This window comes from Pantoea sp. UBA5035, assembly GCF_002415245.1.
Lineage (GTDB): Bacteria > Pseudomonadota > Gammaproteobacteria > Enterobacterales > Enterobacteriaceae > Pantoea > Pantoea septica.
The window spans coordinates 1-115,343 of sequence record NZ_DICD01000017.1 but is presented as its reverse complement, the minus strand read 5'-3'; the positions used below and the strand labels follow the sequence as shown (position 1 = coordinate 115,343).

Here is a 115,343-nt window from a genome sequence, read left to right as displayed (position 1 = left end):
GGTCGGCAACGCATCCGGTTCGATGTTCATGGTGCGCAGAACGCCGCCCATGATGGCACCGAACACCGGCGCGGAAACCGCACCACCGTAATACTTGCCGGCCTGGGGATCGTTGATCACCACCACCAGCGCAAAACGAGGATGACTGGCAGGCGCGACGCCTGCGGTGTATGCGATATATTTATTGACGTAGCGGCCGTCCGGTCCGACTTTTTTCGCCGTACCGGTTTTAATCGCGATGCGATAGCCTTTAATTGCCGCTTTTACGCCGCCGCCGCCCGGCAGCGCGACGCTTTCCATCATATGAACCACGGTTTTCACCAGCGATTCCGGGAAGACGCGCTCGCCCGCGACAGGCGGATCGACTTTGGTAATCGACAGCGGCCGGGAGATGCCGTAGCTGCCGATAGTCGCGTAGACACGCGCTAACTGTAACGGCGTTACCATTAGCCCGTAGCCGAAAGAGAAGGTGGCCCTCTCTATGTCAGACCACCGTTGTTTTTGAGGGTATAAGCCACTACTTTCCCCGACCAGCCCCAAATTGGTCGGTTTACCCAGGCCAAAGCGCGCATAAGTATCTACAAGCGCTGAGGAGGGCATCGCTAACGCCAGCCGTGAAACGCCGACGTTACTCGACTTCTGCAGAATCCCGGTAAGGGTCAATTCGTTATAGCGCGCCACGTCTTTTATCTCGTGACCGTTAACGCGGTACGGCACGGTATTAAGTACGCTGTTTTCCCGCACCACGCCGCGCTGCAGCGCCGTCATCACCACCATTGGCTTAACGGTCGAGCCAGGCTCGAAGATGTCGGTGATGGCGCGGTTGCGCATCATCTCTTTCGGCGTGTTGCCAAGGTTATTGGGGTTGTAGGCCGGGCTGTTGGCCATCGCCAGTACTTCGCCAGTATTGACGTCCACCAGTACGGCCGTGCCCGATTCGGCCTTGTTGAACGCCACCGCATTGTTAAGTTCGCGATAGACCAGCGCCTGCAGGCGTTCGTCGATGCTGAGCGTCAGGTTGTGGGCGGCGCGGCTGTCCACTGACGAGATATCTTCGATCACGCGGCCGTTGCGGTCTTTACGCACCGTTCGTTCGCCCGGCGCACCGGTCAGCCATTTATCGAAGCTCTTCTCGATGCCTTCGATACCCTGGCCGTCAATATTGGTAAAGCCGATCAGGTGAGATGTCACCTGACCGGCCGGATAATAACGGCGCGACTCTTCGCGCAGATGGATGCCGGGCAGCCGGAGCTTCTTGATGTAGTCGCTGATGGCGGGATTAACCTGGCGCGCCAGATAGATGAAGCGTCCTTTGGGATTGGCGTTGACGCGCGTTGCCAGCTGGTCGAGAGGAATAGAGAGCGCGTCGGCGAGCGCTTTCCAGCGGCCGTCCAGGGTCACGCCGCCCGCGTCGTGCAGCTCTTTCGGGTCGGCCCAGATGGCGTTGACCGGCACGCTGACCGCCAGCGGACGACCGGCGCGATCGCTGATCATGCCGCGCGCGGTAGGCACCGCCTGCACGCGCAGCGAGCGCAGATCGCCCTCTTTCACCAGCTTGTCCGGGCTAATGACCTGCAGCCAGGCGACGCGGGAGAGCAGACCGAACAGCGCCAGTAAAATACAGCCGCACAGCAACGCAAAACGCCAGCTTACAAAGCTGGCTTTATCTTCCTGTTTTTTCAACTTCAGCGTTTTGCTTGCGCCGCTCATTGCGATTTAGCGTTCCTTATTTCTGTACCACAATATTTTCCTGGGATGGGTCTACATGCTGTAGCTGCAGCTTCTCGGTGGCGATGCGCTCCACCCGGCTGTGATCGCCCAGCGCGTTCTCCTCAAGGATCAGGTTACGCCATTCAATGTCTAGCGCGTCGCGCTCTAACACCAGCTGTTCGCGCTGCGCGGTCAGCAGACGCGTTTTGTGCGTTGTTGTCACCACCATCACGGCCGACACCAGTACGGCGATCAGCAAAATCAGCGGGATTTTGCCGAACCGCAGCAGATCGCCGCCGATGACGCCGGGCAGACTGTGACGTTCGTTGCCGATCATGCGTCGGTTCTCTCCGCGATGCGCAGAACCGAACTGCGCGCGCGCGGGTTGTCCGCGACTTCCGCGTCGCCCGGCGTCATTTTGCCGAGCAGCTTCAGCTGACGTCCGCCCAGCGCTTTAAGCTGCGCCTCGGTCATCGGCAATCCGGCCGGCACCTGCGGGCCGCGGCTCTGGTCGCGCATAAAACGCTTCACCAGGCGATCTTCCAGCGAGTGGAAGCTGATAATGGAGAGACGCCCTTCGGGCGCCAGCGCCTTTAACGCGCCTTTCAGCGCCTTTTCAATCTCTTCCAGCTCGCTGTTAATCCAGATTCGGATCGCCTGAAAGCTGCGCGTTGCCGGATGCTTGAACTTATCTTTTACCGGCGTTGCCGCCGCAATGACGTCAGCAAGCTCTTTGGTGCGCGTCATCGGCTGTTCACGGTTGCGCTCGACGATGGCGCGCGCGATGCGTTTAGCAAAACGCTCTTCGCCGTAGGTCTTCAGCACGAAGGCGATATCCGCCTCTTCCGCTTGCAGCAGCCATTCGGCGGCGGAGTGCCCGCGCGTCGGGTCCATACGCATATCCAGCGGCCCGTCGCGCATAAAGGAGAAGCCGCGTTCCGCGTCGTCCAGCTGCGGCGACGAGACGCCCAGATCGAGCAGGATGCCGCTGATTTTGCCGCTTAAGCCCAGCTCCTCGACATAGTCGGCCAGCGCGGAAAAGGGGCCGTGCACGATCGAGAAGCGCGGATCGGCGATTTCGGCGGCGGCGGCGATAGCTTGCGGGTCGCGATCGATGGCGATAAGCCGTCCCTGCGGGCCCAGCTGCGACAGAATCAAACGGGAATGTCCGCCGCGACCAAAGGTGCCGTCGATGTAGATGCCGTCTTCCCTGATGTTGAGGCCGTTAACCGCCTCGTCCAGCAGCACCGTGGTATGTTTAAAATTTTCCTGCATAGCTATAGCGACAAGTCCTGCAACCGCTCAGACAAAGGTTCCTGAGCCGACTGTTCTGCGTCAATGTCATCCTTGACTTGTTGATACCAGGTCTGTTCATCCCACAGTTCAAACTTGTTGAACTGGCCGACCAGCATCACTTCTTTCGTCAGGTGCGCGTGTTGCCGAAGGGTATTCGCCAGCAGCAAACGGCCTGCGTTGTCCATCTGACACTCACTGGCATGTCCCAGCAGCAGACGCTGTACGCGTCGTTCAACGGGGTTCATGCTGGATAAGCGAGACAGCTTTTTTTCGATGATTTCCCATTCGGGCAGGGTATAAAGCAACAGGCATGGCTGATGAAGGTCGATGGTACACACCATCTGCCCTTGAGATTCCCCGATCAGCGTTTCGCGATAGCGCGTTGGTACGGCCAGTCGCCCCTTGCTGTCGAGATTGACTAACGTTGCTCCACGGAACATGCCAGTCTTCCCCTCAGCTCCCCATTTTCACCACTTTACCCCACTTTTTACCACGCCACGAGTTTACGGAGGCGATGAAATCGTTGTCAAGCCGAAGCGCGGCGGGAATATAACTATTTACAAGGGGTGATTTCGCTGATTGAAAAGCAGCAAACGGGGCAAAAGGTCAATTTTAAAAATTAACCTGATGAATAATGGAATAAAAACCACGACGCTTTAGAAAATGCTTAAAAATAAGCCTGACGACCTGCGCTAATATTCTTCACTATTTCTGAGACAGGGGCTGCATTTTAGGGGAGTTCCGAAAGCGGTGCCTGCCGCTTCAGGCGGGTCAGGAGTGCGCGCCAGCCCAAAGAAATGGACATTTAACAATCACATCGCTGCTAATTTGTTAGATGAGATGTCGCAGCTTTACGCTTTTTTACCCTAAAAAATGATGATTATTAATACGCGAAAATTTAAGGGCAGCGGTATTGCTGCCCTTCAACTATTTAACTTTGCGGCTGAGCTGACCGCGACGAAATAAATTTCGTCGAATACGCGTTAATCCCGGTTTCGGTTTTCGTGGTTCATCAAGCGAAGCCAGAACTAACTCCAGCACGCGCTCCGCCACGTCGCGGTGGCGCTGCCCTACCGCCAGCACCGGACACTCTAAAAAGTCCAGTAATTCGTGGTCGCCAAATGTGGCGATCGCGAGGTCGGTCGGCAGGCGTCCGTCACGTTTTAACGTCACGTCCATCACGCCCTGTAGCAGACCGAACGAGGTGGTGAAGAGCGCTTCCGGCATATCGTGATCGTCAAGGTACTTCTCAAACAGCGCCGCCGCCGCCGTGCGCTCGAAGCTGTTGCAATAGATATAGTCGATGGGGCGCGAATCCTCTTTCCAGGCGTCGCGGAAACCCATTTCGCGCAGAAAGCTGACGGAAAGCTCCGGCAGCGCGCCGAGAAACAGCACGTTTTTCACCGGCAACTGACGCAATTCAGCCGCCAGCGTGAAGGCATCGTCCTGATCGGCGCCGACGACGCTGGTGAAGTGTTCACGATCCAGCGCGCGGTCCAGCGCGATAATGGGCAGCGGATCGTTGATCCAGCGCTGATAGAAAGGATGCTCAGGCGGCAAAGAGGTTGAAACGATTATCGCATCGACCTGACGCTGCAGCAGATGTTCAATGCAACGCATTTCATTGTCGGGCTGATCTTCCGAGCAGGCGATCAGCAGCTGATAGCCGCGCTGCCGCGCCTGACGTTCAAGATAGTTGGCGATGCGGGTATAGCTGGTGTTTTCCAGATCGGGGATCACCAGGCCGATCGAGCGCGTACGGCCGGCACGCAGGCCCGCCGCCACGGCGTTGGGGTGGTAGTTATGCTCACGCACCACCGCCATCACTTTCTCGACGGTTTTTTCGCTGACACGATACTGCCGCGCTTTGCCATTGATGACATAACTGGCCGTGGTGCGCGACACGCCTGCCAGGCGCGCGATTTCATCCAGTTTCACGATAACTCCATACTTCACGGCGAGCCGCGTTGCGGCAGATGTCCGCAACTAAGCTAAGGGTAACTCGTTTGTAACATCTAACAGCAGAACTTCGCGCTGAGCAACCGCTTTTCTTAGCGATCTCCGCATAGCGCATAAAATAAAAAAACCCGACATTACGCCGGGTTAGAGACTGTCACCTTGAGCAATTACCGCATAATGCGATCGCCGCGCGACACGCCGACGATGCCGGAACGCGCCACTTCAACGATTTCCGCCACTTCGCGCACGGTATTCAGGAAGGCGTCGAGCTTGTCGCTGGTGCCCGCCAGCTGAACCGTGTACAGCGTCGGCGTCACGTCGATAATCTGACCGCGGAAGATCTCCGCGCTGCGCTTCACCTCTTCGCGGCCGTAACCGGTGGCCTGAAGTTTCACCAGCATGATTTCGCGTTCGACATAGGCGCCCTGCCCCAGCTCGCTGACGCGCAGCACATCCACCAGCTTGTGCAGCTGCTTTTCAATCTGCTCCAGCACCTTTTCGTCGCCGACGGTCTGGATGGTCATACGCGACAGAGTGGGATCGTCGGTCGGCGCGACGGTCAGGCTCTCGATGTTATAGCCGCGCTGGGAAAAGAGGCCCACCACGCGAGACAATGCGCCGGATTCGTTCTCCAGCAGAACCGATAAAATACGACGCATATTTATGTCCTCTCCGTTTTGCTCAGCCACATCTCATCCATCGACCCGCCGCGGATCTGCATCGGGTAGACGTGCTCGCTGCCGTCGACGGTGACGTCGACGAACACCAGCCGCCCTTTCGCCAGCGTATCCAGCGCCAGCTGCAGCTTCTCTTCCAGCTCGGAAGGATGCTGAATCGCGATGCCGACGTGACCGTACGCCTCAGCCAGGCGCACGAAGTCCGGCAGCGATTCCATATAAGATTGCGAATGGCGGCCGGAATAGATCATATCCTGCCACTGCTTCACCATACCGAGCACGCGGTTGTTCAGGCTCAGCACCAGCACCGGCAAATCGTACTGCAGCGCGGTGGAGAGCTCCTGAATATTCATCTGAATGCTGCCGTCGCCGGTCACGCAGATTACCGTCTCTTCCGGCAGCGCCATTTTCACGCCCAGCGCGGCCGGCAGCCCGAAGCCCATGGTGCCGAGCCCGCCGGAGTTGATCCAGCGGCGCGGTTTATCAAAGGGATAATAGAGCGCCGCGAACATCTGATGCTGGCCGACGTCCGACGTCACGTAGGCGTCGCCGTTGGTCAGGCGAAAGATCGTTTCGATCACCGCCTGCGGCTTGATCTTTTCACTGGTGCGATCGAACGCCAGGCATTTACGACTGCGCCAGCCCTCGATACTCTGCCACCAGTCGCGCAGGCTATCGAGATCTTGCTTCGTCTCGCTCTGCGCCAGCAGATCGAGCATCTGCTGCAGCGTCTGCTTCGCATCGCCGACGATAGGAATATCCGCCGCCACGGTTTTCGAGATCGAGGTAGGATCGATGTCGATATGCAGCACCGTCGCGTTCGGACAATATTTAGCCAGGTTGTTGGTGGTGCGATCGTCAAAGCGCACGCCGACGGCAAAGATAAGATCGGCGTTGTGCATCGTCATATTGGCTTCGTAGGTGCCGTGCATGCCGAGCATGCCCACCGACTGCCGATGGGTGCCGGGGAAAGCGCCCAGCCCCATCAGCGAACTGGTGACCGGAATGTTCAGCTGCTCCGCAAGCTGCAACAGCTCTGCCTCGCACGCTGAGGTAATCGCGCCGCCGCCGACGTACATCACCGGCTTGCGCGCGGCGAGCAGCGTATTGAGCGCGCGCTTGATCTGTCCTTTATGTCCCTGAATCGTCGGGTTATAGGAGCGCATGCTCACCGATTCCGGGTAGACATAAGGCAGTTTGTTGGCCGGATTCAGAATATCCTTCGGCAGATCGATCACCACTGGCCCCGGACGCCCGCTGGCCGCCAGCCAGAACGCTTTTTTCAGCACGGTCGGGATCTCTTCGGTGCTTTTCACCAGAAAGCTGTGCTTCACCACCGGACGGGAAATCCCCACCATGTCGCACTCCTGAAAGGCGTCGTAGCCAATCAGCGAGGACGGCACCTGCCCCGACAGGATCACCAGCGGAATCGAATCCATATAGGCGGTGGCGATACCGGTAATCGCATTGGTTGCGCCGGGTCCCGACGTCACCAGCACCACGCCGACTTCGCCGGTCGCGCGCGCCAGACCGTCCGCCATATGCACCGCGCCCTGTTCATGGCGCACCAGTACGTGATCGATTCCGCCGACGGTTTGCAGCGCATCGTAAATATCCAGCACCGCGCCGCCCGGATAACCGAACACCTGCTTTACGCCCTGGTCGATTAACGACCGGACGACCATCTCGGCTCCTGACAACATCTCCATTTTCTGCCTCCAGGCTTGAGGAACTGAATCCACTGACGCTCGCTGTTCCTGCGCGCCACTGGCATCCTGCCCCACGTTCGCCAGTTAAGATCAAAACCTTATGTTTATGCGCAGACGCCGGAACGCCTTTCCGACATCCAGATACAGAGAAATCTGCTTGGTTGATTGTTTTAAGAGTTGGTCGATTACCATAACCGTAGAAAACCTGGCAGGCAAACGTCAGAGTCTGCGCTTATCGTTAAGCCGGCCGTAAAGCCTCTGCGCGATAAGTTAAGCGCGCGAGGAATTATCTAATTCATCGGAAGTTAGGCAGAAGAAAATGCTGAAGACGAAATCATTTTCAGCGGGTTATAAGAAATAATAAAAAATTAATTCCGCCTGCGTCAGCCCACAATTTTCCTGCGAAATTCATTTCTGGCGTTATTAACTCTGAAATAAAGGCGATGCACGACAATGTTCTGCCGCGCAGCGGTAAAACAGTTCTGCGTCAGCGGGCGTAAAAACCCTTAAAAACACCATAAAATCAAAAACATAAATCAAAATTATCGCGACGCGCCGCCTCTTTTGCACGCCATTTCTCCGCTCATTGTCTGTTCCACTGATCTGGCGCGAAATCGCAGAATTATTTCCTTAACGTCCGCCGAAAATACCCTTTTACTTATGGTTGACATCCCGTCACGATTCCAGTACCAATATGTGCAGCACAAAATTTTACGAGGTTCGAATCCATGTTTCATTCATTCCGCCTACTCGGTCTACTACTTAACGCATTCAGTTTGCGCGGTAGACTCGTGGGCAGAATCAAACACTGATTCGAACCTGCTGAAAGTTAAAAACCCGCGCCTTGCGCGGGTTTTTTTATGCTCGTTGCACGGTGAAGTTAACGCATAAGGAAGAATACGATGAGCCAGCAAGTCATTATTTTCGATACCACTCTGCGCGACGGTGAGCAGGCATTACAGGCCAGCCTGAGTGTGAAAGAAAAATTGCAGATCGCACTGGCGCTGGAGCGCATGGGCGTCGACGTGATGGAAGTCGGTTTTCCGGTCTCGTCACCGGGCGACTTTGAATCCGTACAGACCATCGCGCGCACCATTAAAAACAGCCGCGTCTGCGGGCTGGCGCGCTGCGTCGAGAAAGACATCGACGCCGCTTATGAAGCGCTGCGCGTGGCGGAGGCCTATCGTATCCACACCTTCATCGCCACCTCGCCGATGCATATCGCCACCAAACTGCGCAGCACCCTGCCTGAGGTGATCGAGCGCGCGGTGCACATGGTAAAGCGCGCGCGCAACTATACCAGCGACGTCGAGTTCTCTTGCGAAGATGGCGGCCGCACGCCGATCGACGATCTGTGTCGCGTGGTAGAGGCGGCGATCAACGCCGGCGCCACCACCATCAACATCCCGGACACCGTGGGCTACACCCTGCCGGGCGAATACGCCAGCATTATCAGCCAGCTGATCAATCGCGTGCCCAATATCGACAAAGCGATTCTGTCGGTGCACACCCATGACGATTTAGGCATGGCGACCGGCAACGCGCTGGCTGCCGTCCAGGCGGGCGCGCGCCAGGTGGAAGGCACGCTGAACGGTCTGGGCGAGCGCGCTGGCAACTGCGCGCTGGAAGAGGTCATCATGGCGATCAAAACTCGCCAGCAGATCCTGAACGTGCATACCAACATCCAGCATCAGGAAATCTACCGCACCAGCCAGATGGTCAGCCAGATCTGCAATATGCCGATCCCGGCGAACAAGGCGGTGGTCGGCTCTAACGCCTTCGCCCACTCCTCCGGCATCCATCAGGACGGCGTGCTGAAAAACCGCGAAAACTACGAAATTCTGACGCCGGAGTCGATCGGCCTGCACAAAATCCAGCTGAACCTGACCTCGCGCTCCGGCCGCGCCGCGGTGAAACACCGCATGGAAGAGATGGGCTACAAAGAGAGCGACTACAGCCTGGACGCGCTGTATGACGCCTTCCTGAAGCTGGCCGACAAGAAAGGCCAGGTGTTCGATTACGATCTGGAAGCGCTGGCCTTTATCAATAAACAGCATGAAGAGCCGGAACATTTCCAGCTGAACGAATTCAACGTGCAGACCGGCTCCAGCGTCACGGCGACCGCGTCGGTGCAGCTGGGCTGCGGTGAAGAGACCAAAGCAGACGCCGCCACCGGCAACGGCCCGGTCGACGCAGTTTACCAGGCGATCAACCGCATTACCGGCTTCGAAGCCGAGCTGGTGAACTACAAGTTAACGGCGAAAGGGCACGGCGAGAACGCGCTGGGCCAGGTGGATATCGTGGTCAACTATAACGGCCGCAAATTCCACGGCGTGGGTCTGGCGACCGATATCGTCGAATCCTCCGCGAAGGCGATGGTGAACGCGCTGAACAATATCTGGCGCGCCAAAGAAGTCGAAAAAGAATTGCAGCGCAAATTTCAGAAGGAAACGGTGTAACTATGTCTACCTCTTCTCATATCGCAGTATTGCCCGGCGACGGCATCGGCCCGGAAGTCATGGCGCAGGCCCTGAAAGTGCTGGACGCCATTCGTCACCGCTTTGATATGCGCATCACCACCAGCGAGTATGACGTCGGCGGCATCGCCATCGACCGCCACGGCGAACCGCTGCCGCCCGCCACCGTCGCGGGCTGCGAGCAGGCCGACGCGATTCTGTTCGGCTCGGTCGGCGGCCCCAAATGGGAGCATCTGCCGCCCGCCGCGCAGCCGGAACGCGGCGCGCTGCTGCCGCTGCGCAAGCATTTCAGGCTGTTCAGCAACCTGCGTCCCGCCGCGCTCTACCAGGGGCTGGAGGCCTTTTGTCCGCTGCGCGCCGATATCGCCGCGAAGGGTTTCGATATTCTGTGCGTGCGCGAGCTGACTGGCGGTATCTATTTCGGCCAGCCGAAAGGTCGTGAAGGCAGCGGCCCGCATGAGCGCGCCTTCGACACCGAGGTTTATCACCGTTTCGAGATTGAACGCATCGCCCGCATCGCCTTTGAGTCGGCGCGCAAGCGTCGCAATAAAGTCACCTCGATCGATAAAGCCAACGTGCTGCAGACCTCGGTGATGTGGCGCGAAATCGTCAATGAAGTGGCGCAGGATTACCCCGACGTGCAGCTGAGCCATATGTATATCGATAACGCCACTATGCAGCTGATTAAAGATCCGTCGCAGTTCGACGTGCTGCTCTGCTCCAATCTGTTTGGCGACATTCTCTCTGACGAGTGCGCGATGATCACCGGCTCGATGGGCATGCTGCCGTCAGCCAGCCTGAATGAAGAGAGTTTCGGTCTGTATGAGCCGGCGGGCGGCTCCGCGCCAGATATCGCCGGACAGAATATCGCGAACCCGGTGGCGCAGATCCTGTCGCTGTCGCTGCTGCTGCGTTACAGCCTGAATGCGGATGCCGCCGCCGACAGCATTGAGCGCGCCGTCAGCCGCGCGCTGGAAGAAGGCTACCGTACCCGAGATTTGGCCGGTGACGGCCCCGCCGTCACCACGGATGAGATGGGCAGCGTGATTGCCCGCTTTATCGCCGAGGAAAAATAAAATAATGAAAACTTTATACCAGAAGTTATTTGATGCACATGTCGTTCACGAAGCGCCTGACGAGACGCCGCTGCTCTATATCGATCGTCACCTGATCCATGAGGTGACGTCGCCGCAGGCTTTCGACGGTCTGCGCGCCCACGGCCGCAAGGTGCGTCAGCCGTCGAAGACGTTCGCCACCATGGACCATAACGTTTCGACCCAGACCAAAGATATCAACGCCTCCGGCGAGATGGCGCGCATCCAGATGCAGGAGCTGATGAAGAACTGCGCCGAGTTCGGCGTGCAGCTCTACGATCTGAATCACCCGTTTCAGGGCATCGTGCACGTCATCGGGCCAGAGCAAGGCATGACGCTGCCGGGCATGACCATCGTCTGCGGCGATTCGCACACTGCCACGCACGGCGCGTTCGGTTCGCTGGCTTTCGGCATCGGCACCTCGGAAGTCGAGCATGTTTTTGCGACCCAGACGCTGAAGCAGGGTCGCGCGAAGACCATGAAAATCGAAGTGCTGGGCGACGCCGCGCCGGGCATCACCGCGAAGGATATCGTGCTGGCGATCATCGGCAAAACCGGCAGCGCAGGCGGCACCGGCCATGTGGTCGAGTTCTGCGGTCCGGCTATCGAAGCTCTGAGCATGGAAGGTCGCATGACGCTGTGCAATATGGCGATCGAGATGGGCGCCAAGGCAGGCCTGGTCGCGCCGGACGATACTACCTTCAACTACCTGAAAGGCCGTCAGTTCGCGCCGCAGGGCGAGAAGTGGGAGCAGGCGGTAGAATACTGGCGCACCCTTAAGTCGGACGCAGGCGCGCACTACGACGCGGTGGTAACGCTGAACGCTGCCGATATCGCGCCGCAGGTGACCTGGGGCACCAACCCGGGCCAGGTGATCGCCGTGGATGAGCTGATCCCGAACCCGGCCTCGTTTGCCGATCCGGTCGAGCGCGCCTCAGCCGAGAAGGCGCTGGCCTATATGAACCTGCAGCCGGGCATTCGCCTGACTGACGTGGCGATCGATAAGGTATTTATCGGCTCCTGCACCAACTCGCGTATCGAGGATCTGCGCGCCGCGGCGGCTATTGCTAAAGGACGCAAGGTCGCGCCGGGCGTGGTGGCGATGGTGGTGCCTGGCTCCGGCCCGGTAAAAGCGCAGGCGGAAGCGGAAGGTCTGGACAAAATTTTCCTCGAAGCTGGTTTCGAATGGCGTCTGCCGGGCTGCTCGATGTGCCTGGCAATGAACAATGACCGCCTGAATCCAGGCGAGCGCTGCGCCTCGACCAGCAACCGTAACTTTGAAGGTCGTCAGGGCCGCGGCGGACGTACTCATCTGGTCAGCCCGGCGATGGCTGCCGCCGCCGCGGTTTCCGGCCACTTTGCCGATATCCGTGAACTGACAGGAGCATAATCATGGCGAATAAATTTACTCAGCATACCGGCATCGTCGCCCCGCTGGACGCGGCGAACGTCGACACCGACGCCATTATTCCCAAGCAGTTTCTGCAGAAGGTGACGCGCACCGGCTTTGGCGCCCATCTGTTTCACGACTGGCGCTTTGATGACGACGCCGGCACCGTGCCGACCGCCAGCTTTATGCTGAACAAGCCTGAGTTTCAGGGCACCAGCATTCTGCTGGCGCGCGAAAACTTCGGCTGCGGCTCCTCGCGCGAGCACGCGCCCTGGGCGCTGACCGATTTTGGTTTCCACGTGGTGATTGCGCCGAGCTTCGCCGACATTTTTTACGGCAACAGCTTTAACAACCAGCTGCTGCCGGTGCGCCTCAGCGACGAGCAGGTGGACGAGATGTTTAAGCTGGTGGCGGCGCAGCCGGGCATCCGCTTTACCGTCGATCTGGAAGCGCAGACGGTGACGGCGGGCGACAAAGTCTACTCGTTCGAGATCGATAGCTTTCGTCGTCACTGCATGCTGAACGGCCTCGACAGCATTGGCCTGACGCTGCAGCACGAAGCGGCGATTACCGATTACGAACAGCGCCAGCCTGCGTTTCTGAATTAAGGCATAGCTGTTTGCAGATTGGGAGCTAACGCGTGTGGCAGGGTCCGATCGCAAAGTCGCTAAACGCATCCCTGCTCGCTCGGCCCGCACCATCCATGGTGCGGGACGCTTTGCTCTTCGGACCCAGCCACCCGCGCTTTAAGCTTTAGCGCTGCCTGTAAGAAAAACAGTGCCCTCTTAGACGTTCTTCACGCGCGCCGACATGGCGAACGCCGCGACGGCCAGTCCCAGCGCCAGCCAGTACACCGCAATATGCCCGAAGCGCTCGCTCAGCGTCCCCTGAATCACGCCTGCCAGAATCATCCCGGTCGAAATAGAGTTGGTGAACATCGTGGTCGCCGCGCCCGGCCGGCCCGGCATCAGATCCTGAAACCACAGCATGCCGATGCCGGCGATAATGCCGATAAACACCGCGTTAAACAGCTGCAGCGCCATCAGTGCCGTCTGCGAGGCGAACATCGCCAGCCCGGCGTAAAACAGAACGCCCGCCGCCACCGCAATCAGCATCAGGTTGCGCTTGCCGACGCGCTTCGCGTAGTGTCCGGCCAGCAGCATCACAGGGATCTCCAGCCCGGCCGCCGTCCCCATCAGCAAACCCGCCAGCTTCTCCGGCAGGCCAAGCGTGACGCTGATATAGAGCGGCATATCAATGATATACATGGTATTGCAGGTCCACATCGTTACCGAGGCGATAAACAGCAGGCGCACGTCGCGGTCGCGCCAGCCGCTCAGCGGCATGCCGCCGCTCCTCATCAGCGGCTCGGCGCGCGGCACCGACGGCAAGGTGAACTTGATCAACAGGATGCAGACCAGAAACAGCGCGGCCGCCACCAGAAAAAGCGTCACGAAGCCGAAGTTAAGCGCCAGCGCGAACGACAGCGGCGGGCCGATCACCCAGGCGAGCGAAAGCTGCGCGCGCATCACCGAGCTGAACATCACCGCTTCCCGCGCCGACTGGTCAGCATACTCGCGCGCCAGCGCGAAAATCTGCGGCATCGATACGCTAGCCAGCGCCGAGAGCAGCACGCCAAGGGTAATCAGCGTCAGGTAGTGGCGGGTAAAGGCGAACAGCAGCGCGTTGCAAAACGCCATCGCGCAGCAAAAGAGGATCAGCGTACGACGATCGCCGCGGCTGTCGGAGCGCTTCGCCACCAGCATGCTGACCACGATGCCCGCGATGGCGTTGACGGTAAAAAAGAGTCCGACCCACAGGGGACGCGCCTGCACCTCGCGCGTCAGAAACAGACTCAGCGTCGGCGCCTGCAGCGCGCCGGCGACGCCGATCATAAAAGAGGCGGCCATAAAGGCGAGAAAGACCGGATTAATACGGCGCTTCCGGGTTAACAGCGACTTCATAGCGACATCCCTTTGCGGTGGCGAGAGCAGGAAAAACAGGAGAAAGGATTCTAGCGCAACAGAAAAAAGCCAGCAGGAAAATCTCTGCTGGCGGTGTAATTGCACCCTACTCAGAAAAGATCCCGCCGCAGCGGCATCATGGTCGAGCGCCATTCCAGGCGGAATGCCTCCCGCTCTTCCAATAGCGCTAAGTTTGCCCTTAATATGAGGCAGGAAAAACTGAGCGCTTTTCACAGGGAGTTCCTCTTTTATGTCCTCATCACGCCTTAAACAGCAGTTCATTCGCCTGTGGCAAAGCTGCCGGGGGGAAAGCCAGCTGGTCACGCTCAGCGAGCTGGCCGAACGGCTGCACTGCTCGCGTCGCCATATGCGCAACCTGCTGAATGCGATGCAGGAGGCGGGCTGGCTCACCTGGCAGGCCGAGGCGGGACGCGGCAAGCGCTCGCAGCTCAGCTTCTGCTACACCGGGCTGGCGCTGCAGCAGCAGCGCGCCGAGGATCTGCTGGCGCAGGATCGTATCGATCAACTGGTGCAGCTGGTCGGCGATAAGGCGGAAGTACGCCAGATGATCCGCGCCCATCTCGGCCGCAGCTTCCGCCAGGGCAAACATATTCTGCGCGTGCTCTACTATCGCCCGCTGCTTAACCTGCTGCCCGGCTCGCCGCTGCGCCGCTCCGAAACGCATCTGGCGCGGCAAATTTTTAACGGCCTGACGCGCATAAATGAGGAAAATGGGGAAGTCGAGGCGGATATCGCCCATCACTGGCAGGCGATATCGCCGCTGCACTGGCGTTTTTACCTGCGCCCGGCGATCCGCTTTCATCACGGCCGCGAGCTGGAGATGGCGGACGTCACGTCGAGCCTGGAACGCCTGCGCCCGCTGCCGCTCTTCTCCCATATTCGACGCATCGATTCGCCTGCCTCCTGGACGCTGGATCTCCATCTCAGCGAACCGGACGACTGGCTGCCTTGGCTGCTCGGCAGCGTCAGCGCCATGATTCTGCCGCGCGAATGGCCGCAGATGCGCGACTTCGCGCGACATCCCGTCGGCACCGGCCCCTATCGCGTGGTGCGCAACCAGCAGAGTCAGCTGAAGATCGAGGCGTTTGACGACTATTTCGGTTTTCGCGCGCTGATCGACGACGTCTCAATCTGGGTACTGCCGGAGATCAGCGACGAACTGGTCTACTCCGGCGTGCGTCTCCAGGGCGCCGCCGAGGATGAAAAGTCGGAAGAGAGCCGCCTTGAAGAGGGCTGCTATTTTCTTCTGTTCGATCAGCGCTCCGCCCTGGGACGCGATGCCGACGTCCGGCGCTGGCTCTGCCATTTGCTGAATCCCATCGCGCTGCTCAACTATGCCGAGGCCGGCTATCAGCGCTACTGGTATCCCGCTTACGGCCTGCTGCCGCGCTGGCACCACCGTCGCGACCTGACGCCGGCGACCAGGCCGCCCGGTCTGGAGAGCCTGACGCTGACCTGGTACAGCCAGCATGTCGAGCATGAGGGCATCGCCAGCGCGCTGCGCCCGCTGCTGGCTGCGCACAACGTGCGGCTGATTACCCGCGCGGTCGACTATGAAACCTGGCATCAGGGCGAGGCGGAAAGCGACGTCTGGCTCGGCAGCGTCAACTTCACTCTGCCGCTGGAGTATGCGCTGTTTGCCCAGCTCTACGAGATCCCGCTGCTGCATCACTGTTTGCCGCTCGACTGGGAAGAGGACGCCGCGCGCTGGCGGCGCAAAGCGCTGCCGCTCGCCGAATGGAGCAAGCGGCTGCTCGACGCGGACGGTTTGCATCCGCTGTTTCATCACTGGCTGCTGCTGGAAGGTCAGCGCAGCATGCGCGGCGTGCGGCTCAATACGCTCGGCTGGTTCGACTTTAAATCCGCCTGGTTCGCGCCGCCGACGCTGTGACGCTTTCCCCCTGGCGGCGAAATGTCTAGAATGAGCCGTTCTCAACGGGGTGCCTGCGAAAGGCTGAGAAAAACCCGTCGAACCTGATTCGGTTAATACCGACGTAGGGATTTGAGAGGCTGCTACGCTCAGATCCTTTGCGACTCATAACAACTCTCCCCTGGAGCGCAAAGTGGTTAAACAGATTCTCCCTCTGCTGATGTTGCTGTCCGTGCCGGCGCTGGCGGCAAAACCTGCCCTGACCGTCTACACCTACGACTCCTTCTCCGCCGAATGGGGCCCCGGCCCGGCGGTGAAAAAAGCCTTTGAAGCGCAGTGCGGCTGCGAACTGCGCTATGTGGCGCTGGAAGATGGCGTCTCGCTGCTGAACCGCGTGCGTATGGAAGGCAAGAACAGCAAGGCCGACGTGGTGCTCGGCCTCGACAATAATCTGCTGCAGGCGGCGCAGCAGACCGGCCTGTTCGCCAAAAGCGAGGTCGATTTTCATAGCCTGACGCTGCCGGGCGGCTGGCAGGATCAAACCTTCGTGCCCTTCGACTACGGCTACTTCGCCTTCGTTTATGACAAAACGCGCCTTAAAAACCCGCCGACCAGCCTGAAAGAGCTGGTGGAAAGCCCGGAAAAATGGCGCGTGATCTATGAAGATCCGCGCACCAGCACGCCGGGTCTGGGCCTGCTGCTCTGGATGCAGAAAGTCTACGGCGACAGCGCGCCGCAGGCCTGGCAGAAGCTGGCGCAGAAAACCGTTACCGTGACCAAGGGCTGGAGCGAAGCCTACGGCCTGTTCCTGAAAGGCGAAGGCGATCTGGTGCTGAGCTATACCACCTCGCCCGCCTATCACCTGATCGAAGAGAAAAAAGAGAACTACGCCGCCGCGCCGTTTGCAGAAGGCCACTATTTGCAGGTTGAGGTCGCCGCGCAGCTCGCTGGCAGCAAGCAGCCGAAGCTGGCGCAGCAGTTTATGCAGTTTATGCTGACGCCCGCCTTCCAGAACGCCATCCCGACCGGCAACTGGATGTATCCGGTCATTAAAAGCGAGCTGCCGGCGGGTTTCCAGACGCTGAGCGTGCCGCAAACCGCGCTGCAGTATAGTCCGCAGCAAGTGGCGCAGCAGCGCGCAGAGTGGATTAACGCATGGCAACGCGCCGTCAGCCGCTAATCCCGCTGTGGATGGTGCCGGGCAGCGCCGCCGCGCTGCTGCTGTGCGGCGTGGCGCTGCTGGCGTTCGGCGCGCTCTGGGCCAGCGCGCCGGCAGGCGACTGGCGTGGGCTGCTGCATGACAGCTATCTGCGCCACGTGGTGCGCTTCTCGTTCACCCAGGCGTTGCTCTCCGCCCTGCTGTCGCTGCTGCCCGCGATCCCGCTGGCGCGCGCCCTCTACCGCAGGCGTTTTCCCGGCCGTCAGCTGCTGCTGCGCCTTTGCGCCATGACGCTGGTGCTGCCGGTGCTGGTGGCGGTATTCGGCCTGCTGACGGTCTATGGCCGCGTCGGCTGGCTGGCGCAGCTCTGCCAGCTGTTCGGCATCGACTACCGCTTCTCGCCCTATGGGCTGCAGGGCATTCTGCTGGCGCACTGCTTTTTCAACCTGCCGCTGGCGACGCGCCTGATGCTGCAGACGCTGGAGAATATTCCAGGCGAACAGCGCCAGCTCGCCGCCCAGCTCGGACTGCGCGGCTGGCACTTATTTCGCCTGCTGGAGTGGCCCTGGCTGCGCCGTCAGCTGCTGCCGACCGGGGCGCTGATTTTTATGCTCTGTTTCGCCAGCTTCGCGACCGTGCTCTCGCTGGGCGGCGGCCCGCAGGCCACTACCATCGAGCTGGCGATCTTTCAGGCGCTGAGCTACGACTACGATCCCGGCCGCGCCGCGCTGCTGGCGCTGATCCAGCTCGCCTTCTGCCTGACGCTGGTGCTGCTGAGCCAGCGCTTCAGCAAGGCGATTCCGGCAGGCAGCGCGCAGCTGCGCGGCTGGCGCGATCCGCACGATTCCCGGCGCGCGCGCATCGGCGACGCCCTGCTTATCGCGCTGGCGCTGCTGTTGCTGCTGCCGCCGCTGCTGGCGGTGATCGTTGACGGGCTGCGCGGCGTCTCGGGCGGCGCGCTGGCGCAGCCGGCGCTGTGGCAGGCGACGCTGACCTCGCTGCGTATCGCCCTCGGCGCGGGCGTGCTCTGCGTCACGCTTACCATGATGCTGCTGTGGAGCAGCCGCGAGCTGCGCCTGCGTCAGCGCCTGCTGCCTGCGCAGGTAGTGGAGACCAGCGGCATGCTGATTCTGGCGATGCCGGGCATCGTGCTGGCGACCGGCTTCTTTTTACTCTTCAACGCCACCACCGGCCTGCCCGACTCGCCCGACGGACTGGTGATCTTCGCCAACGCGCTGCTCGCCATTCCCTATGCGCTAAAGGTGCTGGAAAACCCGATGCGCGACAGCGCCGAGCGCTATTCGCACCTGTGCGCGTCGCTGGGGATCGCTGGCTGGAACCGGCTGCGGCTCATTGAGCTGCGCGCGCTGAAGCGCCCGCTGGCGCAGGCGCTCGCCTTCGCCTGCGTGCTCTCTGTCGGCGACTTCGGCGTGGTGGCGCTGTTCGGCAGCGCAGACTTCCGTACTCTGCCCTTTTACCTCTATCAGCAGACCGGCGCCTATCGCGGCGCGGACGGCGCGGTTACCGCCCTGCTGCTGTTAGCGATCTGTCTGCTGCTGTTTACCCTGATGGAAAAATTACCTGGCCGCCATGCTGACACTGACTAATCTGACCTACCTCTACCAGCATCTGCCGATGCGTTTCAGCTTCAGCGCCGAACGCGGCGAGCGGCTGGCGGTGCTCGGCCCCAGCGGCGCGGGCAAAAGTACGCTGCTTAGCCTGATCGCCGGCTTTTTGCCGGTGAGTCAGGGCGCGCTGCGCATCGACGGCGCGGATCACGCCCATAGCGTGCCGTCGCAGCGTCCGGTGTCGATGCTGTTTCAGGAGAACAATCTGTTTCCGCACCTCAGCGTGCAGCAGAACATGGCGCTGGGTCTGCATCCGGGCCTGAAGCTGAACGCCGCGCAGCGGCGGCAGCTGGAGGAAATTGCCGATCAGGTGGGATTAAGCGACCTGCTGACGCGCCTGCCGGGCCAGCTCTCCGGCGGCCAGCGGCAGCGCGCGGCGCTGGCGCGCTGTCTGCTGCGCGACCGACCGGTGCTGCTGCTGGACGAGCCCTTCTCGGCGCTCGATCCGGCGCTGCGCAACGAGATGCTGCAGCTGGTGCGGCGCGTCTGCGAGGCGCGAGCGATTACCCTGTTGATGGTGTCGCACAGCCTGGAGGATGCGCAGCAGATTGCGCCGCGCAGCCTGGTGATCGTCGATGGCCGCGTCTACTGGGACGGCGCCACCGAGACGCTGCTGTCGGGCGTCACGCGCGAGGCCGACGTGCTCGGCATCGCACGCGCGTCAGGCAAAGAACACCTGCCATAAAAGCTGGCGGAACAGCGGCATCATCGGATGGAACTGGATCGCCACGAAGGCGGCGACCGCGATAGCGATACCCAGCGGCGCCAGCCAGCGCAGGCGCGCAGGCGGCAGATACGCCGTCGCCCAGTCGCGGCTTTTGCCGCTGCGCCACCAGCGCCAGCCGAGCCAGCAGCCGAGCCAGACCAGCAGCGCCACCAGCAGTAGCAGCCATTTAAACGCGCCGCTCTGCGCGTCCTTCGGCACGTCGATCGCCACGCCCGCCAGAATGCCCGGCAGCAAATAGAGCGGCGGCCACAGCACGCAGCCAATCAGGTTCGGCGGCAGAAACTTGCGCACCGGCAGCTCGAGCATGCCGGCCGCCAGCGGGATCAGCGGACGCGTCGGCCCGACGAACCGTCCGACCAGAATGGTGAACATGCTGTGCTGATGCAGCGCGTGCTCGGTTTTATCCAGCAGCCCTTTGTATTTCTGCAAATATTTCCAGCGGTGCAGCGGCCCCTGAAACTTCCAGCCGATGCCGTATGAGATCCAGTCGCCCAGCAGACAACCCACAAAGCCCGCCGCCCAGGCGGGATAAAGCCCAATCTGTCCGCTGCCAACCAGCGCGCCCAGGCTGGCCATCATCACGGTGCCCGGCAGCAGCAGGCCAACAAAGGCCAGCGATTCAAGAAAGGTCACCAGCGCAACGGCGATCAGCGCGTACTCCAGCGACTGCGTAAACAGATGTTGAATCCAGGCTTCCATAACCTTCCTTACTCACACTTTGGATGCTGGATTGTCCAGAGGCGGCACGACAGCGTCAAGGTAAGAATTGTAGGGCGATGTTGACAAAAGCGCGCCGCGCGCACTGGATAAATAACCATGATATACTCTGGCTGTTTTTTCGTCTGGAGCCGATGTGAATACGCCCCGCGCAGGATTCCTGCTTACCCGCCACTGGCGCGACAGCGCCCAGGGCACCGAAATCATTTTCTGGCTGGCGACGGACAGCGGCCCGCAGCGTCTGACGCTGCCGGCGCAGGAGTCGGTAGCCTTTATTCCGTGCGACTATCAGCCGCAGGTGGAAGCGCTGCTGCGCGACGAGCGTCAGGTGCGCCTGCAGCCGCTGGCGCTGAAGGATTTTCGCCGCCGCCCGGTCTTCGGTCTTTACTGTCGTCAGCATCGCCAGCTGCAGCGGCTGGAAAAGCTGCTGCGCGAACAGGGTATTCCGGTGTTTGAAGCGGATATCCGCCCGCCGGAGCGCTTCCTGATGGAGCGCTTTATCACCGCGCCGGTATGGTTCAGCGGCGAGCCGCAGGGCGACGCGCTGGTCAACGCTCGCCTGAAGCCCCATCCCGACTATCGTCCGCCGCTAAAGTGGGTGTCGCTGGATATCGAAACCACCCAGCATGGCGAGCTCTACTGCATCGGTCTGGAGGGCTGCGGCCAGCGGCAGGTCTTTATGCTGGGGCCGCCCAACGGCGACGCCAGCGCGCTCGACTTCGATCTGATCTATTTCGACACCCGCCCACAGCTGCTGGAAGCGCTCAATGCCTGGTTCGCCGAGCACGATCCCGACGTGCTGATCGGCTGGAACGTAGTGCAATTCGACCTGCGCGTGCTGCAAAAACATGCCGACCGCTACGCCATTCCGCTGCGTCTTGGGCGTGAGAGTACGCCGCTGGAGTGGCGCGAGCACGGCTTCAAGCCCGGCGTCTTTTCCGCCAGCGCGGCTGGCCGTCTGATTATCGACGGTATCGAAGCGTTGAAATCCGCCTTCTGGACCTTTCCCTCCTTTAGCCTGGAGGCGGTGTCGCAAACTCTGCTGGGCGAAGGCAAAGCGATCGATAACCCCTGGCACCGCATGGAAGAGATCAACTGGCGCTTCGCCAACGATAAGCCGGCGCTGGCGCGTTACAACCTCAAAGACTGCGAGCTGGTGACGCGTATTTTCCATAAAACCGCGATCATGCCGTTTCTGCTGGAGCGCGCCTCGGTTAACGGCCTGGCGGCGGATCGCCACGGCGGATCGGTGGCCGCCTTCAGCCATCTCTATATTCCGCGTATGCACCGCGCAGGCTTCGTCGCGCCCAATCTCGGCGAGGTCGCGCCGGAAGCGAGCCCCGGCGGCTACGTGATGGATTCCCGTCCCGGCCTCTACGATTCGGTGCTGGTGCTCGATTATAAAAGCCTTTATCCGTCGATTATCCGCACCTTCCTGATCGATCCGGTCGGGCTGGTCGAAGGTCTGGCCCATCCCGATGACGCCGATTCGGTGCCCGGCTTCCGCGAAGCGCGCTTTTCGCGCCATACCCACTGCCTGCCCGCCATGGTCGAGCAGATCTGGCAGGGGCGCGAGGCGGCGAAAAAACAGGGCAATCAGCCGCTGTCGCAGGCGTTGAAAATCATTATGAACGCCTTTTACGGCGTGCTCGGCACCAGCGCCTGCCGCTTCTTCGATCCGCGCCTCGCCTCCTCGATTACGCTGCGCGGCCACGCCATTATGCAGCAGACGCGCGAGCAGATAGAGGCTCTGGGCTTTGATGTGATTTACGGCGATACCGATTCGACCTTCGTCTGGCTGAAGTCGCCGCACGGCGAAGCGGAAGCGGCCGCCATCGGCCGCAGGCTGGCGGAGCAGATCAACGCATGGTGGCGCGAACATCTGCAGCAGCAGTACGGCCTCGACAGCGCGCTGGAGCTGGAGTATGAAAACCACTTCAGCCGCTTTCTGATGCCGACCATTCGCGGCGCCGAACAGGGCAGCAAAAAGCGTTACGCCGGGCTGATCCGCGACGGCGCAAACGAGCGGCTGGTGTTCAAAGGACTGGAGTCGGTGCGCACCGACTGGACGCCGCTGGCGCAGCAGTTTCAGCAGGCGCTCTACGGTCATATTTTTCGCGGCGAGCCCTGGCAGGATTACGTGCGCGACACCGTGGCGCGGCTGCTGGCGGGCGAGCTGGACGACCTGCTGGTCTATAAAAAACGGCTGCGCCGCCCGCTGGCCGACTATGAGCGCAACGTGCCGCCGCACGTGCGCGCCGCGCGGCTGGCGGATGAGCAGAACCGCAAGCTGAACCGTCCGCTGCAGTATCAAAACGGCGGCTCGATCCGCTACGTGATGGCCACCGCAGGACCTGAGCCGCTGGAGGCGCGCGTCACGCCGCTGGATTACGATCACTACGTCAGCAAGCAGCTGCAGCCGGTGGCCGACGGCATTTTGCCTTTCGTCGACGGCGACTTTGCTACACTGATTACTGGGCAGCTGGGGCTTTTTTGACAGGTGACGAACGGCCTGCCTTCCAGTACCATAGCGCCCTTCCTGCATCTCACCGCTCTTAAAACCTGACCAGACCTCCCTTTGTCTGGGGAAAAGGTATTGCCTGTGGCGGGGAAACATCACCAAAAACACCTTAAAAATTCGAGCTAGAAAAATATGGTTTTTACATTAGGTCAGCGCTGGATTAGTGATACGGAAAGTGAACTGGGGCTCGGAACGGTCGTGGCGGCGGACGCCCGCATGGTTACGCTGCTGTTTCCGGCCACGGGCGAAAACCGCCTGTATGCCCGTAACGACTCTCCGGTGACTCGCGTTATCTTTAATCCGGGCGATACGGTGACCAGCCACGAAGGCTGGCAGATGCGCGTCGATGAAGTACGCAACGAAAATGACCTGATGACCTATATCGGCACGCGTCTCGATACGGATGAAAGCGAGGTGGTGCTGCGTGAAGTGATGCTCGACAGCAAGCTGGTGTTCAGCAAACCGCAGGATCGCCTGTTCGCTGGCCAGCTCGATCGTATGGATCGCTTCGCCCTGCGCTATCGCGCCCGCAAATATCAGAGCGCGCAGTATCGTCTGCCGGTAAGCGGTCTGCGCGGCATGCGCACCAACCTGATCCCGCACCAGCTGCATATCGCCCACGACGTGGGCCGCCGCCATGCGCCGCGCGTGCTGCTGGCGGACGAAGTGGGCCTCGGCAAAACCATCGAAGCCGGCATGATTATCCAGCAGCAGCTGCTGGCCGGGCGCGCCGAGCGCGTGCTGATCATCGTGCCGGAAACTCTGCAGCATCAGTGGCTGGTCGAGATGCTGCGCCGCTTCAACCTCCACTTCTCGCTGTTCGACGACGACCGCTACGCCGAAGCGCAGCACGACAGCGACAACGCTTTCGAGACCGAACAGCTGATTATTTGCTCGCTCGATTTCGTGCGCCGCAACAAGCAGCGCCTTGAGCTGCTGGCGGAGGCGGAGTGGGATCTGATGGTGGTCGACGAAGCGCACCATCTTGCCTGGAGCGAAGGCGAGCCGAGCCGCGAATATGCGGTTATCGAACGGCTGGCGGAGCAGATCCCCGGCGTGCTGCTGCTGACCGCGACGCCGGAACAGCTGGGAATGGAAAGTCACTTCGCCCGTCTGCGTCTGCTCGATCCCAATCGCTTCCACGACTTCGAGCAGTTTGTCGAAGAGCAGCAGCACTTCCGTCCGGTCGCCGACGCGGTCTCCTCGCTGCTGGCCGACAAAGCGATCTCGCAGGAAGAGATGAACATCATCAACGATCTGGTGGGCGAGCAGGATATCGAGCCGCTGCTGCAGGTCGCTAACAGCGAACGCGACGGTAAACTCGACGCGCGCAAAGAGCTGATCGCCATGCTGATGGATCGCCACGGCACCAGCCGCGTGCTGTTCCGCAACACGCGTAACGGCGTGAAGGGCTTCCCGAAACGCGAACTGCATCAGATCCGCCTGCCGCTGCCGGCGCAGTATCAGACCGCCATTAAGGTCTCCGGCATTATGGGCGCGCGTAAAAGCGCGGAAGAGCGCGCGCGCGACCTGCTCTATCCCGAGCAAATTTATCAGGAGTTCGAAGGCGACAGCGGCACCTGGTGGAACTTCGATCCGCGCGTCGAGTGGCTGCTTGGCTACCTGACCAGCAACCGCAAAGAGAAAGTGCTGGTGATCTGCGCCAAGGCGGCCACCGCGCTGCAGCTGGAGCAGGTGCTGCGCGAGCGCGAAGGCATCCGCGCGGCGGTATTCCACGAAGGGCTATCGATTATCGAACGCGACCGCGCCGCCGCCTGGTTCGCCTCGGAAGAGAACGGCGCGCAGGTGCTGCTCTGCTCCGAAATCGGTTCCGAAGGGCGCAACTTCCAGTTCGCCAGCCGTCTGGTGATGTTCGACCTGCCGTTTAACCCGGATCTGCTGGAGCAGCGTATCGGCCGTCTCGATCGTATCGGCCAGGCGCACGATATTCAGATCATGGTGCCCTGGCTGGAGAAAACCGCTCAGGCGGTGCTGCTGCGCTGGTATCATGAAGGGCTCGACGCCTTCGAGCACACCTGCCCGACCGGCCGCACCATTTACGACAGCGTGCATCAGCCGCTAATCGACTTCCTCGCCGCGCCGGAAAACAGCGAAGGCCTGGATGAATTTATCGCCGAGTGCCGCAAGCAGCACGAGTCGCTGAAGTCGCAGCTGGAACAGGGCCGCGATCGCCTGCTGGAGCTCAACTCCAACGGCGGCGAGTCGGCGCAGGCGCTGGCGGCGGAGATCGCCGCGCAGGACAACGACACCGAGCTGGTGAACTTCGCGCTGAACCTGTTCGATATCGTCGGCATTAATCAGGAGGATCGTAGCGATAACCTGATCGTGCTGACGCCATCCGACCATATGCTGGTGCCCGATTTCCCCGGCCTGCCGGAAGATGGCTGCACCATCACCTTTAACCGTGACCAGGCGCTGTCGCGCGAAGATACCCAGTTCATCACCTGGGAGCATCCGCTGATCCGCAACGGCCTGGATCTGATCCTCTCCGGCGACACCGGCAGCTGCGCGCTGTCGCTGCTGAAAAACAAGGCGCTGCCGGTCGGCACGCTGCTGGTGGAGATGATCTACGTGGTCGAAGCGCAGGCGCCTAAGCATCTGCAGCTGACGCGCTTCCTGCCGCCGACGCCGATCCGCATGCTGCTGGATCGCAACGGCACCAACCTGGCGGGCAAGGTGGAGTTTGAAAGTTTCAACCGCCAGCTTAACGCGGTGAATCGCCATACCGGCAGCAAGCTGGTCAACGCGGTACAGCAGGATGTGCACGCGATTCTGGTGCAGGCGGAAGAGAAAGTAGTGCCGGAAGCGCAGGCGCTGATCGCTGCCGCGCGCGCCGAAGCAGATGAGAAGCTGGGCGCCGAGCTGTCGCGTCTTGAGGCGCTGAAAGCGGTCAACCCGAACATCCGTGAAGATGAGATCGAGGCGCTGGAGAGCAATCGTCAGCAGGTGCTGGAAAGCCTGAGCCAGGCCAACTGGCGTCTCGACGCGCTGCGTCTGATCGTGGTGACGCACCAGTAATCTTTTGGGGCCATTAGGCCCTTTAGACTGCAACAAACTCGAAATGCGGGTGACATAGACCGAAGAGCAAAGCATCCCGCGTCAGGGACAAAAACGCCGGGAGCGTTTTTGAACAACGCGACGCGTTGGCCCGGTAACGGGCGCACCTCAGGAATGAGGTGCGTAATTGCGCGGGCCGAGCTGGCAGGGATGCCGCCTTTTGCGTCTTTGCGATCGGGCCCTCTCACCTGCGTTGGCACCGAGTGAATAAACGCTGGGGTCATCCGGCTCCTTTTCTTTGATCAATAAGCAGAATACATCATGGAACCCTACAATCCGCCGCGCGAGCCCTGGCTGCATATCCTCTATCAGGATGCGCACATTATGGTGGTCAATAAGCCGAGCGGGCTGCTGTCGGTGCCTGGCCGTCTGGAAGAGCACAAAGACAGCGTAATGACGCGCATTCAGCGCGACTATCCGCAGGCGGAATCGGTGCATCGCCTCGATATGGCCACCAGCGGCGTGCTGGCGGTCGCCTTAACCAAGGCGGCGGAGCGCGAGCTGAAGCGCCAGTTTCGCGAGCGCGAACCGTCAAAAAGCTACGTGGCGCGCGTCTGGGGCCATCCGGCAGCGGAAAAAGGGGTCATCGATCTGCCGCTGATCTGCGACTGGCCGAACCGGCCGAAACAGAAAGTCTGCTTCGAAACCGGCAAAGCGGCGCAGACCGAGTATGAAGTGCTGGCCTATCTGGACGACAACAGCGCGCGCGTGGCGCTGAAGCCGATCACCGGCCGCTCGCACCAGCTGCGCGTGCACATGCTGGCGCTGGGCCATCCTATCCTGGGCGACGGCTTTTACGCTCATCCCGACGCGAAAGCCCGCGCGCCGCGCCTGCTGCTGCATGCCGAATCGCTGACCATCACGCATCCGGCGTTCGGCAACAGCATGACTTTCCGCCAGCCCGCCGATTTTTAAGCGGGCCAGCGCGCTACTTAAAGCCTTTCTCGCGGCGAATCAGATCGTAAGCCGCCTGAATCTCCTGCGCCTTCTGCTTAGCCATCTCCATCATCTCCGGCGGCAAGCCTTTCGCCACCAGCTTATCGGGATGATGCTCGCTCATCAGCTTACGGTAGGCGCGCTTGATGGTAGTGGCGTCGTCGCTGCTTTTCACCCCCAGCACGCTGCAGGCATCCTCCAGCGTCGGCCCGCGCTGCGCCTGCTGATAGCCGCCTTGCCCGCCGCCAAACTGCTGGCCGCCCTCCATCATGCGCAGGAACTGGTCGAACTGAATACGCGAGATGCCGAGCTCTTCGGCGATCACATAAAGCACCTGACGCTCGTTCGGATGCAGCGAGCCGTCGGCAAAGGCGGCCTGAATCTGAATTTCCAGAAACATCCGAATCAGATCGAAGCGGCCGAAACAGGCGCTGCGCAGCTCGCGCAGCTTGCTGCGCAGCGGATAGTCGCCCTGCTTACCTTCACGGAAGGCGCGCTGCGCTGCGGTGCGCGCATCGCCGTGCAGCTGCATGCGATCCATTAATAAAGAAGCGATTTGAATATCGGCTTCGGTGACGCGCCCTTTCGATTTGGTAAGGTGGCCCATCACCTGAAAAGTAGTCAGAAAAAACAGCGTCTGGCGAGTTTGGTTATTCGCGAACCAGGCCTGTCCTTTTGCGCCGCGAACCTTATCGATCAGATGGCCAATCGCCAGGCCGAACACAATGCCCCAAAAACCGGCGCCGGAAAGCAGCCCCAGCACCAGCCCAATAACTTTTCCCCAGTAGCGCATAAACTCCTCAATTCGCCATGCTTGCGGCTGAAAATTGCATTATCATACCTGTCATTTATCCCAGCGCCTAACGGCAACGCGGACAGACACGGATTAACACTGGCACAACGCCGGGCAGTACGTTAGTCTCTGAGCCGATTGTCGGCATGATGCCAGTTTTCATGGAATTCTCGATACCGCGTATGAATAAACGACTACCTACCCTGCTGGCCACCATGATTGGCGCAGCGATATCCAGTCAGTCTGCTCTGGCCGACGATCTTATGTCGCAGTGTATGCTGGGCGTGCCGAGCTATAACCGCCCGCTGGTCACTGGCCAGACAAACCAGCTGCCGGTCACGATTCATTCCGACGCGGCGAAGGGAAACTATCCGGACGACGCGGTATTCACCGGCAACGTGGATGTACAGCAGGGCAACAGCCGCCTGCAGTCGGATGAGATGCAGCTGCATCAGCGCCAGCAGGAAGGACAAACCACGCCGGTTCGCACCGTCGACGCGTTGGGTAATGTGCGCTATGACGACAATCAGGTCATCCTGAAAGGTCCGAAAGCCTGGTCTAATCTGAATACCAAAGACACTAACGTCTGGAACGGCAACTACCAGATGGTGGGTCGTCAGGGACGCGGCGACGCCGATCTGATGAAGCAGCGCGCCGATAACCGCTACACCATTCTGGAAAACGGCAGTTTCACCTCCTGTCTGCCCGGCTACAACAGCTGGAGCGTCGTGGGCTCGCAGGTTATCCAGGATCGCGAAGAAGAGGTGGCGGAGATCTGGAATGCCCGCTTTAAGCTGGGCGCGGTGCCGATCTTCTACAGCCCCTATCTGCAGCTGCCGATCGGCGATCGCCGCCGCTCCGGCTTCCTGATCCCGAACGCGAAATATGGCAGCAGCAAAGGCTTCGAGTTTGTCCTGCCCTACTACTGGAACATCGCGCCGCAGGCGGACGCCACCATTACGCCGCACTACATGTCGAAGCGCGGCATGCAGCTGGAAAACGAATTCCGCTACCTGACGCAGTTCGGCGCCGGTCTGATGGAGTTCGACTATCTGCCGTCGGACAACCAGTACGATAAAGACAAAGCGGCGCGTAATATCGCGGAAGACAAGAGCAACGACCGCTGGCTCTTCTACTGGCGCCACGCCGGGGTCTACGATCAGCACTGGCGCTTCAACGCCGATTACACCAAAGTCAGCGATCCTTACTACTTTAACGATCTCGACTCGAAATATTACAACTCCACCGACGGCTATGCGACGCAGAAGTTCAGCTTCGGCTACGCCGACACCAACTGGGACGCCACGCTCTCCAGCCGCGACTTCCAGGTCTTCGGCGAGACCAATAACACCAACGTCTATCGCGCGCAGCCGCAGCTCGATCTGAATTTCTACCAGAACGACATGGGTCCGTTTGACGGCCGCATTTACGCGCAGGCAGTGAAGTTCACCAACGTCAACAATGATTATCCTGAAGCAACCCGCCTGCACGTCGAGCCGACGCTTAACCTGCCGCTCTCCAACGGCTGGGCGAGTCTGGATACCGAGGCGAAGTTCCTTGCGACGCACTACCAGCAGGATTCGCTGGATTACTACAACGCCAACCTGGCGGATGCAGCCAATAGCCAGAGCGGCCAGCTGAAAAGCACGGTGAACCGCACCATGCCGCAGTTCAAGGTCGACGGCCGTCTGGTATTCGACCGCGATATGGACTGGGCGGAAGGTTATACCCAGACGCTCGAGCCGCGCGTGCAGTATCTCTATATTCCATACCGCAACCAGAGCGATATCTATCCGTACGACTCGACGCTGCTGCAGACCGACTATACCGGCCTGTTCCGCGACCGCACCTATAGCGGCCTGGATCGCATCGCCTCCGCCAACGAGGTATCGACCGGCGTCACCACGCGTATTTATGATCAGGATCTGGTTGAACGTTTTAACGTTTCCGTGGGTCAAATCTACTCGTTTACCCCTGCGCGTACCGGCGTAAACCAGACCAACAAAGAAGATGACACCGGCAGCCTGATTTGGGCCGGCGACACCTACTGGAAAGTCAGCGATCGCTGGGGCGTGCGCGGCGGCTTGCAGTATGACACCCGTCTCGACAATGTCGCGCAGGGCAATACCGTGCTGGAGTATCGTCGCGACGCCGACCGTGTTCTGCAGCTGAGCTATCGCTACAGCAGCCCGGAATATGTGGCCAGCGCGCTGAACAACTCCGACCTGGTGAACAACCCGATCTATAAAAAGGGAATTTCACAGGTAGGCGGTACCGCCAGCTGGCCGATTGCGGACGCCTGGTCAGTGGTAGGCGCGTACTACTACGATACGCGCAACCAGAAACCAGCTTCGCAGCTGGTTGGACTACAGTACAGCTCCTGCTGCTACGCGATCCGCGTCGGTTACGAACGCAAGATCAACGGTTGGGAAAACAACGACAGTAAGTATGACAACCAAATCTCATTCAACATTGAGCTGCGTGGTTTGAGCTCCGGTTATGGCTTAGGCACCGACCAGATGCTGCGTCAGGGCATTATCCCTTACCAGCGCGCTTTCTGATGTTGCGATGTTTGACTGGTAATTCCCGCACTGCGGAAACAACTATGGAAAAAGTATGAAGAACTGGAGAATGCTGATTCTGGGTGTGGCGGTAGCCGCCAACACCGCGTTCGCAGCACCACAAGTGGTTGATAAAGTCGCTGCCGTTGTGAATAACGGCGTCGTTCTGGAGAGTGACGTAGACAATATGCTGCGCACCGTAAAGGCGCAGGCGCAACAGGCCGGACAGCAGCTGCCGGACGACAAGACGTTGCGTCACCAGATCCTTGAACGTCAGATCATGGACAACATCATCCTGCAGATGGGCGAAAAAGCGGGCCTGCAGATCAGCGATCAGCAACTCGACCAGGCGATCGGCAACATCGCCGCGCAGAACCATATGAGCCTCGATCAGCTGCGCAGCCGCCTGGCCTACGACGGCGTTAACTACAGCGACTACCGCGGCCAGATCCGCAAAGAGATGCTGATTGCCGAAGTTCGCAACAATGAAGTGCGTCGTCGCGTCACTATCCTGCCGCAGGAAGTCGATACGCTGGCAACGCAGGTCGGCGCGCAAAACGCTCAGGGCACCGAGCTGAACGTCAGCCAGATTCTGCTGCCGCTGCCGGAAAACCCGACGCAGCAGCAGGTCGACGATCAGGAAGCGCTGGCTAAGCAGCTGGTCGGCGAACTGAAAGGCGGCGCGGATTTCGGCAAGCTGGCCGTAACCTACTCTGCCGATCCGCAGGCGCTGAAAGGCGGCAACATGGGCTGGGGCAAAATTGAAGAGCTGCCGACCCTGTTCGCGCAGGCGCTCTCTTCTGCCAAAAAAGGCGATATCGTCGGCCCAATCCGCTCCGGCGTCGGCTTCCATATCCTGAAGGTCAACGATCTGCGCGGCGAGAGCAAAAACATCTCCGTCACCGAAGTGCACGCGCGCCATATCCTGATTAAACCGTCGCCGATCCTGACCGACGAGCAGGCGCGCGCGAAGCTGGAACAGATCGCCGCCGATATCCGCAGCGGTAAAACCAGCTTCGCGGCGGCAGCCAAACAGTTCTCTGACGATCCGGGCTCCGCTAACCAGGGCGGCGATCTGGGCTGGTCCTCGCCGGAAGCCTACGATCCGGCATTCCGCGACGCCCTGCTGCAGCTGAAGAAAGGCCAGACCAGCCAGCCGGTTCACTCCTCTTTCGGCTGGCACCTGATCCAGCTGCTTGATACCCGTCAGGTCGATAAGACCGATGCGGCTCAGAAAGAGCGCGCCTATCGCCTGCTGTTCAACCGCAAGTTTGCCGAAGAAGCGCAGACCTGGATGCAGGAACAGCGCGCCAGCGCCTACGTGAAAATTCTGGACGGCAATGCCCAGTAATTATCGCGTCGTCATCACGCCCGGCGAACCCGCCGGGATTGGTCCCGATCTCGCCATTCAGCTGGCTCAGCAAAACTGGCCGGTTGAACTGGTGGTCTGCGCGTCGCCGCAGCTGCTGCATGCGCGTGCCGCGCAGCTCGGCTTGCCGCTGACGCTGCGCGACTATCAGCCCGGCCTCGCGGCGCAGCCGCAGCAGGCCGGCTCGCTGACCATCCTGCCGATAGACACCACCGCGCAGCCGGTTACGCCGGGCGAACTTCAGCCGGCCAACAGCGCCTATGTGCTGGCGACCCTGGCGCGCGCCTGCGACGGCTGCCTCAACGGCGAATTCGCCGCGCTGATCACCGGCCCGGTGCATAAAGGCGTGATTAACGATGCCGGCATTCCTTTTACCGGCCATACCGAATTCTTCGCCGATCGCGCCGGCGGTCATCGCGTCGTGATGATGCTGGCGACTGAAGAGCTACGCGTCGCGCTGGCGACCACGCATCTGCCGCTGAAAGATGTTTCTGCGGCGATTACCCATGCCAGCCTGCGCGAAGTCATTACCATCCTGCATCGCGATCTGCAGCAGAAGTTCGCCATCCCTCAGCCGCATATCTTTGTCTGCGGGCTTAATCCCCATGCGGGTGAGAGCGGCCATATGGGGCGCGAAGAGATCGATACGATTATTCCGGCGCTCGACTCGCTGCGCGAACAGGGCATTCAGCTTACCGGGCCGCTGCCGGCCGACACCCTTTTCCAGCCGAAATATCTGCAGCACGCTGATGCGGTGCTGGCGATGTATCACGATCAGGGTTTGCCGGTGCTAAAATTTCAGGGGTTTGGCCGCGCGGTGAATATCACCCTCGGCCTGCCCTTTATCCGTACCTCTGTCGACCACGGCACCGCGCTGGAACTGGCCGGACTGGGCCAGGCGGAGCCGGGCAGCTTTATTACGGCGCTTAACCTCGCCATCACTATGATCAAGAGCAGTAATGAATAATCGCGTCCATCAGGGGCACTACGCCCGTAAACGTTTCGGGCAGAACTTCCTGAACGATCAGTACATTATCGATAGCATTGTCTCCGCCATTCATCCGCAGCGCAGCGAAGCGCTGGTGGAGATCGGCCCTGGCCTCGGCGCGCTGACCGAACCGGTTGGCGAGCGTCTCGACGCCTTAACGGTGGTCGAGCTGGACCGCGATCTGGCTGCGCGTCTGCAGACCCATCCGTTCCTCGGTCCGAAGCTGACGATCTATCAGCAGGATGCGATGACCTTCGATTTCGCCGCGCTGGCGAAAGAGAAAGGCCAGCCGCTGCGCGTCTTTGGCAACCTGCCTTACAATATTTCGACCCCGCTGATGTTTCACCTTTTCAGCTATACTGGTTCGATTAAAGATATGCACTTCATGCTGCAGAAAGAGGTGGTTAACCGCCTCGTCGCCGGGCCAGGCAGCAAAGCCTACGGCCGCCTCAGCGTGATGGCCCAATATTATTGTCAGGTTATCCCGGTGCTTGAAGTGCCGCCGCACTCTTTTACGCCGCCGCCTAAGGTGGATTCGGCAGTGGTGCGCCTGGTGCCGTTTACGGAGCCGCCGCATCCGGTCAGCGATATTCGCGTACTGAGCCGCATCACCACCGAAGCCTTCGGCAAGCGCCGCAAAACCCTGCGCAACAGCCTCGGCTATCTGTTCGCCGCCGGCGCGCTGGATGAGCTGGGCATCGATGCAGGACTACGCGCAGAAAACGTGTCGGTGGCGCAATACTGTCAGTTAGCCAACTGGCTGGCGACCCACAACGTTGAACCGCTGGAGTAACGCATGAGTGAATCGGCCCGGATGTCTGTTCAGGTACAAAGTCTCTATATCGCTTCTCAATCCTCGCCGGAAGAGGAGCGCTTCGTCTTTGCCTATACCATTACCATCCGCAATCTGGGTCGAAACGCCGTGCAGCTGCTGGGCCGCTACTGGCTCATCACTAACGGCAACGGGCGCGAAACCGAAGTTCAGGGCGAAGGCGTGGTTGGCGAGCAGCCCGTGATTGCGCCCGGCAGCGAATTTCAGTATACCAGCGGCGCTGTTATCGAAACGCCGATGGGCACCATGCAGGGACACTATGTGATGCAGGATGAAGAGGGGGAAACCTTTCACATCGACATCCCGGTGTTTCGCCTCGCCGTAGAAACCCATATACACTGATCTTTTCACCCTTCGCCCGGCTCTGCCGGGCGCGGTTTTTTATTGCGGATAATTCTCTATGAGCACATATCTGATTGGCGACGTTCACGGTTGTTACGATGAGCTGCGCGCTCTGCTGGAGCAGGTCGACTTTTCGCCTGAGCAGGATACGCTGTGGCTGACCGGCGATCTGGTCGCGCGCGGCCCGGGTTCGCTTGAGGTATTGCGCTACGTAAAATCGCTCGGCGAGAGCGTCCGTATGGTGCTGGGCAATCACGATTTACATCTGCTGGCGGTATTCGCCGGCATCAGCCGCAACAAACCCAAGGATCGCCTGACGCCGCTGCTCGAAGCGGAGGACGCCGACGAGCTGCTTAACTGGCTGCGCCGTCAGCCGCTGTTGCAGGTCGATGAAGAGAAGAAGCTGGTGATGGCGCACGCTGGCATCACGCCGCAGTGGGATTTAGAGACGGCGCAGGCCTGCGCGCGCGAACTGGAGGCGGTGCTCTCCAGCGACAGCTATCCGCTTTTTCTGGACGCTATGTACGGCGATATGCCGAATAACTGGACGCCGGAGCTGAGCGGCCTGGCGCGCCTGCGCTTTTCCGCCAACGCCCTGACGCGCATGCGCTTCTGCTTCCCTAACGGCCAGCTCGATATGATCTGCAAAGAGGCGCCTGACTCCGCGCCGCCGCCGCTCAGGCCCTGGTTCACCATTCCCGGCAAGCTGCCTGACGATTACACTCAGGTGTTCGGCCACTGGGCCTCGCTGGAGGGCAAAGGCACGCCGCGCGGCGTGATTGGCCTGGATACCGGCTGCTGCTGGGGCGGCGTGCTGACGCTGCTGCACTGGGAAAGTCAGCGCTACTATACGCAGCCTTCCAGCCGTCAGTCGTCGGCAACCGACAGCGTCCCGCCGCAGCAGTCCGCCTGAGAGAGGCGCAAAAGAAAACGCCTTGTCGGTGGACAAGGCGTGAAACAGTGCCGACGCGGTAGACCGGGCTCGATCGCAAAGTCGCTCAAGGCATCCATGCTCGCTCGGCCCGCGGCATCCATGGCGCGGGACGCTTTGCTCTCCGATCCCTGTCTACCACTTGCAAACGTTTTAATCATTTGCCAAATGCCCTTCAACAAGGCGTTTTGCTGATTAACGCTTAGCGGCGATCGAGGATTTCGAAGCAGTAGCTGTGGGAGTTCTGCTCGTCGGCGTCATGAAACTCGCTAAAGGTTGATTGCCATTCGTCCGGTTCGTAATCCGGGAACTGCGTGTCCCCTTCTACCTCGGCGTCGATATGGGTGAGATAGAGACGATCGGCGCGCTTCAGCATCTGCTCGTAGATCCGCCCGCCGCCAATCACCATTATCTCCGGCACGTCGCCGGCCGCTTTAATCGCCTCGTCCAGCGAGGTCACCCAGGTCACCCCTTCCGTCGCGCCAGGCTGGCTGCTGACGACGATATTAAGGCGTCCCGGCAGCGGACGACCGATGGATTCAAAGGTCAGACGACCCATAATCACCGGCTTGTTCAGGGTGTTACGTTTAAACCACGCCAAATCTGCAGGCAGATTCCACGGCATGGCACCTTCCATACCAATGACGCGATCTGCTGCTAATGCCGCGATCAGACTAATCATGTTAAGAGACTCACAGATAAAAAATTCGCGCCATCATACGTAAAGGCGAAACTTTCGTCGATAGCGGGAAGAGTGTAATTACGTAAAGGGCTTTTGCCACCGCATTTTTCTTACTCAGCAGAGTTTTACACCGCTTTTTTCCTGTGCAGCGCCCTAAGCCGCCAGATAAAATAGGTTACCTGGCACAAGGGCGGGAATAGCGCGTTTCAGCTTGACCTGACGGGAACGGCTGCTCTGATTTGATTAAAAAAGGGACCAATAAAGTGAACCACTATCTGACGGTTTTAAAAATGTATGCGGTCGTCAACGGTCGCTGTCGTCGCAAAACGTTCTGGCTGTTTTTATTATTCAGCACGCTGATTTCGCTGGCCTGCAGCGCAGTCGATGAACTGCTCGGACTGAAGATTTTTTCTGATCAGGGGCTGCTTTCGCTCATCTACTCTGTTGCCGTGCTGATCCCCTCTGTCGCCGTCGGCGTACGCCGCCTGCACGATCTCGATCGCTCCGGCTGGTGGCTGCTGATTATGTTGATTCCGCTGCTGGGCACGCTGCTGCTGCTGATTTACTTCTGCCTGCGCGGCACGGTCGGTCCCAACCGATTTGGCCCCGATCCGCTGGATGAAGCCGCGATCGGCCCCTAAAAAAACGGCTCCCGAGGGAGCCGTTTTATGTTTTGACGATTAGAAATCGTAGCGCAGACGCACCAGGTTCATATCGCCCAGGTTGTCGGTGCTGGAGGTAAAGACGTGTTCGTAGTCGACGCGGAAACCATAGTCGAGGAACAGCGTGACGCCCACGCCGTTGTCGATGCGCTGGTAGTTGCGGCCGTTAACATACTCCAGGCGATCGCCCATCACGTAAGGCTGCACCGCTTTCAGACCGTACTGCTTAACCGGGATCTTGTAGCCGGCGAAGTATTCCAGGCCCCACGCGTCATCGGCAAAGTAGTCGTTGACGTTGCTGCGCTTGGTCAGCAGGAAGTTTTGATACCAGCCGCCGCCCGCAGAGAGCGTCCAGTTGCCCGGCTTCCAGCTTAATGCGGTGCCGTAGATGTTCTGGTTGTAGTCGCCGCTGTCGCTATTGCCCGGGTTACGCATCTCCGCGCGGGTGTAGTTCCACGCCGTGCCCCAGGTCAGGTCGTCGGTAATATGGTAATCCACGCCCAGCGAACCGCCGCCTTTGCGCTTGTAGCGCAGGCCGTTGCCCGGCAGGTATTCGTTGTCGCTGAACAGATAAGAGGCGTAGAGATCGACCGCGCCGAAGCTGTTTTTATACTTCAGCTGCTTGCGCGAACGGTAAGAGCCGTCGTAATCGCCGTTGATGCCGTTGCCCGGCGCCTGGCCTTTCATGTCGTAATCCCAGATATCGGTCTTCGCGCCGACAACGTCATAGAAAACGCTGTTCTGCTGGCCGAAATAGATCTCGCCCCAGGTTTTGCTTTTCAGGCCGGTATAGAGCTGGCGACGCGTGGTATCGTTGGCGCCATCTTTATAATGGTTATCCCAGTCGAATACCGCAGGAATATTAACGCCCACCTCGTAGTAGCTGGCCCAGCTAATATCGTCGAACAGATAGTAGTCAGCGGCGAAACGGAAGCGGGTGCCGCCGTCAAAGCCATTACGCTTGTAGGATTTATCATTGACGCCGGTCTGGTGTTCGAACTGCGGACGGATACTGCCGCCCACGGTGAAGTTCAGTCGGCTCAGCGGATCGCCCGCCTGCGGATCTTGTTTAAGCAGAGTAATTTCAGCCTGGCTGGCAAAGGGCGCAGCCGCCATTAACGCAGCAATAGCGCTCAGTGTGAAAGCACGCATTTTCATTTTTTTATAAATCCCTGATTGGCCTGGAAGAATAGGCGGCGAAATATTACGTTGAGCAGACAGACTTTCGCTTTATAAATTTGTGCGGTTTTTACGGAAAATAGCAACAATAGCATTGTGCGCTAAGCCTAAAGACAAATGCGCAAAACTTTAATCGTTTTTAGTTATTTATTATTAAAGCTGGTGATAAAAAAATAAAAAAAACGGCCCCGCAGGGCCGTTTAATTATGCACGGAAATTAACCGTTAATAAGCGCGTGCATTTCCTGTACGGAAATGACTTTTTCCGTTGGATCCGCATTCAGCGACATCGCCGTAGCGAAACCGCCGTTCAGCGTGGTGTCGTAGTGCACCTTATACTGCAGCGCGCTGCGGCGAATCACGCGCGAATCCTCAATCGCCTGACGACCGGCAGTGGTGTTGACGATATAGGTATATTCGCCGTTCTTCAGGCGATCCTGAATATGCGGACGACCTTCGTGCACCTTATTCACCAGACGCGGGTTAATGCCCGCTTCGCCCAGCACCACGGCGGTGCCGTGAGTGGCGTCCAGCTCAAAGCCGAACTTCAGCAGCTTGGCCGCCAGATCGACAATGCGCTTCTTATCGCCTTCGCGTACCGACAGCAGCGCGCGGCCGCTCTTCTTCATGTTGCTCTGAGCGCCCAGCATCGCTTTCGAGAAGGCTTCGGCAAAGGTGCGGCCCACGCCCATCACTTCGCCGGTGGAGCGCATTTCCGGGCCGAGAATTGGATCCACGCCCTGGAATTTGTTGAACGGCAGCACCACCTCTTTCACCGAGTAGTACGGCGGGATCACCTCTTTAGTAACGCCCTGCTCGGCCAGCGTTTTGCCTGCCATGACGCGCGCCGCCACTTTCGCCAGCGGCACGCCGGTGGCTTTAGAGACGAACGGCACGGTACGCGCCGCGCGCGGGTTGACCTCAATCAGGTAAACCTCGTTGTCCTTCACCGCGAACTGCACGTTCATCAGGCCGCGCACGTTGAGTTCGAACGCCAGGCGCTCGACCTGCTGACGCATTACGTTCTGAATCTCCTGGCTCAGCGTATAGGCGGGCAGCGAACAGGCGGAGTCGCCCGAGTGCACGCCCGCCTGCTCGATGTGCTCCATGATGCCGCCAATCAGCACGCGCTCGCCGTCGCAGATCGCGTCCACGTCCACCTCGACCGCGTCGTCCAGGAAGCGGTCCAGCAGCACCGGCGCATCGTTGGAGACAGAGACAGCGGTCTGGAAGTAGCGCTTGAGGTCGATCTCGTCGTAGACGATCTCCATTGCGCGGCCGCCCAGCACATAAGAAGGACGCACCACCAGCGGATAGCCGAGGCTGGCCGCTTTCTCCACCGCCTGCTCCAGCGTAGTGACGGTGGCGTTAGCCGGCTGCTTCAGGTTCAGGCGATCGACCGCCTGCTGGAAGCGCTCGCGGTCTTCGGCGCGGTCAATCGCGTCCGGGCTGGTGCCGATAACCGGCACGCCCGCCGCTTCCAGCGCGCGCGCCAGCTTCAGCGGCGTCTGACCGCCGTACTGCACGATCACGCCTTTCGGCTGCTCGATGCGCACGATCTCCAGCACGTCCTCCAGCGTGACCGGCTCGAAGTAGAGACGGTCAGAGGTGTCGTAGTCGGTAGAAACCGTTTCCGGGTTGCAGTTCACCATAATGGTTTCGAAACCATCTTCGCGCAGCGCCAGCGCGGCGTGCACGCAGCAGTAGTCGAACTCGATGCCCTGCCCGATGCGGTTTGGTCCGCCGCCCAGCACCATAATCTTGTCGCGATCCTGATTCGGGTTCGCCTCGCACTCCTCTTCATAGGTGGAGTACATATAGGCGGTATCGGTGGCGAATTCGGCGGCGCAGGTATCGACGCGCTTATAGACCGGATGCAGATTGTACTGCTGACGCAACTTGCGGATCTCGCCTTCCGAGACGCCCGCCAGCGACGCCAGACGCGCGTCGGCGAAGCCTTTGCGCTTCAGCGTACGCAGGAACGGCTGGCTCAGGCCGTTGACGCCTTCGCGCGCCACCTGCTCTTCCAGACGCACCAGCTCTTCGATCTGCACCAAGAACCAGCGATCGATATTGGTCAGGTTAAAGACGCCGTCGACCGACATCCCGGCGCGGAACGCATCGGCGATATACCAGATACGCTCAGCGCCGGCATCTTTCAGCTCGCGGCGAATGCGGGTCAGCGCATCGGCGTCGTCAAGGTGCACTTTCGGGTCGAAGCCGTTGGCGCTCACTTCCAGGCCGCGCAGCGCTTTCTGCATCGACTCCTGGAAGGTGCGGCCAATCGCCATCACCTCGCCGACCGATTTCATCTGCGTGGTCAGACGGTCGTTCGCGCCAGCGAATTTCTCGAAGTTAAAGCGCGGGATCTTGGTGACGACATAGTCGATAGAGGGTTCAAAGGACGCCGGGGTCAGACCGCCGGTAATGTCGTTCATCAGCTCGTCCAGCGTGAAGCCGACCGCCAGCTTGGCCGCCACTTTGGCGATCGGGAAGCCGGTCGCCTTAGAGGCGAGCGCCGAGGAGCGCGAGACGCGCGGGTTCATTTCGATCACGATCAGACGGCCGTCCTTCGGGTTGACCGAGAACTGCACGTTAGAGCCGCCTGTTTCCACGCCGATTTCACGCAGCACCGCCAGCGAGGCGTTACGCATGATCTGATACTCTTTATCGGTCAGCGTCTGCGCCGGCGCGACGGTGATGGAGTCGCCGGTGTGAATGCCCATGGCGTCGAAGTTTTCGATAGAGCAGACGATGATGCAGTTGTCGTTCTTGTCGCGCACCACCTCCATCTCATACTCTTTCCACCCAATCAGCGACTCATCGATCAGCAGCTCGTTGGTCGGCGAGAGGTCGAGGCCGCGTTCGCAGATCTCTTCAAACTCTTCACGGTTGTAGGCGATGCCGCCGCCGGTGCCGCCCATGGTGAACGAGGGGCGAATAATGCACGGGAAGCCGACATCTTCAGCCACGGCCAGCGCTTCTTCCATGGTATGGGCGATGCCTGAACGCGCCGTATCCAGTCCGATGCTTTTCATCGCCACGTCGAAACGACGGCGATCTTCTGCTTTGTCGATCGCATCAGCCGTGGCGCCAATCATGGTGACGCCGAACTCTTCCAGCACGCCCTGACGCTCCAGCTCCAGCGCGCAGTTCAGCGCGGTCTGGCCGCCCATGGTCGGCAGCACCGCATCCGGTCGCTCTTTTTCGATAATTTTGCGTACCACTTCCCAGTGAATCGGCTCGATATAGGTCGCATCGGCCATCTCCGGGTCGGTCATGATGGTCGCCGGGTTGGAGTTTACCAGAATGACGCGGTAGCCCTCTTCGCGCAGCGCCTTACACGCCTGCGCGCCAGAGTAGTCAAACTCACAGGCCTGGCCGATAACAATCGGGCCTGCGCCAAGGATCAGGATGGATTTTATATCTGTACGTTTCGGCATTTTCTGGCTCCTGATTACTTAGCTTTCGAACGGTAGGCTTCGATCAGCTCGATAAAGTGATCGAACAGCGGCGCAGCGTCGTGCGGGCCCGGGCTCGCTTCCGGATGACCCTGGAAGCTGAACGCCGGTTTATCGGTGCGGTGAATGCCCTGCACCGTTTTGTCGAACAGCGAAATGTGCGTCACGCGCAGGTTCGCCGGCAGGCTGGCGTCATCGACGGCAAAGCCGTGGTTTTGCGCGGTGATCATGACGCGGTTGTTGTCGAGATCCTGCACCGGATGGTTGCCGCCGTGGTGGCCAAGTTTCATCTTCACCGTTTTCGCGCCGCTCGCCAGCGCCAGCAGCTGATGGCCGAGGCAGATGCCAAACACCGGAACTTCCGTCTCGAGGAAAGCTTTGATCGCGCTGATGGCGTAATCGCACGGCTCCGGGTCGCCTGGTCCGTTAGAGAGGAAAATCCCGTCTGGGTTAAGCTTCAGCACCTCTTCGGCAGGCGTCTGCGCCGGCACCACCGTCAGGCGACAGCCGCGATCCACCAGCATGCGGAAAATATTGAATTTCACGCCGTAATCGTAGGCCACGACGTGATACGGCAGCGCTTCCGCGCTCTTCGCCTGCGGCAGGCCCTCGTTCAGCGTCCAGGAGCCCTGCTGCCAGCTATAGGTCTCCGCCGTTGTGACTTCTTTCGCCAGATCCATCCCTTTCAGTCCCGGGAACGCCTGCGCTTTCTGCAGCGCCAGCGCCGCATCCGGGTTGTCGCCCGCGATGATGCAGCCGTTTTGCGCCCCTTTTTCACGCAGCAGGCGCGTCAGCTTGCGGGTGTCGATATCGGCGATGCCCACCACGTTATTGCGCTGCAGGTAAGCTGACAGGCTCTCTTCGCTGCGAAAGTTGCTGACAATCAGCGGCAGGTCGCGAATGACCAGGCCCTGCGCGTGAATTTGCGTGGATTCTGCGTCAGCGGCGTTGACGCCGACATTGCCGATATGGGGATAAGTGAGGGTGACGATCTGGCGGGAATAGGAGGGATCAGTGAGTATTTCTTGATAACCGGTCATTGACGTATTGAAAACGACCTCCCCCACTGCCGATCCCGTTGCCCCTATGGCCCGACCGTGGAATTGGGTTCCGTCTTCCAGAACCAAGAGCGCTGACTTAATCAAAACATCCTCCAGGGAATAAACAGTCACAATATTTGCATATTAATTCAAAATTTGGCCCTGAATCAAGGCAAAAACCGCCTGAGTGGTCGATTTTTGGCAAATTGCGCGCATTCTAATGATCGCACTCCGGCTTGTCTACCCTGAAGCACGTTTTTTTAGGGTTTTTGAGCCACTGAAGGGAAAAACCAGGAATAAGTCGCAAAAAAGCGATATTACCGGCAGGAATAAACGGTTGCCTGAGGAAAATAAAATAAAAGCGAGCCGTAGAGACCACTATTTTTGACCAAATGGTCAAAAAAGGTCTTTTTTTAATCACGCAGACAGATAAAAAGCACCATTTTATACCTTTAGGCATAAATACAAACGAAACCCGTCATTTATATAAAAAAATAAAGGGCGATAATGCTATCGCCCTGTTCAATCAATCTCTTACTGATTGAAATAACCACATCACGATGGTTCACAACATTCACAGCATCGATAAATCCAGCACGTCACGCATATCATAAAGGCCAGATTTCTTCTCTTTCAGCCACAATGCTGCCTTAACCGCGCCATTTGCGAAGGTCATGCGGCTTGAAGCCTTGTGGGTTATCTCAACGCGTTCGCCGATATCTGCAAACATCGCCGTATGCTCGCCGACGATGTCGCCCGCGCGCACCGTAGCGAAACCGATAGTCTGCGGCTTGCGCTCGCCGGTATGCCCTTCGCGCGCGTAGACGGCATGATCCTTTAAATCCCAGTTCATGGCGTCGGCAATCGCTTCGCCCATCGCCAGCGCCGTGCCGGAAGGCGCGTCAACCTTATGGCGGTGGTGCGCTTCGACAATTTCGATATCGGCGTAGTCGCCCATCACCTTCGCCGCTTTCTCCAGCAGCTTGAGCACCAGATTCACGCCGACGCTAAAGTTAGCGGCGAAGACGATACCGATATCGGCGGCGGCAGCCTGAATCGCCGCTTTGCCCGCATCGTCGAAGCCGGTGGTGCCGATCACCATCGCCTTATTGTGTTCGCGACACAGCGCCAGATAGTGCAGCGTGCCTTCAGGGCGGGTGAAATCCACCAGCACGTCAAAGTCATCCATCACGCTGCGTAAATCGTCGGCGATAATCACGCCGTTTTTCCCCAGCCCGGCCAGTTCGCCGGCGTCGCTGCCAGTCAACGAGGATCCGGGACGCACCAGCGCGGCGCCCAGCTCGACGCCCTTCGCCTGCTGCGTCGCCTCAATCAGATTGCGTCCCATGCGGCCTGACGCGCCTACGATGGCAATGCGGTAATTACTCATATTTATTCATTCCTGATACAAAACTATGCATGCAAAGCGCAATCAGGTTAACGGTCAGTCAACAGACGCGCCACTACTAAACCGGGATAATTAGAATTTCAGGGTAGCGCTTACCGATTATCAGTAAAAGCAATTCCGCCGGCTGGAACTCAACTCTTTCGCCCATAAAAAAGGCCGACTGTCGTCGGCCTTTCAGCAAGCTGAGAGTGCAGGATTACTGCACGTTGCGCACTTCGACGCGCAGCTCTTTCGGCACTTCAAAAACAATGTTCTCTTCACGGCCGATTAGCTCGATGGCCGCTTCGCCACCCATTTCGCGCAGGCGCTGGATCACCTGCTGCACCAGAATGTCGGGCGCCGATGCGCCAGCGGTTACGCCGATGCACGCAATGCCTTTTACCCACTCTTCCTGGATGTCGTCCGCGGAGTCGATCAGTTTCGCCAGCTTGCCAGCGCGCTGCGCCAGCTCCGCGAGCCGATTGGAGTTTGAGGAGTTCTTCGAGCCGACCACCAGCACCACTTCCGCATCGCGCGCCAGCACGCGCACCGCTTCCTGCCGGTTGGTAGTGGCATAGCAGATATCGTCCTTACGCGGACCGATAATTGCCGGAAAGCGCGCGCGCAGCGCATCGATCACGTCAGAGGTATCATCGACCGACAGCGTGGTCTGCGTCATAAAGCAGAGATTGCTCTCATCCTTTACCTGCAGCTTAAAGACGTCTTCCGGCGACTCCACCAGATACATGCCGCCGTTCGGGTTGCTGTACTGGCCCATGGTGCCTTCGACTTCCGGATGCCCGGCATGGCCGATCAGGATCGCTTCCACCCCTTTACGGCTGGCGCGCGCCACCTCCATATGCACCTTGGTCACCAGCGGACAGGTGGCGTCGAACAGCATCGTCAGGCTGCGCGCTTTCGCTTCGGCGCGAACCGCCTGCGATACGCCGTGCGCCGAGAAAATCAGAATGGCGTTATCCGGCACTTCGCTGATCTCTTCGATAAAGATCGCGCCGCGTTCGCGCAGGCTGTTCACCACGTAGCGGTTGTGCACCACTTCATGACGTACATAGATCGGCGCGCCGTACATCTCCAGCGCACGCTCGACAATGCTGATGGCGCGATCGACGCCGGCGCAGAAGCCGCGCGGGTTAGCCAGCAGGATTTGCATCGTTTGCCTCCAGTGCCGGATTGACTTCCAGCACGTCGATATCGAAGTGAACCTGATGACCGGCCAGCGGATGGTTGAAATCCACGGTGATGGAATCCCCGGAGATTTCGCGGATCACGCCGGGCATTTCGCTGCCGCCCATGCCGGTAAAGAGCATGATGGCGCCGATTTCCGGCTCGCCCGCATTAATAAAGTCGCGGCGCGAGAAGTACTGGATCAGATCCGGGCTGACGGCGCCGAACGCCGCTTCCGGCTCCAGCGTAAAGGCGTGCTTGTCGCCCGCCTTCAGTCCCAGCAGCTCCTGCTCCAGCGCGGCGGAAAGGCTGCCGTCGCCCAGGCGGAACAGCGCCGGTTTGCCGGACGCGGAGGTCGACTCCGCGACGGAGCCATCCTCAAGCTTCAGCGTGAAATGCAGCAGCACCGCGCTGTCGCGCTCTACAGAGACTGTCATGTCTTACCCTTGTTTTGCCTGTTTGCCGGAGGGGCTGAGAAAGCCCTCCAGCACCACTAACGCGGCGCCGATACAGATGCCGCAGTCAGCGATATTAAAGGTGGCGAAATGCCAGTCACCGATATAGAAGTCGATAAAGTCGACGACGAATCCGTGATAAGCACGATCGAACAGGTTGCCCGCCGCGCCGCCGATAATCAGCGCGTAGGCGATATTAACGATCTTCTGGCTGGCGCGGCTGCGGTACATCATCACCAGCAGCGCCACCACGATAGCGATGGCGATGCCGGCGAAGAACCAGCGCTGCCAGCCGCCTTTATCCGCCAGGAAGCTGAACGCCGCGCCGTAGTTGTGCGCGTAGAACAGGTTGAGGAACGGCATCAGCGGCTGCGTTTCATGCAGCATCATGTTGTTCATCACCCACTGTTTGCTGGCGAAATCGACCAGGATCACCGCCAGCACCAGCCATACCCAGCGTAAGCCGGTTGAGAGAATAGGTTTACGCATCAGGCAAATTTACGCTCTTCGCCGTTGCCGGCCAGGTTGGTGTAACAGCGTCCGCACACGGCAAGATGCTCCGCGTTCTGGCCGACGTCCGTAGTGTAGTGCCAGCAGCGCGGGCATTTCTCGCCTTCCGCTTTATGCAGCGCGATTTTCAGACCTTTTACCAGCTCGCTCTGCTGCGCTTCTTCGCTCGCCAGCGCGTAATCCGCCACCGTCGCGCCTGAGGTCAGCAGCACAAAGCGCAGCTCGTCGCCCAGCGCCTGCAGCTTCTCAGCCAGCGCCGCATCGGCATAGAGCGTCACCGTCGCTTCCAGCGCGCCGCCGATACGCTTGTCGCTGCGCGCCTGCTCGATAGCCTTGTTGACTTCGCCGCGCACCTTCAGCAGCTCCGCCCAGTAGGCGTCGTTCAGCGCCTCGTCCTGCGACAGACCGAACAGGCCGCTATACCACTCCTCGGTGAAGACGTACTGCGCGCGTTTGCCCGGCAGATAGCCCCAGATTTCGTCGGCGGTAAAGGACATGATCGGCGCCATCCAGCGCACCAGCGCCTCGGCGATATGCCACAGCGCGGTCTGGCAGCTGCGGCGCGCCAGGCTGTCGCCCTTCGCGGTGTACTGGCGATCCTTGATGATATCCAGATAGAACGAACCCATCTCGACCGAGCAGAACTGCATCAGGCGCTGGATAACCTCATGGAAATCGTAGTTGTCGTACGACGCGACGATATCCGCCTGCGCCGCCTGCGCGCGACCGACCGCCCAGCGATCCACCACCACCATCTCTTCCGGCGCCACCATATCGGTTTCCGGATTGAAGCCGTTGAGGTTCGCCAGCAGGAAGCGCGCGGTGTTGCGGATACGACGATAGGCGTCGGCAGAGCGCTTCAGGATTTCGTCAGAGACCGCCATCTCGCCAGAGTAGTCGGTAGAGGCGACCCACAGACGCAAAATATCCGCGCCCAGTTTGTTCATCACGTCCTGCGGCGAAACGGTGTTGCCGATCGACTTGGACATCTTGCGGCCCTGACCATCCACGGTAAAACCGTGGGTCAGCACCTGGCGATAAGGCGCTTTGCCCTTCATCGCGGTAGAGATCATCAGCGAAGACATAAACCAGCCGCGATGCTGGTCGGAGCCTTCCAGATACATATCGGCAGAGTGGCCGCCGAACTCCGGACGCGCGTCGACCACCGCATAGCTGGTGGAGCCGGAGTCGAACCAGACGTCAAGCGTATCCGGCACTTTCACATAGCTGTCGGCGTCGTCGCCCATCAGATCGCGCGGATCGAGATCCCACCACGCCTGAATGCCGTCCTGCTCGACGCGCTGCGCGACTTTCTCCATCAGCGCCAGCGTATCGGGATGCAGCTGCTCGGTCTCTTTATGCACGAACAGCGCCATCGGTACGCCCCAGGTGCGCTGACGAGAGATGCACCAGTCCGGGCGATTGGCCACCATCGCTTCAATACGCGCCTGGCCCCAGTCCGGGATCCACTGCACGCCTTTGATCTCTTTCAGCGACTGCGCGCGCAGCCCTTTCTGATCCATGCTGATGAACCACTGCGGCGTAGCGCGGAAGATGATTGGCGTTTTGTGACGCCAGCAGTGCGGGTAGCTGTGCAGCAGTTTTTCCACATGCAGCAGCGCGCCCTTCTCTTTCAGCAGCTCAACGATAACGTCGTTAGCTTTGAAGACGTTCAGGCCGTCGAGGGTCGGATAGGTGCCCGGCAGATAGGTGCCGTCCGGGCCAACCGGGTTTGCCACTTCGATGCCATATTTCTGGCCGATAACATAGTCGTCCGGACCGTGGCCCGGCGCAGTGTGCACGGCACCGGTACCGGCTTCGAGCGTAACGTGCTCGCCCAACACCACCGGCGACTGAATGTTCACCAGGAAAGGATGCTGGAAGGTCAGACGCTCCAGCGCCGCACCTTTGCATTCGCCCAGCACGGTCCACTCGGCGACGCCAGCGCGCTTCAGCACGCTCTCGACCAGCTCTTTCGCGAGGATCAGGGCGCGACCGTCGATCTGCACCAGTTGATAGTCAAATTCCGGATGCAGCGAGATAGCGCGGTTGGCCGGCATGGTCCAGGGCGTGGTGGTCCAGATCACCAGCGAGATTGGGCCGTTGACCGGCGCGTCGCCGAACTGCGCGCGCACCGCGTCGCGGTCTACCGCGTTGAACATGACGTCGATAGAGGGCGAGGTTTTGTCATAGTATTCGACTTCCGCTTCCGCCAGCGCCGAGCGGCAGTCCAGACACCAGTGCACCGGCTTCGCGCCCTTGTGCAGATGGCCGTTGCCGATGATTTTGCCCAGCGCGCGGATGATATTGGCTTCGGTCTGGAAGTTCATCGTCAGATAGGGACGATCCCAGTCGCCCAGCACGCCGAGACGGATAAAGTCCGCCTTCTGCCCTTCCACCTGCTCGGCGGCGTATTTGCGGCACGCTTCGCGGAATTCGGCCGGCGTGACTTTTTCGCCCGGCTTGCCGATCATCTGCTCGACCTTATGCTCGATCGGCAGACCGTGACAGTCCCAGCCCGGCACGTAAGGCGAATCGAAGCCCGCCATGCCTTTCGACTTAACGATAATGTCTTTCAGAATCTTGTTAACTGAGTGACCAATATGGATGCTGCCGTTGGCATAGGGAGGGCCGTCATGCAGGATAAAGGTTTTTTTCCCTTTTTTGGCTTCGCGGATGATGCCGTACAGGTTGTCATCATACCAGCGCTGCAGCATTCCCGGCTCGCGTTTGGCAAGGTCGCCACGCATCGGGAACCCCGTTTCGGGCAAATTCAGGGTAGATTTATAGTCACTCATCAGATTCTCGTTTCCGTATTTTGCGGGGTTAAAGCCCAAAGAAGCGCCGGGCGGTTACCACATCTTTCGCAATTTGTTCTTTCAACGCCTCCAGTGAGGCAAAGCGCTGCTCGTTACGTATCTTATGCTTCAGCACCACATCAATGTGCTTTCCATACAGATTGATATTGATGTCAAGCAGGTGAACTTCAAGCTGCTGGCGCAATCCTTTTACCGTCGGTCGCGTGCCGATATTGGCGACGCCGGGAACGGGCGCGCCCAGGCCGAGCACTTCCACCGCATACACGCCTTTCACCGGCGAGACGATGCGGCGTAAAGGGAGATTCGCGGTGGGAAAACCGATGGTGCGTCCCAGTGCATCGCCGTGCACGACGCGGCCAGAGATACTGAAAGGATGGCCCAGCAGCGTTTGCGCCAGCGCTAAGTCGTCATCAGCCAGCGCCTGACGCACGGCGGTGCTGCTGATGCGCTTGCCGCCGTCGCAGAAGGTTTCGGTGCTGACGACGTCAAAGCCGTACTCGGCACCCGCCTTCTGTAATAACAGGAAATCCCCCTGACGACCAGCGCCAAAGCGGAAATCATCCCCCACCGCCAGGTACTTAACGCCCAGCTTATCCACCAGCAGATCGGTGATGAAACACTGCGCCGACTGTGCGGCGAAGCGGCGGTCAAAGCGCACGCAGAGCACGCGATCGACGCCCGCCTCCGCCAGGAACTTCAGCTTCTCCCGCAGGCGCGTCAGGCGCGCCGGCGCTTTGTCTCCGGCAAACAGCTCAAGCGGCTGCGGCTCGAACAGCATCACCATCACCGGAAGCTGGCGTTTTCGTCCCTCTTCGCACAGGCGCGCCATCAGCGCCTGATGGCCGCGATGTACGCCGTCGAAGTTACCAATGGTCAGGACGCAGCCGCGATGCTGCTCGTTTAGATTATGAATACCGCGGATAAACTTCATGGCTGACTCAAACCGGTGGAAATCGGCGGATTATACCCTTGAAACCGGCTAAGGTTAACCCGTAGCCACACCTTTCCTGCGCAGAAGGCGCCATTTATCGGGGCCCGACGCATGCCGCCCGTTTATCCGAGAATTTTGTTGGGAAAGGCTGTATTCAACGAGGGGAAGCTGGTAGAATCTTGCGCCATCAATTACGTAACCGGGCGTGGTTTGTAAAACGACGCTTATTTGCACAAATCCATTGACAAAAGAAGGCTCAAAAGGCATAGTCCTCGGCCTTTGATTTGTCCATATAGAACACATTTGGGAGTTGGACCTTGGCTAATATCAAATCAGCTAAGAAACGCGCCGTAACATCTGAAAAACGTCGCAAGCATAACGCGAGCCGTCGTTCTATGATGCGTACTTTCGTTAAGAAAGTATACGCGGCGATCGCAGCTGGCGACAAAGCTGCTGCGCAGAACGCATTTAACGAAATGCAACCACTCGTGGACCGTCAGGCTGCTAAAGGTCTGATCCACAAAAACAAAGCTGCACGTCATAAAGCAAACCTGACTGCTCAGATCAACAAAATGGCGTAAGCCTTTGTTCATCGCTTTGTAAAAAGAACCGGCGCTAAGCCGGTTTTTTTTCGTCTTAAGCAAGCGCCTGCTCCAGGCAAACGTCTGATTCAGACGCTGCCCGAAGCGGCACGATTAAAGACTCGCGCTAAGCCGTTCGCGGCGCCAGACGCCGTCCCAGAATTACATAGCCCGCTACCGCAGAGAGAATCGATCCCAGCAGAATGCCCAGCTTCGCCAGCGTGATAAGCTGCGGATTACTCTCGCCGTAGGCCAGCGAGGCGATAAAAATCGACATGGTAAAGCCGATGCCGCACAGCACGCCGACCGCGGCGATATCCGCCAGGCGGGTATTGTGCGGCAGCGTCGCCAGCCTGAACTTCACCGCCAGCCAGCAGAAAAGCGTAATGCCCACAGGCTTACCAATCAGCAGTCCTGTGACAATCCCCAGCGGCAGCAGCGAGAAGATATCTCCTGCATGCACGCCCTCCAGCGACACGCCGGCATTGGCGAAGGCGAACAGCGGCAGGATCAGCCAGCGCACCCAGGGATGGAGCGCATGCTCAAGATGAATGGCCGGTGAATGACCCTCCTGCTTTTTCAGCGGGATCAGGAAGCCTACTACCACGCCCGCCAGCGTTGCATGCACGCCCGATTTCAGCACCGCGGTCCACAGCACCATGCCGACCAGCAGATAGAGGCCGGTATTGCGCACGTTCAGCAGATTCATCGCCGCCAGCACGACAATCGCCCCTGCGGCGACGCCTAGCGCGGCTATCGACAAATCGCTGGTGTAGAACAGCGCAATCACGACGATCGCGCCGAGATCGTCGATAATCGCCAGCGCCATCAGGAAGATTTTCAACGCCGGCGGCACGCGGCTGCCGAGCAGCGCGAGAATGCCCAGCGCGAAGGCGATATCGGTGGCGGTGGGAATCGCCCAGCCGCTGCGCGTAGCAGCATCTGCACCGTTAAACGCCAGAAACAGCAGCCCGGGCACCAGCATACCGCCCAGCGCGGCGATCAGCGGGAAAATCGCCTGTTCGCGCTTCGCCAGCGCGCCCATCACCATCTCGCGCTTCACCTCTAAGCCGACCATCAGGAAAAAGATCGCCATAAGCGCGTCATTGATCCACAGCAGCAGGTTCTTGCTGATATCGAGCGATCCAAAGCGGAACTCGACCGGTATGGCCAGCAGGTTCTGATAAGCCTGCTGGGTGCCAGCGTAGTTCGCCAGGAACATCGCCAGCGCAGCCGCCAGAATAAGCACGACGCCGCTTGTAGCATCATTCTGTAGCCATTTTTTAAGTTTAATATTCACATCATCTCCCGACTCATTACCTGTGCTATTCCAGAGCAGCAGCTATCATAGCGGTTAACAAACCGTTGTTCGGTTATTAAAAGGCGTATTTACGGAACTTTAAGCACTATGCGGCGAAAACAGCATAAAAAAAGCCAGCGACTGAGCGCTGGCTTTATGCTTACCGAATACGAATTAGCGGGTTAAATCGTCAAAGAACTTCTTCACGCCGTCAAAGAAGCTTTTCGAACGCGGGCTGTTGTTCTCGCCGGTCGGGCCGCCAAAGCTCTCTTCCAGGTCGCGCAGCAGCTTTTTCTGCTTCTCGTTCAGATTAACCGGCGTTTCCACCACGACACGGCACAGCAGATCGCCGACCGCGCCGCCGCGCACCGATTTCACCCCTTTGCCGCGCATGCGGAACAGCTTGCCGGTCTGCGTTTCAGCCGGGACTTTCAGCTTCACGCGTCCATCAAGCGTCGGGACTTCGATCTCGCCGCCCAGCGCCGCCATGGCAAAGTTGATCGGCACTTCGCAGTAAAGGTTGTTGTCTTCACGCTCGAAGATCGGGTGTTTCTTCACCGATACCTGAACGTAGAGATCGCCGGCCGGCGCGCCCTGCTCGCCCGCTTCGCCTTCGCCGCTGAGACGAATGCGATCGCCGGTATCGACGCCTGCGGGGATTTTCACCGACAGGGTTTTCGATTTCTCGACGCGTCCATGACCATGGCAGGCGTTGCACGGATCTTTAATCACCGAGCCGCGACCGTGACAGGTCGGACAGGCCTGCTGTACGGTAAAGAAGCCCTGACGCATCTGCACCTGCCCTGCGCCGTGGCAGGTCGGACAGGTTTGCGGCTGAGAGCCCGCCTTCGCGCCGCTGCCGTGGCAGACGTCGCACTCCTGCAGCGCCGGGATGCGGATCTCTTTGGTCACGCCGCGCACCGCTTCTTCCAGCGTCAGCTCCATGTTGTAGCGTAAATCGGCGCCGCGCGCTGCGCGTTGACGACGACCGCCGCCAAAGATATCGCCGAAGACGTCGCCAAAGATATCGCTGAAGTCCGCGCCGCCGCCGCCAAAGCCGCCGCCGCCGAATCCACCGCCGCCCATGCCGCCCTGTTCAAAGGCCGCATGACCGTACTGATCGTATGCCGCGCGCTTCTGCGCGTCGGTCAGGATTTCGTAGGCTTCCTTGACCTCTTTGAATTTGGCTTCCGCTTCTTTGTCACCCGGATTACGGTCGGGGTGGAACTTCATCGCCAGGCGTTTATACGCCTTTTTAATTTCACGTTCGTCTGCGGATTTGGAGACGCCTAAAATCTCGTAGTAGTCACTCTTCGCCATTTTTAGCCCTTAACATGCTCGCACGGGCGTGGAGAGATCTCCTACGCCCGTGCTGGTTTCAACGGCTGTCAGGCCAACCGTCGCGCCCGGTCAGGGGCAATTATTTTTTGTTGTCTTTCACTTCTTCGAATTCAGCGTCGACCACGTCGTCGTCTTTCTTCGCAGAAGCGTCGGCTGCATCCGCGCCACCTGCCTGCTGCTGCTGCGCCGCTTCCATCAGCTTGCTGGAAACCTGCATCAGCGCCTGCATTTTAGCGTCGATCGCCTCTTTATCTTCGCCTTTCAGCGCGGTTTCCAGCTCGCTCAGGGCGGACTCGATGGGCGCTTTGTCGTCGGCGGAGAGCTTATCGCCCGCTTCTTCCAGCTGCTTACGGGTGCTGTGCGCAATCTGGTCGCCCTGGTTGCGCGTCTGCACCAGCTCTTCGAACTTACGATCCGATTCAGCGTTCGCTTCTGCATCTCGAACCATTTTTTCGATTTCGTCCTCGTTCAGACCGGAAGAGGCTTTGATGGTGATCTTCTGCTCTTTGCCGCTGTTCTTGTCTTTCGCCGAAACGTGCAGGATGCCGTCCGCATCGATATCAAAGGTGACTTCGATCTGCGGCATGCCGCGCGGTGCCGGCTGAATGCCGTCAAGGTTGAACTGACCCAGCGATTTGTTATCGCTTGAACGCTTACGCTCGCCCTGCAGCACGTGAATGGTCACGGCAGACTGGTTGTCTTCAGCGGTTGAGAACACCTGGCTGTGCTTGGTTGGGATCGTGGTGTTCTTGCTGATCAGCGAGGTCATCACGCCACCCATGGTTTCGATACCCAGCGACAGCGGGGTCACGTCCAGCAGCAGCACGTCTTTGACGTCGCCCGCCAGCACGCCGCCCTGTACCGCAGCGCCGACGGCAACCGCTTCGTCCGGGTTAACGTCTTTACGCGGCTCTTTACCGAAGAACTCAGCCACTTTGGACTGCACCATCGGCATACGCGTCTGACCACCGACCAAGATCACGTCGTTGATGTCGGAGACAGAGAGCCCCGCATCCTGCAGCGCAACTTTCAGCGGCTCGATAGAGCGGCTGACCAGATCTTCTACCAGCGACTCGAGCTTCGCGCGGGTCACTTTGATGTTCAGGTGTTTCGGACCGGTTGCGTCCGCCGTGATGTACGGCAGGTTAACGTCGGTCTGCTGCGCAGAAGAGAGCTCGATTTTCGCTTTCTCTGCCGCTTCTTTCAGGCGCTGCATCGCCAACGGATCGTTGTGCAGATCGATGCCCTGATCTTTCTTGAATTCGGCAACCAGATAGTTGATCAGACGGCTGTCGAAGTCTTCGCCGCCCAGGTGGGTGTCACCGTTGGTGGCCAGAACTTCAAAGGTTTTTTCGCCGTCGACTTCGTCGATTTCGATAATAGAGATATCGAAGGTACCGCCGCCCAGGTCGTAAACCGCGATGGTGCGGTTGCCCTGGCCTTTATCCAGACCGTAAGCCAGCGCGGCTGCGGTCGGTTCGTTGATAATACGTTTTACTTCCAGACCTGCGATACGGCCGGCGTCTTTGGTCGCCTGACGCTGCGCATCGTTAAAGTAGGCCGGAACGGTGATAACGGCTTCGGTCACCGGTTCGCCGAGGTAGTCTTCAGCGGTCTTTTTCATTTTCTTCAGCACTTCCGCAGAGATCTGCGGCGGCGCCATTTTCTGACCTTTTACTTCCAGCCAGGCGTCGCCGTTGTCGGAAGAGGTGATTTTGTACGGCATGATTTTAATATCACGCTGCACTTCTTCGTCCTGGAAGCGACGGCCGATCAGACGCTTGATAGCGAACAGCGTATTCTGCGGGTTGGTCACCGCCTGACGTTTAGCCGGTTGGCCCACCAGAGTTTCGCCATCCTGCGTATAAGCAATAATTGAGGGCGTGGTGCGATCGCCTTCGGCATTCTCCAGCACGCGCGCTTTACCGCCGTCCATGATCGCAACACAAGAGTTGGTTGTACCCAGGTCAATACCAATAATCTTACCCATCTAAACGTCTCCCACTTAAATTCTTTGTCAATTTGGGTTGTGAACCCTTAATGCGGGCGCTTTGTTGGCTTTCAACCGCCATTACTCGCTTTTTTTCCCGGGCTCACAACGCTCGATGACAACTAAATGGGGCCGCTTCGAAGCGCATCAAGGGTTAAAAGAAAATTTTTTTTCGCCGCCGGCTTTTCTGTGCCATTCGCGCTTCGCGCCTTCGGCTGCGCAAAGAAAAAAGCCGCGCAAAGCGCGGCCTGTTGAACAGCATGTTGATTCAGTGCGGTGTGAAGCGGTCGGCTCAGCAAAGGAGCCGAAGAAATATATTATCGTTATTATTGCAAAGCTAACTTCTTTTTCTCTTTTCCCTGATGTCGGCGAATAGTCGCGTTGCCATAGCCATCAAATAACTGGCCCTATGATAATATTAAGTGGCTTAAATCACAGGAGGAATATTATCTCTTGCGTCCGACCGATCCTCATGGTAATAATGGAAATTCCGAGCATTTTACATCCCCTCAGCTCTTTTCAAATTTTCATCATATGGACATTATTATATGGAAATAAAGATCGGCCATATTGAGGATCGTCAGACTGAAGAATATATTATTCAACAGCTCTGGCAGCATAATAGCCGCTTCGCCGACGTTAATATGAAGCCGCTCAACGTTATATTATATGACGATGAACAACATATTCAGGGCGGGCTACTGGCGCACACCTGGTTCGGCACGCTGGATATTCACTATTTATGGATCGACGAGGCGCATCGCAAGCACGGCACCGGACGCGAGCTGATGCAAAAAGCCGAAGAGGAAGCGCGCCGCCGCGGCTGCCATATGGCGGTGGTGGATACCTTAAGCTTTCAGGCGCGCGGCTTCTACGAGAAGCTTGGTTATCGCGTCTACGGCGAACAGGATGGCTACGCGCAGCGCTTTGCCCGTTATTATCTGGCAAAAAGATTATAATCCGCACCTAATCAGCGAGGCGCTATGGGCAGCCCATATCGCAGTATCGACGATTTTCTTGCCGCCTTTGCCACCACCATGGATCTATTACCTACGCCATGGGGTTTTAAAGATGCGGCGTCACAACATCTCTATATGAATAGCGCGGCGCGCTTATATACCGCTACGCCTAAAAACTATTCTTTAGAGGGAAAAAAAGATAATGAGTTTCCCACGCCCTGGAGCGATTGTGCCGATGAGTTTTGCGAGCACGACGAAAAAGCCAGGACGTTGAAAGCGTGCGTCGCCGTTATAGAAACGCATTACTGGTATGGGAAAAACTATCTTACCCCTTTTATCAGCGAAAAATACCCGGTCTTTGATAGCCGTAACGTTTTTCTGGGCTGTATCTGGAACGCGCGTCCGGTGGAAAGCATTACCGCGCTGACGTTTATTCATCCGCAAAAGAGCTCAGTGCTGAACACCCAGCTTGAACACCCTCTGTTTACGCCCGCCGAACTGGATGTGATTTTTCTGCTGCTCAGGCGATTCAGCGCCAAAGAGATCGCCCGGATTTACAACCTTAGCGTGAAAACCATCGGCAACCGCATCGCCACCCTCTATCAAAAAGCGGGCGTGCATTCGCTGCAGCAGTTCGAGCAGTACTGCCGCGCTGAGTCGCTGGAGAACTATCTCCCAGAGAAGCTGCTCAGCAAAGGCGTCTCTTTTATTTAAACCGGCAAGGAAAACCTGTTGTGAGTAAATTTGATGACTACCCGTTGAGCCGGGTGCCTGCGGGCGAAAGGCTCTCGCTGCTTAGCGTCGCTATCGTGCATATGGGCATGCTGACCGCGCTCGATCAGTTTATGCTCGGCGCCGTGCTCGGCAACAGCATGACGCTCGGCGAAGCCTTTACCGCTATTACCCTGGCGAGCCTGCTGTTTGGTTTTCTGACTTTTGCGCTCGGCTACGCCGGGATGCGCGAAGGTCTGTCGGGCAGCCTACTGGCACGCTGGTGCGGCTTCGGCCGCCACGGTTCGGTGCTGATCGGCCTGCTGGTCGCCGTCAGCCTGCTAGGCTGGTTTGGCATTCAGAATGCGGTTTTCGCCCGGTCGCTGAGCTACGCCCTGGACGGCAAGCTGAGCTTCGCGCAGTCCGCCTCTTTATCGGGCGCAGTGCTGACGCTGCTGGTCGCCTTTGGCTTTAAGGCGCTGCGTTTTACCGCGCGCGTGGCGGTTCCGCTGTTTATCGCGCTGGTCGGCTGGATCTTCTGGCACGCGTTTCACGGGCAGACGGGCAGCACCATTCCGCCAGTTGCGGCCACAGAGGCCATTACCGTGAGCGCCGCCATTACCATGGTGATCGGCGGCGCCATTCTCGCCAGCCTGATGACGCCGGATCTGACGCGCTTCTCACGCAGCGGCAAAGACGTTTTCGCCATTACGATGCTGACCATTCTGGCGGGCGAGTACGGCGTTAACGGCCTGGCCATTTTGATTGCGAAAGAGCTGCATACTTCTGACATCATCGCCATCATTACCCAGACGACCAGCACGCTGGGGCTGTTCGCGGTGGTCTTTTCGACCCTGCGCATTAACGACCTCAACCTTTACTCTTCCGCGCTGGGCATCGCCAACGCCACGGAAGGGCTGACCGGCTTTAAGCCGCGCTACAGCGTCATTACCCTGCTGCTGGGTTTTCTCGGCACGCTCTGCTCAGTGCTAGGCATTCTCGATCGCTTCGTCGATTTTCTGGAGCTGTTGGGCGTAATCTTCCCGCCGGTGCTGGGCGTGATGATTGTGGATTACTATCTGCTGAAGACCGATCGCCAGACGCTGGCGCAAAGCCGCGACAGCAACGCGCTGCCGGCGACTTCGCGGCTTATCGGCTGGCCTGCGCTGATCGCCAGCGTGGCAGGGAGCGCCACCGGATTGCTGGTTGAACGCGGCGTGCCGGTTTTCAACTCGATTATCGTCGCCTGCCTTGTTTACCTGCTTACCGCGCCGCTGATGAAGCGCGCCGCGGCTACGCCGAAAGCGGCCGCCGTCGACTAATCTCTCCTGACGCGCCTGGCTACAGGCGCGTATCACTCGCCAGCGCGCCCTGCCGTTCAACATGGTAAAGCCACATCCCGATCAGCAATCCGACCAGCGTCAGCGCCAGCACATACCAGGCCGGCGCCAGCGGCGTCAGGCGCAGGATCAACGTGACGAAGATGGGCGTCAGGCCGCCAAAGATGGCGTAGGCAACATTGTAGGAGAAAGAGATGCCGGTAAAGCGTACCGGTGCCGGAAAGGCGCGCACCATCAGATAAGGCACCACACCCACCACGCCGACGCTCAGCCCCGCCAGCCCGTAGTTAAAGAAGAGACCGTCGCCATCCGGCGTCTGGCTGGCGAAAAAATGCCAGCTGCAAACTGCCAGCAGCAGCGAGCCGCCCATCAGGGTTTTCGCCGCGCCTATCCAGTCCACCAGCCACCCGGCAATCACGCAGCCCGCCAGCAGCATTACCGTCGCCAGACAGTTGGCCTGCAAACTCAGCGCGGCACCGATCGCGTGCTGTTTCTGCATTAGCGCAGGCGCCATTAAAATCACCACCACGATACAGGCGGAGAGCAGCCAGGTAAGCAGCATAGAGAGCAGAACGCCGCCTCTATGTTGAGTGAGTACGGTTTTTAACGGCAGCGTATCGGCCAGCATTTTACGCTGCTGCATCTGCTGGAAAACCGGCGTCTCATGCAGCCAGCGACGCAGATACATCGCCAGCAGCCCAAACAGCCCGCCAAGGAAGAAGGGAATACGCCAGCCGATGCTGGCGACCGTCTGCGGCGTCATGCTGCTGTTGATGGCGGTCGCAACCAGCGAACCCAGCAGGATCCCTGCCGTAAGCCCGGCGGTCAGGGTGCCGCAGGCGAAACCGATCCGCTTTTCCGGCACATGCTCCGCCACAAACACCCAGGCGCCCGGCACTTCGCCGCCAATCGCCGCGCCCTGCAGCAGGCGCAGCAGCAGCATCAGCAGCGGCGCGGCGATGCCCGCCGTATCGTAGGTGGGCAGCACGCCCATCGCCAGCGTCGGCAGCGCCATCAGCAGGATGCTCAGGCTGAACATTTTCTTGCGCCCTACCTTGTCGCCGAAATGCGCCATGATCAGGCCGCCGAGCGGGCGCGCCAGATAGCCGGCGGCGAAAATCGCAAAAGTTTGCAGCTGGCGCAGCCAGTCAGGAATATCAGGCGGGAAGAAGAGCTCGCCGATAACGGCGGCGAAAAAGACGAAAATGATAAAGTCGTAGAACTCCAGCGCGCCGCCGAGCGCGGCCAGCGACAGCGTTTTGTAATCTTGCTTTTTCAGGCGATGGGCAGCATGTGCATCCATAAGCGTACAGGTTCCAGAGGTAAAGTTGGATTTGTAAATTTACGCTTACTATACCGTCCATCTTTCACTACACCAGCGTCGCCAGAGGCTATGCCTGAAATGACGAATTTTTAGTTATTTATCTGCTTTATGGCGCTTTTGGGGCGAAAAGCTGCTACCACTTCGCGATGCGTTTCAACGTAAGGCCCTTCCAGAAGCTGTAAACAATAGGGTACAGCCGCAAAAATCCCCGGCACTTTCACCTTGCCGTCGGCCTCTTTCACCCCTTCCAGCGTCTCTTTAATCGACTTCGGCTGTCCTGGCAGATTCAGCACCAGCGACTGTTTGCGGATTACGCCGACCTGGCGCGACAGAATGGCCGTAGGCACAAACTGCAGGCTAATCTGACGCATCTGTTCGCCGAAGCCGGGCATTTCGCGATCGGCCACCGCCAGCGTGGCGTCGGGCGTGACGTCGCGGCGTGCCGGGCCGGTGCCGCCGGTGGTAAGCACCAGATGGCAGAAACGCTCGTCCACCAGCTCGCAGATCGCCTGTTCGATTAGCGGCTGCTCATCCGGCACCAGCCGGGTTTCGGTCGTAAAAGGGGTCGCCAGCGCGCTGCTTAGCCAGGCTTCCAGCGCCGGAATGCCCTGATCCTGATAAATGCCGTTCGCGGCGCGATCGGAAACGGAGATCAGGCCAATGCGTAAAGTATCCATGATGTTGTTACCCGGGTTGACCGCAAAGCGGTAAGACAAAAGAGGAATAGCAGAGAGGATAATAGAAAGTGAGGCAAAGAGAAAACCGTGGCGGCCAGGCCGCCACGGCAACGGATTACAGCAGGTCGGCGATCATTTTCTCAAGCTTGCCCTGGTCGACGGCGAAGTTACGGATGCCTTCCGCCAGCTTCGCGACCGCCATCGGATCCTGGTTGTGCTGCCACAGGAACTCAGATTCGGTCATCTTCGCCGGACGCGCTTTAACGTCGCCGCTGTAGCTCAGCTTACGCTCAACCGTGCCTTCGCTCTCCGCCAGCTCTTTCAGCAGCGCCGGAGAGATGGTCAGGCGATCGCAGCCCGCCAGCTCCAGGATCTCGCCGACGTTACGGAAGCTTGCGCCCATCACTACGGTTTCATAACCGTGCTGCTTGTAGTAGCTGTAGATTTCAGAAACCGACACCACGCCCGGATCTTCGTGCGGCGCGTACTCTTTCTTGTCGGTATTGTTTTTGTACCAGTCGAGGATACGGCCCACGAACGGCGAAATCAGGAACACGCCCGCTTCAGCGCAGGCGCGCGCCTGGGCGAAGGAGAAGAGCAGCGTCAGGTTACAGTTAATGCCTTCTTTTTCCAGCTGCTCCGCCGCGCGGATGCCCTGCCAGGTTGACGCCAGCTTGATCAGGATACGGTCGTTGCTGATGCCCGCGTCGTTGTAGAGTTTAATCAGGCTGCGCGCTTTGGCGATGCTGCCTTCGGTGTCATAGGAGAGACGCGCGTCGACTTCGGTCGAGATGCGGCCCGGAATCAGCTTGAGGATTTCCAGACCAATGTTGACGGCCAGTTTGTCCGACACCAGCGAGATCAGCTCATCTTTGCTGCCGTTCTGCTCGCGCGCCCAGCTAATCGCTTCGTCGATCAGCTTGCGGTATTCAGGGATCTGCGCGGCGTTCAGGATCAGAGAAGGGTTGGTGGTCGCGTCTTGCGGCTGATAGAGCTTCATGGCTGCGATATCGCCGGTGTCGGCGACAACGGTGGTGAGTTGACGCAAGGAGGTCAGTTTGTCCGTCATGTCTGTTGTCTCTTATGTAATGTCAGGGTGAAAAAGGCTGTTGCGATAATATCATGCGGCAACCGAGGCGCAAGGTCGCCAGATGCCGTTTACGATAGCGCGAACGAATGGCTGCGATTTGCCTGTCGCTGCGGCTTTTTTGTTACACTCGGCGGCCTGATAAGTGACATTTCCCTGTAGCGACAAAGGATAACCGAGGAAGCGATTATGTTAATGGTGATCTCACCCGCCAAAACGCTCGATTTTAGCAGCCCGCTGGCGACCCGGCGCTATACCCAGCCTGCGCTGTTAGAAAAATCACAACAGCTGATCGAGGTGGCGCGCGATCTCTCACCGGCGCAGATCGCTTCGCTTATGGGTATCAGCGATAAGCTGGCGCACCTGAATGCCGAACGCTTCAACAGCTGGCAGCCCGATTTTACGCCGGAGAATGCGCGCCAGGCGATTCTGGCGTTTAAAGGCGACGTCTACACCGGTCTGCAGGCAGAGAGCTTCAGCGAAGCGGATTTCGACTTCGCCCAGCAGCATCTGCGCATGCTCTCCGGCCTGTACGGCGTGCTGCGTCCGCTCGACCTGATGCAGCCCTATCGTCTCGAGATGGGCATTAAGCTGGCCAGCCCGGCAGGTAAAGATCTCTACAGCTTCTGGGGCGATCTGCTGACGCAGCATCTTAACGCCGCGCTGCAGGAACAGGGCGACGAGGTGCTGATTAACCTGGCGTCGGACGAGTATTTCCGGGCGATTAAGCCGAAACAGCTGCAAGGCCGCCTGGTGAAGCCGGTGTTCCTCGACGAAAAGAACGGCGCGTTCAAAGTGATCAGCTTTTACGCTAAAAAAGCGCGCGGCCTGATGAGCCGCTACGTTATCCAGCATCGTCTGACCGATCCCGACGCGCTGAAGCAGTTCGATGTGGACGGCTACGTCTTTGATAAAGCGAGCAGCAGCGAGAACGAGCTGGTGTTTAAGCGTTACCAGCAGAAATAAGCGCAGGCTTTGCCGCCCGATTGCGCGGCGGCAAAGGCGCTATTATTTCGGCTGCGGCACAGCGCGCATGCATTATTCGTCATAGCAAACGCAGCCGTATTTTACTCCGTTAGCACCCGCGCAAAGAAAAGCATTTAATTGCATGATTATTCTTAATATCTCCTCAAAAAAATTAACAACAACCTTTTATTGCCAGGCTGCGTTTTAAAAAAGTTAATCTCAGGTAATAAATTCACAGCAACATATTTGCTATTTATAAAAGCCTTCACCTGTTGAATATCGATATAGAAAAACTGCGGAATACTATTCGCCTCATAGCCTGGCCAGGCGCAGGGCTATAGCTGCTTTTGAAATGTAATTAGGCCACAGGGAAAGGTTTCCCCTGATTATTTTGCATGAACTGAAAAGAGACACTTTCAATGAAGATTAAAAACAGCGTGCTGCCAGTAATTCTGGCGGGGTTGATGACCTCCGGCGCAGCCTTTGCAGAGCCCACTGATGGAGCGTCGCCTATTCATACCAACCCGGGCGCAGAGGCGGGCACTCAAGGCGCAGGTGGCGAAGTGAAATTTACCGGCGAAATCACCGACGTCTCCTGCGAAATTTCCGCGGCAAGCAAAAGCCAGACCGTGGATTTAGGCAAATGGGCGAAGTCCTACTTTGAAAGCCGCACCGAGACCACGCAAACCCCTTTCACGATTTCAGTGAAAAACTGTCCTGAGTCGGTCGCCAACGTGGCCGTGCTGTTTGACGGCGATAAAGATAGCGGCGACAGCACGCTGCTGAAGACCACCGGCGGCGCGACCGGCGTCGGCATCAAGCTCTATGAGTCCGACCGCGCCACGCCGGTGGCCATCGGCTCGATTTCAAAAGCGGTCAACGTCACCAGCGGCAGCGGCAAGGATGGCGGTTCCGCCGACCTGAACTTCTTCGCCGATTATAAAAGCGATGGCGCAGCTATCGCCGTGGGCCCTGCGAACGCCACCTCTAATTTCGTGATGGTTTACAACTGATCGACGGCAGGGGAAACCCTGCCTGCGACTTCCTGAAAAAGAATAACCGCAATGACATTTTTTATTTTAAAAAAGATCAGACCTCTCGTTCTTCTTTCAGCCTCTCTGCTGAGCATCGCGGCGCAGGCGGGTATTGTGATGGGCGGAACGCGCGTCGTTTTCCAGGAAGGAAAAAAGAAGCCACGCTGACCGTAACCAATGAGGATAAAGATACGCCTTATCTGGTGCAGTCGTGGATTGAAAATAGCGATAACAGTAAAACGCCGGTGCCTTTTATCGTGACGCCGCCTCTATTCCGTCTCGATGCGGAAAAAGAGAATATCTTGCGTATTAACTATAACGGTCTGCCGCTGCCGAAAGATCGCGAGTCCGTATTCTGGCTAAACATTAAATCTATTGCGCCCTCGTCGCGCGATCAAAACAATCAGCTGCAAATCAATATCAAATCTAAATTCAAACTTTTTTACCGCCCCAAAGGGTTAACCGGCTCGCCCGCAGAGGCCTGGCGCCAGCTGACGTTTCGCCGCGAGGGCAATCAGCTGATTGGCCATAACCCGACGCCCTATTTCGTCTCTTTTTACCGCCTGAGCGTCGGCGGCCATGACATTCAGCAGCCGGGCATGATTGGTCCGGGCGAAGATCGGCGCTGGCCAGCCGCCGGTACCGGTCCCGTGACATGGTCGGCGATTAACGACTTTGGCGGCACTACGCCGGAGCAGACCCGTTAATTCTCCCGATCCGCGCAGCGTAAAGCTTTCTCGAAGCGGATTGCCTCTGGAAATATCGACGTGAAAGTAAGCATCCCGACGCTCAACGCCGCCTCTAAGGCGAAAAAACGCCACTCTTATCCCCTGCATCCCTGGCTGGCGGGTCTGCCTGGCGTGCTGATGCTGATGAGTCCGGCGCGTACCGCTTTTGCAGAGGATTATTTCAATCCCGCGGCGCTGGAGTTCTCTTCGCAGCAGCAGAAAACCGCCGATCTGCACTATTTCAGCCGGGAAGGCGGCGAGCAGCCGGGCACCTATCACGTCACCGTTTTGCTGAATAATAATGTCTGGGAGAGTCGCGACGTGACCTTTGTCGAAGGACGTAACGGGCTGGTTCCGCTACTGACGGTGCGTCAGCTGGCGGAGATGGGCGTTAACGTGCGCGCGTTTTCCGCTTTCGACCGGCTTAAAGAGGGCGAAACGGTACAGGAGCTGGGCGACTTTATTCCCGACGCCTCGACGCGGTTCGACTTTTCGCAGCAGCAGCTGACGATCAGTATTCCGCAAATCGCCCTGACGGAAAAAAAAGGCGACTATATCGATCCGGCTAAATGGGATGAGGGCGTTCCGGCGGCCTTCGTTGATTACACCCTTTCCGGCACCCGCTCCCGTAATGAGGGCAGCGACTGGCAATCTTCCCTGCTGAGCCTGCGCAGCGGCGCCAATCTCGGCGCCTGGCGTCTGCGCAATACCTCTACCTACCGTTACGATCTGACCAGTCACTGGCAGTCGCAAACCACTTATCTTGAGCGCGATATTAAAATGCTGCGCAGTCAGTTTCGCGTGGGCGATACCTATACCTCCGGCGAGGTGTTCGACAGCGTGCAGTTTCGCGGGATGCAGATGATGTCTGACGACACGATGCTGCCGGACAGCCAGCGCGGCTTCGCGCCGGTTATCCATGGCATTGCCCACAGCAACGCCAGAGTGACGGTGAGCCAGCATGGTTATGTGATCTATGAAACTCAGGTCGCGCCCGGCGCGTTCGAGATCAGGGATCTCTATCCCACGGCGCAAAGCGGCGATCTGGAAGTCGTCATCAAAGAGAGCGACGGCTCGGAGCGCAAGTTTACCCAGCCCTACTCCGCCATTCCTTTTATGCTGCGCCAGGGCCATAAGCGCTACAGCGTCAGCGTCGGCCGCTATCACTACGCCGGCAGCACGCCGCTGCGTTCGCCCCTGTTTATGCAATCTACCTTGTTCTACGGCCTGCCGATGGATTTCACCGCTTTCGGCGGCGCGCTGGTGGCGCAAAACTACCATTCCGCGGCGGCGGGGCTGGGGAAAGGATTTGGCGATTTTGGTTCCGTCGGGGTGGATGTGAGCTGGGCGAAAACCGAGCTGCCTCAGAACAGGCGCAGTGCCGGCCAGTCGGTGCGGGTGCAGTATCAGAAAAGTTTCGCTTCGACCAACACCACCTTCAGCATGGCGAACTACCGCTACTCTTCCGGCGGCTTCTACTCTTTCAGCGAAGCAAACGCCCTGATGAGCCCGACCTCTTTTGTTAATAACAAGCGCAGCCGTTCAGAGGTCTCCGTGTCGCAGGGATTCGGCGACTACGGCAGCCTCAGCCTGGCAGCCTATATGCAAAGTTACTGGCGAACCGGCAGCGAGGAGCGGACGCTGCATCTCGGCTATTACAGCACCTTTAAAAGCGCCTCCTGGGGCGTGGGTTACTTTTATACCGATTCCAGCGGCAGCAGAAAAGCCGATCGCGCCATTACCTTTAACCTCAGCATTCCCCTTAGCGCTCTGCTGCCGGACAGCTCGGTCAGCTACAGCATGAATACCGACAACAGGGGTGAGACCTCCCAGCAGGTGGCGCTGTCAGGATCGATGCTGGAGAACAAAAACCTCTATTACAGCCTGCAGCAGGGTCACGACAGCAAAGGACAGAACGTTAACAGCAACGCCTCGCTGAGCTATCGCGGCGGCAGCGGCACGGCCAGCCTCGGCATCAGTCATGACAAACGCAGCAGCCAGCTTAGCTACGGCCTGGCGGGCGGCATCGTCGCCCATGCGCATGGCATCACCCTGAGTCAGCCGCTGGGCGACACCTTCGGCATTGTCCGGGTGCCTGGCGCCAGCGACGTGACCATCCAGAGCGCCAGCGACGTCAGCACCGATCGGCGCGGCTATGCGGTGGTTCCCTCGCTGTCGCCCTACCACAAGAACAGCATTGAACTGGAAGCGGATACGCTGCCGGATAACGTCGACGTCGAGCTGGGCGCGCAGACCGCGATTCCCACCCGCGGCGCGGTGGTGATGATCGACTACGCCACCCATATCGGCAATCGGGTGCTGTTTACGCTGGCCTATCGGGATGGGACGCCGCCCTTCGGCGCGGCGGCGCAGCTGGATCTGCCGGCGCAGGGAAAAGGCAGCAGCACCAGCGGCATCGTCGCCGAGAAAGGACAGCTCTATCTCAGCGGCGTGCCGGCGCAGGGAACCATTACGCTGAGCTGGCGAGAAGATGGCGCGGCGAAAACCTGCCAGGCGCCCTTCCGTCTGCCGAACACGCCTTCAGCCAGCCCGGTCAAACTGGTCTCCGCCGTCTGCCGCTAACCAACAGGAATCTCAAATGAACTTCACCCTTTCCATCACTCCGCCGCTGCTGGTTTTAGCGGCGCTGTTCAGCCAGCAGGCGCTCGCCCAGGAGGAGTGTCACGGCGTCAGCCAGATCGTGGTGCAGACCCACGACGTCAACTATCTGCCCGGCGCCGCTGACGGCACGCCCATTTCCGCGCAGATGCCGCTGGATAACAACAACGCCTTTAGCTGCAACAAAAACAGCGGGGAGAACGGCCTGAACTATAAAGATATCGGCTATGCGATCGATGCCGAAGAGAGTGGCCTGCAGGCGACGCTGGCCGGCGGCCACACCACGCCGATTTACCGTATCGCGGGAACTGAGGGCATCGGTTTCGCCATCGGTTTTAAAGAACCCACTTACTGCGGCGGCCTGTTTTACGATACGACGGCGAAAGGCAAACGCAGCTCTGTCTGCAGCTCGATGACCAGCGCGCAAATCAATCAGGCCAATACGCTGACCCTGCAATCTTACGTGGTCTTTTATAAAATCCCGTCGCAAGGCTCTCCGCTCCAGCCGGGTAATCAGCCCGCTAACGTGCCCGAGACTCCGATTGGCACCGCCACGTTACTGGCAGGCGACAGCGCCGCCAGCAGTCAGCCGATCGCCGATAAACCAAGAATTATTTTATCCAGCTTCACCGTGAAATATGGCAGCTGCGCGGTAACGTCAAATCAGTCGGCGATCAATGTGGACATGGGGAAAGTCAGTAAAGGCGAATTTAGCGGCGTGGGCAGCAAAGCGGGCAGCGAAAAATCGTTTCAGATTCAGATCCTGTGCGAAAACAGCGCCTCGGTAAGAGTCGGCTTCTTCGGCATGGCTGCCGCCGGGGATAAAGATGCGCTGGCGCTCACGCCCCAGGCTGACTCCGCCTCGGGCGTCGGCGTCGCGCTCTCCTACGGTTCCGGCCTGCAGGTTGCCGCGGGTGGACGGGTGCCGCTCAATACGCCTACCGATCAACTGCCGGTGCTGGCGACACTTAACACACCGAATCAGGTCCAGACGCTGGAGTTCAAAGCGCAATATATCCAGACGGAGCCGCAGATCAAGGCAGGCAAGGCCGACAGTATGGCGACCTTTAACCTCGTCTATAACTAACGCAGACTCGCGCGCCGGTGGATGCCCGGCAGCCGGGCAAACCGGCGCGCTTCGCGCCGTTAGCGATTACGCCTTCAGCAGAAACGCGCGCAGCGGCGCGAAATCCGCCTGCATAGCGTGCGACAGCAGCGGCAGACCGGCCCGGTCCGCCAGCTCCTGCGGCAGCGGAAGCGCCTGGCCGAGAATCGCCTCGACGCTCTCTTTGAATTTCGCCGGGTGCGCCGTGCCGAGGAACAGGCCGAACTCCCCTTCCTGCAGCTGATCGCGCAGCAGACGATAGGCGATGGCCGCATGGGGTTCAGAGATATAGCCGATTTCCGCCAGCTCGCGCATCGTCGCCTCGGTAGTCTCATCGCTCACTGCGCCGTAGGCGAGATCGGTCAGGCGCCAGGTTTTGCGGCGGAACAGCTCCTCTACGCGCGGCCAGTTATTCGGCTGGCTGACGTCCATGGCGTTCGACAGCGTGGCGACCGTGGCGTTCGGCGTCCAGCTGCCGCCCTGCAGGAAGCGCGGCACGGTGTCGTTGGCGTTGGTGGCGGCGATAAAGCGCTTGATCGGCAGGCCAAGCGATTTCGCCAGCAAGCCGGCGGTAAGATCGCCGAAGTTGCCACTCGGCACCGATACCACCAGCTGATTGCGTTTCTCCTGCGGCAGCTGCGCCACCGCTTCGAAGTAATAGCAGATCTGCGCCAACAGGCGGCTGATATTGATGGAGTTCGCGGAGTTCAGGCCGATCGCCTTTTTCAGCTCCTCGTCGTCGAACGCCTGCTTCACCAGCGCCTGACAGGCGTCGAAGTCGCCGTCGATGGCGATGGTTTCGATATTGCCGCCCAGCGTGCAGAACAGCTTCTCCTGCAGCGGGCTGATTTTGCCCTGCGGGTAGAGAATCACCACGCGGACGTTTTCCATACCGTAAAAGGCGTGCGCCACGGCCGCGCCGGTATCGCCGGAGGTCGCGGTCAGGATAGTGATCTGCTCGTCCGCGCCTGAGACGTAAGAGAGCATCTGCGCCATAAAGCGGCCGCCGAAATCTTTAAACGCCAGCGTTGGGCCGTGGAACAGCTCCAGACAGGAGATATCGTCGCTGACTTTCGCTACCGGCGCGGGAAACGCAAAGGCGGTTTTAACGCGTTCGGCCAGCTGATGCGGCGCGATTTCATCGCCGATATAGGCAGAGAGAATTTTGCTGCTGCGGCTGACGAAATCCATCTCCAGCATCGCGTCGATGTCGGTCAGCTCGAATTCCGGCAGTTCAAGCGGGAAGAAGAGCCCCTGCTGCGATCCCAGGCCCTGTTTTACCGCCTGCGAAAAGCTCACCTGCTCGTTATGATCCTTAAGGTTATAGAGTTTCATGCGTTATCCCAGTTTACGTGCGCCAGCCGTATCAAGACGGCAAATATGGACGAAGCCTTCATCATTCTGCAGATAGTGCTGGCGCAGCCAGTCCGCCATCCGCTGCGCCGTTTCCATCTGATTGCAAACGGCGAAAAGCGTCGGGCCGGAACCCGAAATACCGCACGCCAGCGCGCCGATGTCGACGGCGGCCTGGCGCGCCTCGGCAAAACCCGGCAGCAGTTTGGTGCGGTAAGGTTCGGCGATCACATCCTGCATCAGTTTAGCGGCCAGCAGCGGCTGACCGCTATGACAGGCGTGAATAAAGCCCGCCAGCAGACGGCCATGTTTGATCACATCCTCTTTGCGATACTGCGCGGGCAGAATGGCGCGCGCTTCGGCGGTGGAGACTTTAATGCCAGGATAGGCCATCACCCATAGCCAGTCGTCGAAGCCCGGCACCGCCTGGCTGATGATGCCGTTCTCTTCCAGCATCAGCTGGATGCCGCCGAGGAAGCATGGCGCGACGTTGTCATAGTGCACGCTGCCGGAAATGCGCCCTTCCAGCTCGCCCATCAGCGTCAGCAGCTGAGTGTCGCTGAGCGGCTTGCCGCAAAATTCGTTCATCGCCATTAAGCCGGCCACCACAGAACAGGCGCTGGAGCCGAGGCCGGAGCCGATCGGCATATTTTTCTCCAGCGTCATCGCCACCGGCACCTCTTCGCCGATCGCTTCGCAGAAGCGCTGCCAGCACTGATAGGCGATATTCTCTTTGGGATCGTCCGGCAGCTTGCTGACAAAGCGTCCGCTGTTCTGCAACGAAAAGCGCGGCGCCGCTTCTACCGTGACGCAGTCGCCCAGCAGCGCGCCGTCCACCGGCGACACCGCCGCGCCCAGCACGTCGAAGCCGACGCTGACGTTGCCAATCGAGGCCGGTGCGTAAATTTTTACCATCATCAAACTCCCAACTTCCACGATAGCGTGCGCAGCAGATCGGCGAAGACGCCCGCCGCCGTCACATCATTTCCCGCGCCGTATCCGCGCAGCACCAGCGGGATCGGCTGATAATAACGGCTGTAAAACGCCAGGGCGTTCTCGCCGTTTTTCACTTTATAGAGCGGATCGTTGCTGTCGACCGCGTCGATCTTCACTTTGCAGACGCCGCCCTCTTCGATCGCGCCGACGAAGCGTAACACTTTTCCTTCGTCACGCGCTGCGGCGACGCGCGCGGCGAAGGCGCTGTCCAGCTCCGGCAGGCGCTGCATAAAGGTTTCGACATCGGCGATCTCGTTCAGGCTGGCGGGAAGCAGCGGCTCGATCTCGATATCGCTCAGCTCCAGCTTATGGCCCGCTTCGCGCGCCAGGATCAGCAGCTTGCGCGCCACGTCCATGCCAGAGAGGTCGTCGCGCGGATCGGGCTCGGTAAAGCCCATTTCGCGCGCCAGCTTCGTCGCTTCCGAGAGCGACACGCCCTCGTCCAGCTTGCCGAAAATAAAGGAGAGCGAACCAGAGAGGATACCGGAAAACTTAATCAGCTCATCGCCGGCGTTTAACAGATTCTGCAGGTTTTCAATCACCGGCAGCCCCGCGCCGACGTTGGTGTCGTAGAGGAATTTGCGACGCGATTTCGCGGCGGCGGCGCGCATCTGCTGGTAGTAGTTCCAGGAGGAGGTGTTGGCCTTTTTGTTCGGCGTCACCACGTGGAAACCGTCGCCGAGGAAGTCGGCATAGAGATCCGCCACCGCCTGGCTGGAGGTGCAGTCGACGATCACCGGGTTAAGCAGGTGATACTCTTTCACCAGTCGAGTCAGGCGGTCAGGATTAAACGGCTCTTTGGCTTCGCTCAGCGCGCCTTTCCAGTCGCTCAGGTCGATGCCGTGCACGTTGGTCAGCAGCGCGCGCGAGTTGGCGATGCCGCAGACGCGCAGATCGATATGCTTCTGTTTCAGCCACGCCTGCTGGCGATAGAGCTGATCCAGCAGCGCGCCGCCGACGCCGCCGACGCCTACTACAAAGACTTCAATCACCTGATCGGTGGCGAACAGCATCTGGTGCACCACGCGCACGCCGGTGGTGGCGTCATCGTTGCTCACCACCACCGAGATAGAGCGCTCTGACGAGCCCTGCGCGATGGCGACGATGTTAATGTTAGCGCGCGCCAGCGCGGAGAAGAATTTAGCGGAGATGCCGCGCAGGGTACGCATGCCGTCGCCGACCACCGAGATCACCGCCAGCTGTTCCATTACCCCCAGCGGATCGAGCAGGCCGTCTTTCAGCTCCAGGTAGAACTCCTCTTCCAGCACGCGGCGCGCCCGCGCCTGCTCGTTCTGCGGCACGCAGAAGCTGATGCTGTATTCAGAAGAGGACTGGGTAATCAGCACCACCGAAATGCCGGTGCGCGACATGGCGGCAAAGACGCGCGCCGCCATGCCGACCATGCCCTTCATGCCCGGTCCGGAGACGTTGAACATCGCCATGTTATTCAGGTTGGTGATGCCCTTAACCGGGTTCTCGTCCTGCTCCCCTTCGCCCCCGATCAGGGTGCCCGGCGCCTGCGGGTTGGCGGTATTTTTGATCAGGCACGGGATCTGGAACTGCGCGATAGGCGCGATGGTGCGCGGATGCAGCACTTTCGCGCCGAAATAGGAGAGCTCCATCGCCTCCTGGTAAGACATCGACTTCAACAGGCGCGCGTCGGGCACCTGACGCGGATCGCAGGTGTAGACGCCATCTACGTCGGTCCAGATTTCACAGCAGTCGGCACGCAGACAGGCGGCCAGCACCGCGGCGGAGTAGTCAGAGCCGTTACGCCCCAGCACCACCAGTTCGCCCTTCTCATTGCCAGCGGTAAAGCCGGCCATCAGGATCATATTTCGCGGCGGGATCTGGCTGGCGGCGATGCGGCGCGTCGATTCGGCGATATCGACGGTCGATTCGAGATAGTGGCCGACGGCCAGCAGCTTCTCCACTGGATCGATCACGGTGACGCCGTGGCCGCGCGCCAGCAGCAGCGCCTCCATAATGGCGATTGAGAGCTTCTCGCCGCGGCAGATAATGGCGGCGTTGACGCTGTCAGGACACTGTCCCAGCAGGCTGATGCCGTGCAGCACCTGTTTCAGCTGAGCGAACTCCAGGTCGACGCGGGTTTTCTGCCCGTCATAGTCGAAGCCCGGCTGCCGCTGCGCCAGCCCCTGCAGCAGCTCGTCGAAAATACGCTCGGCGTCGCTGATGTTGGGCAACGCGTCCTGGCCGCTGATGGTCTTCTCGATCATCGCCACCAGATGGTTGGTAATCTTCGCAGGTGCAGAGAGTACGGTGGCAACCTGTCCCTGCTGCGCATTACTTTCCAGAATGTCAGCGACGCGAAGAAAACGTTCCGCGTTCGCTACCGAGGTCCCACCGAATTTCAGCACTCGCATGTTAAAGCTCTCCTGAATTTTTGCCGAAAAAAAAGCCCGCACTGTTCAGGTGCGGGCTTTTTTCTGTTTTTCCTGTATGCGTCAGCCCGCACCCTTACCGGTGGTAATGGTGGTTGTAATAATGGTGATGTTCAGGCTGGTTGAGTTACGCATTGAGATTTTTTCTGTCTGTCTTTTAGAGTCTGTCTGCCTTCCAGAAGTAAAGCAAAGCGCCGATCAAGTCAACGAATTTGTCCGGCGAGCACTTTTTCGCCGCTGCGCACTGCTGCCTGCCGAGCCGGAAAATGCCTGCAGAATCGTTTGCCTGCTGCGCGCTTTTTGCGATCAGCCGCTGTGAAAGGCGCTTTTTCAGGAAGATTTATCTATAAGTTTTTTTTCTACATCATGCAGGAGACGATGCAGCATGGCGCTGTCGCGCTGCTCCAGCAGGCCGATACGCTGATCGATCCAGTCGGCCATTTTGCGATCGTCGCCGACCTCAAGCGTTTGCAGCAGCCGTTCAAAACGGTGGCGAAGCGCCTCCAGCTGCTGCGCGTCCGCCGGTTGCGCCGCGGGCGGCGCCACACGATTAAGCGCGGCGAGCTGATAGCAGTACACCATGACCGCCTGACCGAGGTTGAGCGAAGGATAATCCTGCGCCATCGGGATGCCGGTCAGCAGATCGACCTGATCCAGCTCTTCATTGGTCAGCCCGCTATCCTCGCGGCCAAAGACCAGCGCCATGCTGTTCACCCACTGACGCTTCTCCAGCAGTTGCGCTTCCACCTGCTGCGGCGTGGCGTAGTAGCGAAATTTGGCGCGGCTGCGCGCCGTGGTGGCGACGGAGAAGTCGATATCGGCCAGCGCGTCGCTTAAGGCGTCGAAGGTGCGCAGATTATCGAGGATCTCGCCCGCGCCGTGCGCGACACGGCGCGCAGCAGGATCCTGCCAGGCGTCGCTGGCGACGATGCGCAGCTCATTAAAGCCCATGGTTTTCATCGCCCGCGCCGCTGCGCCAATATTTTCCGCCCGGGCGGGCGAAACCAGAATAAGGGGGAAACGCATGATTATTCCATTTGTGTTTAGAAATCGCGCCGTATAGTAGCACTGCTGCTGTTAAAGCCGGAATGTCGCAGCTTCAGAAAATAATTTGTTAACGATGTTAAAATCTAATAAACGCCGCTGTCAGCCAGCAAAGCGACCTGGATCGGTAATAACTAAAATTAAACGCTGAAAAATCTTTTTAATCAGACGAATAAGCGGAAGGTTGCCGCAATTATCATTTGCGTATACATAATGTGAATATGTAGCGAAATTGATATTTTTTGTGAGCTAAGCTTGCATTACAAGAGAAGTTTTTCACATAAGTGTTAACGTGCTACAATTGCATTTGATATAAGTCAACGAAGCGTTGTTTTTATGCTTATCGGTTGTTGTTGGTGCTGTTAGGTTGCTGTTAATACGGTTAGGATATGCGCCAAAAGATTCTCTCCTGGGGCAGGCAATATTCATTCTGACTGGCTGAGCTAACACTGTTGTTGACGTTGATAGATGGTGTATCAAGAACATAATTTCGTACAACGGTTAAGCGCCACACACCGCGCTTTTTAGCGAGCCTGAATACCCGCGTACGCCCTGTTTTCGATTTGTTGGCAAATTTTAGGTAGCGAAACATGCAGACCCCACACATTCTTATCGTTGAAGACGAACTGGTCACGCGTAACACCCTCAAGAGCATTTTTGAGGCAGAAGGTTATGTCGTGTATGAGGCAACCGACGGCGCTGAAATGCATCAGGTATTGACCGACAACGACGTCAACCTGGTGATCATGGATATCAACCTGCCAGGTAAAAACGGCCTGTTGCTGGCGCGCGAGCTGCGCGAGCAGGCAAACGTGGCGCTGATGTTCCTGACCGGTCGTGATAATGAAGTGGACAAAATCCTTGGTCTGGAGATCGGCGCGGATGACTACATCACCAAACCCTTCAACCCGCGTGAGCTGACCATCCGCGCGCGCAATCTGCTGTCGCGCACCATGAATCTGGCGATGCCGAGCGAAGAGCGCCGTCAGGTGGAAAGCTATAAGTTCAACGGCTGGGAGCTGGATATCAACAGCCGCTCGCTGATCAGCCCGAACGGCGAACAGTATAAGCTGCCGCGCAGCGAGTTCCGCGCCATGCTGCACTTCTGCGAAAACCCAGGCAAAATTCAGACCCGCGCCGATCTACTGAAGAAAATGACCGGCCGTGAGCTGAAGCCGCACGATCGCACCGTCGACGTCACCATTCGTCGCATTCGTAAGCACTTTGAATCTACGCCGGATACGCCGGAAATCATCGCCACTATTCACGGCGAAGGCTACCGCTTCTGCGGTGACCTGCAGGAATAATTGACGACACCCTGTCATCCCTACCAGACGGCTGAGAGGGTTAACAAGCAGGTGAGACGGATCGAAGAGCAAGTAAAAAACGCCCCGAAGGGCGTTTTTTTTATTCCCGCCACGGCATAATCGGCACCGCGCTCAGCGCATTCTTCGGCGATCCCTCGACCACCCTGTCGGAATAGCTCAGGTAGATCAGCGCATGGCGCTTTTGATCGAAGAAACGCACCACCTGCAGCTTTTTAAACACCAGCGAGGTGCGCTTTTTGAATACTACCTCGCCCTGCGCCTTGCCCTGCGCGATGGCGTCGCTCAGCTCAACCGGCCCAACCTGCTGGCAGGAGATCGCCGCATCGGCAGTGTCCTCGGCCAGCCCCAGGCCGCCCTTAATGCCGCCGGTTTTCGCCCGACTGATATAACAGGTTACATTTTTTACATCCGGATCGTCGAACGCCTCTACCACGATCTTATGATCGGGCCCAAACATCTTGAATACCGTATCTACCGAGCCGATCTCTTCGGCCAGAACCGGCGACGCCAGCAGCAGCGTGGCGAATGAAGCAGCGAAAAAGCGAGATATTGTCATAGCGTTACCATTGCAAACCTAATAGACGAGCATGTAATGTACTGGCAATTGTCCGCGTTGACCAAACCAGAACCAGTTTTATCCCACATTGACATGGCACAATCTCCCAACAAAACGGCCCACGCCTGATGTGCAATTAGTGCTATTATTCGGCGACTGCGTTAGTCGCACCCAGAGAGTATGAGGATGTTTTATGGACCAAGCCGGTATCATTCGAGATTTGCTTGTCTGGCTGGAGAGCCATCTGGATCAGCCCCTTTCACTGGACAACGTTGCCCTGAAAGCGGGTTATTCTAAATGGCATTTACAACGGATGTTCAAAGACGTAACGGGCCATGCGATCGGCGCCTATATTCGCGCTCGCCGCCTGTCTAAAGCGGCCGTGGCGCTGCGCCTGACCAGTCGCCCGATTCTGGACATCGCTCTGCAATACCGTTTCGATTCCCAGCAGACCTTTACCCGCGCCTTTAAAAAGCAGTTTAACCAGACGCCCGCTTGGTATCGCCGCTCCTCGGAATGGAATTCGTTCGGCATTCGCCCGCCGATTCGCCTCGACGACAACAGCATGCCGGAGTCGACCTTCGTCACCCTGCCGGAAACCGTGCTGGTCGGGCAAACGCAAACCTATAGCTGCACCCTGGAGCAGATCTCCAGCTACCGCGACGAGATGCGCATCCACTTCTGGAAGCAGTTCCTGCTGGAAACCGACACCGTTCCGCCAGTGCTTTACGGCCTGCATCAGGTGCGCGCCAGCCAGGAGAAGGATGACGAGCAGGAGATTCTTTACACCACTGCCGTGCCGTCCGATCAGGCGGTTAACCTGCACTCCGGCCAGAGCGTACTGCTGGAAGCGGGCGACTACGTCCAGTTCACCTATAACGGCCCGCGCAACGAGCTGCAGGAATTTATTCTGCTGCTCTACGGCACCTGCATGCCGACGCTCGGCCTGACGCGCCGTCAGGGACAGGATATCGAACGCTTCTACACCCATGGCGGCAAGAAGCGCCCCGAGCCGCCGAAAGAGATCCGCTGCGAGTATCTCATCCCGATTCGCCGCCAGCAGGCGAGCTGACCGTTAAGATGCCGTCATTACGACGGCATTTTTTTTAGCGCTGCAGCTCATCCAGCGCGGGCGCGTCAAGGTGCGAAATATCACCCGCCGTTTCGACCACCCAGCCTTCCGCCAGCCAAGCGCTCTGCTGGTGATCGACGCGCGAGATCGAGCAGTTGCGCAGGCGCAGACGGCGCTCCGCATGGGCCGGCAGGCCAAGAATGGTGCTGATCAGCACGCCGAGCGCCATACCGTGACTCACCAGCAGCGGTCGGCTGCCAGCAGGCAGCGCCAGACAGGCGTTCAGCGCCTCGTGCATGCGCGCCGCCATCTCCGCCATCGATTCCCCCTGCGGAATGCGGCCGTCTACGGTGCCGTCCACCAGCGCGCTGCGCCAGCGCTCTTCCTCTTCGGTGAGCCCGTCCAGCGGACGCTTTTCCAGCACGCCCATATTCAGCTCGCGCAGGCGCGGCTCCAGCGTCACCGTACAGCCGCAGGCGTCGGCGATGATCTCGGCGGTGCGCTGCGTGCGGCCCAGATCGCTGGCGATAACATGGGTAATGCCAAGATGTTTTACGCGCTCGCCCACCTGGTGGGCCTGTTGCTCTCCTTTCTCCGTCAGCGGACTGTCGGATTGTCCCTGAATGCGGCGCTGCGCATTCCATACCGTTTCACCGTGACGAACAAGATAGACCTGTAGCATGCTGAGTTTCCGTTATACTGCGACAAATTTGCCTAAAGGGTTCAATAGATTATGTACCAGGTTATCGCAGCCACCATCAATCCGGCAAAAATTCGCGCAATCTCTCAGGCGTTCAACGACGTTTTCGGCGAAGGATCCTGCCATATTCGCGGGGTCGAGGTCGATAGCGGCGTCGCGGCGCAGCCCCTGAGCGATGCGGAAACGCGAACCGGCGCACGCCAGCGCGTCGCCAATGCGCGTCAGGTCGCGCCGCAAGCGGATTTTTGGGTGGCGATTGAGGCCGGTATTGAAGCGGATTGCGCCTTCGCCTGGATGGTGGTCGAGAACGCCGATCGACGCGGCGAGTCGCGTTCCGCCAGCTTTACGCTGCCGCCGGTGGTGATGGCGGGACTAGATGCCGGACGCGAGCTGGGCGACGAGATGGCGCGGCTGACCGGCGTGGAAAATATCAAACACAAAGGCGGCGCTATCGGCGCCTTTACGCACGGTCTGCTGACGCGCTCCAGCGTCTATCACCAGGCGCTTATCCTGGCGCTCTGCCCTTTTACTCATCCGCTTTATCAGCGCTGAGATCGCCGCGTCCCAGCTGCGCCTCCAGCCAGCGCCGCAGCTCAGGCGGCGCCTCTTTCAGGCTGTTCGAGCCGCGCGTAATGGTGGCGATGCCGACGCCCAGTTCGTTTTTCAGCTCGCGCTGGCTCATCACGCCGTTCATCAGCTCTTCGACGATGCGCAGGCGCGTGCCGAGCGCTTCGCGCTCGTCCGGCGTCAGCATCAGCTGCAGCAAAGGCAGCGCCACGTCATCGGCATAAGCCTGCTGCATCAGCGCGGTAAAGCGCCGCCAGTTATCTTCAGAAAGGGAATGTTGCGCCGACCGGGCGGGAGATTGCGTCATCAAACAGGCTTCCGTACTCACTAACGAGTACGGAAGCATAGCACGCTAGTAGCGGCGGTTCCACTCGCTGTCCGACAGCACCTTATCCGGCTCGCCCATAAAGTGGCGATAGTAGGCGTCGTAGGCCAGCACGTTTTTCACGTAGCCGCGCGTTTCAGAGAAGGGAATGGTCTCGATAAAGGCGACCGCATCGAGATTGCCCGCGCTGACGTTTTGCCAGCTGCGCACGCGCCCCGGTCCCGCATTGTAGGCCGCAGAGGCGAAAATGCGGTTCTGCCCGAACTGCTGATAGACATACTCGAGATACTGCGTGCCAATCTGAATATTGGTCTGCGGATCGAGCAGCTGGTTGCTGTTCATATAGCCGGGAATGTTATACATCTTCACGGTGTGGGCCGCCGTCGCCGGCATCACCTGCATCAGGCCGCTGGCGCCGACCGGCGAACGCGCTTTCGGGTTCCAGGCGCTCTCCTGCCGCGAGATCGCCATAGCGTAGCTCGGCGCGATGCCTTTATCGCGGGTATTGCTCTTATAGAAGCTCTCCCACGCCAGCGGGAAGCGCTCTTTCAGGCTGTCCCACATCTTCGCCGTGATGGTCGCCTGCACGCTGAGATCCCACCAGTCCTGCTCGTTGGCGTAGCGCGCCAGCATCTGCTGCTGCGTATGGTTTTTGCTGGCGATAAGGTTGGCCCACTCGCTGCGCGCCAGGTTATCCAGCCCCCAGTACATCAGCTCGCGCACGCGCGCCAGCTCCGGTCCCTGCACCGTCGCGCTGTCGGGCTTTGGCGCCTCGTCGATCTGCAGCGGATATTTCACGCCCAGCCGCTGCGCCGCCACCATCGGGTAGAAGCCGCGCGCCTGCATCAGCTTATGCAGGATCTCGTCCGCCTCCTCTTTACGCCCCTGCGAATAGAGCAGATCGGCCTGCCAGTACTGCCATTCGTCTTTCTCTTTCGCCTCGAGCGGCAGACGCGCAATCCAGGTATTCAGGCCGCGGCGATCGTTCTGCGACAGCGCCAGGCGCACGCGGCGTTCAATCAGCGCCGTCGACTGGCTGTTCATTACCACGGCATCGCGCCAGCGCGCCTGCTCCGAGGTTAAATCGCTGCCCATCATGCGCCAGACCACGATCTCTTTCAGCGCCTGCTCGTCGTCCGCTTCCATCTTCTGGCCGCGCACCAGCAGCGGGATCATGCTGCGCGCATTTTCCATATCGGCGCGCGCGACGCGGGTAAAGGCGTAAATCGTCGCCTGGCGGGTAAAATCGGTCGGCCCGACGCTCTGCGCGAAGTTCACTACCGTCTGCGGATCGTTCTGCAAGGCGAGCACGCCAGCGGCGATAGTCTGGTAATCTTCCGGCAGGCTTTTCGCCAGGAAGCTCACCAGGCTGTCGTTGCCCGCCTTCATCGCAAGGCGAATGCGTTCCAGCACGGTAATCGGCGACATCTGGCCAGAGGATTGCCAGACCGAGAAGAGGCGATCGCAGTCGTTCGGCAGCGCGGTGCCGCGCAGCCAGATCGCTTTCGCACCCTCAAAGGCCTGCTGCTGCGCGCCGGTCGCCCATTTGGCGTAGAGCCAGTTGCAGCGCGCCTGTACCGGCGTCGGCGCTTCCGGGCTAAAGCTCAGAATGCCCTGCCAGTCCTGGCGGTGCGCCAGCACGTTAACGAAGCGCGTTTTCAGCGAGCGCGCCGGCGGCAGCGTCGGATATTGCTGGATAAAGTTGTTAACGGCGAGTGGCGTTTCCTGATCGAGATCCTGCGCCAGCAGGCGGTACTGCAGGTAAGGGTATAACGGATAATCCCGCAGCGTCGGCAGCAGCTGCTCCACCGTCGCCATCTGGTTGCTGTCCCACGCCTGTTTAATCTGTTGATAACGTTCTCGCTGCTGATCCAGCGAGTCTGCCCACGCGCTGCTGGCCGCTCCGGCCAGACAGATCCCTATCATCCAGTTACGCCACTTCTCCACGAAAATCTCCTCTGTTGCTGCTCTCCGGCTGCGTGCCAGGCATTCTTCATGCTAACCAGGGGAACCGGCTCTTGCCATGTTCTTCACAAAATTTACGCAGCGCGCCGCACAGGTCGGCTAAAAGCGAGTTGCTGGCCGGCGCGCGACAATGACATTCTGTTAAAAACTCGTGTAAAAAAGGCGGGCATGGCGGCGTTTGCGGGGCGATCTGATTACGGGTAAGATTGATCGCCTGCCGGCCTGGGCGCGCAACACATTAAAATTGCGGCAATTATCGCGGTTAACCGGATGCGCCCTCTCTTCCACGGCGCATCACTTTCGGCTATCAACCACAACAGAGACCTCTATGGAAACCCGGCGCGACGAACGCATTCAGAAACTGACCCTGGCGCTAAAACGCACCGACAAGCTGCATCTGAAAGATGCCGCGCAGCTTTTAGGCGTTTCGGAGATGACCATTCGACGCGATCTGAGCGAACCGGCATCGACCGTGGTACTGCTGGGCGGCTATATCGTCAGCGATCCTAAAAACCATGGCGGCCACTATTTCGTTTCGGATCAGCACGGTCAGAATGCGGCGAAAAAGCAGCGCCTGGCGCAGGCCGCCGCCAGCCTGATCGGCGAGAACGACACGGTGTTTTTCGACTGCGGCACCACTATTCCCTATATCGTCGACGCCCTGCCTGAGGATCTGCCCTTTACCGCTATCTGCTGCGCCATGAATACCTTTCTGGCGCTTAAAGAGAAACCGGCCTGCAACGTGATCCTGAGCGGCGGCGAGTTCCACGCCGACAACGCCCTGTTCACGCCGATCGGCGCGCACTCGATTCTTGACGACCTCTGCCCGACGCTGGCGTTTATCTCGGCGGCCGGCATCGATATTGAGCAGGGCGCGACCTGCTACAACCTCAACGAGCTGGCGATGAAACATCACGCCATGCTGCGCGCGCGCCAGCGTATCCTGGTGGCGGACAGCAGCAAGTTCGGCAAGGTGCTGCCCGCACGCATCGGCGAGCTGCACCGCTTCGACCTGCTGGTCAGCGACAGCGCGCCGGACAGCGCGCTGTCGGAGTGGCTGGCGCAGCAGCCGCTGCCGCTGCGTCTGCCCGAGTCGGTCTGAACCCGCCTTTTCTCTTTACGCGTAACAACACGGCGCGCCCGGAATTATCCCGGCGCGCGGCTGGGATTAGCCAGGCAAAAAGGCTAAACTTCGTCACTAATTCACCCACCAGAATCAGAGGCTCATTACAACGTGGCTCAATTCGTCTATAGCATGCATCGCGTCGGCAAAGTGGTTCCGCCGAAGCGTCATATTCTAAAGAACATCTCCCTCAGCTTTTTCCCGGGCGCGAAAATCGGCGTGCTCGGCCTGAACGGCGCGGGTAAATCCACGCTGCTGCGCATCATGGCGGGCATCGATAAAGATATCGAAGGGGAAGCGCGTCCGCAGCCGGGCATCAAAGTGGGTTATCTGCCGCAGGAGCCGCAGCTTAACCCGGAACAGACGGTGCGCGAATCTATCGAAGAAGCGGTCTCCGAAGTGGTCGGCGCGCTGAAGCGTCTGGACGAGGTTTACGCGCTTTACGCCGAGCCGGACGCCGACTTCGACAAGCTGGCGGCCGAACAGGGTCGTCTGGAAGAGGTTATTCAGGCGCACGACGGCCATAACCTGGAAACGCAGCTGGAGCGCGCCGCCGATGCGATGCGCCTGCCGGACTGGGACGCCAAAATCGGCAATCTTTCCGGCGGTGAACGTCGCCGCGTGGCGATGTGCCGCCTGCTGCTGGAAAAACCAGACATGCTGCTGCTGGACGAACCGACCAACCACCTGGACGCCGAGTCCGTGGCCTGGCTGGAGCGTTTCCTGCACGAGTTCGAAGGCACCGTCGTAGCGATTACCCACGACCGTTACTTCCTCGACAACGTTGCGGGCTGGATCCTTGAGCTGGACCGCGGCGAAGGCATTCCGTGGGAAGGCAACTACTCCTCCTGGCTGGAGCAGAAAGATCAGCGTCTGGCGCAGGAAGCCTCTGCTGAAGCCGCCCGTCGCAAATCGATTGAGAAAGAGCTGGAGTGGGTGCGTCAGGGTACGAAGGGCCGCCAGTCTAAAGGCAAGGCGCGTCTGGCCCGCTTTGAAGAGCTGAACAGCACCGAATACCAGAAGCGTAACGAAACCAGTGAGCTCTTTATTCCGCCGGGTCCGCGTCTGGGCGACAAAGTGGTCGAGGTGAAAAACCTGACCAAATCATACGGCGACCGCGTGCTGATCGACGATCTCTCTTTCTCGGTGCCGAAAGGCGCTATCGTCGGCATCATCGGTCCGAACGGCGCGGGTAAATCGACCCTGTTCCGCATGATGACCGGTCAGGAGCAGCCCGATTCCGGCAGCATCGAGCTGGGCGAAACCGTCAAGCTGGCGTCGGTCGATCAGTTCCGCGACGCGATGGATAACTCTAAAACCGTGTGGGAAGAGGTCTCTGGCGGACTCGACACCATGCGTATCGGCACCTTCGAGATGCCGAGCCGCGCCTACGTCGGCCGCTTTAACTTCAAAGGCACCGACCAGGGCAAACGCGTCGGCGAACTCTCCGGCGGCGAGCGCGGTCGTCTGCACCTGGCGAAACTGCTGCAGGTTGGCGGCAACCTGCTGCTGCTTGACGAACCGACCAACGACCTGGATATCGAAACCCTGCGCGCGCTGGAAAACGCCCTGCTGGAGTTCCCGGGCTGCGCCATGGTGATCTCGCACGACCGCTGGTTCCTCGACCGTATCGCTACCCATATCCTCGACTATCAGGATGAGGGTAAGGTGGAGTTCTTCGAAGGCAACTTCAGCGAGTACGAAGAGTACAAGAAACGCACCCTCGGCGCGGACGCGCTGGAGCCGAAGCGTATCAAGTACAAGCGTATTACCAAGTAATCCAAAAGGCGGCAGCGATGCCGCCTTTTCTCTTTTTGTGACTGCCTGCGCCTTTTCCTGTCGCTTCGCCCAATTCTTCCCGCTATTGCCCCTTTAACCCTGGGCTGCTGCCCGATGCCGCGTTAACACCCGCTTTTTATACTCGCTGATGATCTGACCCGATCCACCTTACCGTTCCGGCAGGCTGTGATAATAATTCGCGCCGGAGGTCATCTTACGAGGTCTATGGCATGAAAATAGCTTCAATCGACGTCACGCGTATCGCCATCCCGTTTGACGCGCAGCGACGCGCGCCCGAACACCAGGAAACCACCTTTAATGCAGCCTCCTCTTCGCTGCGCCGCATGGAAACGCTGCTGGTCAAAATCACCTGCGACAACGGCCTGTGCGGCTGGGGCGAAGCCTTCGGCCATCTGGCCAATCCCGTCACAGAACAGGCGATTTGCACGCTGGTGGCGCCTGCCTTTATCGGCAAACCGCTGCCGGATTCACCAGACGCCATCGCCGCCCTGATGCAGCAGGCGGAAAAAGCGCTGCACGCCTTTGGCCGCAGCGGCCCGGTGCGCTTCGCGCTCTCCGCGGTGGATATCGCACTGTGGGACGCGCTCGGGCAGCGGCAACAAAAGCCGCTCTGGCAGCTGCTCGGCGCCGCGCGGCAGCGCATTGAGCGCTACGCCAGTCTGGTAAGCTACGACAACCAGCCCGCCGCCGTCGCCGCGCAGGTAAAACGCGCCTGGGATGAGGGCTTTACCACGCTCAAACTGCATGAAACCACCTTCGACGCCATCCAGGCCGCGCGCGACGCGCTGCCGGCGCAGGCGGAACTGCTGGTCGACGTCAACTGTCCCTGGACGCGTGAAGAGGCCGCCCAGCAGGCGCATGAGCTACGTTCGCTGCAGCTCGGCTGGCTTGAAGAGCCGATCTGGCCGCCTGACGACTATCAGGGGCTGGCGCAGCTCAAGCGCGTCGGCGTGCCGCTGGCGGCGGGCGAAAACGTCGACGGCGACTGGGGCTTTATGCATCTGCTGGAAAACGGCGCGGTGGATGTGGCGCAACCCAGCGTGGCGAAAGTAGGCGGCATCAGCGCGGCGCTGCGCGTGTTCGCCGCCGCGCAGCAGTACCGCGTGCGCGTGGTGCCTCACTGTTTCTATTACGGCGCCGGCCTGCTGGCGACCGCGCATCTGGTCGCGCTGCTGCCCGACGATATCAAGCTGGAAACGCCCTGGATCGATTTCGAAGCGCGCCTCTACCCCGATCTGCCGCGCGACGTCGCCTTTACCCTCTCCTCGCGCCCCGGCCTGGGCTACGCGCCGGATGAAGAGGTATTGCGCCACTACCGCCTCTCACTGAGTCAGATTACCGATAAAGGAGTCCGCCGCTATGCGTAAAAACTATCGCGTGGTGATCGCGCTGCTGCTCTTCTTCGCCGGCATGCTCAACTATCTCGACCGCGCCGCGCTCTCGGTGATGGCGCCGCTGATTAAAAGCGATCTGCATATCAACGACGCGGAGATGGGCATCCTGTTTAGCTGCTTTTTTATCGGCTACTGCGCCTTCTGCTTTCTCGGCGGCTGGGCGGCAGACCGCTTCGGCCCGCGCCGCGTCTACGCCTGGGCGGCGGGCGTCTGGTCGCTGTTTTGCGGCGCCACCGCGCTGGTGACGGGCTTTACCCATCTGCTGATTGTGCGCATGCTGTTCGGCATCGGCGAAGGGCCGATGGGCACCACCACCAACAAATCGATCGCCAACTGGTTTCCCAAAAAAGAGACGGGACGCGCGGTCGGCTTTACCAATGCCGGGCAGCCGCTCGGGGCGGCGATCGCGGCGCCGGTGGTCGGGCTGGTGGGGCTGCACTACGGCTGGCGCATCGCCTTTATCGTTATCGCCTTGCTCGGCTTTATCTGGGTGGCCTGCTGGCTCTGGCTGTTCCGCGATAAGCCGGAAGATCATCCGCGCGTCGGCCCGGCCGAACGCGAGCTGATCAGCCGTCAGCGCCCGGCGACCCAAGCCGCCGCCGCGCCGCAGCAGGATCGTCATTCCCTGTGGCGCTACGTTTTTTCGCTGCCGGTGCTGGGCGTGGCGAGCGCCTTTTTCTGCTTTAACTATATCCAGTATTTCTTTCTCTCCTGGCTGCCGAGCTATCTCACTGACTTCCAGCATCTGGATATCAAAAGCATGAGCATTATCGGCGTGCTGCCCTGGCTGGGCGCGACGGCGGGCTTTCTCGGCGGCGGCATCGTTTCCGATATGCTGTTCCGCCGCACGCAAAACTTTTTGCTGTCGCGCAAGCTGGTGATCTTCGTTGGGCTGGCGGTGGCGGCGCTGTGCGTGCTGTTAACGGCGTGGAGCCGGGACGTGGTGAGCGCGGTCACCCTGATTACGCTGGCCAGCGTGTTCGCCTATATGACGCCGCAGGCGTGCTGGTCGCTGCTGCAGGATATCGTTCCGGCGGGACGCATCGGCACCGCGGGCGGCTTTGTTCATCTGCTGGCTAATCTGGCGGGGATTCTGTCGCCGGGCATTACCGGCTTTTTGATTCAGTATGGCGGCGGCTACCATACGGCGTTTCTGCTGGCGAGCGCGCTGGCGGTGGCGGGCATGCTGCTGCTGGCGCTGCTGGTGCGGCAAAAAGGGGTTAATACGCTGCGCGCGCTGGCGGCGAACTGAAACAACAGCGGGGGCGACGCCCCCGCTTTCAGGCAGGGTTCTTGCCGTCCATCATCGCTTTTACCAGTTCGATACAGCGCAGGAAACGCGTGTCGTAATCGTCCTCGCGCACGTGCACAAAGTCGACGTTGTTCTCCCGCAGCATGGTCACCAGCATTGACTGGAACTCGCGGCGATCCACCGAGCTGCCGAGGCTGCGCAGGCCGTCCGCCACCCAGGGCACGTTATTCTCCAGCAGGATCACCAGGTCGAAACGGTACTCGTCGATCAGCGCCTGCACGAAGGGATGCTCCCGGCCTTCATACTTCAGGCAGAATGCCTGGGTGGTGATGAAATCGGTATCGATAAAGGCGACCTTATTGGCGTACTTCACCGCAAAGTCGATGTACTGCGCCTGGCCGAGGGCGATCTTGTCGTAGTCGGAATATTGCAGCGCCATCTCGTCGCCGCCGAGGTGAGAGAAGACGTAGTCGCGGCCGTACTCCCAGGCGCTGGTGGTGTTGAAAATGTTGGCCAGCTTGTTGACCAGTGTCGATTTGCCGCTGGATTCGCCGCCGAGCACGGCGACGGTGCGCACGAAAAAGGGCTTAACCTCGGTCGGAATATATTCCCAGTAGCGAAAGGGATCCTGACGGATCTGCGCGCCGCTGATATTCATAAAGGATCGCGCCGGATCGACCAGCACGGTGCGCACGCCCAGATGCTGCTGATACATCTCCGCATCCGCGGTTTCGCTGGTGTAGATGCAGTCGGGCGCGATGCCCTGATCGCTGAGAAAGTTTTTTACCCCTTCGCTCCAGACGTCCCAGCCGTGCGGATAGGGCTCGATGCCCTCTTCGTTGAACGAGTGAATGCGAATGTTTTTTTGATACTTGAAGGTTTGCAGCAGCCAGCGCAGCCGATCGCTGACGGTCGGCTGCTGCGACATGGCGCTGTTCTCGAACAGCTCGCGATCGCGCGGTTCGTCGTGCCCCATAATGATATGCAGCTCGTCGACCTGACTGCAGGCGCGCTGGATAAGGTAAATATGGCCGGTGTGCAGCGGATAGAACTTGCCGAACACCACGCCGACGGTTTTATCGCGGCGCGGAAACTCCAGACCCAAAAAGCGATGCAGCGCTTCCAGCTTTTGCGCGCTCGGGCTTTTGATTTTGGCGTTGAGCAGCTGGCTCAGATAGCCCTTGGTCATCCCGCTGGCGTCGGCCACCTGCTGCAGGGTATGCCCCTGCTGGCGAATGGCGGTTTTCAGATAGTCGAACGACGTCATGCTGCCTCCTGCATGGATTGAAGTTGCCTGCGAGTTTACCCGCTCGGCCTTTAAAGCTCATCCAGTATCGCCAGCGCGTCCGCCAGTTTTTTCGCGGTGTAAACCTTCATGCCGTCGATCGCTTTCTTCGGCGCGTTGCCGGCCGGCACGATGGCGCGCTTAAAGCCGTGCTTGGCCGCTTCGGAGATACGCTCCTGCCCGCTCGGCACCGGACGGATCTCGCCCGCCAGCCCGACTTCGCCGAAGATCACCAGATCCTGCGGCAGCGGACGGTCGCGCAGGCTCGACACCATCGCCAGCAGCAGCGCCAGGTCGGCGCTGGTCTCGGTCACCTTCACGCCGCCGACCACGTTGACGAAGACATCCTGATCGGCCATCTGCAGGCCGCCGTGGCGATGCAGCACCGCCAGCAGGATCGCTAACCTGTTCTGCTCCAGCCCCACCGCGACGCGGCGCGGATTGCCCATCATCGAGTGATCCACCAGCGCCTGGATCTCCACCAGCAGCGGACGGGTACCTTCCCACACCACCATCACGGAACTGCCCGAGGTCACCTCATCGCCGCGCGACAGGAAGATCGCCGAAGGGTTGCTGACTTCGCGCATCCCCTGCTCGGTCATGGCGAACACGCCCAGTTCGTTGACCGCGCCGAAGCGGTTTTTATGGCTGCGCAGCGTGCGGAAGCGCGAGTCGGCGTCGCCGTCCAGCAGCACCGAACAGTCGATGCAGTGCTCCAGCACTTTGGGACCCGCCAGCGAGCCATCTTTAGTGACGTGGCCGACCATGACGATCGCCACGCCGCGCGTTTTGGCGAAGCGCGTCAGATAGGCGGCGGTTTCGCGCACCTGCGCCACGCTGCCCGGCGACGACTGAATATCCGCCATGTGCATCACCTGGATAGAGTCGATCACCATCAGCTTCGGCTCTTCCTGCTCGGCGATCTGACAGATCTGCTCGATGCTGGTTTCCGACAGCATGTTGAGGTTTTCGCTCGGCAGACCGAGTCGGTGCGCGCGCATCGCCACCTGCTGCAGCGACTCTTCGCCGGTGACGTAGAGGGTTTTCATCTCCTGCGCCAGACGGCACAGCACCTGCAGCAGCAGCGTCGATTTCCCCGCGCCGGGATTGCCGCCGATCAGGATGGCGCTGCCCGGCACCACGCCGCCGCCCAGCACGCGGTCGAACTCTTTGAAGCCGGTGGAGAAGCGCGGCAGCGCCTCCAGGCTGATTTCCGACAGCTTCTGCACCCGGCTGACGCCCGCGCTACCGGCGTAGCCGCTCAGGCGCTCATTGCGCGCCGCCGCCGGCGACGCCGCAATACGCACTTCGGTGATGGTGTTCCAGGCGTGGCAGGCGCTGCATTGCCCCTGCCAGCGCGGATAGTCTGCGCCGCATTCGTTACAAACGAAGGCGCGTTTTGCCGCTTTGGCCAAATCAGTACCTCTAACGCTCTTCGTGAATCAAGCTGCCGCTGAGGATGCAAAATACGCCCATCAGATCGGCGTGACGAATAGTCACCTGCGTCTGCTCATTCACTTTGGGTTTAGCATGATAAGCGATACCCAGCGCCGCAGCCTTAATCATCGGCAGGTCGTTGGCGCCGTCGCCGATGGCGACGGTTTGCTCCGGCGCGATGTCGAAACGCTGCGCCAGCTTCTTCAGGGTATCCGCTTTGTATTGCGCGTCGACAATCTGTCCCAGCACTTCGCCGGTCAGCCTGCCGTCGCGCATTTCGAGTTCGTTGGCGGCGACGTGCGCCAGATGCAGCCTGTCGCGCAGATATTCGGCGAAATAGGTAAAGCCGCCGGAGGCGATCGCCACCTGCCAGCCCAGCGCCTGCAGCTTCTGCACCAGCTCGGTCAGCCCCGGCATCAGCGGCAGTTCGTCACGCACCTGCTTCAGAATATTGGCGTCGGCGCCTTTCAGCGTCGCCACGCGCTGGCGCAGGCTGGCGGCGAAGTCGAGCTCGCCGCGCATCGCGCGCTCGGTCACTTCCGCCACCAGCTCGCCGCTGCCCGCCAGTTTGGCGATCTCGTCGATGCACTCGATCTGAATCGCGGTGGAGTCCATGTCCATCACCAGCAGGCCCGGGGTTTTCAGATGCGGGATCTTGCCGAGCGGCGCGACGTCGAGGCCGTTTTCGTGCGCCAGCTTCGCGGCGCGCGGCGTCAGCGAACCGGCCAGGCGCACCACCTGGTAGTCGTCAATGCGCCAGGCGCTGACGATTACCATCGCCGCGCCTAACTGATGCTGATAATCGGTAAGCTGTTGTTTAGTCAGTTCACGCCCATACAGCAGCCAGCCGGTCCGACCGGCACGGTAGTCCAGCGGCATCACTTCGTCGCCGCTAAGGGAAAGGGGTAAACCCGGCCATTCGGAGAGTTCGGCGGGCAGATCGCACCAGGTAAGACGGTTCGGCATCAGAGCTCCTGTAGGGGGACAACAAAACCACGCAAGAGGCTACCTTGTCTGCGCCGCTTCTGGCAACATAATCTCCTGGTTTCTGTTGTGACGTGACACAGGTTATCGATGGCTAAAAGGGCACTGAAATTTCGCTTACATCGCACGGTGATTGTGCTGATCTCGCTGGCGCTGTTGGTCGTTCTGATGCAGGGCGCCTCCTGGTTTAGCCTCGGCCATCAGATGGCGCGCTCCGAGCAGGTCGAAGAGCTGGCGCAGACGCTGACGAAACAGGTCGCCTTTAGCCTGTCGCCGCTGATGGACAACAGCGACGATAACCGCAGCCAGATCGAAGCTATCCTCAACCAGATGACCACCAACAGCCGCATTCTCGACGCCTCGGTTTATGCCGACGACGGCAGCCTGGTGGCGCACAGCGGCGAAAACATCAACGTGCGCGATCGCCTGGCGCTCGACGGAAAGCGCGCCGGCAGCTACTTCAATCATCAGCTGGTGGAGCCGCTCGGCAACAGCGACGGCCCGCTCGGCTTTCTGCGCGTGACGCTGGATACCCATGTGCTGGTCACCGAGTCGCGTCAGGTCGACAACACCACCAATATTCTGCGCCTGATGATGCTGCTGGCGCTGGCCATCGGCATTATTTTGTCGCGCACGCTGCTGCGCGATCGCCGCACCCGCTGGCAGCAGTCGCCCTTTCTGTTGACCGCCAGCACGCCGGTTAAAGAGGATGGCGACGACGAAGGCGAGAAGAAAGAATCGGTGCCTTAAGCCATCTGCGCAATAGTCACGTCAAGCGCCGCCACCTGCTGCAGCGCCTGACGCGCAACGGCGCGAAATCCGGCGCTGAACGCCTCTTCCTCAATAACTGCCTGCCAGTAAGCCTTCGCCATCACGCTGGCGGGCTGCCAGACGGCGCGCGGCAGGGCAACGTCCAGCCGCAGCGTCACGCTGTCGCGCATCTCACCCAGCGTGTTGGGCGCCAGCGCCATCGGCAGCATATCGTAGGCGGGCGTCAGCGTTAGCCGCTCGCTATCCATAAAGAATGAGAGATTGCCCGCATGCATGTCGCTATTGGCGATAAGGCGGCCAAAAGCCCACTGTAGCGTGCCCCGGGCAGCATCCTGCTCGCTTATCCTTTTCGCCTGCGCCAGCTGGCGCAGCGCGACGGGCCAGTTGGCCAGGCTGCCGAGAAACTCGGCGCCGACCGCCTCCAGCGAGACCATGCCGCGTCGTCCTCGTTGTTTAATGCGGTCAAAGCGCTCAACTTCAAGGAACAGCTGCGAATTTACCTCAAGCAGTTGGCTGCGCGCTGCCGGCAGAGCGTGTTGCGCCAGCAGCGCCAGCGCAAGATGTTCAGCGCGCAGCAGATCGCGCCAGCGCTGGCTGTTTTCGTTGTCGCGCTGGCCGCTAAATTTTACCAGACAATGACCACTATCTTCGCTATAACAGAGAAACTTCGGCTGTTCGCCGCCTGCGGAAGAGCCTGGCTCTTCACCGCCCAGCGCCCGCGCCGCCAGCTGCGGATAACGCTGGGTTTTCTCGCACGGTGCGATAGTTTCCGGATCGCGGGCGGTTAGCCAGCGCTGGTAAGCAGCCTGTCCGATCAGGTAGTTACCGGGCATATCGACGCCGGCTTGTCCCAGCGCCAGCAGGCTTTGATCGTCGTTCCACAGACGAATATCCGGCGGCAGTCCGAGCGCCGTCGCACTTTCCCGGCCCCACGCCCGACCTAAAAATCCCTGCGGCCGCATATCGCTAAGAAACCAGGGAAGACCCGCATAAAATTGCCACTGACCGCCCGCGTCCTTTACCACGCAGCTACCCTGAGGCCACACCGGCCGCAACGTTCCCGCCGCATGCGCGCGCCCCGCTTCGTCAATACGCCACAGCGGCCACTCATCTGTCTGGCAGATGGGTCGCAGCAGCGCATAGCGCGTCGCCCGCGCACGGCCATATTTAATAATCTCCTTTTGCCGGGCGACCAGACGCGACAGCGTCGCCTGGCTGACGTCAAGCCGGGCCATCAGTTCCATCGCCGACAGCGGCCCATCCAGCAGCAGCAAATTCAGCTCAGACATAGTGCACTCGTGAATAGATTTATGAATAGATTCTTGAATAGATACTACATGAAAAAAGGCCCGTCAGATGGGCCTTTGCAGCAAAAATCAGCTGATATTATGAATAGATACTCAGGCGAGCAGCAGCGCCTTTAGCTCGCCCAGCGACGTCACCGTCCAGGTCGGGCGAATCGTCTCTGGCAGCGGTCGCGTGCCGTGGTCGATCCAGCAGGTTTTTAAACCGGCGTTTATGCCGCCGAGAATATCGGACTCCGGCGTATCGCCCACCATCAGCACGCGGCTGCGATCCGGGTTGCCCATCTTCTCCAGCGCATAGTCGAAAATAGCCGCATCCGGCTTAGGCACGCCGACCTGCTCGGAGATCACCAGCGCCGAGAAGTAGTCGCGGAAACCGGTGCGCTCCAGCCGCGCCTGCTGCAGCGCGGTAAAGCCGTTGGTGATGATGCCCATCGGCACCTTGTTGTGCAGCGCGTGCATCAGGCTGACCGCGCCCTCCAGCGGCATGCAGATCTCCGACATGGCGCTCAGAAAGCCGCTGTTGAGCACGTCAGGCGCCACGCTCAGTTTTTCCGCCCAGCCGGTAAAACGCCGCGTCTGCAGCTGCAGCGCGGAGATAGCGCCGTTCTGGTAATCGACCCACAGCGGCTTGTTGATCGCCTGATAGTCGGCGTAATCCTGATCGGTGAACTGAACGTCGTAACCGGCGAAGAGACGCTGCAGCCCGGCAAACGCGTCAAAGTGGAACAGGGTGTCATCGGCATCGAACAGGATGCAATCCCAGTCTTTTAACATTACAGCTCCTTAAAAGCCTACAGCGTCAGCGCCATGATGATGGCGTCTTCACGTCCGCTGGCGGTGGGATAGTAGTTGGGACGGCGGCTCACCTGATGGAAGTCGAGCTGCTCGTACAGGGCGATAGCGGGATGATTAGAGGCGCGCACCTCCAGCCACAGCGTCATCACGTCGCGCTTCTCCAGCTCGGCGATAAGATGCTGCAGCAGCTGACGCCCGTAGCCGCGCCGCTGGAAAGCGGGATCGACGGCGATATTGAACAGCGACGCCTCATCCAGCACCACCTGCGTAATGGCGAAGGCGGCCATCACGCCGTCGACGTCGAGGCGATAGTTAAGAAAACGCTCGCCCTGGTTGCTGGCGAAGGTCTGTTCGCGCCATGGAAAAGCGTGGCTGCGGCACTCGATGGCGAAAGCCTGGGCGGTGTCCTCAGGGGTGAGGAAAGAGATCGCTGTCATGGTTACACATCTGTTGCCAGAGCGCGCGTTTCGCCGCGCCGCTGCTGGAGAGTTCATTTAAAGAGGCTGAGTGAAGCGCGACGCCGCTAAAGGGGTGCGGCCCGTCGATGCCGATCAGCCAGCCCGCGCAGTCGAGCGATTCGGGCAGCATCTGCAGCTGATCGGGCGTCAGCGCCATTACCTGGGCGGGCTGCAGGTCGAGCACATGCAGCACGTCGCGCACCAGCGGCTCGTGCAGGCCAGGCGCGACGTCGGCGACGATAATCAGCTTTGTGCCTGGCGTCAGCCGTACCGCGATTTCGCCCTGAAGCACGCGCGGGCGTCGCAGTTGATACTGCGTTATTCCCATTTGCTGTAACAGCCAGTCGCGCCTGGACGTCATGATTTACCCTTGATGTGCTGCCGGAATGCGACGCTATGCTAGCAAACCCATCGAACATGCGCCAACAAACCACTATAATCGCCGCTCTGATCTAACAGGAGCCTTTCATGTCTGCTTTTACCCCGGCCAGCGAAGTCATACTGCGCCACAGTGATGAATTTACCGCCCGCCACGTCTTGTTCGCTGGCGATATGCAGGATGACCTGCCCGCTCAGCTGGAGACCGCCTCGTCGCGCGCGCATACCCAGCAGTATCATCACTGGCAAAACCTGAGTCGCCGTCTGGGCGAACGGGCGCGTTACGGTCTGGTGGCAACGCAGGAAGAGGTTGAAGGCTGCGACACGCTGATCTACTACTGGCCGAAAAACAAACCGGAAGCCTTGTTCCAGCTGATGAACCTGCTCTCCCTGCTGCCGCTGGGCTGCGACATTTTCGTCGTGGGCGAAAACCGCAGCGGCGTGCGCAGCGCCGAAGGCATGGTCGAAGAGTGGGCGACGCTGGACAAAATCGACAGCGCGCGCCGCTGCGGACTCTATCACGGCCGCCTGGAAGGCAAGCCGACGTTCGACGCCGAAAGCTTCCGCGACAGCTACGATCTCGATCCGCTGACCATCTGCACCCTGCCGGGCGTCTTCAGCCGCGACGACCTCGATATCGGCAGCGCGCTGCTGCTCACTACCCTGGCGCCGCATACCAAAGGCAAAGTGCTGGATATCGGCTGCGGCACGGGCGTGCTGTCAGCGGTGCTGGCCAACCACTCGCCGAAAGTGCGTCTGACCCTGTGCGACGTGCACGCCGCGGCGATTGAGGCGAGCAAGGCGACGCTGGCGATCAACGGCTTCGAGGGCGACGTTTTCCCGAGCAACGTCTTCTCCGACGTTACCGGCCGCTTCGATCTGATCCTCTCGAACCCGCCGTTCCACGAAGGGCGCGAAACCAGCCTGGACGCGGCGCAGACCCTAATCCGCGGCGCGGTGAAGCACCTCAACACCGGCGGCGAACTGCGTATTGTCGCCAATGCCTTCCTGCCCTATCCGCAGGTGCTGGACGAGACCTTCGGCAGCCATGAAGTGCTGGCGCAAAACGGGCGCTTCAAGGTTTACCGCGCCGTTTACGGCCGCGGCGCGAAAGCGCGCTAAACAGCGGCGACGGTGAAAACGTTGCTTTTTACAGCAGTCGATTCGCCGTCGCGAAATATCTGTTGACGCCGGGTGTAAAATCTCTAGAATGCGCCTCCGTGGTTGCAATACTGTCATGTATTGCTGGTACGCGAAGGTGGCGGAATTGGTAGACGCGCTAGCTTCAGGTGTTAGTGTCTTAACGGACGTGAGGGTTCAAGTCCCTCTCTTCGCACCAACAACCACGATTTTCATCTCGCATCGCACTGCGCGAAGGTGGCGGAATTGGTAGACGCGCTAGCTTCAGGTGTTAGTGTCTTAACGGACGTGAGGGTTCAAGTCCCTCTCTTCGCACCAATGCGGCGATATGAAAAGCAAGATGACTCAAATGCGAAGGTGGCGGAATTGGTAGACGCGCTAGCTTCAGGTGTTAGTGTCTTAACGGACGTGAGGGTTCAAGTCCCTCTCTTCGCACCAGAGTTGTCCTCCCCTGCTTCGCCTCTCTGTTTTGCTCTCTCTGTTTCACACCCCATGAAAATTCACCGCAACGGCCGCTAATCCGCCCGCTAACGCCAGACATGACGGCAGCAGCAGATAATGACGCAACCGGCGATGGAACAGCATCACCACCGTCAACAGCAGCGCGACGATCATCACGATACGCCACTGGCTAAAGCTCGGCTCCCATAGCGCAAAGCACGGCATCGCCGCGCAGGGCAAGAGCACGCCCCAGGCGCTGTCCAGTTTCTTCCCCATCACCCAGCTGAACCCCCACAAGCCGCAGGCGGCGAACACGGCCATTAACATGACGTCGACCTCAAATGATATGAATTCGCATTATCATATGATAATAAATCTCATCTTGCAGCCTGTTTTTTTCACCCTGGGGCCGGAAGATGACAGACCAGTTGGAAAATGCTAGATTGCGGCCGATAACACCTTTCATAACACAGCAAATTTGCTCATTGTCCGGCAAATGAATTTATTTTTGCCGGAATGCGCTTTGATATTTCAGGGCCGTTTCGAGTATTAATAATGAAATTACAATCTTACGATGAATTGAAACAGAGCAAATATCGGCTATCGCTGATGCTCTTTCTGTTTTTAAATGTCGCCGTATCGCTGTTTTGCCTGATCCCCTACGCCGGCAGCCCGGCTGCGGCGTTGCCTGTCCCAATTATTACCGTCGCGCTATTTAGCGCCTCGACGTTAATTGCGTGTTTAATCAGGCCCAAACTGAAATTACCTTTATTAAATCCTGTAGCATTACTGCTTGGCGCGTTTTGGGCCTGGCATATTGATCTCAAATATCATCAGGTTTTCTTTTTTGACGACAATTTCCTGATGATTAGTCTGCTGAGCGTATTTTTTATCAGCGCTATCGCCCTGAGCGATTACCTGCCGGCATTTTGTCTGCATATCACCCCGCCGGTGGTGACGGTGCTGCTGCTGGATAAGGGCGCGCATCTGGCGATGCTGCTGCTGACCATCTCGCTGCCGCTCATCGGCTTCTCTCTGCAGCACCTGATGCGCCGCCGCGTCGATCGCTTCACCCGTCGTCTGATGCGCCAGCTCTATGAAGAAAAAGAGACCTTCAGCGATCTCAGTATGCTGGACCCGCTGACCGGCCTTTATAACCGGCGCGGACTGAAAAACCGACTGGATAATATTCTGGAGAATCACGCCGGCAGCCACTTCGTGCTGCTGCTCGATATTGACCACTTCAAGGCGTACAACGACAACTACGGCCACGCCATGGGCGACCAGGCGCTGGCGCGCGTGTCGGTGGCGATCCGCGACGCCGTGCGTTCGCGCGATGTGGTGGTGCGCTACGGCGGCGAAGAGTTCCTGGTGCTGATGACCAACGTCAACGCGTCGATCGCCATGAAGCTGGCGGAGCGCATTCGCCAGTATGTACTCGATCTGGAGATCCCCCACCGTTTCAACGAAAAGGTCTCTACCCACGTGACCGTCAGCGCCGGCATTGCGCCCATCTTCGACGACGAGTTCGATCAGGCGGTCGCCAACGCCGATCGCGCGCTCTACGTCGCCAAAAATCAGGGCCGAAATACCATTCTCGCCTGGGAAGACCTGCCTAAAACCCTGACCGCCAGCGGCGAAGCGCTTTAATTTTTCGCCCGCCATCGCGGCGACGCGCGGCAGGTCCCCGGCCGCGCCGGCCATTCCGCTGACTTGTGAATAGGACTAAGAACGATTATCATTCTTTCTTCTCTGCTTCCAGGGCGTGTTATTCAGCATGGCGAACATCAGGCAGCAATCTCAACGCTTTCAGTACGCTCAGCCTATTTTTATGCAGGGCGATCGATCGCTGGCGCGCGCCCTGCGCGATCTGATGCGCGAGCAGCACCCCTATATGCTGGAGAGCATCCACCTTGATGAAGCCGCACCCGCAGACGCTCTCACGCTGGCGGAGTGGGCGAGCCCGGAACAGTTCCCTGCGCTGGCGCAGCGCTACAGCGACTCTCTCTATCGTCAGCATCCTGATGCCGTTCAGGAGGCGAAGCCGGTTCAGTCGCTCTGGGCGCAGTGGTATTTCGGCCTGCTGCTGCCGCCGCTGATGCTGGCGCTGCTGGCGGAATCGCGCGCGCTCGACTGCTCGCCGCAGCATATCCACGTTCAGTTCCACGAGCATGGCCACCCTTGCGCCTTCTGGATCGCGACGCACGAAGATGAAGAGGCGCGCTACCTTACCGCGCCGCAGCGTATCGATCGTCTGATCCAGCAGCATCTGATCCCGGCGGTGAACGGTATCGCCCAGCACGGCGGCATCAACGCCAGGCTAATCTGGAACAATATGGGTTTCTCTTTCCACTGGTTCCTCGGCGAGCTGAAAGCCCTGCTGGATGAGGCGACGATTCTGCAGCTTGAGCAGACGCTCTTTTTCACCAGCCGCCTGCAGGACGGCAGCGACAACCCGCTCTACCGCACCATGCTGCCGCGCGGCGGCGAGATGGTCAGGCGCAGCTGCTGCCAGCGCTACCGTATTCCCGACGTCGAACGCTGCGGCAACTGTACGCTCAGCGTATAAAACCGTCTTCCGACGCACTTTCTCCTTTTCTCTCGTTTACACTTTTTCCGCCTTGTGGCAGTTTTTACGCCTTCGACCTGCATGGAGAAAAAGATGAGCCTGGAGTCGGTACGGCAGTTTTTCGCCGAACACGCACCTGATATCGAGATTATCGAGATGCCGCAAAGCACCGCTACCGTGGAGATGGCGGCGCGCGTTCACGGCGTCGCGCCAGGACAGATCGCCAAAACCCTGTCGCTGAAAGTCAAAGACGAGGTGGTGCTGATCGTCACGCGCGGCGATGCGCGGCTCGATAACCGCAAGCTGAAAGCGGCGCTGGGCGCTAAGGCGCGCATGCTGAGCGTCGATGAGGTGGTGAACTGGACCGGTCATCCGGTCGGCGGCGTCTGTCCGTTCGGGCTGGAAAACCCGCTGAAGGTGTACTGCGACGAGTCGCTGCGCCGCTTCGACGAAGTGCTACCCGCCGCGGGCGCCGTCCATAGCGCCGTGCGTATCACCCCACAGCGCATGGCCGAGCTGACGCAGGCGCAGTGGGTAGACGTGTGCGAAGCGCTCTAGTGCGTCGGCTTCGACACCGCGCCTGATATTTCGATGCCGCGCGTTTCGCGGCCGAAGGCGACAAACAGGCAGATCAGCACCGCCACCGTACCGGCGACGATGGCCATCCCCAGACCGTAGTTGCCGTTATGCGCCTCGGCGATGCGCGACTGTAGGGTGGCGTTGACCGAGGCGATCAGATTGCCCAGCTGATAGACGAAGCCCGGCAGCACCGCGCGCGCGTTGGCGGGCACCAGCTCGGTGAGATACGTCGGCACTACGCCCCACGCGCCCTGCACCATAAACTGCATCAGAAACGCGCCCAGCCCAATCGCCCAGGAGCCGCTGGAGAAGGCCCAGAGCGGCAGCACCGGTAGCGCCAGCAGCGATGCCAGCATAATCGCTTTTTTACGCCCGATACGCTCCGACAGCGCGCCGAAAAAGACGCCGCCCAGCATCGCCGCAATGTTGTAGCTGATGGCGATCAGGCTGACGGTGTGCGCGTCGAACTGATGCTGCACCTTCAGGAAGGTGGGATAGAGATCCTGCGTGCCGTGGCTGAAGAAGTTGAAGCAGGCCATCAGCAGCACCAGATAGAGACACATTTTCCAGTGCTGGCGGATGATCGGCAGCAGCGCCGTGCTCTCCTGGCGCTCGCGCGCCGCCAGCCAGACCGGCGACTCCGGCACTTTGAAGTAAATAAACGGCAGCAGCAAAATCGGCAGCGCGCCGATCAGGAACATGCCGCGCCAGCCTACAGCATCGAAAAAGAGCCCGAAGATCACCGAGGCCAGCAGATAGCCACACGGATAGCCCGCCTGAAAGATGCCGGACATCAGCCCGCGCGAGCGGTCGGGAATGGTCTCCATCGCCAGCGACGAGGCGACGCCCCAGATGCCGCCCATCGCCACGCCGTAAATAATGCGAAAGCCGAGAAAGGCGCCGAAGCTCGGCGACCAGGCGGAGAGCAGCTCAAACAGGGAAAACATCACGATATTGAGCATCAGAATCGGCCGACGGCCATATTTCTCCGCCAGCCGCCCAAACAGCAGCGCGCCGATCGGGCGCACAGCCAGCGTCAGCATAATCGCCATCGACACCTCTGACACCGAGGCGTGAAAGTATTGCGCGAGGTCGCTTAAAACAAACACCAGTATAAAAAAGTCAAACGCGTCCAGCGTCCAGCTGGCGAAGCTGGCAAACGCCACATTCCGCTGGTTCGGGGTCCAGTTAAACATAAACGTATCCTGTCAGTGCCATTCGGATAAAGGTCCGAAAGAAAGAGGCGTAACCGCCGAGACGGTTACGATATTGTTAACGTTTTGTTTATAGCACTTTGCCAAACGCGAGCGCGTTCAAATGCTGGCATCCCTGACGTCAGGATGTAACTAAGGGTGTCGGCGCATGTCACTTTGGGCGAATCGCCCTGCTATTGCCCTGCGGGTTAGCGTTTAAGCTGCGTCAGAGCCTGTTCGAGAATCTCCAGCAGCAGCGCGTTATCGACGTGGTGCAGCACATGGACCAGCGCGCCGCTGTCGACAGGGATGCCGACATCGACGCGCAGCGGCGTGCGGTAGCGCCAGCTTTTGCCGCGCGTCGCGCCCGGACGCAGCTCGATATCCACCCGGTAGTCGGTGCCGTTCGCCACGCGCTGATTCAGCAGCCAGGCGACCACCAGCGCGTCGTGGATCCAGCTGCCCGGGAGATGGCGGGTGCGGATAGAGTAATCGATCCACGGACGCAGCGTGTCGCGCACAAAGTGGGAGAGCGGATGATCGCTGGCGGTGATGCGCGACAGATCCTGATGGGTCAGCAGCGTCTGCGTGGTCACGTCCATCGGCGCCAGCGTGATAGCCGCGCCGCTGTGCAGCACCTGGTGCGCCGCCTCGGGATCGAGACCGAAATTGGTATCTTTGATGTAATCATCCAGCGCGAATACGCCGCCCATCACCACCATCTCCGCCACCGCTTCCGCCATCGCCGGATAGCGCTGCAGCGCCATGGCCACGTTGGTCAGCGGGCCGAGCGCCACCAGGGTAATTTCGCCGGGGTTGTCGCAAATCAGCCTGCCGATAGCCTCGGCCGCGTCGTAGCCGTCCGCCGCCATCGGCTTTGGCGCGCGTACGCCCTGCCACAGCCTGACCATATCGAGCTGCTCTACGCGGTTATCGAGCGCCGCGCGCCAGGGCGCATGATCCTCTTTCAGCGCCTGAGAGGCGCCCTGCACCACCGGAATGGCCGAGCCGAGGCGCGTCAGCAGATCTTTCGTGACCTGCGCGCCGATGTCGCTCGGCGTATTGCCTGCGACGGTGGTGATCAGCTCCACCGACAGCGCTGGCGAGGCAAGGGCCAGCGCGAGCGCCAGGCCATCGTCGGTATTGGCGCCGGGGATGCCGTTGCCCGGATCGCAGTCAATAATCACTCTTTTCATGTTGTCGTCGCGTTGATTTTAATGTGCGGCGTACAGCCGCAGGATTCGCCGATTTCAAGGTAGTGCGGAAACTCGTGCAGCTTCGCCTCGCCGTCCCAGTTTTGCAACATGGCGATGGCGCAGCGCGCCATATCCCGCAGCGGCTGGCGCACGGTGGTTAAGGTCGGCACATGGAAAGCGGACTGATCGGTGCCGTTGAAACAGACCAGCGCCACATCCTGCGGCACGCGAATGTTGCGCTCGGAGAAAGCGCGAATCGCGCCGATCGCCTGCCCTTCGTTACTGGCAAACAGCGCGCGCGGCGCGCCGGGACCGGCCAGCATGCGCTGCGCCGCTTCGTAGCCACCCTGCCGCGTATAGCTGGCGGGAAAGATCAGCGCCTCATCGACCGGCGCCCTGTGCGTCGCCATCGCATCGCGCCAGCCCTGAATACGATCCTGCGCATTAAGCATCTCCAGCGGCCCGCTGATGATGCCGACCTGCCGATAGCCGTGACTGAGCAAATGGGAGGTGACCTGAAACGCCGCCTGACGCTCATCGACGCGCAGCATGCTGACGCCGGGCTGCGGCTCAACGCGATCCAGCATCACAAACGGGGTGCCGCTGGCCTGAATCACGTCGATATAGGGATGGCGGTCGACGCTGTTGTAAAACAGGCCGTCGACCTGACGATTCAGCAGACTATGGATCAGCTCCAGCTCGCGCTGACGGTCGTCGCCCGCGTCGCCGAGCAGCATCACGTGACCATGATCCAGCGAGGCCTGCAGCAAAACGTGCGCCATAGAGGCGACAAAAGTATTGCCGATATTCGGCACGATCAGCCCATAGGTTTTGGTGCTGCCCGACGCCAGCGCGCGCGCCACGCCGTTGGGGCGATAGCCGGTCAGCCGGATGGCCTCCAGCACGCGCTGACGCGTGCTTTCCGCCACCGGACGCGGACCGTTGTTGATGACGTAGCTGACCACCGCCACCGATGTGCCGGCCATTTTTGCCACGTCGCTGCGTGTGACTTTGCCTGACGGCTGTTTCAAGCTTTTAGCTCCCGATGTAAACACGAAAGGCCGTGAATCATCACGGCCTGCTCGTTAGCGTGCGGGAAGCGACGCCGCACTAGATGGCGTCTTCCGGCAGATTGAGATCGCGCCCTCGCGTCTCTGGCGCGACAAAGGTCGTGAAGAAACCGATAGCCGCCATGGCGGAGAAGTAGACCGCTATCGGCCACCAGTGACCGCTCCAGGAAAGCATCGCCGCCGCCAGCAGCGGCGCGGTGCCGCCCGACAGAATCGAGCCCAGCTCTTTGGCTACCGCCATTTTAGTGTAGCGATGTTTGACGCCGAACAGCTCTACGCCCCACGCGGCCTGTACCCCGTAGATGCCGAGCGACGCCAGCGCCATACCGACCACAATTACCGGGATCACGATGGCTGGTTCGCGGCTGTCGAGCAGATAAAAGGCAGGCCAGGCGTAGAACATCAGCAGCAGGCAAAAGCCGCGATAGGTGATGCGGCGGCCGAAGCGATCCGAGAGCCAGCCCGCCAGCGGGATCACCGCAAAGCCCAGCACCGAGGCGATAAAGACCGCCGTGGTCGGCACGGATTTATCGACCATCAGCACCTTCGCCACATAGCCGACCATAAAGCCCTGCGCCAGATAGGAAGGGCCGTTTTCGCCGATACGCAGACCGACCAGCGTCCAGAAAGCGCGCGTGCGCGTCCAGAATCCGCGCGTGTCCGCCACCGGCTGTGCGTCGCGCGTCGCGGCGCGTTCCGCTTCCAGCTCCTGCTTTCTGCGCTCGAACACCGGGGTTTCGCGCAGATGGCGACGGATCCAGAGCGCCGCCAGGGCGATTAGCACGCTGCTGAGGAAAGGAATGCGCCATCCCCAGGCCAGCAGGCTCTCTTGATCCATCTGCACCACCGCCAGCCACACCAGCGCGGCGAGCAGCGTGCCGCTGTTGGAGCCTAAAGCAATCACCGACGAGACCAGCCCACGTCGCTCGACCGGCGCATATTCGCCCAGCATCACAGTGCCGCCGGAGAGCTCCGCGCCGGCGCCCAGCCCCTGGGTAAACCGCAGCAGCACCAGGCAGGCGGGCGCCCAGACGCCGATAGCGGCGTAGCTGGGGATCAGGCCGATCAAGGTAGTGGAAGCGCCCATCAGAATAATGGTGATGACCATGACCGTTTTTCGCCCTTTGCGATCGCCGATCCAGCCGAACAGCACCGCGCCGATAGGACGCGCGATAAACCCGACCGACCAGGTGGCGAAGCTGGAGAGCAGCGCCATCGCAGGCGTCGCCTGAGGGAAGAAAACATCGCCGAAGATAATGCCCGCCGCCAGGCCATAGAGCGCGAAATCCGCATACTCCATCGCCGTGCCGAGCCAGCAGGATAAGGTGGCGCGCCAGAAATCTTTGCGCCCGGAAGAGGTGGTCAGCCGCTCATCGGCGGCGGAGTGCAAACGCGTGGAATCGCGCTCAACGGAGTGTTGTGCCGTCATACCATTTCCCTGTTTCAGTGATCGTGAACGCCCTTCCGTGGGACGGTTCTTTGATAGCAATCAGAACTCCCCGGGTGGCGATGTACTGGTTGGCTAACCCTTATTGCGGTCAGTAAAGGATTCCCTGGTGTTGGAATCTCTGACTTTGCCTGCTCTGCCGATGTTAAGCACCGGTCGTTTAAAGCAGGCAAAGGACTAAACCTACTGGGCCTTTCTCGCATCGTCCGCCGCGAGTAATCACTGAGGGCCAGTTTATCTACGCGCGTAGATAAATCAAGTAAATTTAGCCATAACTGTCAAAAATCATACAGCCCCGCAAGGACATAAAACAATTTTATCTATATAAAACAATAAATTAATATAAATTAACTGCGCAGAATTCAATCAGTGTCATTTGGCACTTAACATTTTCCCTTAATAATACCTGGCCGCAACCTGTTAAAGCGCAGCGCACAGAGTTATCGCCTGGCAACATGACGGAAGGATGACAGCCTCGGCGGTTTCGTCAGGTTAAGTCAGGTTTTAACATTGCGCCGCTTTGCATTAGGCTTAGAGCAGAACGAAGCAGGAGTCCTATGACCATTATCTTGATGCGACACGGCAAACCCGACCATCGCGCCGCCGGTCGGCTGAGCGCCCAGGGGCTGGCCGACTGGTGCGAGGCGTATGATATGGCGCCGGTGTGCGACATGCCGCCCGATCGCAGCCTGACCATCGCGCGTCAGGCATCGGTGATCGTCTGCAGCCCGCTGCCGCGCGCCCGCTCTTCGCTGACGCGTCTCGGCCTGCAGCCGATCCACGTCGATGCGCTGTTCAGCGAAATCTCGGTTCCGCTGATCGCCTCGCGCCGCCTTGAAATGCCGGCTGCGCTCTGGCTGGCGCTGCTGCGCATGCTGTGGCTGTGCGGCTATGCAGGCGAAAGCGAGTCGCTGCTGCGGGCGCGCGAACGCGCCGCGCGCGCCGCCGATCGACTCATTACGCTGTCGGAGCAGGGCACGGTGCTGCTGCTCGGCCATGGCCTGATGAATAAAATGATCGCGCGCGAACTGCGCAAGCGCGGCTGGCAGGCGGAAAAACACGCCAGCAGCCGCCACTGGAGCTCCGCGATCTATCACCGCCCTTTTATCTGACCAGATCGAAAAAGCTCAGCACCTCGCAGCCGGTGCCGACGCGCGGCGTGGCGATAACGCGGTTCTGCGCCAGATCGACCACGCTTAAGGTGCCGTCGCCTTCATTGGCGATCAGCAACTGCTGGTTATCGGGGCTAAAACAGCCATCCATGGGTTTGTTGCCTACCGGAATATCGCCCAGCGGATTAAGCAGATCGTCGAACAGCGTGATGATCGGCTCCTGATCGCCTATCGCCACCAGCCGTTCGCCGTTCGCGCTGAATCGCACGACCTGACAGGGTTGCTGATGTCCCGGCAGCGCCAGCCGCTGGCGCACGCGGTGGCTCTGGCGGTCGATAACGTAGAGATAAGGCGCATCCGCCGCGCTGGCCACCAGATAGGGGTGCTTCGGCGATGCCGCGATGCCGGCGATAGGGCCAGGCAGCAGTATTGTATCGATCACCCGCCCTTCCGCTTCGCACAGATCCACCACGGTAATGCTGGCGTCCTCTTCATTTTCGGTAAACAGCTTGCGGCCGCTGGGCGAAAGCGTCAGGCGGTGAGCGTTATGCGAAGGAACGGGAATAGTTTTTTCCACGCGGTCGGTCGCCGGATCGATCACCGCCACCGCCGCGCTGCTTTCGCAGCAGAGATAAACCTTGCCGTCGCGTCCCAGCTGACCGCTGTGCGGCGCGCGCAGCGGCGAAAGATCGATAAAGCGGCTGATTTCGCGCTTCGCCAGATCGATTACCGCCACCTTGTGGCCCGGATGCGGATTGTCGCCGTGGACGCCGTCGCCGTAGATCGGCACATAGGCTTTTTGCCACGCTGGCAGCATCAGCAGCTCATGCGGACGCGGCGGAAAAGCGTTGAGCTCGCGCTCGACGGCAAAGGTCTCGGAATTGAGAAACAGCACGCGATTGCCCTGCTTATCGACCGCCAGTAATCCGCGGGTGGGTTCAGACATAGCGACTCCTTTTCTCAGTAAGCCTTCCTTAAGCGTAGACAACTGCGGTTATGCCACCATCCCCGGATCAATACATCAGCACGGTTAAACAAGCGCCATCACCACCACGCGCGATGAAACAAGCAGTCATCCCCTGTTATTTCTACAGAGGAGAGAGAAAAACCAGGATTATCTTTAGCCGCGGCGATAAATAAAGAGAGGGATCGTCTTATTTAAATATAAGGCAGACGATAAGGTGATAATCAACAATATCGCCCGCCGCTTTCCGGATTATCTGAAATTCAGCAAAAGTCGTAGCGCGCATATAAATAATGCTTTATTAAACTGATGAAGAGATTTTATACACAGTCGTGAGGAGATGAATGCGCGCGCTGCGCTACGCCTCACCGGGGAAACCTCCGCCGCAATAATCACAATAACAGGTGCCTCATGAATCCATACCGTCAACATCCTGCACACTCTCTCTGGCGCAGCTGGAAACGCGTCTCTTTCAGCAGTCAAATGCTGTGGCAGAAAAAAAAGCACAGCGCCCTCTCCGCGCCGGAATATGATGCCAGCCAGGAGGAGAATCTGGTGATCCTCTCCGCCGAAAAAGCGCCTGCGGCGATACCGAAAACCATCTGGATGGTCTGGCTCGACGACCCGCTGCCGCCGTCGCTGCGCCTGAATATCAATCAGCTGCGTCAGGATAATCCCGACCATACGCTGCATCTGGTGACGCAGAGCACGCTGGCGCAGTGGCTGCCGGAGATGGCGTTTATCTCCGCCGATCTGACGTCTGCGCACAAAAGCGAAATTATCCGGCTGGAGCTGCTGCACCGCTTCGGCGGCATCGGCATCGACTGCGGCACGCTGTTATTTGAGAAGCTCGACTGGGTGCACCAGGTTCAGCAGGATAAGCCGATGGACGTTATTGGCTATTATCGCGAGAACAGCACGCTTAATTTCCTGTCGCCGGTTATCGAAGGCTGGTTTATTGCCGCCGCGCCGGGCAACGCCTTTATTCGCGAATGGCTGAAGCAGCTGGCGCCGGTTAAAAATCTCGGCGTGCAGAACTATATTAACGATTTGAAGAAGCGCGACGACTATCCGCTTATCGTGCAGAAAATTCACCACCCGGCGCAGGCGGTGCTGTCGCTGGCGCAGCAGGTGGCGGTAAAAGAGTATCGCCGCGTCAATTTCCACTTGCGCAAAGCAGAGGCCAACGCCTGGTTTTATCAGCAGCTGCACGCCGGCAACAGCGACGCGTTCGCCTGTTCGGTGCTGTTTCGTCAGCGGCCGCAAACCCCGCCGCCCATTATCCGCCTGAGCGGCGACGAGCGGCTGCACCTCGACTTTAACCTGCGTATCGGCCTCTATAACCGCGCCAGCCTGCTGGGCGAAATGATGCAGACGCCGACGCGCCCGACGCTGGCGCTGCCGTCAGGCGTCGACAAAGCGCGCGCGTAGCCAGTGCGTAAAGGTCGTGACCGCGCGCGGCACCTGCGCGGCGTACGGCCTGACGATCCAGAGCGTCTCCGCAAAGGCCTCCACGGCTCGCCAGCGCGGCAGCACCTGCCGCAGCGCGCCGCGGGCGAGCGCCTCGCGGGCGCTGAAGTCCGGCAGCATGGCGATGCCCAGCCCCTGTAGCGCCGCATCGCGTATCGACTCGCTGTTGTTGGTGGCGAAACTGCCCTGCACGCTCACCTGCACCCGTTCCTGCGCCGCGTCGACAAAGGTCCAGCGCGGGGTTTCCACGCCGCGCGGATAGTATAAGCAGTTGTGCTGCGCCAGCTGATGCGGCGTCTGCGGCGCGCCGTGCGCCGCCAGATAGTCCGGCGAAGCCACCAGCAGCGTGCGCGTTTCGCACAGCGGCAGCGCGACGTGGGTCTCCGGCAGCGCGCTGCTGTGGCGAATCGCCAGATCGAACCCTTCGCTGCTGAGCGAGACGAGGCGATCCGTCACGTCGAGCTGCAGCCGGATATGCGGCCAGTCGCGCAGGAAATCCCCAACGATCGGCACCAGCTGCTGGCGCGCGAACGCCACCGGCGCGGTGACTCTCACCAGCCCGCGCACCGGTCCGGCGGCGTCGCGCACGCCGAAGAAACTCTGCTCGATTCGCGCAAAAGGGTCGCGCAGCTCCTCCACCAGCTTTTCGCCCGCCGCCGTCAGCCGGACGCTGCGGGTAGTGCGCTGCACCAGCGCCGTGCCCGCCGCCTGCTCCAGCTCTTTAATTTTCTGACTCATCGCCGCTTTGCTCACCTCGAGCCGCTCCGCCGCACGGGTAAAGCTGCCCTGCTCCGCCAGCACCAGCAGCCAGTGCAGATGGGTCCAGAGCGCGTCCGTTTTTATCTCTTTCATCATGAATTGTTCACTATATTGAATAATCAATTCAGCAGAGGCGCTTTTTCTTTCCCGCTTAAAAGGTCAGGATAACCGTCATAGCAGTGCGCTGACAGCGCCAGTATGCGGGCCATCTTATCCGCATCAGTTCCCTGTCAGCCAACGTACAGCATACCTAAATGACGCCCTCAACAGGAGAAACAGATGCCGCTACTGCAATTCGACGTGATCCAGGGACGTTCCGAATCTGAACTGCGCACGCTGCTGGACGCGGCGCACCGCGCGGTGCTGACCGCCTTTCAGGTGCCGGAACGCGACCGCTATCAGATTGTTCACGAAAACAAGGCTTACCAGATGGTTTTCCAGGATACCGGCCTCGGCTTTAGCCGCAGCGATAACCTGGTGATGGTGCGCGTCTATACCAGCCCGCGCAGCGCCGAACAGAAACAGCGCTTTATGGCGGAGCTGGCGCGCGAGCTGCGCGAAAGCTGCGGCGTGCAGGGGCAGGATCTGATGATCAGCTTTATTACCAACGACAAAGGCGACTGGAGCTTTGCCGAGGGCGAAGCGCAATACCTTACCGGTCGGCTTTGATTTCCCCCCGTTTTTCTCCGCTATCAGCGACGGCCAGCGCGGCCGTCGCCTGCTTTTCTCTCTGAAAGATTACCCACTGCACAATTCGGACGGCATATGTTGCAGCGCTATGACAGCCATTATAGATTGACGCCAGTCTGTCTATGCTCATCGCGGGCTGCGCAGGAAGCGCTCATTCACTTCAAGAGAGGATTTGACGTTGTCCGAATGTGTTTCAGTGGCGCTGTTCCTGGCGGCCATTGCCGTTTACTCGTGGAAAGCCGGTCGCCATAAGCTCTGGTTTTCCTTTGTGCTGCTTCTGCTGGTGCTGTTCGTCCTGCTCAACGCCACGCTCTTCGCCAGCAACTACTTCACCGGCGACGGCATCAACGACGCGGTGCTCTATACCCTGACCAACAGCCTTACCGGCGCGGGCGTCAGTAAATATGTGGTGCCCGCCATCGGGCTGCTGCTGCTGCTCTTTTTGCTGATCTGCCTGCTGAGCTGGCTGCTACGCCGCCACGAGCGACCGCACCATCTCGGCTGGAGTCTGCTGGCGGTGGCCTGCGCCGCCGGCTCGGTACAGACCACGCCCGCGTTTCGTCAGGTCGCCAGCCTGGTCGCCTCGCACACCCGGCTGGCGGACTCCGACTTCGACAGCTACTACAAGGTGCCGCAGAAGGTCATCAACAACCCGCAGCTCAATCTGGTCTATATCTACGGCGAAAGCCTGGAGCGCACCTACTTCGACGAGCAGGTTTTCCCCGGTCTGACGCCGGAATTGAGCCAGCAAAAGGCGCAGAGCCTGGATTTCAGCGACACCGTGCAGCTGCCCGGCACCGACTACACCATTGCGGGCATGGTCGCCTCGCAGTGCGGCATTCCGCTGTTCGCGCCCTTCGACGGCAACGCCTCCGCCGCGCTCTCCAGCTTTTACCCGCAAAACGTCTGCCTCGGCGATATTCTGAAAAATTCCGGCTATGAGAACTGGTTTATTCAGGGCGCGGATCTGCGCTTTGCCGGTAAAGATATCTTTTTGAAATCGCACGGTTTCGATGCCGCTAATATGGTGGGCTCACAGGAGCTGAAAGATCGCGTCGCCGATCCCGCCTACCGTAACAACTGGGGCTACTACGATGATACGGTGATGGATGAGGTGTTCGAGAAGTATGAGGCGCTGTCGCGCCAGCAGAAACGCTTCGCCCTGTTCGCGCTGACCGTGGATACGCACCATCCCGACGGCTTCGTGTCGCGCAGCTGCCAGCGCAAAAGCTACAGCTACGAGGGCAAGCCCAACCAGTCGTTCAGCGCGGTGGCCTGTTCGCAGGAGCATGTGGCGCGGCTGATCGCCCGCATCAAGGCGTCCCCTTACTTTAAAAACACCGTGATCGTGGTGACCTCGGATCATCTGGCGATGAACAACACCGCCCATCAGTATTTGATCAAGCAGCCGCGCCGCGATCTCTTTATGGTGATCCGCGGCGATCGGCCGCAGGCCGAGGTGATCGATCGGCCGCGCAGCACGCTGGATAACGGCGCGACAGTGCTTGATATCCTTGGCGGCGATAAGGCGATCGGTCTCGGCCGCAGCAGCCTCGCGGGCGCGACGCTGGCGGGCCAGCTTACCGATTTTCAGAGCCATATCAGCCGCTGGAAGGCAGATATCATTCAGCTGTGGAACTTCCCGAAAAAGCTCGATCGTTTCGTTATCGATACGGCGAAAAACAGCTTCAGCTTTTCCGGCGCGACGTTCCGGCTGCCGATCCTGTTCCGCGTCGCCGAGAACCACGTCGAGCCGCTGCCGGAAGGGGAATATGCCGCGCCGCTGCGCTATCAGCTGGCGGACTTCACCGCCAGCGAGAAGTTTGTCTGGGTCGATCGCTGCTTCCGTATGGCGCGGCTGTGGAAGCCTGAGCTGGCGCTCTCCACCGACTTCTGCGTGGCGATGGGGCAGCTTGGCGGCCAGCCGAACGTCATGCGCATCGACAAAGCGCAGTGGAAAGGCCAGGCGCAGTTTCCACAGACGGCGCTAAGCACGGCGAACTACCAGCGTAATGAGTCGCTGCTGCGCGTTGAAGATAACGATATTCGCTACGACGCCGACCGCTTTCTGTTCGCGGTGCCGGGCGCGCCGGCCAGCGTGAAGCGGTTCAGCGGCATCTCGCGCTGGGAAAACTGGGGCCGCTGGTCCAACGCCAACCTGGCGCCGGAGGTTAAGATTGAATATGTCGATCCGCTGCCCGCGCGCTTTGACCTGGTGATCACCGCGCGCGCCTTTGGCCCCAACGCGCACCGCCCGATTCCGGTGCGCGTCGGCGATCGCGAGCAGCTGCTGACGCTGGGCGAGGATCTCTCCACCACGACACTGCACTTCACCAATCCGGCAGGCGAGCATACGCTGACCATCGCGCCGCCGGAGCCGCAGCAGAGCAATGTGGGCAATATTACCGGCCAGGATCCGCGTCGGCTGGGCATCGGCATGGTGGATATCCGCATCGTGCCGCAGAGCTAGCTCAGGGGCGCTGGCGCAGCGCCTCCAGCGTTTCGCGCTGCTGCCCGTCGGCCCCGAAATTATCCGCCGCCAGCCAGCGCGTGAAGCCCTGCTTCACCTGCGGCCATTCGCTGTCGATGATGGAGAACCAGTGGGTATCGCGCGTGCGACCGCGATAGACGATCGCCTGACGGAACGCCCCCTCATACTGAAAACCGAGCCGGGCGGCGGCGCGGCGCGAAGGCGCGTTCAGGCTGTCGCATTTCCACTCGTAGCGGCGGTAGCCGAGCTGTTCGAAGGCGTAGCGCATCAGCAGAAAGTGCGCCTCGGTCGCCTGGCGCGTGCGCTTCAGCAGCGGCGAAAAGGCGACGTGCCCGACTTCGATTACGCCGTGCTCCGGCGCGATGCGCATCAGCGCCAGCGTGCCTACCGCCCGCCCGCTCTCAAGATCGATCACCGCGAAGTGCAGCGGATCGCGGCTGCTTTCCATCTGCTGCGCATAGCGGAGCCATTCCGCCTCGTCGGCAAAGGGACCGGCGAACAGATAGGTCCAGTCGCGGCCATCCTGCGCCTGTTCATAGGCGGCGCGCAGCGCGTCGCCGTGCTGCGCCACGCTTAACGGCTCAAGACGACAGTAGCGGCCCTCCAGCGTTTCGCGCTGCGGCAGCGGACGCGGCTGCCAGTCCGTTAACGGCTGGCCGACCGGCTGGCCATATTCATTGGTGGTGTGCGACATAGCATCTCCTTGTTGTGGTCACCTGAGCGTGCCGCTTTTCTGGTAGGCTAAAAAGCTCCACAGCCTAAAAGAATGATGGATCCACGCATGCCCGACGCCCGTTCGACCTCGCCCGTCCAGCTGCTCTCCGCCCCGCTCGCGCTGCGCGGCGGCGAAACCCTGCAGCAGCAACTCTGCCAGCGCGTAAAGCGCGCTATTCTCGCGGGCCAGCTTCCGGCGGGCACGCGCCTGCCCGCGACGCGCCAGCTGGCGCAGGATCTACAGGTGTCGCGCAATACGGTGATTAACGCCTGGACGCAGCTGCAGGCGGAAGGCTACCTGATTAGCGATCGCCAGGGCAGCCGCGTCAGCCCGATTGCGCTGCCCGCGCAGGCCGCTGTCGACGTCGGCAGTCAGGCGCCGGTGGCCGAGCGCGTGGCGATGCTGCGCTCCGGCCATCGCTACAGCAGCGAAGAGATGCCGCTGCGCGCCGGGGTGCCCGCGCTGACGCACTTTCCCTTCGCCGCGTGGCGACGCGCCCTTAACCGCGTGCTGAACGACACGCCGCAGCGGCTGCTGGGCTATGGCGATCCGCTGGGCGAGATGGCGCTGCGCGAAGCGCTGGCGCAGCATCTCAGCCTGACGCGCGGCGTGCGCTGCCGGCCGCAGCAGATCGTGATCACCGAGGGGGCGCAGCAGGCGCTGTCGCTCTGCGTCACCCTGCTCAGCAACCCTGGCGATACCGGCTGGGTAGAAGATCCCGGCTATCGCGGCGCGAAAGCGGCCATGCTCGCCGGCAACCTGCGCGTGCAGGCGGTGACGGTGGACGAGCAAGGCTTAGCGCCCGACGATCGGCTGTGGCAGAGCGCTCCGCCGCGCCTGGTCTTTTGCTCGCCGACCCACCAGTACCCGACCGGCGCGGTAATGAGCGCGGCACGCAGGCTGGCGCTGCTCGCCCAGGCGCAGGCGCATCAGGCGTGGATCATCGAGGATGACTACGACGGCGATTTTCGCTACGTCGGCGAGCCGATCGGCGCGATGCAGGGCATGACGCCCGGCGCGCCGGTTATCTATATCGGATCGTTCAGCAAGACGCTGTTTCCGGCGCTACGGCTGGGTTTTATGGTACTGCCTGCGACGCTGGCGACGCCGCTGCGCCCGGCGCTGCACGAGCTGCTGCGCGGCGGCAATCGCCTTGAGCAGCAGGCGCTGGCCGCCTTTATCGCCAGCGGCGACTTCACGCGGCATCTCAGCAAGATGCGTCGGCTTTACCGGCAGCGGCAGCAGACGCTGCGGCAGGCGCTGCAGGAGACGCTGGGCGAGCAGGTTCCGCTGCTGGGCGGCGAGTGCGGCATGCATCTGGTGCTGCGGCTGGCGGACGAGATCGACGACGTCGCGCTGGCGGCGCAGCTGTGGCAGGCGGGCTACGCGCCCGCCGCGCTCTCCAGCTACTGCGCGGAGGAGACGCCGCTGCGCGGACTGGTGCTGGGCTACGGCAACACCAGCGCCGCGCAGCTTAAGGCGGGCGTGCGACAGATTGGTCGGCTGCTGGCGCGGGCGTCGCGCTGAGTCCAGCCCGCTGTACTGCCAGCGCGGCGCATCTCACACTCTGCGCGTCGCGCGTGCAACCACCCTGTCCTGACCTGGCTTCTTTGAAGCTGCTCACGTTTCCCGATCGCTGATTTACCAACACTGCCTCCAGATAATCAGACTGGAGTCCAGCATGCTGGAAATAACACCTGTACCCGCACTGACGCGCGGCATCGCTATCCTGAACTTTATCGCCCAGCACGGCCCGTGCAGCGCAGCCGAGATTATCGACGGCCTGAATCTGCCAAAGAGCAGCGCCTATCTGCTGCTGGCCGAGCTGAAGAAGCAGCGCCTGATCACCGTCGATCGCAACGATCACTACCGCCTGTGGACACGGCTGGTGGAGTTTGCCGGGCATGCGCTGGAGAAGATGGATATCCGAGAAATCGCTCGTCCGCGCCTGACGCGGCTGATGCAGGAGAGCAATCTGCTCTGTCACCTCGGCATCATCGACGGCGGACATGCCTGCTACATCCTGAAGCTCGAGTCCCCCGCCACTATCAGCGTGCGCTCCCATGAGGGCAAAAGCCTGTCGCTGCACCGCTCCGGTATCGGTAAATGCCTGCTCGCCTGGCAGCCCGCCGAAGAGCAGGCGCACATCATTAGCCAGCTGCGCTTTGTCGCCGTCACGCCGACCTCGATTCGCAGCGCAGAAGCGTTGCTCGCCGAGCTGGCGCATATCCGGCGTCAGGGCTGGAGCTTCGATAACGGGGAAGATTATCCCGACGTGCGCTGCGTCGCGGCGCCGATTTTCGATGCCCGCCGTCAGTTAGTCGCCGCGATCTCGCTGGTCGGCACGCGACTGCAAATCGACGACGACAACCGCGACTATCTCGCAGGCCGGGCGCTGGCCTGCGCACGCGATATCTCTTACGCCCTGGGCTGGCGCAGCCCGGCGGAATCTTTCGCTTCTTAATCTGGAGAATGCTATGACCTTGCCAAAAATCAAAACCGTCCGCGCCTGGTTTACCGGTGGCGCCACCGCAGAGAAAGCGGCTGCGGGCGCCGACTATCACGATCAGGCTGGCGGCCACTGGATCGACGATCATATCGCTACGCCAATGAGCAAATACAAAGCCTATGAGCAGTCGCGCCAGTCGTTCGGCATCAACGTGCTCGGCACGCTGGTGGTAGAGGTCGAGGCGGACAATGGCCAGACCGGCTTCGCTATCTCTACCGGCGGCGAGATGGGCTGCTTTATTGTGGAAAAACATCTGAACCGCTTTATCGAGGGGCGCTGCGTCAGCGATATCAAACTGATTCATGACCAGATGATGAACGCGACGATGTTCTATTCCGGCTCCGGCGGCGTGGTGATGAACACCCTTTCCTGCGTCGATCTGGCGCTGTGGGATCTCTTCGGCAAGGTGACGCAACTTCCGGTCTATCAGCTGCTGGGCGGCGCAGTACGTGATGAGCTGCAGTTCTATGCGACAGGCGCGCGTCCCGATCTGGCGCAGGAGATGGGCTTTATCGGCGGCAAGATGGCGGTGCAGTGGGGGCCGCACGACGGCGACGAAGGCATTCGCAAAGAGGCGGCGCGTATCGCCCACTATCGCGAAGCCTGCGGCCCCGACTTCTGGTTAATGCTCGACTGCTGGATGAGCCAGGATGTTAACTTCGCGACCAAACTGGCGCACGCCTGCGCGCCTTACAACCTTAAGTGGCTGGAAGAGTGTTTGCCGCCGCAGCAGTATGAAGGCTATGCGCAGCTGAAACGCCAGGCGCCGCCAGGCATGCTGATCACCAGCGGCGAGCATCACGGCACGCTGAGCTCGTTCCGCACCCTGGCCGATACCGGCATCGACATCCTGCAGCCGGACGTCGGCTGGTGCGGCGGACTCACCACGCTGGTGGAAGTGGCGGCGCTGGCGAAATCGCGCGGCCAGCTGGTGGTGCCGCACGGCTCGTCGGTCTATTCGCATCACGCGGTGATCACTTTTACCAACAGCCCGTTCAGCGAGTTTCTGATGACCAGCCCGGACTGCAGCACGCTGCGCCCGCAGTTCGATCCGCTGCTGATCGACGAACCGGTGCCGACGCGCGGCCGTCTGCACAAGTCGGCGCTCGACAAGCCCGGCTTCGGCGTCGAGCTCAATCGCGACGGCCTGAAACGTCCCTATACCCACTAAGTGCGCAGGCTGCGCGGCAGCCTGACCCTGCTACGAGGATCGCGATGATGAACAGCCTTGTGCAACAGGCGGTGCGGAAAAACCGCGCCCGGTTAATTCCTTTTATGCTGATGCTTTACGTGCTGGCGTTTCTGGACCGCGCCAATATCGGCTTCGCCAAAGAGGCGTACCAGCTCGATACGGGACTGAGCAACGAGGCTTATGCGCTGGGCGCAGGCATCTTCTTTGTGGTCTATGCGCTGTTCGGCGTGCCCGCCAACCTGTTGATGCGCCGCTTCGGCGCGCGCAGCTGGATTGGCGGCACTACGCTGCTCTGGGGCGTGCTCTCCGCGGCGATGGCGCTGGCCGACAGCGAAGCGAAATTCCTGCTGGTGCGTACCCTGCTTGGCGCGGCCGAAGCGGGCTTTTTCCCCGGCATGATCTATCTCACCTCGCAGTGGTTTCCGCAGCAGCAGCGCGCCAGCGTAATGGGCCTGTTTTATATGGGCGCGCCGCTGGCGCTGACCTTCGGCTCGCCGCTTTCCGGCGCGCTGCTGGAGATGCACGGTTTTCTCGGCCATCCGGGCTGGTTCTGGATGTTTATGATCGAGGGGCTGATGGCGGTCGCCGCCGGGCTGTTTACCTTCGCCTGACTCGACAACAGCCCGGCACAGGCGCGTTTCCTGAGCCCTGAAGAGAAAACGGCGCTCCAGCAGCAGCTGGAGAGCGAGGAGCGGCAAAAGCCCACTGCGCGGCTGCGCGACGCCCTGCGCCAGGGGCGCGTCTGGCATCTGGCGCTGATCTACATGACCATTCAAATTGCGGTCTATGGCCTGATCTTCTTTTTACCCTCGCAGGTCGCTGCGCTGCTGGGTACCAAAGTGGGCTTTATCGCCTCCGTGGTGGCCGCTATCCCGTGGGTCGCAGCGCTGTTCGGCACCTGGCTGATCCCGCGCTACGCCGATCGCAGCGGCGAGCGTCGTCTTATCGCGGCGGTGACGCTGTTGGCCGCCGCCACAGGTATCGGCGTTTCCGGGCTGGTTTCGCCGGTGCTGGCTATCGTAGCGCTGAGCGTGGCTGCTGTTGGTTTTATTGCCGTACAGCCGGTCTTCTGGACCATGCCGACGCAGCTGCTTTCCGGCAGCGCGCTGGCGGCAGGCATCGGTTTCGTCAATCTGTTCGGCGCGGCAGGCGGCTTTCTCGCGCCGCTGATCCGCGTCAATGCCGAATCGCTGTTCAACAGCGGCAGCGCCGGTCTGCTGGTGCTCGCCGCTATCGCTGCCGCAGGCGCGCTGATGATTTTCGCCCTGAACCCCGACTCTCGCGTTGCGCTGGCATCGCAGGCTAAACATTAACTCTGGAGGCACCATGCAGGATCCCTTACATAATCCGTTTAAAGCCGGTCTGGCACGCGGCGAAACCCAGCTTGGACTCTGGTTAAGCAGCACCTCCTCCTATCTGGCAGAGATCGCCGCCACCAGCGGCTATGACTGGCTGCTGATCGACGGCGAGCATGCGCCAAATACGCTTCAGGATCTCTATCATCAGTTACAGGCAATCGCGCCCTACCGCAGCCAGCCAGTGATCCGGCCGGTGGAATTTCAGCAGGCGTTGATTAAACAGGTGCTGGATATCGGCGCGCGTACGCTGCTGGTGCCGATGATCGATACTGCCGAGCAGGCGCGCGCGCTGGTCGCGGCGACGCGCTATCCGCCAGCCGGCACGCGCGTCGTCG

Annotated in this window: 99 protein-coding genes, 3 tRNA genes, 2 pseudogenes, 1 riboswitch and 1 other annotated feature (1 of these 106 running past the window's edge); of the genes and pseudogenes, 54 read left to right on the top strand and 50 right to left on the bottom strand. The window is 59.8% G+C overall.

From position 1 onward, the window contains the following. The 7 genes from B3229_RS13735 to ilvI all read right to left on the bottom strand — a co-directional run. Window positions 1-1,710, bottom strand: partial view of a peptidoglycan glycosyltransferase FtsI gene (locus tag B3229_RS13735; RefSeq protein ID WP_048781301.1) — the 5' portion only. 57 nt of this gene lie to the left of the window's left edge; only the first 1,710 of its 1,767 coding nucleotides appear in the window; the start codon lies at window positions 1,708-1,710; its stop codon lies off the left edge, out of view. Between the two features lie 16 nt (window positions 1,711-1,726). Then, a complete protein-coding gene (gene ftsL, locus B3229_RS13730; protein ID WP_033749477.1) occupies window positions 1,727-2,047 on the bottom strand; it encodes a cell division protein FtsL in 321 nt (106 codons plus the stop codon). Next, window positions 2,044-2,985, bottom strand: coding sequence for a 16S rRNA (cytosine(1402)-N(4))-methyltransferase RsmH (gene rsmH / locus B3229_RS13725; protein ID WP_286871518.1), 942 nt, complete (start codon window positions 2,983-2,985; stop codon window positions 2,044-2,046). The genes ftsL and rsmH overlap by 4 nt, the downstream gene beginning before the upstream one ends. Before the next feature lie 2 nt (window positions 2,986-2,987). Further along, window positions 2,988-3,446 (bottom strand): division/cell wall cluster transcriptional repressor MraZ, encoded by a 459-nt coding sequence (mraZ, locus tag B3229_RS13720; RefSeq protein ID WP_048781299.1) that lies wholly within the window; start codon window positions 3,444-3,446, stop codon window positions 2,988-2,990. A gap of 487 nt (window positions 3,447-3,933) precedes the next feature. Next, window positions 3,934-4,944, bottom strand: coding sequence for a catabolite repressor/activator (gene cra, locus B3229_RS13715; protein ID WP_286871515.1), 1,011 nt, complete (start codon window positions 4,942-4,944; stop codon window positions 3,934-3,936). Between the two features lie 188 nt (window positions 4,945-5,132). Beyond that, entirely contained in the window at window positions 5,133-5,624 is a 492-nt protein-coding gene (ilvN, locus tag B3229_RS13710; protein WP_033749472.1) for an acetolactate synthase small subunit, read from the bottom strand. A gap of 2 nt (window positions 5,625-5,626) precedes the next feature. After that, window positions 5,627-7,351, bottom strand: coding sequence for an acetolactate synthase 3 large subunit (gene ilvI / locus B3229_RS13705; RefSeq protein ID WP_286871512.1), 1,725 nt, complete (start codon window positions 7,349-7,351; stop codon window positions 5,627-5,629). 728 nt (window positions 7,352-8,079) lie between these two features. Between ilvI and leuL the strand changes: the two genes are divergently transcribed. The 5 genes from leuL (at window position 8,080) to leuD (ending at window position 12,920) form a co-directional block, all read left to right on the top strand. Then, window positions 8,080-8,163, top strand: a complete 84-nt coding sequence (gene leuL, locus B3229_RS21300; RefSeq protein WP_127908400.1) for a leu operon leader peptide — start codon at window positions 8,080-8,082, stop codon at window positions 8,161-8,163. Between the two features lie 90 nt (window positions 8,164-8,253). Beyond that, on the top strand, window positions 8,254-9,810 hold the full coding sequence (gene leuA, locus B3229_RS13700) for a 2-isopropylmalate synthase (RefSeq protein ID WP_048785147.1): 1,557 nt from the start codon (window positions 8,254-8,256) through the stop codon (window positions 9,808-9,810). 2 nt (window positions 9,811-9,812) lie between these two features. Next, window positions 9,813-10,904 carry a 3-isopropylmalate dehydrogenase gene (gene leuB / locus B3229_RS13695; RefSeq protein ID WP_048785145.1) on the top strand — a complete coding sequence of 364 codons (1,092 nt, stop codon included), beginning with the start codon at window positions 9,813-9,815 and terminating at the stop codon, window positions 10,902-10,904. A 4-nt stretch (window positions 10,905-10,908) separates the two neighbouring features. Then, complete coding sequence (leuC, locus tag B3229_RS13690; protein ID WP_286871509.1) at window positions 10,909-12,312, top strand: 3-isopropylmalate dehydratase large subunit; 1,404 nt, start codon at window positions 10,909-10,911, stop codon at window positions 12,310-12,312. A 2-nt stretch (window positions 12,313-12,314) separates the two neighbouring features. After that, the gene (leuD, locus tag B3229_RS13685) at window positions 12,315-12,920 is read left to right on the top strand and encodes a 3-isopropylmalate dehydratase small subunit (RefSeq protein WP_286871507.1); all 606 of its coding nucleotides are present in this window, start codon (window positions 12,315-12,317) and stop codon (window positions 12,918-12,920) included. Window positions 12,921-13,097: 177 nt separating this feature from the next. On the opposite strand, the gene B3229_RS13680 is transcribed toward leuD, so the two are convergent. Continuing rightward, complete coding sequence (locus tag B3229_RS13680; protein ID WP_048785139.1) at window positions 13,098-14,276, bottom strand: MFS transporter; 1,179 nt, start codon at window positions 14,274-14,276, stop codon at window positions 13,098-13,100. Window positions 14,277-14,526: 250 nt separating this feature from the next. Between B3229_RS13680 and sgrR the strand changes: the two genes are divergently transcribed. The 4 genes from sgrR (at window position 14,527) to thiQ (ending at window position 19,639) form a co-directional block, all read left to right on the top strand. Further along, window positions 14,527-16,188 carry an HTH-type transcriptional regulator SgrR gene (gene sgrR / locus B3229_RS13675; RefSeq protein WP_286871506.1) on the top strand — a complete coding sequence of 554 codons (1,662 nt, stop codon included), beginning with the start codon at window positions 14,527-14,529 and terminating at the stop codon, window positions 16,186-16,188. 35 nt (window positions 16,189-16,223) lie between these two features. Beyond that, window positions 16,224-16,316, top strand: a riboswitch (TPP riboswitch). 44 nt (window positions 16,317-16,360) lie between these two features. Then, window positions 16,361-17,347 carry a thiamine ABC transporter substrate binding subunit gene (thiB, locus tag B3229_RS13670; protein WP_286871505.1) on the top strand — a complete coding sequence of 329 codons (987 nt, stop codon included), beginning with the start codon at window positions 16,361-16,363 and terminating at the stop codon, window positions 17,345-17,347. Continuing rightward, complete coding sequence (thiP, locus tag B3229_RS13665) at window positions 17,323-18,933, top strand: thiamine/thiamine pyrophosphate ABC transporter permease ThiP (protein ID WP_286871503.1); 1,611 nt, start codon at window positions 17,323-17,325, stop codon at window positions 18,931-18,933. Before thiB ends, thiP begins: the two co-directional genes overlap by 25 nt. Beyond that, window positions 18,917-19,639, top strand: a complete 723-nt coding sequence (gene thiQ / locus B3229_RS13660; RefSeq protein WP_286871501.1) for a thiamine ABC transporter ATP-binding protein ThiQ — start codon at window positions 18,917-18,919, stop codon at window positions 19,637-19,639. The genes thiP and thiQ overlap by 17 nt, the downstream gene beginning before the upstream one ends. On the opposite strand, the gene B3229_RS13655 is transcribed toward thiQ, so the two are convergent. Further along, the gene (locus tag B3229_RS13655) at window positions 19,616-20,380 is read right to left on the bottom strand and encodes a DedA family protein (RefSeq protein ID WP_033793467.1); all 765 of its coding nucleotides are present in this window, start codon (window positions 20,378-20,380) and stop codon (window positions 19,616-19,618) included. The two genes, thiQ and B3229_RS13655, sit on opposite strands and share 24 nt — an antisense overlap. A gap of 154 nt (window positions 20,381-20,534) precedes the next feature. On the opposite strand from B3229_RS13655, the gene polB reads away from it, so the two are divergent. From polB to rluA, 3 genes are all read left to right on the top strand, one after another. Next, window positions 20,535-22,895, top strand: a complete 2,361-nt coding sequence (polB, locus tag B3229_RS13650; RefSeq protein ID WP_286871499.1) for a DNA polymerase II — start codon at window positions 20,535-20,537, stop codon at window positions 22,893-22,895. A gap of 156 nt (window positions 22,896-23,051) precedes the next feature. Beyond that, a complete protein-coding gene (gene rapA, locus B3229_RS13645; protein ID WP_286871498.1) occupies window positions 23,052-25,958 on the top strand; it encodes an RNA polymerase-associated protein RapA in 2,907 nt (968 codons plus the stop codon). A gap of 300 nt (window positions 25,959-26,258) precedes the next feature. Further along, window positions 26,259-26,912, top strand: coding sequence for a bifunctional tRNA pseudouridine(32) synthase/23S rRNA pseudouridine(746) synthase RluA (gene rluA / locus B3229_RS13640; protein WP_033749457.1), 654 nt, complete (start codon window positions 26,259-26,261; stop codon window positions 26,910-26,912). A gap of 13 nt (window positions 26,913-26,925) precedes the next feature. Here the strand turns inward: rluA and djlA are convergent, their stop codons facing one another. After that, window positions 26,926-27,726 (bottom strand): co-chaperone DjlA, encoded by an 801-nt coding sequence (djlA, locus tag B3229_RS13635; protein ID WP_286871495.1) that lies wholly within the window; start codon window positions 27,724-27,726, stop codon window positions 26,926-26,928. Between the two features lie 182 nt (window positions 27,727-27,908). Between djlA and lptD the strand changes: the two genes are divergently transcribed. From lptD to apaH, 6 genes are read left to right on the top strand one after another with little or no spacing between them, the layout of a single operon-like run. Continuing rightward, on the top strand, window positions 27,909-30,287 hold the full coding sequence (lptD, locus tag B3229_RS13630) for an LPS assembly protein LptD (RefSeq protein WP_286871493.1): 2,379 nt from the start codon (window positions 27,909-27,911) through the stop codon (window positions 30,285-30,287). A gap of 55 nt (window positions 30,288-30,342) precedes the next feature. Then, window positions 30,343-31,638, top strand: a complete 1,296-nt coding sequence (gene surA / locus B3229_RS13625; RefSeq protein ID WP_048782327.1) for a peptidylprolyl isomerase SurA — start codon at window positions 30,343-30,345, stop codon at window positions 31,636-31,638. Further along, window positions 31,628-32,623, top strand: a complete 996-nt coding sequence (gene pdxA, locus B3229_RS13620) for a 4-hydroxythreonine-4-phosphate dehydrogenase PdxA (RefSeq protein ID WP_286871491.1) — start codon at window positions 31,628-31,630, stop codon at window positions 32,621-32,623. Before surA ends, pdxA begins: the two co-directional genes overlap by 11 nt. After that, a complete protein-coding gene (gene rsmA, locus B3229_RS13615; protein WP_033749450.1) occupies window positions 32,616-33,437 on the top strand; it encodes a 16S rRNA (adenine(1518)-N(6)/adenine(1519)-N(6))-dimethyltransferase RsmA in 822 nt (273 codons plus the stop codon). The genes pdxA and rsmA overlap by 8 nt, the downstream gene beginning before the upstream one ends. Window positions 33,438-33,440: 3 nt before the next feature. Continuing rightward, window positions 33,441-33,818: a Co2+/Mg2+ efflux protein ApaG gene (gene apaG, locus B3229_RS13610; RefSeq protein WP_033749449.1), complete on the top strand. Its 378-nt coding sequence runs from the start codon at window positions 33,441-33,443 to the stop codon at window positions 33,816-33,818. Window positions 33,819-33,876: 58 nt separating this feature from the next. Then, window positions 33,877-34,731, top strand: a complete 855-nt coding sequence (gene apaH / locus B3229_RS13605) for a bis(5'-nucleosyl)-tetraphosphatase (symmetrical) ApaH (protein WP_048782330.1) — start codon at window positions 33,877-33,879, stop codon at window positions 34,729-34,731. A gap of 220 nt (window positions 34,732-34,951) precedes the next feature. Here the strand turns inward: apaH and folA are convergent, their stop codons facing one another. Then, the gene (gene folA / locus B3229_RS13600; RefSeq protein WP_033749447.1) at window positions 34,952-35,431 is read right to left on the bottom strand and encodes a type 3 dihydrofolate reductase; all 480 of its coding nucleotides are present in this window, start codon (window positions 35,429-35,431) and stop codon (window positions 34,952-34,954) included. Between the two features lie 263 nt (window positions 35,432-35,694). Here folA and B3229_RS13595 point away from each other — a divergent pair, with 263 nt between their 5' ends. Further along, entirely contained in the window at window positions 35,695-36,072 is a 378-nt protein-coding gene (locus B3229_RS13595) for a DUF805 domain-containing protein (RefSeq protein ID WP_286871486.1), read from the top strand. 39 nt (window positions 36,073-36,111) lie between these two features. On the opposite strand, the gene B3229_RS13590 is transcribed toward B3229_RS13595, so the two are convergent. The 9 genes from B3229_RS13590 to ribF form a co-directional block, all read right to left on the bottom strand. Beyond that, entirely contained in the window at window positions 36,112-37,251 is a 1,140-nt protein-coding gene (locus B3229_RS13590) for a porin (RefSeq protein WP_286871484.1), read from the bottom strand. A 238-nt stretch (window positions 37,252-37,489) separates the two neighbouring features. Then, on the bottom strand, window positions 37,490-40,714 hold the full coding sequence (gene carB, locus B3229_RS13585) for a carbamoyl-phosphate synthase large subunit (protein ID WP_286871483.1): 3,225 nt from the start codon (window positions 40,712-40,714) through the stop codon (window positions 37,490-37,492). A 14-nt stretch (window positions 40,715-40,728) separates the two neighbouring features. Further along, window positions 40,729-41,877, bottom strand: a complete 1,149-nt coding sequence (carA, locus tag B3229_RS13580) for a glutamine-hydrolyzing carbamoyl-phosphate synthase small subunit (RefSeq protein ID WP_048782335.1) — start codon at window positions 41,875-41,877, stop codon at window positions 40,729-40,731. A gap of 469 nt (window positions 41,878-42,346) precedes the next feature. Then, a complete protein-coding gene (gene dapB, locus B3229_RS13575; protein ID WP_286871480.1) occupies window positions 42,347-43,162 on the bottom strand; it encodes a 4-hydroxy-tetrahydrodipicolinate reductase in 816 nt (271 codons plus the stop codon). Window positions 43,163-43,376: 214 nt separating this feature from the next. Then, window positions 43,377-44,330, bottom strand: coding sequence for a 4-hydroxy-3-methylbut-2-enyl diphosphate reductase (gene ispH, locus B3229_RS13570; RefSeq protein WP_276723683.1), 954 nt, complete (start codon window positions 44,328-44,330; stop codon window positions 43,377-43,379). Continuing rightward, window positions 44,311-44,781 (bottom strand): FKBP-type peptidyl-prolyl cis-trans isomerase, encoded by a 471-nt coding sequence (gene fkpB, locus B3229_RS13565; protein ID WP_033749437.1) that lies wholly within the window; start codon window positions 44,779-44,781, stop codon window positions 44,311-44,313. The genes ispH and fkpB overlap by 20 nt, the downstream gene beginning before the upstream one ends. Before the next feature lie 3 nt (window positions 44,782-44,784). After that, on the bottom strand, window positions 44,785-45,288 hold the full coding sequence (gene lspA, locus B3229_RS13560) for a signal peptidase II (protein ID WP_048782340.1): 504 nt from the start codon (window positions 45,286-45,288) through the stop codon (window positions 44,785-44,787). After that, window positions 45,288-48,107 carry an isoleucine--tRNA ligase gene (ileS, locus tag B3229_RS13555; protein WP_033749653.1) on the bottom strand — a complete coding sequence of 940 codons (2,820 nt, stop codon included), beginning with the start codon at window positions 48,105-48,107 and terminating at the stop codon, window positions 45,288-45,290. The genes lspA and ileS overlap by 1 nt, the downstream gene beginning before the upstream one ends. A 28-nt stretch (window positions 48,108-48,135) precedes the next feature. Further along, window positions 48,136-49,059: a bifunctional riboflavin kinase/FAD synthetase gene (gene ribF / locus B3229_RS13550; protein WP_033749435.1), complete on the bottom strand. Its 924-nt coding sequence runs from the start codon at window positions 49,057-49,059 to the stop codon at window positions 48,136-48,138. A gap of 317 nt (window positions 49,060-49,376) precedes the next feature. On the opposite strand from ribF, the gene rpsT reads away from it, so the two are divergent. Continuing rightward, entirely contained in the window at window positions 49,377-49,640 is a 264-nt protein-coding gene (rpsT, locus tag B3229_RS13545) for a 30S ribosomal protein S20 (RefSeq protein ID WP_286871476.1), read from the top strand. A 127-nt stretch (window positions 49,641-49,767) separates the two neighbouring features. Here the strand turns inward: rpsT and nhaA are convergent, their stop codons facing one another. The 3 genes from nhaA to dnaK all read right to left on the bottom strand — a co-directional run bounded on the left by nhaA (window position 49,768) and on the right by dnaK (window position 54,271). Then, on the bottom strand, window positions 49,768-50,940 hold the full coding sequence (gene nhaA, locus B3229_RS13540; protein WP_048782347.1) for a Na+/H+ antiporter NhaA: 1,173 nt from the start codon (window positions 50,938-50,940) through the stop codon (window positions 49,768-49,770). 174 nt (window positions 50,941-51,114) lie between these two features. Continuing rightward, on the bottom strand, window positions 51,115-52,260 hold the full coding sequence (dnaJ, locus tag B3229_RS13535; protein WP_286871474.1) for a molecular chaperone DnaJ: 1,146 nt from the start codon (window positions 52,258-52,260) through the stop codon (window positions 51,115-51,117). 100 nt (window positions 52,261-52,360) lie between these two features. Further along, complete coding sequence (dnaK, locus tag B3229_RS13530; protein WP_033793446.1) at window positions 52,361-54,271, bottom strand: molecular chaperone DnaK; 1,911 nt, start codon at window positions 54,269-54,271, stop codon at window positions 52,361-52,363. A gap of 64 nt (window positions 54,272-54,335) precedes the next feature. On the opposite strand from dnaK, the gene B3229_RS13525 reads away from it, so the two are divergent. The 4 genes from B3229_RS13525 (at window position 54,336) to B3229_RS13510 (ending at window position 57,263) form a co-directional block, all read left to right on the top strand. Further along, window positions 54,336-54,647 (top strand): hypothetical protein, encoded by a 312-nt coding sequence (locus B3229_RS13525; protein ID WP_286871471.1) that lies wholly within the window; start codon window positions 54,336-54,338, stop codon window positions 54,645-54,647. A 172-nt stretch (window positions 54,648-54,819) separates the two neighbouring features. Then, window positions 54,820-55,230 carry a GNAT family N-acetyltransferase gene (locus B3229_RS13520; protein WP_033749427.1) on the top strand — a complete coding sequence of 137 codons (411 nt, stop codon included), beginning with the start codon at window positions 54,820-54,822 and terminating at the stop codon, window positions 55,228-55,230. Window positions 55,231-55,254: 24 nt separating this feature from the next. Beyond that, window positions 55,255-55,944: a helix-turn-helix transcriptional regulator gene (locus B3229_RS13515; RefSeq protein WP_033749426.1), complete on the top strand. Its 690-nt coding sequence runs from the start codon at window positions 55,255-55,257 to the stop codon at window positions 55,942-55,944. Between the two features lie 20 nt (window positions 55,945-55,964). Then, window positions 55,965-57,263: a cytosine permease gene (locus tag B3229_RS13510; RefSeq protein ID WP_048782354.1), complete on the top strand. Its 1,299-nt coding sequence runs from the start codon at window positions 55,965-55,967 to the stop codon at window positions 57,261-57,263. A 19-nt stretch (window positions 57,264-57,282) separates the two neighbouring features. Here the strand turns inward: B3229_RS13510 and B3229_RS13505 are convergent, their stop codons facing one another. From B3229_RS13505 to tal, 3 genes are all read right to left on the bottom strand, one after another. Beyond that, window positions 57,283-58,584 carry an MFS transporter gene (locus tag B3229_RS13505; RefSeq protein WP_286871468.1) on the bottom strand — a complete coding sequence of 434 codons (1,302 nt, stop codon included), beginning with the start codon at window positions 58,582-58,584 and terminating at the stop codon, window positions 57,283-57,285. Window positions 58,585-58,694: 110 nt separating this feature from the next. After that, window positions 58,695-59,282, bottom strand: coding sequence for a molybdopterin adenylyltransferase (mog, locus tag B3229_RS13500; protein ID WP_048782358.1), 588 nt, complete (start codon window positions 59,280-59,282; stop codon window positions 58,695-58,697). A gap of 115 nt (window positions 59,283-59,397) precedes the next feature. Then, window positions 59,398-60,351: a transaldolase gene (gene tal, locus B3229_RS13495; protein WP_033749420.1), complete on the bottom strand. Its 954-nt coding sequence runs from the start codon at window positions 60,349-60,351 to the stop codon at window positions 59,398-59,400. A gap of 207 nt (window positions 60,352-60,558) precedes the next feature. Between tal and yaaA the strand changes: the two genes are divergently transcribed. From yaaA to B3229_RS13470, 5 genes and pseudogenes are all read left to right on the top strand, one after another. Continuing rightward, window positions 60,559-61,335 (top strand): peroxide stress protein YaaA, encoded by a 777-nt coding sequence (yaaA, locus tag B3229_RS13490; protein WP_286871466.1) that lies wholly within the window; start codon window positions 60,559-60,561, stop codon window positions 61,333-61,335. A gap of 419 nt (window positions 61,336-61,754) precedes the next feature. Continuing rightward, a complete protein-coding gene (locus B3229_RS13485) occupies window positions 61,755-62,348 on the top strand; it encodes a fimbrial protein (protein ID WP_048782362.1) in 594 nt (197 codons plus the stop codon). A gap of 51 nt (window positions 62,349-62,399) precedes the next feature. Continuing rightward, window positions 62,400-63,076: pseudogene (locus B3229_RS13480) on the top strand (fimbrial biogenesis chaperone). 60 nt (window positions 63,077-63,136) lie between these two features. Continuing rightward, window positions 63,137-65,680, top strand: a complete 2,544-nt coding sequence (locus B3229_RS13475; protein ID WP_286871463.1) for a fimbria/pilus outer membrane usher protein — start codon at window positions 63,137-63,139, stop codon at window positions 65,678-65,680. A 16-nt stretch (window positions 65,681-65,696) separates the two neighbouring features. Beyond that, on the top strand, window positions 65,697-66,803 hold the full coding sequence (locus B3229_RS13470; RefSeq protein ID WP_286871461.1) for a fimbrial protein: 1,107 nt from the start codon (window positions 65,697-65,699) through the stop codon (window positions 66,801-66,803). Window positions 66,804-66,869: 66 nt separating this feature from the next. Here B3229_RS13470 and thrC read toward each other — a convergent pair whose 3' ends face one another. The 4 genes from thrC to thrL form a co-directional block, all read right to left on the bottom strand. Further along, complete coding sequence (gene thrC / locus B3229_RS13465) at window positions 66,870-68,156, bottom strand: threonine synthase (RefSeq protein ID WP_033749414.1); 1,287 nt, start codon at window positions 68,154-68,156, stop codon at window positions 66,870-66,872. A gap of 3 nt (window positions 68,157-68,159) precedes the next feature. Further along, entirely contained in the window at window positions 68,160-69,089 is a 930-nt protein-coding gene (gene thrB, locus B3229_RS13460; RefSeq protein ID WP_286871632.1) for a homoserine kinase, read from the bottom strand. A 2-nt stretch (window positions 69,090-69,091) separates the two neighbouring features. Beyond that, window positions 69,092-71,554 (bottom strand): bifunctional aspartate kinase/homoserine dehydrogenase I, encoded by a 2,463-nt coding sequence (thrA, locus tag B3229_RS13455; RefSeq protein ID WP_286871458.1) that lies wholly within the window; start codon window positions 71,552-71,554, stop codon window positions 69,092-69,094. A 25-nt stretch (window positions 71,555-71,579) separates the two neighbouring features. Then, window positions 71,580-71,697: a sequence feature (Thr leader region), on the bottom strand. Then, window positions 71,636-71,707 (bottom strand): thr operon leader peptide, encoded by a 72-nt coding sequence (gene thrL / locus B3229_RS21295; RefSeq protein WP_127908399.1) that lies wholly within the window; start codon window positions 71,705-71,707, stop codon window positions 71,636-71,638. Its footprint overlaps the feature before it by 62 nt. Here thrL and B3229_RS13450 point away from each other — a divergent pair. Continuing rightward, window positions 71,676-71,891 (top strand): hypothetical protein, encoded by a 216-nt coding sequence (locus B3229_RS13450; RefSeq protein WP_286871456.1) that lies wholly within the window; start codon window positions 71,676-71,678, stop codon window positions 71,889-71,891. The genes thrL and B3229_RS13450 overlap by 32 nt on opposite strands. Before the next feature lie 11 nt (window positions 71,892-71,902). Here B3229_RS13450 and B3229_RS13445 read toward each other — a convergent pair whose 3' ends face one another. Next, on the bottom strand, window positions 71,903-72,598 hold the full coding sequence (locus B3229_RS13445) for a tRNA/rRNA methyltransferase (protein ID WP_286871454.1): 696 nt from the start codon (window positions 72,596-72,598) through the stop codon (window positions 71,903-71,905). A 608-nt stretch (window positions 72,599-73,206) separates the two neighbouring features. On the opposite strand from B3229_RS13445, the gene arcA reads away from it, so the two are divergent. Continuing rightward, a complete protein-coding gene (gene arcA, locus B3229_RS13440; protein ID WP_033749412.1) occupies window positions 73,207-73,923 on the top strand; it encodes a two-component system response regulator ArcA in 717 nt (238 codons plus the stop codon). A 100-nt stretch (window positions 73,924-74,023) separates the two neighbouring features. On the opposite strand, the gene creA is transcribed toward arcA, so the two are convergent. Further along, the gene (gene creA, locus B3229_RS13435) at window positions 74,024-74,500 is read right to left on the bottom strand and encodes a protein CreA (RefSeq protein ID WP_033749411.1); all 477 of its coding nucleotides are present in this window, start codon (window positions 74,498-74,500) and stop codon (window positions 74,024-74,026) included. 193 nt (window positions 74,501-74,693) lie between these two features. Here creA and robA point away from each other — a divergent pair, with 193 nt between their 5' ends. Further along, window positions 74,694-75,572, top strand: a complete 879-nt coding sequence (gene robA / locus B3229_RS13430) for an MDR efflux pump AcrAB transcriptional activator RobA (protein ID WP_033749410.1) — start codon at window positions 74,694-74,696, stop codon at window positions 75,570-75,572. A gap of 34 nt (window positions 75,573-75,606) precedes the next feature. Here robA and gpmB read toward each other — a convergent pair whose 3' ends face one another. Next, window positions 75,607-76,254 (bottom strand): 2,3-diphosphoglycerate-dependent phosphoglycerate mutase GpmB, encoded by a 648-nt coding sequence (gpmB, locus tag B3229_RS13425; RefSeq protein WP_033749409.1) that lies wholly within the window; start codon window positions 76,252-76,254, stop codon window positions 75,607-75,609. 51 nt (window positions 76,255-76,305) lie between these two features. On the opposite strand from gpmB, the gene yjjX reads away from it, so the two are divergent. Continuing rightward, window positions 76,306-76,824, top strand: a complete 519-nt coding sequence (gene yjjX, locus B3229_RS13420) for an inosine/xanthosine triphosphatase (protein WP_286871449.1) — start codon at window positions 76,306-76,308, stop codon at window positions 76,822-76,824. Here yjjX and trpR read toward each other — a convergent pair. Continuing rightward, the gene (gene trpR, locus B3229_RS13415) at window positions 76,799-77,146 is read right to left on the bottom strand and encodes a trp operon repressor (protein ID WP_048781832.1); all 348 of its coding nucleotides are present in this window, start codon (window positions 77,144-77,146) and stop codon (window positions 76,799-76,801) included. The genes yjjX and trpR overlap by 26 nt on opposite strands. Before the next feature lie 45 nt (window positions 77,147-77,191). Next, window positions 77,192-79,111 (bottom strand): murein transglycosylase, encoded by a 1,920-nt coding sequence (gene sltY, locus B3229_RS13410; RefSeq protein WP_286871446.1) that lies wholly within the window; start codon window positions 79,109-79,111, stop codon window positions 77,192-77,194. A gap of 346 nt (window positions 79,112-79,457) precedes the next feature. Between sltY and deoR the strand changes: the two genes are divergently transcribed. The 4 genes from deoR (at window position 79,458) to B3229_RS13390 (ending at window position 84,698) form a co-directional block, all read left to right on the top strand. Beyond that, entirely contained in the window at window positions 79,458-80,231 is a 774-nt protein-coding gene (gene deoR, locus B3229_RS13405) for a DNA-binding transcriptional repressor DeoR (RefSeq protein WP_286871444.1), read from the top strand. Between the two features lie 132 nt (window positions 80,232-80,363). Continuing rightward, entirely contained in the window at window positions 80,364-82,031 is a 1,668-nt protein-coding gene (ettA, locus tag B3229_RS13400) for an energy-dependent translational throttle protein EttA (RefSeq protein ID WP_048780851.1), read from the top strand. Window positions 82,032-82,261: 230 nt separating this feature from the next. Then, the gene (locus B3229_RS13395) at window positions 82,262-83,419 is read left to right on the top strand and encodes a mandelate racemase/muconate lactonizing enzyme family protein (RefSeq protein ID WP_286871441.1); all 1,158 of its coding nucleotides are present in this window, start codon (window positions 82,262-82,264) and stop codon (window positions 83,417-83,419) included. Further along, a complete protein-coding gene (locus tag B3229_RS13390; RefSeq protein ID WP_286871439.1) occupies window positions 83,412-84,698 on the top strand; it encodes an MFS transporter in 1,287 nt (428 codons plus the stop codon). The genes B3229_RS13395 and B3229_RS13390 overlap by 8 nt, the downstream gene beginning before the upstream one ends. A gap of 28 nt (window positions 84,699-84,726) precedes the next feature. On the opposite strand, the gene nadR is transcribed toward B3229_RS13390, so the two are convergent. Genes nadR through serB form a run of 3 tightly spaced genes read right to left on the bottom strand, consistent with a single transcriptional unit; the run spans window position 84,727 to window position 88,386 of the window. After that, window positions 84,727-85,965, bottom strand: a complete 1,239-nt coding sequence (gene nadR / locus B3229_RS13385; RefSeq protein ID WP_286871437.1) for a multifunctional transcriptional regulator/nicotinamide-nucleotide adenylyltransferase/ribosylnicotinamide kinase NadR — start codon at window positions 85,963-85,965, stop codon at window positions 84,727-84,729. A gap of 50 nt (window positions 85,966-86,015) precedes the next feature. After that, window positions 86,016-87,398 (bottom strand): DNA repair protein RadA, encoded by a 1,383-nt coding sequence (gene radA / locus B3229_RS13380; RefSeq protein ID WP_048780847.1) that lies wholly within the window; start codon window positions 87,396-87,398, stop codon window positions 86,016-86,018. 10 nt (window positions 87,399-87,408) lie between these two features. Then, window positions 87,409-88,386, bottom strand: a complete 978-nt coding sequence (serB, locus tag B3229_RS13375; protein ID WP_048780846.1) for a phosphoserine phosphatase — start codon at window positions 88,384-88,386, stop codon at window positions 87,409-87,411. 108 nt (window positions 88,387-88,494) lie between these two features. Here serB and B3229_RS13370 point away from each other — a divergent pair, with 108 nt between their 5' ends. Next, window positions 88,495-89,154 carry a YtjB family periplasmic protein gene (locus B3229_RS13370; RefSeq protein WP_033749392.1) on the top strand — a complete coding sequence of 220 codons (660 nt, stop codon included), beginning with the start codon at window positions 88,495-88,497 and terminating at the stop codon, window positions 89,152-89,154. Here the strand turns inward: B3229_RS13370 and yjjJ are convergent. The 4 genes from yjjJ to B3229_RS13350 form a co-directional block, all read right to left on the bottom strand. Further along, on the bottom strand, window positions 89,151-90,464 hold the full coding sequence (gene yjjJ, locus B3229_RS13365) for a type II toxin-antitoxin system HipA family toxin YjjJ (protein ID WP_286871432.1): 1,314 nt from the start codon (window positions 90,462-90,464) through the stop codon (window positions 89,151-89,153). The two genes, B3229_RS13370 and yjjJ, sit on opposite strands and share 4 nt — an antisense overlap. Window positions 90,465-90,575: 111 nt before the next feature. Next, complete coding sequence (yjjG, locus tag B3229_RS13360; protein WP_286871430.1) at window positions 90,576-91,256, bottom strand: pyrimidine 5'-nucleotidase; 681 nt, start codon at window positions 91,254-91,256, stop codon at window positions 90,576-90,578. Between the two features lie 17 nt (window positions 91,257-91,273). Further along, a complete protein-coding gene (gene rimI, locus B3229_RS13355; RefSeq protein ID WP_033749390.1) occupies window positions 91,274-91,714 on the bottom strand; it encodes a ribosomal protein S18-alanine N-acetyltransferase in 441 nt (146 codons plus the stop codon). Then, window positions 91,686-92,096, bottom strand: coding sequence for a DNA polymerase III subunit psi (locus tag B3229_RS13350; RefSeq protein WP_033749389.1), 411 nt, complete (start codon window positions 92,094-92,096; stop codon window positions 91,686-91,688). Before B3229_RS13350 ends, rimI begins: the two co-directional genes overlap by 29 nt. Before the next feature lie 107 nt (window positions 92,097-92,203). Here B3229_RS13350 and rsmC point away from each other — a divergent pair, with 107 nt between their 5' ends. The 4 genes from rsmC to B3229_RS13330 all read left to right on the top strand — a co-directional run bounded on the left by rsmC (window position 92,204) and on the right by B3229_RS13330 (window position 93,691). After that, window positions 92,204-93,235 carry a 16S rRNA (guanine(1207)-N(2))-methyltransferase RsmC gene (gene rsmC, locus B3229_RS13345; protein ID WP_048780842.1) on the top strand — a complete coding sequence of 344 codons (1,032 nt, stop codon included), beginning with the start codon at window positions 92,204-92,206 and terminating at the stop codon, window positions 93,233-93,235. A gap of 130 nt (window positions 93,236-93,365) precedes the next feature. Continuing rightward, window positions 93,366-93,452, top strand: a tRNA-Leu gene (locus B3229_RS13340). A 32-nt stretch (window positions 93,453-93,484) separates the two neighbouring features. Then, window positions 93,485-93,571, top strand: a tRNA-Leu gene (locus B3229_RS13335). A gap of 33 nt (window positions 93,572-93,604) precedes the next feature. After that, window positions 93,605-93,691, top strand: a tRNA-Leu gene (locus B3229_RS13330). A gap of 45 nt (window positions 93,692-93,736) precedes the next feature. Here the strand turns inward: B3229_RS13330 and B3229_RS13325 are convergent. After that, on the bottom strand, window positions 93,737-94,021 hold the full coding sequence (locus tag B3229_RS13325; RefSeq protein ID WP_033749387.1) for a DUF1435 domain-containing protein: 285 nt from the start codon (window positions 94,019-94,021) through the stop codon (window positions 93,737-93,739). Between the two features lie 228 nt (window positions 94,022-94,249). Between B3229_RS13325 and B3229_RS13320 the strand changes: the two genes are divergently transcribed. From B3229_RS13320 to B3229_RS13310, 3 genes are all read left to right on the top strand, one after another. Continuing rightward, a complete protein-coding gene (locus B3229_RS13320; RefSeq protein WP_286871425.1) occupies window positions 94,250-95,344 on the top strand; it encodes a GGDEF domain-containing protein in 1,095 nt (364 codons plus the stop codon). 127 nt (window positions 95,345-95,471) lie between these two features. Beyond that, the gene (fhuF, locus tag B3229_RS13315; protein WP_286871423.1) at window positions 95,472-96,263 is read left to right on the top strand and encodes a siderophore-iron reductase FhuF; all 792 of its coding nucleotides are present in this window, start codon (window positions 95,472-95,474) and stop codon (window positions 96,261-96,263) included. 93 nt (window positions 96,264-96,356) lie between these two features. Continuing rightward, on the top strand, window positions 96,357-96,821 hold the full coding sequence (locus B3229_RS13310) for a YbaK/EbsC family protein (RefSeq protein ID WP_286871422.1): 465 nt from the start codon (window positions 96,357-96,359) through the stop codon (window positions 96,819-96,821). Here B3229_RS13310 and B3229_RS13305 read toward each other — a convergent pair. From B3229_RS13305 to B3229_RS13290, 4 genes are all read right to left on the bottom strand, one after another. Next, window positions 96,818-98,038 carry an MFS transporter gene (locus B3229_RS13305; RefSeq protein WP_286871420.1) on the bottom strand — a complete coding sequence of 407 codons (1,221 nt, stop codon included), beginning with the start codon at window positions 98,036-98,038 and terminating at the stop codon, window positions 96,818-96,820. The genes B3229_RS13310 and B3229_RS13305 overlap by 4 nt on opposite strands. A 206-nt stretch (window positions 98,039-98,244) precedes the next feature. Then, a complete protein-coding gene (locus tag B3229_RS13300) occupies window positions 98,245-99,231 on the bottom strand; it encodes a nucleoside hydrolase (RefSeq protein ID WP_286871418.1) in 987 nt (328 codons plus the stop codon). Further along, window positions 99,228-100,217 carry a LacI family DNA-binding transcriptional regulator gene (locus B3229_RS13295; protein WP_286871630.1) on the bottom strand — a complete coding sequence of 330 codons (990 nt, stop codon included), beginning with the start codon at window positions 100,215-100,217 and terminating at the stop codon, window positions 99,228-99,230. The genes B3229_RS13300 and B3229_RS13295 overlap by 4 nt, the downstream gene beginning before the upstream one ends. A 124-nt stretch (window positions 100,218-100,341) precedes the next feature. Next, a complete protein-coding gene (locus tag B3229_RS13290; RefSeq protein WP_286871416.1) occupies window positions 100,342-101,730 on the bottom strand; it encodes an MFS transporter in 1,389 nt (462 codons plus the stop codon). A gap of 575 nt (window positions 101,731-102,305) precedes the next feature. Between B3229_RS13290 and B3229_RS13285 the strand changes: the two genes are divergently transcribed. Continuing rightward, window positions 102,306-102,860: a histidine phosphatase family protein gene (locus B3229_RS13285; protein WP_286871415.1), complete on the top strand. Its 555-nt coding sequence runs from the start codon at window positions 102,306-102,308 to the stop codon at window positions 102,858-102,860. On the opposite strand, the gene B3229_RS13280 is transcribed toward B3229_RS13285, so the two are convergent. Next, complete coding sequence (locus B3229_RS13280; RefSeq protein WP_286871413.1) at window positions 102,853-103,806, bottom strand: WD40 repeat domain-containing protein; 954 nt, start codon at window positions 103,804-103,806, stop codon at window positions 102,853-102,855. The genes B3229_RS13285 and B3229_RS13280 overlap by 8 nt on opposite strands. Before the next feature lie 429 nt (window positions 103,807-104,235). On the opposite strand from B3229_RS13280, the gene B3229_RS13275 reads away from it, so the two are divergent. Next, complete coding sequence (locus B3229_RS13275; RefSeq protein ID WP_048784736.1) at window positions 104,236-105,255, top strand: glycosyltransferase family 32 protein; 1,020 nt, start codon at window positions 104,236-104,238, stop codon at window positions 105,253-105,255. On the opposite strand, the gene B3229_RS13270 is transcribed toward B3229_RS13275, so the two are convergent. After that, window positions 105,229-106,146, bottom strand: a complete 918-nt coding sequence (locus B3229_RS13270; protein WP_286871626.1) for a LysR family transcriptional regulator — start codon at window positions 106,144-106,146, stop codon at window positions 105,229-105,231. The two genes, B3229_RS13275 and B3229_RS13270, sit on opposite strands and share 27 nt — an antisense overlap. Window positions 106,147-106,332: 186 nt before the next feature. On the opposite strand from B3229_RS13270, the gene B3229_RS13265 reads away from it, so the two are divergent. Continuing rightward, on the top strand, window positions 106,333-106,722 hold the full coding sequence (locus B3229_RS13265; RefSeq protein WP_286871411.1) for a tautomerase family protein: 390 nt from the start codon (window positions 106,333-106,335) through the stop codon (window positions 106,720-106,722). 199 nt (window positions 106,723-106,921) lie between these two features. Beyond that, entirely contained in the window at window positions 106,922-109,213 is a 2,292-nt protein-coding gene (opgB, locus tag B3229_RS13260) for a phosphatidylglycerol--membrane-oligosaccharide glycerophosphotransferase (RefSeq protein ID WP_286871409.1), read from the top strand. Window position 109,214: 1 nt separating this feature from the next. Here the strand turns inward: opgB and B3229_RS13255 are convergent, their stop codons facing one another. After that, complete coding sequence (locus B3229_RS13255) at window positions 109,215-109,928, bottom strand: GNAT family N-acetyltransferase (protein ID WP_048784286.1); 714 nt, start codon at window positions 109,926-109,928, stop codon at window positions 109,215-109,217. Window positions 109,929-110,015: 87 nt separating this feature from the next. On the opposite strand from B3229_RS13255, the gene B3229_RS13250 reads away from it, so the two are divergent. From B3229_RS13250 to B3229_RS13230, 5 genes and pseudogenes are all read left to right on the top strand, one after another. After that, window positions 110,016-111,476 carry a PLP-dependent aminotransferase family protein gene (locus tag B3229_RS13250; RefSeq protein WP_286871407.1) on the top strand — a complete coding sequence of 487 codons (1,461 nt, stop codon included), beginning with the start codon at window positions 110,016-110,018 and terminating at the stop codon, window positions 111,474-111,476. Window positions 111,477-111,630: 154 nt separating this feature from the next. Further along, the gene (locus B3229_RS13245) at window positions 111,631-112,413 is read left to right on the top strand and encodes an IclR family transcriptional regulator (RefSeq protein ID WP_286871404.1); all 783 of its coding nucleotides are present in this window, start codon (window positions 111,631-111,633) and stop codon (window positions 112,411-112,413) included. Window positions 112,414-112,426: 13 nt separating this feature from the next. Beyond that, window positions 112,427-113,629: an L-rhamnonate dehydratase gene (gene rhmD / locus B3229_RS13240; RefSeq protein ID WP_286871402.1), complete on the top strand. Its 1,203-nt coding sequence runs from the start codon at window positions 112,427-112,429 to the stop codon at window positions 113,627-113,629. 44 nt (window positions 113,630-113,673) lie between these two features. After that, window positions 113,674-114,963 (top strand): annotated as a pseudogene (locus B3229_RS13235) (MFS transporter). Window positions 114,964-114,976: 13 nt separating this feature from the next. Then, the coding region (locus B3229_RS13230) for an aldolase/citrate lyase family protein (RefSeq protein ID WP_286871400.1) at window positions 114,977-115,343 on the top strand (367 nt) is incomplete at its 3' end.

Coding starts and splice junctions, on each gene's coding strand:
- yjjG (WP_286871430.1), bottom strand. CDS start 91,256: ATGTTAAAAGACTGGGATTGCATCCTGTTCGATGCCGATGACACCCTG.
- B3229_RS13450 (WP_286871456.1), top strand. CDS start 71,676: ATGGTGATGTTCAGGCTGGTTGAGTTACGCATTGAGATTTTTTCTGTC.
- fkpB (WP_033749437.1), bottom strand. CDS start 44,781: ATGACAGTCTCTGTAGAGCGCGACAGCGCGGTGCTGCTGCATTTCACG.
- B3229_RS13655 (WP_033793467.1), bottom strand. CDS start 20,380: ATGGAAGCCTGGATTCAACATCTGTTTACGCAGTCGCTGGAGTACGCG.
- rimI (WP_033749390.1), bottom strand. CDS start 91,714: ATGACAGCGATCTCTTTCCTCACCCCTGAGGACACCGCCCAGGCTTTC.
- arcA (WP_033749412.1), top strand. CDS start 73,207: ATGCAGACCCCACACATTCTTATCGTTGAAGACGAACTGGTCACGCGT.
- deoR (WP_286871444.1), top strand. CDS start 79,458: ATGGAAACCCGGCGCGACGAACGCATTCAGAAACTGACCCTGGCGCTA.
- trpR (WP_048781832.1), bottom strand. CDS start 77,146: ATGACGCAATCTCCCGCCCGGTCGGCGCAACATTCCCTTTCTGAAGAT.
- B3229_RS13520 (WP_033749427.1), top strand. CDS start 54,820: ATGGAAATAAAGATCGGCCATATTGAGGATCGTCAGACTGAAGAATAT.
- creA (WP_033749411.1), bottom strand. CDS start 74,500: ATGACAATATCTCGCTTTTTCGCTGCTTCATTCGCCACGCTGCTGCTG.
- pdxA (WP_286871491.1), top strand. CDS start 31,628: ATGCCCAGTAATTATCGCGTCGTCATCACGCCCGGCGAACCCGCCGGG.
- sgrR (WP_286871506.1), top strand. CDS start 14,527: ATGTCCTCATCACGCCTTAAACAGCAGTTCATTCGCCTGTGGCAAAGC.
- dapB (WP_286871480.1), bottom strand. CDS start 43,162: ATGAGTAATTACCGCATTGCCATCGTAGGCGCGTCAGGCCGCATGGGA.
- rsmA (WP_033749450.1), top strand. CDS start 32,616: ATGAATAATCGCGTCCATCAGGGGCACTACGCCCGTAAACGTTTCGGG.
- B3229_RS13325 (WP_033749387.1), bottom strand. CDS start 94,021: ATGTTAATGGCCGTGTTCGCCGCCTGCGGCTTGTGGGGGTTCAGCTGG.
- B3229_RS13250 (WP_286871407.1), top strand. CDS start 110,016: ATGCCCGACGCCCGTTCGACCTCGCCCGTCCAGCTGCTCTCCGCCCCG.
- B3229_RS13395 (WP_286871441.1), top strand. CDS start 82,262: ATGAAAATAGCTTCAATCGACGTCACGCGTATCGCCATCCCGTTTGAC.
- nadR (WP_286871437.1), bottom strand. CDS start 85,965: ATGACGTCGTTCGACTATCTGAAAACCGCCATTCGCCAGCAGGGGCAT.
- mraZ (WP_048781299.1), bottom strand. CDS start 3,446: ATGTTCCGTGGAGCAACGTTAGTCAATCTCGACAGCAAGGGGCGACTG.
- ispH (WP_276723683.1), bottom strand. CDS start 44,330: ATGCAAATCCTGCTGGCTAACCCGCGCGGCTTCTGCGCCGGCGTCGAT.
- B3229_RS13590 (WP_286871484.1), bottom strand. CDS start 37,251: ATGAAAATGCGTGCTTTCACACTGAGCGCTATTGCTGCGTTAATGGCG.
- tal (WP_033749420.1), bottom strand. CDS start 60,351: ATGACGGACAAACTGACCTCCTTGCGTCAACTCACCACCGTTGTCGCC.
- B3229_RS13350 (WP_033749389.1), bottom strand. CDS start 92,096: ATGACGTCCAGGCGCGACTGGCTGTTACAGCAAATGGGAATAACGCAG.
- B3229_RS13680 (WP_048785139.1), bottom strand. CDS start 14,276: ATGAAGTCGCTGTTAACCCGGAAGCGCCGTATTAATCCGGTCTTTCTC.
- yjjX (WP_286871449.1), top strand. CDS start 76,306: ATGTACCAGGTTATCGCAGCCACCATCAATCCGGCAAAAATTCGCGCA.
- ftsL (WP_033749477.1), bottom strand. CDS start 2,047: ATGATCGGCAACGAACGTCACAGTCTGCCCGGCGTCATCGGCGGCGAT.
- ilvI (WP_286871512.1), bottom strand. CDS start 7,351: ATGGAGATGTTGTCAGGAGCCGAGATGGTCGTCCGGTCGTTAATCGAC.
- B3229_RS13290 (WP_286871416.1), bottom strand. CDS start 101,730: ATGACGGCACAACACTCCGTTGAGCGCGATTCCACGCGTTTGCACTCC.
- B3229_RS13265 (WP_286871411.1), top strand. CDS start 106,333: ATGCCGCTACTGCAATTCGACGTGATCCAGGGACGTTCCGAATCTGAA.
- B3229_RS13285 (WP_286871415.1), top strand. CDS start 102,306: ATGACCATTATCTTGATGCGACACGGCAAACCCGACCATCGCGCCGCC.
- gpmB (WP_033749409.1), bottom strand. CDS start 76,254: ATGCTACAGGTCTATCTTGTTCGTCACGGTGAAACGGTATGGAATGCG.
- leuC (WP_286871509.1), top strand. CDS start 10,909: ATGAAAACTTTATACCAGAAGTTATTTGATGCACATGTCGTTCACGAA.
- thrC (WP_033749414.1), bottom strand. CDS start 68,156: ATGAAACTCTATAACCTTAAGGATCATAACGAGCAGGTGAGCTTTTCG.
- thrB (WP_286871632.1), bottom strand. CDS start 69,089: ATGGTAAAAATTTACGCACCGGCCTCGATTGGCAACGTCAGCGTCGGC.
- B3229_RS13305 (WP_286871420.1), bottom strand. CDS start 98,038: ATGTTTAACTGGACCCCGAACCAGCGGAATGTGGCGTTTGCCAGCTTC.
- ribF (WP_033749435.1), bottom strand. CDS start 49,059: ATGAAGTTTATCCGCGGTATTCATAATCTAAACGAGCAGCATCGCGGC.
- lspA (WP_048782340.1), bottom strand. CDS start 45,288: ATGCGTAAACCTATTCTCTCAACCGGCTTACGCTGGGTATGGCTGGTG.
- lptD (WP_286871493.1), top strand. CDS start 27,909: ATGAATAAACGACTACCTACCCTGCTGGCCACCATGATTGGCGCAGCG.
- thrA (WP_286871458.1), bottom strand. CDS start 71,554: ATGCGAGTGCTGAAATTCGGTGGGACCTCGGTAGCGAACGCGGAACGT.
- B3229_RS13370 (WP_033749392.1), top strand. CDS start 88,495: ATGGCTAAAAGGGCACTGAAATTTCGCTTACATCGCACGGTGATTGTG.
- rhmD (WP_286871402.1), top strand. CDS start 112,427: ATGACCTTGCCAAAAATCAAAACCGTCCGCGCCTGGTTTACCGGTGGC.
- rapA (WP_286871498.1), top strand. CDS start 23,052: ATGGTTTTTACATTAGGTCAGCGCTGGATTAGTGATACGGAAAGTGAA.
- leuD (WP_286871507.1), top strand. CDS start 12,315: ATGGCGAATAAATTTACTCAGCATACCGGCATCGTCGCCCCGCTGGAC.
- yjjJ (WP_286871432.1), bottom strand. CDS start 90,464: ATGTCTGAGCTGAATTTGCTGCTGCTGGATGGGCCGCTGTCGGCGATG.
- carB (WP_286871483.1), bottom strand. CDS start 40,714: ATGCCGAAACGTACAGATATAAAATCCATCCTGATCCTTGGCGCAGGC.
- B3229_RS13390 (WP_286871439.1), top strand. CDS start 83,412: ATGCGTAAAAACTATCGCGTGGTGATCGCGCTGCTGCTCTTCTTCGCC.
- dnaK (WP_033793446.1), bottom strand. CDS start 54,271: ATGGGTAAGATTATTGGTATTGACCTGGGTACAACCAACTCTTGTGTT.
- B3229_RS13310 (WP_286871422.1), top strand. CDS start 96,357: ATGAGCCTGGAGTCGGTACGGCAGTTTTTCGCCGAACACGCACCTGAT.
- leuL (WP_127908400.1), top strand. CDS start 8,080: ATGTTTCATTCATTCCGCCTACTCGGTCTACTACTTAACGCATTCAGT.
- fhuF (WP_286871423.1), top strand. CDS start 95,472: ATGGCGAACATCAGGCAGCAATCTCAACGCTTTCAGTACGCTCAGCCT.
- rsmH (WP_286871518.1), bottom strand. CDS start 2,985: ATGCAGGAAAATTTTAAACATACCACGGTGCTGCTGGACGAGGCGGTT.
- robA (WP_033749410.1), top strand. CDS start 74,694: ATGGACCAAGCCGGTATCATTCGAGATTTGCTTGTCTGGCTGGAGAGC.
- B3229_RS13270 (WP_286871626.1), bottom strand. CDS start 106,146: ATGAAAGAGATAAAAACGGACGCGCTCTGGACCCATCTGCACTGGCTG.
- serB (WP_048780846.1), bottom strand. CDS start 88,386: ATGCCGAACCGTCTTACCTGGTGCGATCTGCCCGCCGAACTCTCCGAA.
- B3229_RS13245 (WP_286871404.1), top strand. CDS start 111,631: ATGCTGGAAATAACACCTGTACCCGCACTGACGCGCGGCATCGCTATC.
- B3229_RS13300 (WP_286871418.1), bottom strand. CDS start 99,231: ATGAAAAGAGTGATTATTGACTGCGATCCGGGCAACGGCATCCCCGGC.
- djlA (WP_286871495.1), bottom strand. CDS start 27,726: ATGCGCTACTGGGGAAAAGTTATTGGGCTGGTGCTGGGGCTGCTTTCC.
- B3229_RS13470 (WP_286871461.1), top strand. CDS start 65,697: ATGAACTTCACCCTTTCCATCACTCCGCCGCTGCTGGTTTTAGCGGCG.
- thiQ (WP_286871501.1), top strand. CDS start 18,917: ATGCTGACACTGACTAATCTGACCTACCTCTACCAGCATCTGCCGATG.
- apaH (WP_048782330.1), top strand. CDS start 33,877: ATGAGCACATATCTGATTGGCGACGTTCACGGTTGTTACGATGAGCTG.
- surA (WP_048782327.1), top strand. CDS start 30,343: ATGAAGAACTGGAGAATGCTGATTCTGGGTGTGGCGGTAGCCGCCAAC.
- leuA (WP_048785147.1), top strand. CDS start 8,254: ATGAGCCAGCAAGTCATTATTTTCGATACCACTCTGCGCGACGGTGAG.
- B3229_RS13320 (WP_286871425.1), top strand. CDS start 94,250: ATGAAATTACAATCTTACGATGAATTGAAACAGAGCAAATATCGGCTA.
- B3229_RS13445 (WP_286871454.1), bottom strand. CDS start 72,598: ATGCGTTTCCCCCTTATTCTGGTTTCGCCCGCCCGGGCGGAAAATATT.
- B3229_RS13280 (WP_286871413.1), bottom strand. CDS start 103,806: ATGTCTGAACCCACCCGCGGATTACTGGCGGTCGATAAGCAGGGCAAT.
- B3229_RS13255 (WP_048784286.1), bottom strand. CDS start 109,928: ATGTCGCACACCACCAATGAATATGGCCAGCCGGTCGGCCAGCCGTTA.
- B3229_RS13275 (WP_048784736.1), top strand. CDS start 104,236: ATGAATCCATACCGTCAACATCCTGCACACTCTCTCTGGCGCAGCTGG.
- mog (WP_048782358.1), bottom strand. CDS start 59,282: ATGGATACTTTACGCATTGGCCTGATCTCCGTTTCCGATCGCGCCGCG.
- thiP (WP_286871503.1), top strand. CDS start 17,323: ATGGCAACGCGCCGTCAGCCGCTAATCCCGCTGTGGATGGTGCCGGGC.
- rsmC (WP_048780842.1), top strand. CDS start 92,204: ATGTCTGCTTTTACCCCGGCCAGCGAAGTCATACTGCGCCACAGTGAT.
- leuB (WP_048785145.1), top strand. CDS start 9,813: ATGTCTACCTCTTCTCATATCGCAGTATTGCCCGGCGACGGCATCGGC.
- B3229_RS13515 (WP_033749426.1), top strand. CDS start 55,255: ATGGGCAGCCCATATCGCAGTATCGACGATTTTCTTGCCGCCTTTGCC.
- dnaJ (WP_286871474.1), bottom strand. CDS start 52,260: ATGGCGAAGAGTGACTACTACGAGATTTTAGGCGTCTCCAAATCCGCA.
- B3229_RS13485 (WP_048782362.1), top strand. CDS start 61,755: ATGAAGATTAAAAACAGCGTGCTGCCAGTAATTCTGGCGGGGTTGATG.
- apaG (WP_033749449.1), top strand. CDS start 33,441: ATGAGTGAATCGGCCCGGATGTCTGTTCAGGTACAAAGTCTCTATATC.
- ilvN (WP_033749472.1), bottom strand. CDS start 5,624: ATGCGTCGTATTTTATCGGTTCTGCTGGAGAACGAATCCGGCGCATTG.
- B3229_RS13505 (WP_286871468.1), bottom strand. CDS start 58,584: ATGGATGCACATGCTGCCCATCGCCTGAAAAAGCAAGATTACAAAACG.
- folA (WP_033749447.1), bottom strand. CDS start 35,431: ATGATTAGTCTGATCGCGGCATTAGCAGCAGATCGCGTCATTGGTATG.
- ileS (WP_033749653.1), bottom strand. CDS start 48,107: ATGAGTGACTATAAATCTACCCTGAATTTGCCCGAAACGGGGTTCCCG.
- yaaA (WP_286871466.1), top strand. CDS start 60,559: ATGTTAATGGTGATCTCACCCGCCAAAACGCTCGATTTTAGCAGCCCG.
- B3229_RS13295 (WP_286871630.1), bottom strand. CDS start 100,217: ATGGCCGGCACATCGGTGGCGGTGGTCAGCTACGTCATCAACAACGGT.
- rluA (WP_033749457.1), top strand. CDS start 26,259: ATGGAACCCTACAATCCGCCGCGCGAGCCCTGGCTGCATATCCTCTAT.